Source organism: Lysobacter yangpyeongensis, assembly GCF_042655745.1.
Classification (GTDB): Bacteria; Pseudomonadota; Gammaproteobacteria; order Xanthomonadales; family Xanthomonadaceae; genus Agrilutibacter; species Agrilutibacter yangpyeongensis.
This window is the reverse complement of the sequence record NZ_JBHSNM010000006.1, coordinates 56,861-153,944: the sequence shown is the minus strand read 5'-3', so window position 1 is coordinate 153,944 and position 97,084 is coordinate 56,861. Positions and strand designations below refer to the sequence as shown.

General features: G+C 70.1%; 75 protein-coding genes and 2 pseudogenes (1 of these 77 only partly in view). 42 read left to right on the top strand and 35 right to left on the bottom strand.

Annotated features, from left to right (window positions below; genetic code table 11):
* From ACFPN1_RS14485 to ACFPN1_RS14475, 3 genes are all read left to right on the top strand, one after another.
* Positions 1-1,133: TonB-dependent receptor domain-containing protein (locus ACFPN1_RS14485; protein ID WP_386755862.1), on the top strand; the 1,133-nt coding region annotated here is incomplete at its 5' end.
* Positions 1,134-1,460: 327 nt separating this feature from the next.
* Entirely contained in the window at positions 1,461-2,297 is an 837-nt protein-coding gene (locus ACFPN1_RS14480) for a helix-turn-helix transcriptional regulator (RefSeq protein WP_386755861.1), read from the top strand.
* A gap of 67 nt (positions 2,298-2,364) precedes the next feature.
* Entirely contained in the window at positions 2,365-4,281 is a 1,917-nt protein-coding gene (locus ACFPN1_RS14475; protein ID WP_386755860.1) for a PAS domain-containing hybrid sensor histidine kinase/response regulator, read from the top strand.
* 18 nt (positions 4,282-4,299) lie between these two features.
* Here ACFPN1_RS14475 and ACFPN1_RS14470 read toward each other — a convergent pair whose 3' ends face one another.
* Genes ACFPN1_RS14470 through ligD form a run of 3 tightly spaced genes read right to left on the bottom strand, consistent with a single transcriptional unit; the run spans position 4,300 to position 8,846 of the window.
* Positions 4,300-5,142, bottom strand: coding sequence for a tetratricopeptide repeat protein (locus ACFPN1_RS14470; protein ID WP_386755859.1), 843 nt, complete (start codon positions 5,140-5,142; stop codon positions 4,300-4,302).
* A 15-nt stretch (positions 5,143-5,157) separates the two neighbouring features.
* Complete coding sequence (ku, locus tag ACFPN1_RS14465; RefSeq protein WP_386755858.1) at positions 5,158-6,060, bottom strand: non-homologous end joining protein Ku; 903 nt, start codon at positions 6,058-6,060, stop codon at positions 5,158-5,160.
* Between the two features lie 35 nt (positions 6,061-6,095).
* Positions 6,096-8,846, bottom strand: coding sequence for a DNA ligase D (ligD, locus tag ACFPN1_RS14460; RefSeq protein ID WP_386755857.1), 2,751 nt, complete (start codon positions 8,844-8,846; stop codon positions 6,096-6,098).
* A gap of 54 nt (positions 8,847-8,900) precedes the next feature.
* Here ligD and ACFPN1_RS14455 point away from each other — a divergent pair, with 54 nt between their 5' ends.
* The 3 genes from ACFPN1_RS14455 to ACFPN1_RS14445 all read left to right on the top strand — a co-directional run bounded on the left by ACFPN1_RS14455 (position 8,901) and on the right by ACFPN1_RS14445 (position 11,026).
* On the top strand, positions 8,901-9,626 hold the full coding sequence (locus tag ACFPN1_RS14455; protein WP_386755856.1) for a DUF72 domain-containing protein: 726 nt from the start codon (positions 8,901-8,903) through the stop codon (positions 9,624-9,626).
* Positions 9,626-10,297, top strand: a complete 672-nt coding sequence (locus ACFPN1_RS14450; RefSeq protein WP_386755855.1) for an alpha/beta hydrolase family protein — start codon at positions 9,626-9,628, stop codon at positions 10,295-10,297. Before ACFPN1_RS14455 ends, ACFPN1_RS14450 begins: the two co-directional genes overlap by 1 nt.
* An 81-nt stretch (positions 10,298-10,378) precedes the next feature.
* Positions 10,379-11,026 carry a 2OG-Fe(II) oxygenase gene (locus ACFPN1_RS14445; RefSeq protein WP_386755854.1) on the top strand — a complete coding sequence of 216 codons (648 nt, stop codon included), beginning with the start codon at positions 10,379-10,381 and terminating at the stop codon, positions 11,024-11,026.
* 103 nt (positions 11,027-11,129) lie between these two features.
* Here the strand turns inward: ACFPN1_RS14445 and ACFPN1_RS14440 are convergent, their stop codons facing one another.
* Together ACFPN1_RS14440 and ACFPN1_RS14435 are read right to left on the bottom strand one after the other, a co-directional pair.
* Entirely contained in the window at positions 11,130-11,765 is a 636-nt protein-coding gene (locus tag ACFPN1_RS14440; RefSeq protein ID WP_386755853.1) for a response regulator, read from the bottom strand.
* 28 nt (positions 11,766-11,793) lie between these two features.
* Entirely contained in the window at positions 11,794-12,954 is a 1,161-nt protein-coding gene (locus tag ACFPN1_RS14435) for a sensor histidine kinase (RefSeq protein WP_386755852.1), read from the bottom strand.
* Positions 12,955-13,091: 137 nt separating this feature from the next.
* Between ACFPN1_RS14435 and ACFPN1_RS14430 the strand changes: the two genes are divergently transcribed.
* The gene (locus ACFPN1_RS14430) at positions 13,092-13,826 is read left to right on the top strand and encodes a hypothetical protein (RefSeq protein WP_386755851.1); all 735 of its coding nucleotides are present in this window, start codon (positions 13,092-13,094) and stop codon (positions 13,824-13,826) included.
* 9 nt (positions 13,827-13,835) lie between these two features.
* Here ACFPN1_RS14430 and ACFPN1_RS14425 read toward each other — a convergent pair whose 3' ends face one another.
* From ACFPN1_RS14425 to phhA, 4 genes and pseudogenes are all read right to left on the bottom strand, one after another.
* A complete protein-coding gene (locus tag ACFPN1_RS14425; protein WP_386755850.1) occupies positions 13,836-14,834 on the bottom strand; it encodes an erythromycin esterase family protein in 999 nt (332 codons plus the stop codon).
* A gap of 101 nt (positions 14,835-14,935) precedes the next feature.
* A pseudogene (locus ACFPN1_RS14420) lies at positions 14,936-15,742 on the bottom strand (phosphoribosyltransferase); the annotation flags it as partial.
* On the bottom strand, positions 15,739-16,437 hold the full coding sequence (locus ACFPN1_RS14415) for a dienelactone hydrolase family protein (protein WP_386755849.1): 699 nt from the start codon (positions 16,435-16,437) through the stop codon (positions 15,739-15,741). The gene ACFPN1_RS14415 and the pseudogene ACFPN1_RS14420, both read right to left, overlap by 4 nt.
* Before the next feature lie 173 nt (positions 16,438-16,610).
* The gene (gene phhA, locus ACFPN1_RS14410; RefSeq protein ID WP_386755848.1) at positions 16,611-17,501 is read right to left on the bottom strand and encodes a phenylalanine 4-monooxygenase; all 891 of its coding nucleotides are present in this window, start codon (positions 17,499-17,501) and stop codon (positions 16,611-16,613) included.
* A gap of 175 nt (positions 17,502-17,676) precedes the next feature.
* Between phhA and ACFPN1_RS14405 the strand changes: the two genes are divergently transcribed.
* Positions 17,677-18,153, top strand: a complete 477-nt coding sequence (locus tag ACFPN1_RS14405) for an Lrp/AsnC family transcriptional regulator (RefSeq protein WP_386755847.1) — start codon at positions 17,677-17,679, stop codon at positions 18,151-18,153.
* Between the two features lie 57 nt (positions 18,154-18,210).
* Here ACFPN1_RS14405 and ACFPN1_RS14400 read toward each other — a convergent pair whose 3' ends face one another.
* Together ACFPN1_RS14400 and ACFPN1_RS14395 are read right to left on the bottom strand one after the other, a co-directional pair.
* Positions 18,211-18,750: a porin family protein gene (locus ACFPN1_RS14400; RefSeq protein ID WP_386755846.1), complete on the bottom strand. Its 540-nt coding sequence runs from the start codon at positions 18,748-18,750 to the stop codon at positions 18,211-18,213.
* A 102-nt stretch (positions 18,751-18,852) separates the two neighbouring features.
* Positions 18,853-19,626, bottom strand: a complete 774-nt coding sequence (locus ACFPN1_RS14395) for a rhomboid family intramembrane serine protease (RefSeq protein ID WP_386755845.1) — start codon at positions 19,624-19,626, stop codon at positions 18,853-18,855.
* A gap of 185 nt (positions 19,627-19,811) precedes the next feature.
* On the opposite strand from ACFPN1_RS14395, the gene ACFPN1_RS14390 reads away from it, so the two are divergent.
* Positions 19,812-20,984, top strand: coding sequence for a class I SAM-dependent rRNA methyltransferase (locus tag ACFPN1_RS14390; RefSeq protein ID WP_386755844.1), 1,173 nt, complete (start codon positions 19,812-19,814; stop codon positions 20,982-20,984).
* A 16-nt stretch (positions 20,985-21,000) separates the two neighbouring features.
* On the opposite strand, the gene ACFPN1_RS14385 is transcribed toward ACFPN1_RS14390, so the two are convergent.
* On the bottom strand, positions 21,001-21,252 hold the full coding sequence (locus ACFPN1_RS14385; RefSeq protein WP_386755843.1) for a hypothetical protein: 252 nt from the start codon (positions 21,250-21,252) through the stop codon (positions 21,001-21,003).
* 120 nt (positions 21,253-21,372) lie between these two features.
* Here ACFPN1_RS14385 and ACFPN1_RS14380 point away from each other — a divergent pair, with 120 nt between their 5' ends.
* From ACFPN1_RS14380 to fdhD, 3 genes are read left to right on the top strand one after another with little or no spacing between them, the layout of a single operon-like run.
* Entirely contained in the window at positions 21,373-23,640 is a 2,268-nt protein-coding gene (locus ACFPN1_RS14380) for an FdhF/YdeP family oxidoreductase (RefSeq protein WP_386755842.1), read from the top strand.
* Positions 23,637-23,873 (top strand): helix-turn-helix domain-containing protein, encoded by a 237-nt coding sequence (locus tag ACFPN1_RS14375; RefSeq protein ID WP_386755841.1) that lies wholly within the window; start codon positions 23,637-23,639, stop codon positions 23,871-23,873. Before ACFPN1_RS14380 ends, ACFPN1_RS14375 begins: the two co-directional genes overlap by 4 nt.
* Positions 23,870-24,661: a formate dehydrogenase accessory sulfurtransferase FdhD gene (gene fdhD / locus ACFPN1_RS14370; RefSeq protein ID WP_386755840.1), complete on the top strand. Its 792-nt coding sequence runs from the start codon at positions 23,870-23,872 to the stop codon at positions 24,659-24,661. Before ACFPN1_RS14375 ends, fdhD begins: the two co-directional genes overlap by 4 nt.
* A 6-nt stretch (positions 24,662-24,667) precedes the next feature.
* Here fdhD and ACFPN1_RS14365 read toward each other — a convergent pair whose 3' ends face one another.
* A complete protein-coding gene (locus tag ACFPN1_RS14365) occupies positions 24,668-25,018 on the bottom strand; it encodes a GFA family protein (RefSeq protein ID WP_386755839.1) in 351 nt (116 codons plus the stop codon).
* Between the two features lie 88 nt (positions 25,019-25,106).
* On the opposite strand from ACFPN1_RS14365, the gene ACFPN1_RS14360 reads away from it, so the two are divergent.
* Positions 25,107-26,456, top strand: a complete 1,350-nt coding sequence (locus ACFPN1_RS14360; RefSeq protein ID WP_386755838.1) for a DNA recombination protein RmuC — start codon at positions 25,107-25,109, stop codon at positions 26,454-26,456.
* Between the two features lie 347 nt (positions 26,457-26,803).
* On the opposite strand, the gene ACFPN1_RS14355 is transcribed toward ACFPN1_RS14360, so the two are convergent.
* From ACFPN1_RS14355 to ACFPN1_RS14330, 6 genes are all read right to left on the bottom strand, one after another.
* A complete protein-coding gene (locus tag ACFPN1_RS14355; protein WP_386755837.1) occupies positions 26,804-27,997 on the bottom strand; it encodes an MlaA family lipoprotein in 1,194 nt (397 codons plus the stop codon).
* A 63-nt stretch (positions 27,998-28,060) separates the two neighbouring features.
* Positions 28,061-28,339, bottom strand: coding sequence for an STAS domain-containing protein (locus ACFPN1_RS14350; RefSeq protein ID WP_386755836.1), 279 nt, complete (start codon positions 28,337-28,339; stop codon positions 28,061-28,063).
* 55 nt (positions 28,340-28,394) lie between these two features.
* On the bottom strand, positions 28,395-29,069 hold the full coding sequence (locus tag ACFPN1_RS14345) for an MlaC/ttg2D family ABC transporter substrate-binding protein (protein ID WP_386755835.1): 675 nt from the start codon (positions 29,067-29,069) through the stop codon (positions 28,395-28,397).
* On the bottom strand, positions 29,066-29,599 hold the full coding sequence (mlaD, locus tag ACFPN1_RS14340) for an outer membrane lipid asymmetry maintenance protein MlaD (protein WP_386755834.1): 534 nt from the start codon (positions 29,597-29,599) through the stop codon (positions 29,066-29,068). Before mlaD ends, ACFPN1_RS14345 begins: the two co-directional genes overlap by 4 nt.
* 87 nt (positions 29,600-29,686) lie before the next feature.
* On the bottom strand, positions 29,687-30,436 hold the full coding sequence (locus ACFPN1_RS14335) for an MlaE family lipid ABC transporter permease subunit (protein ID WP_386755833.1): 750 nt from the start codon (positions 30,434-30,436) through the stop codon (positions 29,687-29,689).
* Positions 30,436-31,233: an ABC transporter ATP-binding protein gene (locus ACFPN1_RS14330; RefSeq protein WP_386755832.1), complete on the bottom strand. Its 798-nt coding sequence runs from the start codon at positions 31,231-31,233 to the stop codon at positions 30,436-30,438. Before ACFPN1_RS14330 ends, ACFPN1_RS14335 begins: the two co-directional genes overlap by 1 nt.
* A 461-nt stretch (positions 31,234-31,694) precedes the next feature.
* Here ACFPN1_RS14330 and recC point away from each other — a divergent pair, with 461 nt between their 5' ends.
* The 7 genes and pseudogenes from recC (at position 31,695) to ACFPN1_RS14295 (ending at position 43,891) form a co-directional block, all read left to right on the top strand.
* Positions 31,695-35,150 (top strand): exodeoxyribonuclease V subunit gamma, encoded by a 3,456-nt coding sequence (gene recC / locus ACFPN1_RS14325; protein WP_386755831.1) that lies wholly within the window; start codon positions 31,695-31,697, stop codon positions 35,148-35,150.
* Positions 35,147-36,502, top strand: a pseudogene (locus ACFPN1_RS14320) (UvrD-helicase domain-containing protein); the annotation flags it as partial. The gene recC and the pseudogene ACFPN1_RS14320, both read left to right, overlap by 4 nt.
* Before the next feature lie 726 nt (positions 36,503-37,228).
* The gene (locus tag ACFPN1_RS14315; protein ID WP_386755867.1) at positions 37,229-38,827 is read left to right on the top strand and encodes a 3'-5' exonuclease; all 1,599 of its coding nucleotides are present in this window, start codon (positions 37,229-37,231) and stop codon (positions 38,825-38,827) included.
* Positions 38,824-40,689, top strand: coding sequence for an exodeoxyribonuclease V subunit alpha (gene recD, locus ACFPN1_RS14310; RefSeq protein ID WP_386755830.1), 1,866 nt, complete (start codon positions 38,824-38,826; stop codon positions 40,687-40,689). Before ACFPN1_RS14315 ends, recD begins: the two co-directional genes overlap by 4 nt.
* A 113-nt stretch (positions 40,690-40,802) precedes the next feature.
* Positions 40,803-41,264 carry a hypothetical protein gene (locus ACFPN1_RS14305; RefSeq protein ID WP_386755829.1) on the top strand — a complete coding sequence of 154 codons (462 nt, stop codon included), beginning with the start codon at positions 40,803-40,805 and terminating at the stop codon, positions 41,262-41,264.
* A 435-nt stretch (positions 41,265-41,699) separates the two neighbouring features.
* Positions 41,700-42,287, top strand: coding sequence for a GTP cyclohydrolase I FolE (folE, locus tag ACFPN1_RS14300; protein WP_386755828.1), 588 nt, complete (start codon positions 41,700-41,702; stop codon positions 42,285-42,287).
* A gap of 191 nt (positions 42,288-42,478) precedes the next feature.
* Positions 42,479-43,891, top strand: a complete 1,413-nt coding sequence (locus ACFPN1_RS14295) for an IgA Peptidase M64 (RefSeq protein ID WP_386755827.1) — start codon at positions 42,479-42,481, stop codon at positions 43,889-43,891.
* A gap of 90 nt (positions 43,892-43,981) precedes the next feature.
* On the opposite strand, the gene ACFPN1_RS14290 is transcribed toward ACFPN1_RS14295, so the two are convergent.
* Positions 43,982-44,161 (bottom strand): hypothetical protein, encoded by a 180-nt coding sequence (locus tag ACFPN1_RS14290; RefSeq protein WP_386755826.1) that lies wholly within the window; start codon positions 44,159-44,161, stop codon positions 43,982-43,984.
* Positions 44,162-44,473: 312 nt separating this feature from the next.
* Between ACFPN1_RS14290 and ACFPN1_RS14285 the strand changes: the two genes are divergently transcribed.
* Complete coding sequence (locus ACFPN1_RS14285; protein ID WP_386755824.1) at positions 44,474-45,718, top strand: TCR/Tet family MFS transporter; 1,245 nt, start codon at positions 44,474-44,476, stop codon at positions 45,716-45,718.
* Between the two features lie 75 nt (positions 45,719-45,793).
* Entirely contained in the window at positions 45,794-46,027 is a 234-nt protein-coding gene (locus ACFPN1_RS14280) for a hypothetical protein (RefSeq protein ID WP_386755823.1), read from the top strand.
* A gap of 99 nt (positions 46,028-46,126) precedes the next feature.
* Here the strand turns inward: ACFPN1_RS14280 and ACFPN1_RS14275 are convergent, their stop codons facing one another.
* The 5 genes from ACFPN1_RS14275 to ACFPN1_RS14255 form a co-directional block, all read right to left on the bottom strand.
* Positions 46,127-46,561 (bottom strand): barstar family protein, encoded by a 435-nt coding sequence (locus ACFPN1_RS14275; protein ID WP_386755822.1) that lies wholly within the window; start codon positions 46,559-46,561, stop codon positions 46,127-46,129.
* Entirely contained in the window at positions 46,561-46,968 is a 408-nt protein-coding gene (locus tag ACFPN1_RS14270) for a guanyl-specific ribonuclease (RefSeq protein ID WP_386755821.1), read from the bottom strand. The genes ACFPN1_RS14275 and ACFPN1_RS14270 overlap by 1 nt, the downstream gene beginning before the upstream one ends.
* A gap of 155 nt (positions 46,969-47,123) precedes the next feature.
* Positions 47,124-47,540 (bottom strand): I78 family peptidase inhibitor, encoded by a 417-nt coding sequence (locus tag ACFPN1_RS14265; protein ID WP_386755820.1) that lies wholly within the window; start codon positions 47,538-47,540, stop codon positions 47,124-47,126.
* Positions 47,541-47,684: 144 nt separating this feature from the next.
* Positions 47,685-48,869, bottom strand: coding sequence for a hypothetical protein (locus ACFPN1_RS14260; RefSeq protein ID WP_386755819.1), 1,185 nt, complete (start codon positions 48,867-48,869; stop codon positions 47,685-47,687).
* A gap of 12 nt (positions 48,870-48,881) precedes the next feature.
* Positions 48,882-50,300: an MBOAT family O-acyltransferase gene (locus ACFPN1_RS14255; protein WP_386755818.1), complete on the bottom strand. Its 1,419-nt coding sequence runs from the start codon at positions 50,298-50,300 to the stop codon at positions 48,882-48,884.
* 181 nt (positions 50,301-50,481) lie between these two features.
* Between ACFPN1_RS14255 and ACFPN1_RS14250 the strand changes: the two genes are divergently transcribed.
* Together ACFPN1_RS14250 and ACFPN1_RS14245 are read left to right on the top strand one after the other, a co-directional pair.
* Positions 50,482-50,691, top strand: a complete 210-nt coding sequence (locus tag ACFPN1_RS14250) for a hypothetical protein (protein ID WP_386755817.1) — start codon at positions 50,482-50,484, stop codon at positions 50,689-50,691.
* A gap of 237 nt (positions 50,692-50,928) precedes the next feature.
* Entirely contained in the window at positions 50,929-51,567 is a 639-nt protein-coding gene (locus tag ACFPN1_RS14245; protein ID WP_386755816.1) for a DUF938 domain-containing protein, read from the top strand.
* A 515-nt stretch (positions 51,568-52,082) separates the two neighbouring features.
* Here the strand turns inward: ACFPN1_RS14245 and ACFPN1_RS14240 are convergent.
* The 4 genes from ACFPN1_RS14240 to ACFPN1_RS14225 form a co-directional block, all read right to left on the bottom strand.
* The gene (locus ACFPN1_RS14240) at positions 52,083-55,796 is read right to left on the bottom strand and encodes an indolepyruvate ferredoxin oxidoreductase family protein (RefSeq protein ID WP_386755814.1); all 3,714 of its coding nucleotides are present in this window, start codon (positions 55,794-55,796) and stop codon (positions 52,083-52,085) included.
* 385 nt (positions 55,797-56,181) lie between these two features.
* Positions 56,182-57,339: an N-acetylglucosamine-6-phosphate deacetylase gene (nagA, locus tag ACFPN1_RS14235; RefSeq protein ID WP_386755813.1), complete on the bottom strand. Its 1,158-nt coding sequence runs from the start codon at positions 57,337-57,339 to the stop codon at positions 56,182-56,184.
* Positions 57,340-57,401: 62 nt separating this feature from the next.
* Positions 57,402-58,436: an SIS domain-containing protein gene (locus ACFPN1_RS14230; protein WP_386755812.1), complete on the bottom strand. Its 1,035-nt coding sequence runs from the start codon at positions 58,434-58,436 to the stop codon at positions 57,402-57,404.
* A gap of 226 nt (positions 58,437-58,662) precedes the next feature.
* Positions 58,663-59,406, bottom strand: a complete 744-nt coding sequence (locus ACFPN1_RS14225; RefSeq protein WP_386755810.1) for a GntR family transcriptional regulator — start codon at positions 59,404-59,406, stop codon at positions 58,663-58,665.
* Between the two features lie 129 nt (positions 59,407-59,535).
* Between ACFPN1_RS14225 and zwf the strand changes: the two genes are divergently transcribed.
* The gene (gene zwf, locus ACFPN1_RS14220) at positions 59,536-61,035 is read left to right on the top strand and encodes a glucose-6-phosphate dehydrogenase (RefSeq protein WP_386755809.1); all 1,500 of its coding nucleotides are present in this window, start codon (positions 59,536-59,538) and stop codon (positions 61,033-61,035) included.
* A gap of 281 nt (positions 61,036-61,316) precedes the next feature.
* On the opposite strand, the gene ACFPN1_RS14215 is transcribed toward zwf, so the two are convergent.
* Positions 61,317-62,351, bottom strand: a complete 1,035-nt coding sequence (locus ACFPN1_RS14215) for a LacI family DNA-binding transcriptional regulator (RefSeq protein WP_386755866.1) — start codon at positions 62,349-62,351, stop codon at positions 61,317-61,319.
* Positions 62,352-62,501: 150 nt separating this feature from the next.
* Entirely contained in the window at positions 62,502-63,815 is a 1,314-nt protein-coding gene (locus tag ACFPN1_RS14210) for a sugar MFS transporter (protein ID WP_386755807.1), read from the bottom strand.
* Positions 63,816-64,196: 381 nt separating this feature from the next.
* Here ACFPN1_RS14210 and ACFPN1_RS14205 point away from each other — a divergent pair, with 381 nt between their 5' ends.
* The 8 genes from ACFPN1_RS14205 (at position 64,197) to ACFPN1_RS14170 (ending at position 78,463) form a co-directional block, all read left to right on the top strand.
* Positions 64,197-65,225 (top strand): glucokinase, encoded by a 1,029-nt coding sequence (locus tag ACFPN1_RS14205; RefSeq protein ID WP_386755806.1) that lies wholly within the window; start codon positions 64,197-64,199, stop codon positions 65,223-65,225.
* A gap of 70 nt (positions 65,226-65,295) precedes the next feature.
* Positions 65,296-68,034: a TonB-dependent receptor gene (locus ACFPN1_RS14200; protein ID WP_386755805.1), complete on the top strand. Its 2,739-nt coding sequence runs from the start codon at positions 65,296-65,298 to the stop codon at positions 68,032-68,034.
* Between the two features lie 146 nt (positions 68,035-68,180).
* Complete coding sequence (locus ACFPN1_RS14195; RefSeq protein ID WP_386755803.1) at positions 68,181-70,535, top strand: family 20 glycosylhydrolase; 2,355 nt, start codon at positions 68,181-68,183, stop codon at positions 70,533-70,535.
* Positions 70,536-70,626: 91 nt separating this feature from the next.
* A complete protein-coding gene (locus ACFPN1_RS14190) occupies positions 70,627-71,259 on the top strand; it encodes a tetratricopeptide repeat protein (RefSeq protein ID WP_386755802.1) in 633 nt (210 codons plus the stop codon).
* A 131-nt stretch (positions 71,260-71,390) separates the two neighbouring features.
* Positions 71,391-72,587: an EAL domain-containing response regulator gene (locus ACFPN1_RS14185; protein WP_386755801.1), complete on the top strand. Its 1,197-nt coding sequence runs from the start codon at positions 71,391-71,393 to the stop codon at positions 72,585-72,587.
* A 10-nt stretch (positions 72,588-72,597) separates the two neighbouring features.
* A complete protein-coding gene (locus tag ACFPN1_RS14180) occupies positions 72,598-75,528 on the top strand; it encodes a response regulator (RefSeq protein WP_386755799.1) in 2,931 nt (976 codons plus the stop codon).
* Positions 75,529-75,656: 128 nt separating this feature from the next.
* Positions 75,657-77,366, top strand: coding sequence for a gamma-glutamyltransferase (gene ggt / locus ACFPN1_RS14175; RefSeq protein WP_386755798.1), 1,710 nt, complete (start codon positions 75,657-75,659; stop codon positions 77,364-77,366).
* 191 nt (positions 77,367-77,557) lie between these two features.
* Positions 77,558-78,463 carry an AEC family transporter gene (locus ACFPN1_RS14170; RefSeq protein WP_386755797.1) on the top strand — a complete coding sequence of 302 codons (906 nt, stop codon included), beginning with the start codon at positions 77,558-77,560 and terminating at the stop codon, positions 78,461-78,463.
* Positions 78,464-78,709: 246 nt separating this feature from the next.
* Here ACFPN1_RS14170 and ACFPN1_RS14165 read toward each other — a convergent pair whose 3' ends face one another.
* Positions 78,710-80,212, bottom strand: coding sequence for an AAA family ATPase (locus ACFPN1_RS14165; protein WP_386755795.1), 1,503 nt, complete (start codon positions 80,210-80,212; stop codon positions 78,710-78,712).
* Positions 80,213-80,402: 190 nt separating this feature from the next.
* On the opposite strand from ACFPN1_RS14165, the gene ACFPN1_RS14160 reads away from it, so the two are divergent.
* The 7 genes from ACFPN1_RS14160 (at position 80,403) to ACFPN1_RS14130 (ending at position 92,203) form a co-directional block, all read left to right on the top strand.
* Positions 80,403-85,838, top strand: coding sequence for a HAMP domain-containing protein (locus ACFPN1_RS14160; protein ID WP_386755794.1), 5,436 nt, complete (start codon positions 80,403-80,405; stop codon positions 85,836-85,838).
* On the top strand, positions 85,823-87,589 hold the full coding sequence (locus ACFPN1_RS14155) for an ATP-binding response regulator (RefSeq protein ID WP_386755793.1): 1,767 nt from the start codon (positions 85,823-85,825) through the stop codon (positions 87,587-87,589). The genes ACFPN1_RS14160 and ACFPN1_RS14155 overlap by 16 nt, the downstream gene beginning before the upstream one ends.
* Complete coding sequence (locus ACFPN1_RS14150) at positions 87,586-88,230, top strand: histidine kinase dimerization/phospho-acceptor domain-containing protein (protein WP_386755792.1); 645 nt, start codon at positions 87,586-87,588, stop codon at positions 88,228-88,230. The genes ACFPN1_RS14155 and ACFPN1_RS14150 overlap by 4 nt, the downstream gene beginning before the upstream one ends.
* A 90-nt stretch (positions 88,231-88,320) precedes the next feature.
* Positions 88,321-88,950 (top strand): nucleotide-binding protein, encoded by a 630-nt coding sequence (locus ACFPN1_RS14145; protein ID WP_386755791.1) that lies wholly within the window; start codon positions 88,321-88,323, stop codon positions 88,948-88,950.
* Positions 88,951-89,107: 157 nt separating this feature from the next.
* The gene (locus tag ACFPN1_RS14140) at positions 89,108-89,584 is read left to right on the top strand and encodes a SixA phosphatase family protein (protein WP_386755790.1); all 477 of its coding nucleotides are present in this window, start codon (positions 89,108-89,110) and stop codon (positions 89,582-89,584) included.
* A 10-nt stretch (positions 89,585-89,594) separates the two neighbouring features.
* Positions 89,595-90,176 (top strand): YceI family protein, encoded by a 582-nt coding sequence (locus ACFPN1_RS14135; protein WP_386755789.1) that lies wholly within the window; start codon positions 89,595-89,597, stop codon positions 90,174-90,176.
* 11 nt (positions 90,177-90,187) lie between these two features.
* Positions 90,188-92,203 (top strand): phospholipase D family protein, encoded by a 2,016-nt coding sequence (locus tag ACFPN1_RS14130; RefSeq protein WP_386755788.1) that lies wholly within the window; start codon positions 90,188-90,190, stop codon positions 92,201-92,203.
* A 559-nt stretch (positions 92,204-92,762) separates the two neighbouring features.
* Here ACFPN1_RS14130 and ACFPN1_RS14125 read toward each other — a convergent pair.
* The gene (locus ACFPN1_RS14125; protein WP_386755786.1) at positions 92,763-94,085 is read right to left on the bottom strand and encodes an amidohydrolase; all 1,323 of its coding nucleotides are present in this window, start codon (positions 94,083-94,085) and stop codon (positions 92,763-92,765) included.
* Positions 94,086-94,238: 153 nt separating this feature from the next.
* Between ACFPN1_RS14125 and ACFPN1_RS14120 the strand changes: the two genes are divergently transcribed.
* Both ACFPN1_RS14120 and ACFPN1_RS14115 read left to right on the top strand, forming a co-directional pair.
* Positions 94,239-95,168 carry an alpha/beta hydrolase gene (locus ACFPN1_RS14120; protein WP_386755785.1) on the top strand — a complete coding sequence of 310 codons (930 nt, stop codon included), beginning with the start codon at positions 94,239-94,241 and terminating at the stop codon, positions 95,166-95,168.
* 73 nt (positions 95,169-95,241) lie between these two features.
* Positions 95,242-96,573, top strand: a complete 1,332-nt coding sequence (locus tag ACFPN1_RS14115; protein ID WP_386755784.1) for an APC family permease — start codon at positions 95,242-95,244, stop codon at positions 96,571-96,573.
* Here the strand turns inward: ACFPN1_RS14115 and ACFPN1_RS14110 are convergent, their stop codons facing one another.
* Positions 96,574-97,002 carry a DUF3574 domain-containing protein gene (locus ACFPN1_RS14110; RefSeq protein ID WP_386755783.1) on the bottom strand — a complete coding sequence of 143 codons (429 nt, stop codon included), beginning with the start codon at positions 97,000-97,002 and terminating at the stop codon, positions 96,574-96,576. It abuts the gene before it with no gap.
* Positions 96,999-97,084: the 3' portion of a YybH family protein gene (locus tag ACFPN1_RS14105; RefSeq protein ID WP_386755782.1), read on the bottom strand. The gene runs 307 nt beyond the window's last position; only the last 86 of its 393 coding nucleotides appear in the window; its start codon lies off the right edge, out of view — the gene reads right to left on this strand; the stop codon is at positions 96,999-97,001. The genes ACFPN1_RS14110 and ACFPN1_RS14105 overlap by 4 nt, the downstream gene beginning before the upstream one ends.

Sequence of the window (97,084 nt, the reverse complement as noted above, 5' to 3'; positions counted from 1 at the left end):
ACCTGCCGGGCGCCCGCCTGCTCGACTTCAGCGTCGCGACCCGCTACTCGGACTACAGCAACTTCGGCGACACGCTCAACAGCAAGTTCGGTTTCCGCTGGAAGCCGATCGACGACCTGATGGTCCGTGGCAACTGGGCCGAGGGCTTCCGTGCGCCGTCGATTTCCGAACTGTTCGCCGGTCTGGGCGACTCGTTCCCGACCATCGCCGACCCCTGCAACCTGGCCTCGTTCCCGGGCCTGGATCCGGCCGCGCAGCAGCGCTGCATCGCGCAGGGCGTGCCCAACGGCGGTTACGACCAGGGCAACCCGCAGATCCGCATCAACGTCGGCGGCAACCCGAACCTGCGTCCGGAACTGTCGACTTCCAAGACCCTGGGCTTCGTCTACAACCCCAGCTGGCTGGAAGGCTTCGACATCTCGCTGGACTGGTGGCAGATCGAGATGGAAGACACCATCACGGTCACCACCGGCCAGACGATCCTGGACGGCTGCATCCGCGAGGGCCGCCAGGACTTCTGTGCGCTGTTCACCCGCAACCCGGGCGGCTCGCTGAACCTGACCTCGGGCCCGACCAACTTCGGCGACCTGAAGGTGGAAGGCTACGACATGACGGTCGGTTACCGTCTGCCGGAAACCGCGTGGGGCAAGTTCAGCTTCACCTGGGACACCACCTACGCGTCCAAGAGCGAAGGCTCCGCCGCACCAACCGCCATCGGCGAATACAGCCAGAGCAACGACGGCTGGCGCATCCGCTCCAACCTGGCGGCGCGCTGGGAAATGGGCGACTGGGGCGCGACCTGGAACGTGCGCTATTACGACGACCAGGACGAGAACTGCCAGACGATGGTCGACTACGGCTATTCGTTCCTGTGCTCGGAGCCCAATGTCGAGCTCGACGCCAATGGCGATGACATCAATCCGCTCGACGGCGAGAACCACATCGGCGCCACCACGTACCACGATCTGAGCGTGTACTGGAACGCCCCGTGGAACGCGAAGATCACCCTGGGCCTGAACAACGCGTTCGACAAGGATCCGCCGCGTTCGGTGCAGGCGTTCGCCAACAGCTTCGACGAACAGTACGAGTTGCCCGGCCGCTTCTACTACATGCGCTACTCGCAGAAGTTCTGATCGATCGCCGGTTCCGCACACCACCACGGCCCCGCAAGGGGCCGTGGTTTTTTGTCCGCTTCGGATAACCACGGCGCACGCCCGCGCACAACCCGCGCCGCGCTGCGCGCGCACGCTGTGCCTGTCGTGCCGCCGGTCTCTCTCCGGTGCCCATGGGGCAGGGATTGGTCTCCCTGCCACGCGCACGACCGCCGGTTTCGCGTTCCGGCAAAAAGGATCATCCGTCGCCTCCTCGCGGCGGGTGGTCCTTTTTTTTGCCGCGCGAATGGACCCGCGACGCGCGCGCACGCTGCCTAGCATCGGCAGCGGATCGCATGGAGTTGCTGCATGGGCTGGGTACTGTTCGATCATCGCGTCTGCGCGCAACGTTCCGTCGAGGTTCCCGCGCAGGCGGGCACGGCGTTCTGTCTGGGTGCGCGCGCGTTGCCGCTGCAACTGCCCGCTTCGCACGTCGCGACCTGGCTGGTGTTGCGCGGCGCGTTGCACGGCCAGCTCGGCGACCGCCGCTGGACCGTCGGTGCGCGCGAAGCCATCGTCTGGCCCGAAGGCGCGGTGCGCCTGGTGCCGGGACGCAACTGCTGGGCGCTGGGCGTGGTGGCGCCGACCGACGCGTGGGCCGGCATTGCGCCGCGCGGGGAAACGCCGGTGCTCTGGCAGGCGCGCGCCGCGCACCGGCTCGCGCGCGCGCTGGCGCGCCTGGTCCACGCCCTGCGCGATGGCGACGACAGCGCGGCCGCTCTCGCCGGGCACGCCGCGCTGGCCGAAGCCTGGGCGCACCAGGACGCCGCGCAGGCGCTGCTCGCGCGATGCCCGGGGCGCACCCGCCAGGCGCGGCGCCGCACGCTGGCGCGCCTGTTGCGCGTGCGCCACAGCATCCAGAACGGTTTCGACGCGGGCCTGCGCCTGGAGGCACTCGCGCGGCAGGCCAGCTATTCGGCGCATCATCTGGTGCGCCTGTACCGCGACGTGTTCGGACAGACGCCGACCGACCATGCGACGGCGCTGCGCCACCAGCGCGCATGGGAACTGGTAGCGCGCACGCCGCTGTCGATCAGCGACATCACCGCGGAACTGGGCTTCGACAGCCGCAGCGCGTTCTGCCGCGCCTTCAAGGCGCATTACGGCGTCACCGCGACGCAGGTGCGTACGCGCGGCGTCGGTTGACGGCGCGTCCGGCGCACGGCGGGGCGTCTTCACGCCGCGCACACTCCTCCTGCGTATTCCCTAGCGGATGACCCCGGGGATCCGCTCCGTTGCCGACACCTGCGGCACAGCCTGCGCCGACGAAGACATTCCGTTCCGGCTGCTGGTGGACTCCATTTCCGACTACGCCATCTGCCTGCTCGATGCGGACGGCGCCATCCGCAGCTGGAACCGCGGCGCGCAGGGCATCTTCGGCTACGCCGCCGACGAGGTGATCGGCCGCCACCTCGCGCTGTTCCATCCGACCGGGACCGCCGCCGGCGGCGCCGCCGAACACGGCCTCGCCCTGGCGCGCGAGCTCGGCCGCTTCGAGGACGAAGGCTGGCGCATGCGCAAGGACGGCTCGTGCTTTCGCGCGAACGTGCAGATCGCGCGCATCGACCACCCCGATGGCCGCCTGCGCGGCTACGCCACGATCATCCGCGACCGCAGCGTGCGCCACGCGCAGGAAGAACGCCTGCGCCACAGCGAGGAGCACTTCCGCCTGCTGGTGGAAGGCGTGCGCGACTACGCGATCTTCATGCTCGACACCGAGGGCCGGGTGATCAGCTGGAATCCCGGCGCGGAGCTGATCAAGGGCTATCGCGCCGACGAGATCATCGGCCGGCACTTTTCGCGGTTCTACACGCCCGATGCACTGGCGCGCGACTGGCCCGCGCGCGAGTTGCAGATCGCGCTGGCCGAAGGCCGCGTCGAGGACGAAGGCTGGCGCGTGCGCAAGGACGGCTCGCGCTTCTGGGCCAGCGTGGTGATCACCACGCTGTACGACAGCGATGGCCGCCATGTCGGCTTCGCCAAGATCACTCGCGACCTCACCGCGCACCGCCGCATCCGTGCGCTGGAGGACGAAGGCCACCGCGTGACCACGTTCCTGGCGATGCTCGGCCACGAGCTGCGCAATCCGTTGGCGCCGATCGCCAACGCGGTGGGGATCATGCGCCTGGAACCGATCGAATCGGCGATGCTGCAGCACTGCCGCGACGTGATCGAACGCCAGCTGGGCCAGCTGACGCGGCTGGTCGACGACCTGCTCGATGTCAGCCGCATCACCAAGGGCAAGATCCGCCTGCAGCAGCAGACGCTGGACCTGCGCAGCGCGCTCGCCGATGCCGTGGAGGCGGTGGACGTCGAAGCGCGGCGGCGCGCGCAGTCGCTGCAGGTCGAGACGCCCGGGGCGCCGGCATGGGTGACCGGCGATCGCGTGCGCCTGGTGCAGGTGCTGAGCAACCTGCTGCACAACGCGGTGAAGTTCACGCCGCCGCAGGGCCGCATCACCGCCACGCTGCGACCACTCGATACGCAGGTCGAAGTGGTGGTGCGCGACAACGGTCCCGGCATCGCCCCGGACCGGATCGCCGACATCTTCAATCCGTTCGTGCAGGGCGAACAGGACGCGGCGCGCACGCACGGCGGCCTCGGCCTGGGCCTGAGCCTGGTGCAGCAGCTGGTGGCGCTGCACGGCGGCGAGGTGAGCGCGTCGAGCAGCGGCCAGCCCGGCGAAGGCGCTGAATTCCGCATCCGCCTGCCCGCGGCCGCGGCACCCGCGCCGGAACTGCCCTCACCGCGCACCGTCGCGCAGGCGACGCCGCGCCACGTGCTGGTCGTCGATGACAACCGCGACGCCGCCGATTCGCTGCAGATGCTGCTGGAGCATGCGGGCTACCTCTGCTACGCCACCTACGACGCGGTCAGCGCGCTGACCGCGATCCGCGCGACGCGCTTCGACGCGGTGATCATCGACCTCGGCCTGCCCGACCTCGACGGCTTCGAGGTCGCGCGGCGCCTGCGCGCGGAACTGCCACAGCCCCCGCCGCTGATCGCGGTCACCGGCTACGGGCAGACCGGTGACCTGAGCGCCACGCGCGAGGCCGGCTTCCACGCCCACCTCACCAAGCCGCTGGCGGCCGAAGAAATCGCCCGCGTGCTGCGCGCCCTGTTCGACTGAAGCGCGCGCCGCCGCGGCTCAGGCCTTGGTCAACCGCCGGTACTGCGACATGTGCCGCAGCGCCTGCTTCGCCTCGCCGCGTTCCTCGAACAGCAGCGCGAGGTTGTAGTGCGCGTCGGCGAGCTCGGGATCGATGCGCAGCGCGGCCTCGTATTCGGCGATGGCCTCGTCCGCGCGTTCCAGGTCGTCGAGCAGCACCGCCAGGTTGAAGTGCAGCAACGCGGCGTCGCGGCGATCGGAATAGTTGCGTTCGGAGCGGGCGATCGCGAAGGCGTCGCGGTACACGATTTCCGCCTCGTCCAGCCGCTCCAGTTCGTGCAGCAGGCGGCCGAGGTTGATGCGCGCGTCCAGGCGCGTCGGATCGGCGGCGACCGCGCGCTCGTAGGCCAGCAGCGCGTGTTCGGCGTTGCTGCGCTCCAGCGCCGCGCCCTGCGCCTGCCAGTCGTCGTCCTCGCGTGTGGTGCTTGCTGCCGGTGGCGTTTCGATCACGCGCAGCGTGCCCTGTTCGGGATCGCCTTCGAACGAGAGCAGGTACTGGCCCGATTCGGCGAGCCAGCGGCTGGCGCCGTCGCGCACCACCACGTGGTCGGCGAAGGCGCCGATGCTCAGGCCCGACAGCGGCATTTCCTCCGGCAGGCGCGCGCGCAGTTCGCGCAACGCGCGCAGGATGCGCCGGTGCGGGATCTTCGCCGCGGCCAGCGTCTGCGCGGTGCGCAGCACGATCAGGTCGCGGAACGAGAAACGCAGCGCGTTGCGCGGGCCGCGTTCGGGGGTAACGAAACCGGCCGCGATCAGCGACCGGATGGCACTGCGCGACAGGCGGAGCAGTTTCTCGACGTCGCGCACGCCGTAGGAGTGCATGCAATGACGCTCCGTCTACTTCGCCCGCTTGCTGGTCTTGCGCTTGGGCGCCGGCGCCTCCTCGGCCTCCAGCGCCTGCACGCGCCTGGCCGGCTTGCGCGCGGCCTTGCTCGCGGCCGCGCCCTTGCGCGCCGGCGCGGAGCCGCCCTTCTTCTCCAGGCTCGCGCGCAGCGCTTCCATCAGGTCGATGATCTGCGCGCCGCCCTCGGGTTCCTCGGCCAGGGTGATCTGCTCGCCCTCGACCTTCTTCTGCACCGCGGCCTCGATGCGCTGGGCGACGTCGTCCTTGTACTGCGACGGGTCGAAGCTGTCGGAACTCTGCGAGTCGATCAGCTGCTGCGCGAGCTTCAGCTCGGCCGGCTTGACGTCGGTGCGCGGGATGTCGAGGTCGCCGATCTTGCGCACTTCGGTGTCGTACAGCAGCTGCTGCATCACCAGGCCGTCCTCGACCGGCCGGATCATCACGATGTAGCTCTTGCCGCGCGTGGCCCAGTGGCCGATCGCGCAGCGCCCGGATTCGCGCAGCGCCTTGGCGAACAGCGCGTAGGGCTTGGCGCCGCCCTTGTCCGGCGCGAGATAGTAGGCCTTGTCGAAGTACACCGGATCGATCGCCGAGATCGGCACGAACTCGACGACGTCCGCGCTGTGCGTGCCCACTTCCTCGAGCGCCTTGAGCTCTTCGGGCGTGAACATGACGTACTGGTCCTTGGCGAACTCGTAGCCCTTCACGATCTCGTCGCGGTCGATCGGGATCTCCTCGCGCGCGCACATCACCTGGTAGCGCACGCGCGAGCCGCACTTCTTGTGCAGCAGGTTGAAGGAGATGCCGCCCTTGGATTCGGTCGCCGTGTACAGCTTGACGGGAATGGCGACCAGGCCGAAGGAAACGGTGAGTGACGCGATCGAACGTGCAGCCATGACACTGCTCTCCGATGTTCAGGCCCTGCCGCCGCTCACTTCTTGAGGGCCCGCTCCAGGTCCTGCTTGCGTGTGAGGGCATCGCTCCAGCGATCGCCCGTGCGTGAAAGCCGCTTTATAACACCGGGCATGCGGAAGTCGAGTGGATGCGCGGAAGCCAGTTCTTCCCAGGAAAGCGGCATGGAAACCGGGGCCGCGGGCTCGCCGCGCGGCGAGTAGGCGACGTTCAAGGTCTTGCCGCGCACGTTCATGTTGTGGTCCATGAAAATTTTTCCACTACGTTTAGGGACGCTCCACTCCATGGTGATGTCCTTGGGCCGCTGCCGCATGAGGTGGCGGCTGACCAGTTCGGACACGTGGCGGGCCGCATCGAAGTCGATCATGCGCCGGATCGGGACAAAAACATGCAAGCCGGTCTTGCCCGAGGTCTTGACGATCGGCTCCAGGCCCATGCCCTGCAGCAGCTCGCGCAGAGCGAAGGCGATCTCCTTGCCCTTCTCGAAGGCGACGGTGTTGAGCTCGGGCTCGGCGCCCCTGGCTTCCTTGCCCGAGTAGATGTACGGGTCGATGTCGAACACGACGTAGTCGGGGTAGTTGAGTACCGAGGCTTCGAGCGATTCGAGCGAGGACGCGTAGTCGGTCGACTGCGACACGCAGTCCGGAGCGGGCTTCGCCCGCGAATGCCAGACGTGGAATTCCAGGGTGCCCGACTGCGCCAGCCACAGCAGCGTGGGCAGGTTGTTGCACAGCAGGTACTCGTGCTGCCCGTCCTTGCTGCCCGACCACACGGTGACGGTCTCGACGAAGTCGGGACGCGCCTGGTCCCAGTGCTTCTGGAAGAAGCGTTGGCCGCCGATGCCGTCGGGCATGCGGATCATGGTCAGCGGGCGATCCGCCAGGTGCGGCAGCATCAGCGGCGAGACCTGGGCGAGGTAGGCCAGCAGGTCGCGCTTGGTCAGCGCGGGCGATTCGAGTTCCTCGCTCGCCGGCCAGTACACGCGATCGAGGTTGCTCAGTCTGATCCGGTGCGGGCCGAGCGCGAGTTCGAGGGTCTTGCGCGTGTTGGCCAGCTGCTCCAGTACGGACGCGATGTCGCCCGAGGGCGATGACGCCGTGGTGCGTGGCGTGGCGGCGCGCGCCGCGGCGGTGGCCGTGCGCTTGCCGCGCCGCGGCGGCGATTCGGCGGGACGTGCGCTCTCGCTGCGCCGCACGCCGCGCGGATCGATGTCGTCGCGCAGGCGCACGAAGATCGGCGCGCGCAGGTGGCCGTCGCCGGTCCACTCGTGGAAGTTCACTTCCGCGACGAGTTCGGGTTGCACCCAGGTGATCGGCCCGGGCACGTCGGGTTTCTCCGCAAACGGATTGCGCTCGATCTTCAGGGGCTGCAGTCGCGCGAGCACCGCGGCGAGCGTGCGGTCGTCGAAGCCCGAACCGACGCCCGAGGCGAAGCGCAACGCGTCGCCGTCCCAGTAGCCGACCAGCAGTGCGCCGAGCGCGTCGCGCGCACCCTTGCCGCGCGTGTAGCCGCCGATGACGAATTCCGCGCTCTGCACCGGCTTCACCTTCAGCCACGCCTTCGAGCGCTTGCCGGCTTCGTAGCGGCTGTCCAGGCGCTTGCCGACCACGCCTTCGAAGCCGCTGGCGAGCGCGGCTTCCTGCATCGCTTCGCCATCGGGCGCGGCGTGCACCAGCCGTACCAGCGGCGAGGGCAGCAGGCATTGCGCGAGGTAGCGGCGGCGTTCGCGATAGGGCCGCGCGCGCAGGTCGATGCCGGCGAAGTACAGCAGGTCGAAGGCGAACAGCAGCGTCGGCACGGTGCGATCCGCATTCGCGATGTCGACCGCGGACTTCAACTGGAAGCGGTTCTGCAACGCGTTGAACGACGGCTTGCCCTGCGCATCGAAGGCGACGATCTCGCCATCGAGCACCAGCGTGCCCCCGCCGGCCTGCTCGCGCAGTGCGTCGGCCAGGCGCGGAAACGTCTTCGCCAGTTCCAGTCCACGCCGCGACTTCAGCTGCACCTTGTCGCCGTCGACGAAGGCGAGCACGCGGTAGCCGTCGAGCTTGGGTTCCCACCACCAGTCGTCGTGGCTGAAGGCGGCCTCGCCGCTCTCGGCGAGCATCGGCGCCAGCTTCGCCGGCATCGGCGCCGGATCGCCGGCCGGCACCAGGTGCGACGCCGGCACGCGCGGCGGCGGCGCCACGAACTTCAGCTCACGCACGCGCAGGCCCGACAGCACCGAACGATCCTGCGCGGTGATGTCGTCGGTGGAGACGAAGCGGTCCTTGTGCTTGATCAGCAGCCAGCTTTTCGCTTCCTTCGTGCGCACCAGTGCGTAGGAGCCCTTCAGCTTCTCGCCGCGCAGTTGCAGGCTGAGCTTGCCGGCCTTGAGGCCGTCGCGCACGCGCTGTTCGGCCTGCGCGCGGTCGTGGAAGCACACGCCGTCCTCGTCGGGGCTGTACACGCCGCAGTCCCACACGATCACTTCGCCCGCACCGTATTGCCTGGGCGGAATCACGCCCTCGAACGAGGCGTAGTCGTAGGGATGGTTCTCGACGAACACCGCCATGCGCTTGTCGGCGGGATTCGGCGAGGGGCCCTTGGGCACCGCCCACGAATACAGCACGCCATCGCATTCGATACGGAAGTCGTAGTGCAAGCGCGTGGCCGCGTGCTGCTGCACCACGAACAGCAGCGGGCCGCCAGCGTGCGCCGGTTCCGCCGGGGCCGGCTCGGGAGTAGCCTCGAAGCGACGCTTGGCCGAGTATTCGCTGAGCTTTGCCATCCGGTAGTCACCCGCGAAAAACGCGACTGCGCTTTTCGCCTGCTGGAGCCGAACATGACAGCACGACGCGTGTGGGCGGGAGCGAGCGGCTACGCCTTCAAGGAATGGAAGGGCAGCTTCTATCCCGACAGGATCAAGCCCGAGGACATGCTCGCGTTCTATGCGCAGCGCCTGCCCACGGTCGAGATCAACAATACCTTCTACCAGATGCCCCGGGCGTCGGTGCTCGCGCACTGGACGGAGGTGGTGCCGGCGGGCTTCCGCTTCGCGATCAAGGCGCCGCGGCGGATCACCCACGAGGCGCGGCTGAAGGCGGACACCGCGGCCGATGCGGTTGCCTGGCTCTACAAGACGCTGGACACGCTCGGCGACCGGCGCGGGCCGGTGCTGTTCCAGCTGCCGCCGTTCCTGAAGAAGGACGTGATGCGGCTGGGCGAATTCCTGCAGCTCCTGCCCGAAGGCCATCGCGCCGCGTTCGAGTTCCGCCACGCCAGCTGGTTCGACGATGCGGTGTACGCGGTGCTCGAAGACGCCGGCGCCGCACTGTGTCTGTCCGAGCGTGAAGACGACGCACCGCCGCCGCTGGTGGAGACGACCGACTGGGGTTATCTGCGCCTGCGCCTGGAGGAGTACGGCGAGGCGGACTTCGCGCAGTGGGCGCAGCGCATCGCGGCGACGGGGTGGGGCGATGTGTACGCGTACTTCATGCACGAACCGACCGCACCGGGCTATGCGCAGGCGCTGCTGCGGGCGAGCGGTGCGACGGCGGAAGCGGACTGATGGCCGCGCAGCCGCTCACCATCGCCATCGACGGGGAACAGTCGGTCTCGGGCTTGCTGCTGGCGCCGCCGCAGGCGCACGCGGCGTACGTGTTCGCGCACGGCGCCGGCGCGGGGATGCGGCACGCGTTCATGGACGCGGTCGCGCAGGGTCTGGCCGCGCGCGGCATCGCCACGCTGCGCTACCAGTTCCCGTACATGGAGCGCGGTTCGCGCCGTCCGGACGTGCCGCGTGTCGCGCACGCCGCGGTGCGTGCGGCGGTGGCGGAAGCGGCGCGGCGATGGCCGGGCCTGCGCCTGTTCGCCGGCGGCAAATCGTTCGGCGGACGCATGACCTCGCAGGCGCAGGCCGCGGCGCCCTTGCCCGGCGTGGACGGACTGGTGTTCTTCGGTTTCCCGCTGCACCCGGCCGGCAAGCCGTCGGACGAGCGCGCCGCGCACCTGGCCGAGGTCGCCGTGCCGATGCTGTTCCTGCAGGGCACGCGCGACGAACTGGCCGATCCCGCGTGGCTGCGGCCGCTGGTCGCCCGGCTCGGACCGCGCGCGACGCTGCTGGCGATCGCCGACGCCGACCATTCCCTGCACGTGCCGGCGCGTTCCGGCCGCCGCGATGCGGAGGTGATGGGCGAAGCGCTCGATGCCATGCAGGCCTGGATCGCATCGCAGGCGTGAGCGGCGTGCGTGCGAGCGGCTGAGTGCGAATGGTGCGCTTTCACCGCGCTAGAATCGCGCGCTTCCTTTCCGGTTTTCTCCGTGCTTCGCCCCGAATCCCTGCCGGCCGCGGCGATCGCGCCGTTCCCGCTGCTCACCGCCGAAGGCGTGCTCGATCCCGCCGCCGCCACTGCGCTGCGCGGTGATTTCCCGCGCTACCGCGGCGCCGGTTTCTTCCCGCACGAAACCGACGACTGCGGCCCCGCGCTCAATGCGCTGGTAACCGAACTGACCGCGGCGCCGTTCGCCGACGCGATCGGCGCGCGCCTGGGCGTGGAGCGGCTGTCGCAGTACCCGGCGCTGGTCACGCTGTGCCGCTCGCTCAACCGCCGGCACGGCAATATCCACACCGACAGCCAGTCCAAGATCGTCACCGCGCTGGTGTACCTCAACGCCGACTGGCCGCACGGCGATGCCGGTTCGCTGCGCTTCCTGGCCAACGTCACCGACATCGACGCGCAGGTCGCGCCGCAGGTGGCGCCGGTGTACGGCAAGCTGGTCGCGTTCCGCCGCACGCACAATTCCTTCCACGGCCACCTGCCGTTCGAAGGCGATCGCCTGACCATCCAGATCGCCTGGCTCACCGATGCTGCCGCCTACGCGCGCAAGACCCGGCGCGGGCGCACCTCGCGCGCCCTGAAGAAGCTGCTCGGCCGCATCGACCGCTGGTGGAAGCCGCGCGCCGCGTAGCCCGGGCAAGCGCAGCGCACCCGGGGCCTTTCGACCCATTGCGACAAATTCCAAATTCCCCGGGTGCGGCCTGCGGCCTTGCCCGGGCTACGGACACCGTCGCTCAGATCACCCGCAGCGTGATCGCCTTGAGCACCGCGCGCGTGCGGTCGCGGGTGTCGAGTTTCTCCAGGATCACCGACACGTAGTTCTTCACCGTGCCTTCGGCGAGGAACAGCGAGCGCGCGATCTCCTTGTTGGAATAGCCGCCGGCGAGCAGGCGCAGGATCGCCACTTCGCGCTCGCTGAAGCGCTCCTTCGGCGCGTCCTGCGCGTGGAACTGGTAGCGCGCGCGCACCGTTTCCGTGCTGACCGGCTGCAGCAGCGTGTCGCCGCGCGCGACGCGCTCGATCGCCTCGCGCAGGTCTTCCGGCGCGGCGTCCTTGAGCAGGAAGCCCTGCGCGCCGGCTTCGGTCGCGCGCAGCAGCAGGTCGCTCTCGTCGAACGTGGTCAGCAGCAGCACCGGCGTCGCATCGCCGCGTCCGCGCAGGCGCTGCAGGGCCTCGATGCCGTCCACGCGCGGCATGCGGATATCGCTGAGCACCACGTCGACGGACTCGCGCTCCAGTTGCGCAAGCAGCTGCTCGCCGTCATCGGCTTCGAAAGCGATGGCGATGCCCTCGCGTTCCAGCAGCGCGCGCAGGCCGGCGCGCACGAGGGCCTGGTCGTCGGCGAGGGCGATGCGCAGGGGTGTGGTCATGCAGGACGCGGACGATGGGGAAGGAAAATCACAGCGGCAGGCTCGCGTCGATGCGCAGCGCGCCACGCGCGGTGGTCGACAGCGCCAGCGTGCCACCGGCGGCGGCCAGGCGCTCGCGCATGCCGGACAGGCCGTTGCCTTCGCGGATCTGGCCGCGCACGTAGCCGTCGTCCTCGACGCGGACGTTCAGGCGACGTCCCTCGCGCGCGAGCGCGACCCGCACCGTGTCGGCATCGGCGTGGCGCGCGCTGTTGGTCAGCGCTTCCTGCACCAGCCGCAGCACCGCCTCGGCCACCGCGGGATCGCGGATCTGCACGTCGTCGGCGATGGCCAGCTGCAGCGCGGGGCGCGGCAGCGGCGCGGCGAGCGCGCGCAAGGCGGTGCCGAGGTCGAGTCCGCTGGCATCGCGCAGTGCCTGCACCACGCTGCGGATGTCGCCGAGCAGTTCGGTGCCCATCTGCTGCGCGATTTTCAGCTCGTGGCGATGGACGAACGCGGGATCAGCCGCCAGCGCGCGCAGGTTGAGCGTGAGTGCGGTGAGCTTGTGCCCGGCGACGTCGTGCAGCTCGCGCGCGACGCGCAGGCGCTCGGCATCGCGCGCCGAATCGGCGAGCAGCGCGCGGGTCGCGAGCAGGTCGGCGTTGACGCGCACCAGCTGGTCGCGCGCGCGTTCGGCGGCGACCGCGTAGAACGCGCACAACGCGGCGAAGGCCTGGAAGCCGGCGTACATCGCCACGATCAGCAGCGGCGAACGCTGCCCGGCGGCGGCGAGGATCGCGTAGACCACCGCATCGGCCAGCAGCACCGCGAGCAGGGCGCGGCGCGGCGCCCACGCCGCGGCGATCTGCGCGGTCCACACCACGAGCAGCACCTGCGCGGTGCCGATCGAGGGATCGAGCCAGACCAGCAGCAGCGCCGTCGCCGCTTCCAGCCACAGCAGCGCGTTGGCGGTGCGCGGGTAGTCCTCGCGCAGCAGGTCGGTGGCGAGCAGGGCGACGAGGTAGACGACCAGCAGCGTCCACGCCGCGGGCAGCGAGGCGGCGTGCATCCAGCGCATCGACAGCGCGACCGCGCCCCAGGTGAACAGGCCCGCGAGGTTGAACGGATGCAGCAGCGTGCGCAGGCGTTCGCGCAGCGGCAGGCCGCTCCGGCGGGACAGCAGGGAAGAGGTGCGTGGCATGCCGGACATGCTGCGACGGGCGCGGGCGCGGCCGCAATGCCGCCGGTGCAGGAAGTGACTTCCAGCACCCACCGGAGATGACCGCGGGCACTGCGCCGGTCCACGCCACCCGCCGAAGCTGGCCGCACTTCATCGGGAGTGCCGCCATGACCGCCTATCCGCTGCTCGTCGCCTGCCACGCCGGTATCGGCGTGATCGCCCTCGCCTCGTTCTGGAGCGCCGCACTGCTGCGCAAGGGCAGCGCACTGCACCGTCGCGCCGGCCAGCTGTTCCTGCTCGCGATGAGCGGGATTCTCGCCACCGGCGTGCCGATGGCCGCGTACGCCTGGCTGGTGCGCGGGCGTCCGGTGATCGCGGCGTTCCTCGCCTACCTGCTGGTGATCACCGCGACCGGCCTGTGGAGCGCGTGGCGGGCGATCCGCGACAAGCACGATGTCGTGCGCTACACCGGCCCCGTGTACGCCGCGCTGGCGTGGCTGTCGTTGCTCGGTGGCGCCGGCGTGCTGGTGCTGGGCCTGCGCGTGGACGCGCCGCTGCTGAGCGGCTTCTCGGTGATCGGCCTGGTCACCGGCGGCCTCATGCTGCGCAAGCGCCGCCGCCCCGAACGACTCGCGGCGCGGCCGCGCTGGTGGCTGGTCGAGCACTACAGCGCGATGCTCGGCAACGGCATCGCCACCCACATCGCCTTCCTCGGCATCGGCCTGCCGCGCCTGCTGCCCGGCATCGATGGCACCGCGCTGCATTACGCCGCGTGGTTCGGTCCGCTGCTGGTGGCGGTGGTGGCCAAGTTCGTGTTGGACCGGCGCTGGCAGCCGCGCACCGCGGCAGCGGCGACCACGCGCGCCGCCACCAGCGCAACGCCGTCGCTCAGCGCGCGCTGACGCGCGTGCTCACAGGCCGCTGGGCCAGGTTTCGGGCGGCTCGTCGAGGTGCCAGTGCGCGCCGCGCTCGAGCGGGGTCAATGCGCGTGTTTCGTCCACGTGCAACAGCCAGTCGAACTGCTGCGGCAGGCGGCAGCGGAAGTAGTGGCTCAGGCGTTCCGTCTGCGGCCGGTAGACCACGCCGATCGCGCGCTGCAGCCGCGGCGCAGCGAGCTGATCGCGCACGCGCGCGTCGCCCAGATCGAGCTGGAAGCGCGGCAGGTCCACGTCGTGCAGCAGCGCTTCGTAGCTGTCGGGCAGGGCGGGTCGCACGGTCTGGCGCTGCGCGGGGGCGTCCCAGTCGGACGCCGCGGTCACCGTGCCGGTGCAGGTGCTGAAGCCCACCAGCACGGCCTGCGCCGGATGCCGCTCGCGCACCAGCTGGCCGAGGTTGAGCTCGCCGCGCTCGCCCATCTCGGTCGCGCGCGCATCGCCCAGGTGCGAGTTGTGCGCCCACACCACGAGTTTCGCCGGGCCTCCGCCGCGTGCGCCGCGGTCGAGCAGCGCCTGCAGCGTTTCCATCATGTGCGTGTCGCGCAGATTCCACGAGGACACGCGGCCGCGGAACATGCTGCGGTAATAGGCCTCGGCGTTGCGCACCAGACGCGCGTTCTGTTCGGCGAAGAACATCTCCTCGTCGCCGCGGCCGTCCACGGCGGCGGCGCGGCGGCGCAGTTCCAGCAGTTGCGCCACGACTTCGTCCTCGCAGCTGTGCGACAGGTCGAAGCTGGCCGCGTAGCCGTAGGCCTGCACGTCCTCGCCGAAGTGCTCGAAGCAGGCGTAGCGGTAACGCGCGCGCGCCGCCGCGGCCGGATCGGTGCGATCCAGGTAGTCGAGCACCGCCTCGATCGAGCCGTGCAGGCTGTACAGGTCCAGCCCGTAGAAGCCCACGCGCTGCGCGTCCGCAAGGGCGGCGTTGTGGTCGTGCAGCCAGGCGACGAAATCGCGCACCACGGTGTTGCGCCACATCCAGGTGGGAAAGCGCAGGAAGCCGGACAGGGCGCATCGGCGTCCGCGTCCGCGCCGTCGTCGAGCGCCGCTGCGCCGCGCACGTAGCGGTTGACCCGGTAGGCATCGGGCCAGTCGGCCTCGGCGGCGACGGCGGTGAAGCCGCGCTCGGTGATCAGGCGGCGGGTGATGTCGGCGCGCAGGCGGTAGAACTCGTCGGTGCCGTGCGAGGCCTCGCCGAGCAGCACCAGCGGCGCGTCGCCGATGCGCGCGAGCAACGCATCGAAATCGCCCGGTCCGCGCAGCGGCAGCGCCGCCGCCCGCAGCGGCCCGACGGGCACGGTCGTCGTCGCGCCGTCGGGAGTTGCGTCCGCCTCCGCTTCGCCACCGGCGAGCAGCAGCGTGCGCACCTCGTCGTCCGAGGTCTGGTGGAAGTCGTCGTACCACAGGCCCACGCCGCCGAACGGCTCGGGCGTCTGCACGCACACGACCTCGTCGGCCTCGCGCCGCAGCAGCGCGCACGCCTCGTACGCGCCCACCGGCACCGCGACCACGATGCGGCCGGCCAGCGGCAAGGCCGGGCGGCCTTCGCGGTAGGCCTGCTCGCGCCGCTCCAGTTCGCGCTGTTCGCGCGCGGCGATCGCGTCGATATGCGCCGCGTCGAGCTGCAACGCGCGCACGATCGCGGGGTTGAGCACGCGCACGCCGCCGCTGGCGATCGCGCCGACCGCGAGTTCCTCCTGACCGGGTGCGCCGAGCTTGCGCACCAGGAAGATGTCGAGCGGCGCCTGCAGCGCCCGCGCGACCTCGAAGGCCACCGGCACGCCGCCGCGCGGCAGCGCCAGCACCACGACGTCGTCGCGACCGGCGTAGCCGGGCAGGGCCGCCGCGAGTTGCCGGCCGGCGTGGCGGCGGTCGCGGAAGCTCATCGCGCGCCGCCCGCCGCGTCGACGTGGCGCGCGAACCAGTCCGCGGCCAGCTGCGCCGCCTGCGCGAGCGTGCCGGGTTCCTCGAACAGGTGGCTCGCGCCCGGCACCAGCGCCAGCGCTTTCTCGCACAGCAGTCGCGCGAGCGCACGGCGGTTGAGTTCGAGCACCTCGTGGTCCTCGCTGCCCACCACCAGCAGGGTCGGCGCGCACACCAGTTCCAGCGCGCCGTCGGCGAGGTCCGGGCGTCCGCCGCGGGAGACCACCGCGAACACGCGCGGCCCGCCCGCGTCGAAACTGCTGGCGACCTCCGCGGCCGCGACCAGCGCCGCCGCGGCGCCGGTGCTGGCGCCGAAATAACCGACCGGCAGCGATGCGGCATCCGCGCGCGCATGCAGCCAGCGCGTCGTCGCCAGCAGGCGCGCGCCGAGCAGGGCGATGTCGAAGCGCAGGTGACGCGTCTCGCGCTCGCGCCACTGCTCCTCGTCGGTGAGCAGGTCGAACAGCAAGGTGGCGAAGCCGGCGTCCTGCAGCACCCGCGCCACGAAGTGGTTGCGCGGGCTCAGCCGCCCGCTGCCGGAACCGTGCGCGAACAGCACCGCGCCGCGCGCACCGGCCGGGCGCGCGTACACCCCGCGCAGCTGCAGCGCACCCAGCGCGATGTCGACCTGGACGGCGTTCGCGGCAGTCGCGGCCATGCCGCCAGACTAGCGACGGTGCGGTGAGCCCGTCGCGAAAGAGGGCACCGGTGTGCGGAAGTGCCGATTCGGCCTCGCCCTGCGCCCGCGCACAGCCGCGGCGGTGAAGCCGTAGCGGGCGTGTCGCGGTGGCGTCGACTCACACCACGCGGCCGGGCGCGTGGTGCGTGCGCTTACACGTCGCCGTCGTTCAACCAGCCTTCGCCGGTGCCGCGGTTATAGACCGTGTCGGTGTCGAGCACGGTGCCGGCCGGGATCGACTCCTGCTGCGCGAGCTTCGCGTAGATCGGGGTGAAGTCAGGCGTCGTCGCTTCCATCAGCTGCTCGTAGCTGTCGATGACGAAGTAGGTCTTCTGGTAGGTGTCGATGCGGTAGCGCGTGCGCATGATCCGCTCGAGGTCGAAGCCGATGCGGTTGGGCGCGGCGCTTTCCAGGCAATGGATGCTTTCGCCTTTCGAGGACACGATGCCGCTGCCGTAGATGCGCAGCCCGTCGTCCTGCTTGATCAGCCCGAATTCCACCGTGTACCAGTACAGGCGGGTGAGATTCACCAGCGCGTCGGGCCCGATGCCGTGCGCCTTGACGCCGCCGCGGCCATAGGCGGCCATGTAGTCGGCGAAGACCGGGTTCATCAGCAGCGGCACGTGGCCGAACAGGTCGTGGAACAGGTCGGGCTCGGAGAGGTAATCGAGCTGCTCGGGCTTGCGGATCCACCAGGTCACCGGGAAGCGGCGGTTGGCGAGGTGGTCGAAGAAGGTGAGTTCGGGCAGCAGGCCTTCGACGCCGACCAGTTCCCAGCCGGTGGCCTTGCGCAATACGGCGTTGAGGTCGTCGAACTTCGGGATGCGGTCGGGCGTCATGCCCATCGCGCGCTGCTGGCGCAGGAATTCGTCCGACGCGCGCCCCACCAGGATCTGCTGCTGGCGTGCGAACAGCGTCGCCCAGACCTCGTGGTCGGTGGCGCTGTAGCTGGCCCAGGGCTGCTCGACCACGGCGGTGGTGTAGACCGGGACGTAGCCCTTGTCGGTGAGCTGGTGTTCGACGCGCTTGGGAGTGGTGTTCACGGCGTGGGAGCGCCCCATGGGCGCGATTGACGTTTGGAGAAGGCGGTCGCGCCCGAGGGGCACTCTTACGGAAAATAGCGGGGTCGGCGCGCAATGGGCTTGCGTTGTTGCGCGCCTACGGCCGGCAGACGCATGATTCTTGCGCGAATAACGCAATTCTTGCAGGAAGCCGCCCATGACCGCCGTCGAACTCGACCGCATCGACCTGCTGCTGCTGGCCGAACTCCAGCGCAACGGCCGCCAGACCAATGCCGAGCTGGCCGAGCGCGTGCACCTGTCCGCCTCGGCCTGCCTGCGCCGGATGCAGCGGCTGGAGCGCGAGGGGGTGATCCGCGGCTACCGCGCCGAGGTCGATCCCGAGCGCCTGGGCCTGGGCCTGCAAGCCTTCGTGCGCGTACAGCTGCGCCAGCACGATGCCGCCTCGATCGACGCCTTCGCCGGCTTCGTCAACCAGTGGGACGAAGTCGTCGCCTGCCACGCCCTCACCGGCGACATGGACTACCTGCTGCAGGTCGCGGTGCGCGACCTCGACCACTTCTCGCGCTTCCTGCTCGACCGCCTGCTCAACCAGGCCGGCGTGGCGGACGTGAATTCGAGCTTCGTGCTGCGCACGGTGAAGGCCTTCCGCGGGCTGCCGCTGCCGCGCGGGTGAGGCAAAAGAAAACGGCCGCACAGGGCGGCCGTTTTCCGGAAGCGATACCGCGGACGATCAGAAGCGGAATTCGCCGCCGAGGGTCAGCGTCTGCACGTTGACGTCTTCGCCGAAGGCATCGGCGCGGACGTAGCCGTAGTTCAGGCTCAGGCCGAAGGCGTCGGAGAAGTCGTAGCCCACGCCCACGCCGACGTACGGCTTGGTCGAGCTGTCGTCGGCGCTGCCCAGGCCGGTGACCGAGACTTCGGTCTTGGTGCGGACCACGCCGGCGCGGCCGTCGACGTAGAAGCCGCTGTTGTTGGCGCCGAAGTTCTTCTTGGCGACCACGCCCAGACCGTAGCCGGTGATCTTGCCGGAGACGCCGTCTTCCTCGTCTTCGCCGAAGTTGCTGTAGAAGCCTTCCACGCCGATGTTGGCATTGAAGAAGTAGCCGCCGCGCACCGAGTAGGCCGTGTCGTCGCCGTCGGCGTTGTCGATCTCGATGTTGGCGTTGCCGACTTCGGCACGCACGAAACCGTGGGCGCCATCGGCGGCCAGGGCGGTGCCCGACAGGGAAGCCAGTGCGAGCGCGGAGGAAAGGATCAGGGTCTTCTTCATTCGTATCTGTCCGTAAAAAAGTGTGGATGCCCGTTCCCGGGCGGCCGACACGGTGCCGGCTCGTGTCCCGTTTGTCAAATTTGCGTTAAAACGCCAACCCGGTCACTCGCCGGGGCGGCGGAACGGCAGCACCACGCCGCGTTCGTCGGCCGGCGCCGGCCGCTGCCACAGCACCGGGACCTCGGCCGGGGGCGCGGGCTCGAGCTCGGCATCGCGGCCCTGCGCGGCTGCGAGTTCCTCTTCCAGCTCCCAGCTGTACTTGCGCCGCGGCGGCAGCGGATCGCTGCGCCGGAACAGCCAGGCCGCGACCACGCCGGCCGCCGCGCCGCCCAGGTGCGCCTGCCAGGAAACGCCGGCCTCGCGCGGCAGCACGGTGAGCAGCATCCCGCCGTAGAGGAAGAAGGCGATCATCGCCGCCGCCACCGAGGGCCGGTCGCGACGCAGCAGGCCGAGGGTCAAGACCAGGAACATCAGCCCGTGGGTCAGGCCGCTCGCGCCGAGGTGGTGCGAGCCGGCGTCGCCCAGCCACCAGGCGCCCAGGCCGGAACCCAGCCACAGCAGCGGCAGCGCCCGCAGCGTCGCCCGCGGGTACACCGCGCCGGCGAGCGTGCCCAGCAGCAGCAGTGAGATCGCATTTGCCGCGAAATGCTCCGGCGAGCCGTGCAGCAGCGGTGCGGTGAGCACGCCGGCCAGGCCGGTCCAGGCGTGGGGTTGCACGCTCCAGGCGGCGACGTCGAAGGCCGGTTGGGCGATGAACACCGCGCCCAGCGCCAGCACGAAGGCGAAGCTCAGGTTGAAGGCGCGCAGCAGCCGGCGCCGGTCGTGCGCGCGCTGGCCCGGCGAGTCGGCGGGGAATTCGGGGTTGGGCAGGTGCATGGGGCTGGTGTGGCGGCTGCCGCGCGGCGATGCAAGGGCGGCGGATCGGGATGATTTGTCCCGCGGCATGGGGAAGAGCGCCCCTCATCCGGCGCTGCGCGCCACCTACTCCCCGCGGATGCGGGGAGTAGGGAACACCGGCCCCACCGCCGCGGCAGCAGAAGCCGCGCGCGTAAAATGCCGGGATGAACGCTCCCGAAAACCCGCTCGTCCGCCTCAAGAACGCCTGGAACTCCACCCATCCCTGGATCTTCCAGCGCCTCGTCGACAAGCCCGCGCAGCGGCCGAAGTCCGGCCAGATCGTCGATGTGGTTGGAGTCGACGGGGCGTGGATCGGGCGCGGCTTCTACAACGGCCACTCGCGCATCGCCCTGCGCATGCTCGAGCGCGATCCCGACGTCGCCGTCGACGCCGCGTGGTTCGCGCGCAAGATCGGCGAGGCGGTGCAGCTGCGCCGCGACATCCTCCGCCTCGACGAGACCAGCAACGCCTGGCGCGTGGTGCACAGCGAGGGCGACGGCATCAGCGGCCTGGTCGTCGACCGTTACGACGACCTGCTCGTCGTGGAGTTCTTCAGCGCCGGCGCCTTCCGCTACCGCGAATGGATCTACGACGCGCTGCGCCGGCATTTTCCCGGTTGCCGCTTCCACACCTCGGCCGACGAGCACGTACAGAAGCAGGAGTCGTTCGACTTCCGCGGCTCCGAACCCGCGCAACCGGCGGTGATCACCGAGTACGGGGTGAAGTTCCGCGCCGATCCTGCCGGCGCGCACAAGACCGGCTTCTTCGCCGACCAGCGCGAGAACCGCCAGTGGCTGAGCCAGCAGGCGCAGGGCAAGCGCGTGCTCGACCTGTGCTGCAACACCGGCGGCTTCGCGGTGTATGCGGCGGTGCGCGGTGCGAGCGAGGTGACCGGCATCGACATCGACGAGGCGGTGATCGAGATCGCCAAGGGCAACGCGAAGTTGAACAACGTGCGGCCGCGCTTCGTGCAGGCCGACATCTTCCCGTGGCTGCGCGACGCCGGCCAGCGCGGTGACCTGTACGACATGGTCATCCTCGATCCGGCGAAGATGACGCGCGATCGCGAGCAGGTGATCAGCGCGCTGAAGAAGTACCTCGACATGAACAAGCTCGCGCTCGGCGTGGTGAAGCCGGGCGGTCTGTTCGCGACGTTCTCCTGCACCGGACTGGTGAGCGAGGAGCAGTTCCTCGACATGCTGCGCCGCGCCGCGTTCTACGCCGGCCGCACCGTGCAGGTGCTGAAGGTCGCCGGCGCCGGCGCCGACCATCCGTTCCTCGCCCAGGTGCCGGAGTCGCGCTACCTCAAGGCGGTGTTCTGCCGGGTGCTGGATTGACGCCGGCCGCCGCGCGTCAGTGCTCGCGCGACTCGTACTTGTCGCGCACGTAGCGGCGGATGTAGGCGCCCAGGCCCTGCCCGGCCATCGCCAGCGATTTCATCTTGCCCACGTGGTGCCGCCCCGGATGGGTGTGGCCGTAGCGGTAGATCGCGCCGTCGCTGAAGCGCACGACGATGCCGTCGTCGAGCAGGGCGTAGGCGGCGACGCCGGAGCTGCCGCTGCGGTTGCGGTACGGCGTCATGCGGAGTTCGTGGAGTGCAGGCATCGGCGAAGCATCCGCGAGCCCGCGTGCGAGCCGCATGAACGTCGCGCGCGATGAACGCGTGCCAGACGCGGTCGCGTACGGCGGCGCTAGAATCCGGGTGAATCGTTCACGCGCCCGCCGATGTCCCAGCGCAAACCCATCGACGTCTACCTCAAGCCTGCCGGCGGCTGGGACGCGCTGAAGAGTTCCTGGCACGCGCTGCGCGAACAGCAGGTTGTGATGAAGGGCGCAGGCACCCTGCTGCGCACCAACCAGCCCAGCGGCTTCGATTGCCCCGGCTGTGCCTGGCCCGACCGCAACGCGCATTCGACCTTCGAGTTCTGCGAGAACGGCGTGAAGGCCGTCGCCAACGAGGCCACCGGCAAGCGCGTCACCCGCGACTTCTTCGCCGCGCACACGGTGGCCGAACTGCTCGCCTGGGACGACCACGCGCTGGAAGCGCAGGGCCGGCTCACCGAGCCGATGCGCTACGACGCGGCCCGCGACCGCTACGTACCGATCGCGTGGGACGCGGCCTTCGCCACCATCGCGAACGCGCTGAATGCGCTGGCTTCGCCCGACGAGGCGATCTTCTACACCTCCGGCCGCACCTCGAACGAGGCCGCGTTCCTGTACCAGCTGTTCGTGCGCGAGTTCGGCACCAACAACCTCCCCGACTGCTCGAACATGTGCCACGAGCCCTCGGGCGTGGCGCTGACCGAGCAACTCGGCAGCGGCAAGGGTTCGGTGCTGCTGGACGACTTCGAGCACGCGCAGGCGATCTTCATCTTCGGCCAGAACCCCGGCACCAATCATCCGCGCATGCTCGGCGAACTGCGCGAGGCGGCGAAGCGCGGCTGCCGCATCGTGGCGTTCAATCCGCTGCGCGAACGCGGGCTGGAACGCTTCGCCGATCCGAAGTCGCCGCTGGACATGCGCCCGGGCGGCGCGGGCGCGCGCATCGCCTCGGCGTATTTCCAGCCGCGCATCGGCGGCGATCTTGCGGTGGCGATGGCGATGGCGAAGGTGGTGGTCGAGCGCGACGCGATCGATCACGAGTTCATCGCAGCGCACACGCGGGGCTATGACCTGTTCGCGGACAGCCTGCGCGCGCTGGAGTGGCCGGACCTCGAACGCGAATCGGGCCTGACCCACAACGAGCTCGAGCAGGCCGCGCAGCTCTACATCGACAGCGCGGCGACGATCGTCTGCTGGGGCATGGGCATCACCCAGCACCACCGCAGCGTCGCCACGATCCAGATGCTGGCCAACCTGCTGCTGTTGCGCGGCAATGTCGGCAAGCCCGGTGCGGGACCGTGCCCGGTGCGCGGCCATTCCAACGTGCAGGGCGACCGCACGATGGGGATCTACGAGAAGCCGTCGGACGCGTTCCTCGACAGGCTCGGCGTGGAATTCGATTTTGCGCCGCCGCGCGCGCACGGCTTCGACACGCTCGATGCGATCGCGGCGATGCGCGACGGCCGCGGCCAGGTGTTCTTCGCCCTCGGCGGCAATTTCGCCACCGCCACACCCGACACCGCGCTCACCCAGGCGGCGCTGCGCAACTGCGCGCTCACCGTGCACGTGAGCACCAAGCTCAACCGCTCGCACCTGGTGCACGGCCGCGACGCGCTGATCCTGCCGTGCCTGGGCCGCACCGAGATCGACCTGCAGGCCGGCGGGCCGCAGGCGGTGACGGTGGAGGATTCGATGAGCATGGTGCACCTGTCGGCGGGCATGAATCCGCCGGCGTCGGAACAGCTGCTGTCGGAACCGGCGATCGTCGCGCGCCTGGCCGCGGCGACGCTGCCGCGCAGCCGCACGCCGTGGCTGGAACTGGTCGCCGACTACGACCGCATCCGCGAACGCATCGCGCGCGTGATCGACGGCTTCGAGGACTTCAACGCCCGCGTGCGCACCGCCGGCGGCTTCCACCTGCACCATCCCAACCGCGAGCGCGCGTTTCCCACGCACGACGGCCGCGCGCATTTCCTGACCCATCCGCTGCTGGGCGCGACGGCGTGGGACCAGGACCTGCTCACCCTGATGACGGTGCGCTCGCACGACCAGTACAACACCACGGTGTACGGCCTCGACGACCGCTACCGCGGCGTGCACGGCCTGCGCCGGGTGTGCTTCATCTCGCGCGCGGATCTGCAGCGGTTTGGTTTCGCCGACGGCGAGCAGGTCGATCTCGTCTCGGTGTGGCGCGACGGCGCCGGCGTGCAGGAGCGCGAGGCGCGCGGCTTCCGCCTGGTCGAGTACGACATTCCCGCCGGTTGCCTCGCCGCGTATTTCCCCGAGACCAACCCGCTGGTGCCGCTGGACAGCTACGCCGAACGCGCGCGCACGCCGGCGTCGAAATCGATCCCGGTGCGCCTGCGCCGCTCCGCCGTGGCGCCCGCGTGAACGACGAGACGGCCCTCGCCCTGTTGCGTCTGCTGTCGCAGGAAGACGGACAGTCGCTCCACCGCGTCGCCAGGCGCCTGCAGCTCAGCCTGAGCGAACTGCAGCGCCTGCTCACCGCGCTCGGCGCGGATCCCCGTTTCGACGGCCTCGATCTGGTCGAGCAACGCTCACACGCCGAGCGCATCACGCTGTGGCTCACCGACAAAGGCCGACGCCTGTGCGCGACGCCATGAGTGACGCGCTCGCGACGGTGCACGCGCTGCGCGTGCAGGCGGTGTCGCGCGTGGCGCACGAGGACGCGGTCGTGGTCGAAGCGCCGGTCGCGCTGCTGTGCAACGGCGATCCGTTCGCGGTGATGATGGCCACGCCCTGCGACCTGGAGGACTTCGCGCTCGGTTTCGCACTGAGCGAGGGCGTGGTCGCGGCGGCGGACGAATTCCGCCTCGTCGACATCGTGCACAGCGACTCCGGCATCGCCCTGCACGCGGCAATTCCGCAGGTGCGGCACGACGCCTTGCGCCGGCGCACGCTCGAAGGCCGCAGCGGCTGTGGCCTGTGCGGCGTGGAATCCCTGCAGGACGCCCTGCGGCCGGTGCCGCGCGTGGCCGAACCCGCGCCGGTGTCGCTGACCCGGATCCAGGCGGCGCTCGCGGCACTGGCCGCGCAGCAACCGTTGAACGCCCGCAGCGGCGGCGTGCACGCGGCCGGCTTCGCGCACGCGGACGGCCTGCTGGTGCGCGAGGATGTCGGCCGCCACAACGCGCTGGACAAGCTGATCGGGGCGATGCGACACGCGGACATCGATCCCGCGCACGGTTTCCTGGTCATCACCTCGCGCGCCTCGTACGAAATCGTGCACAAGGCGGCGATGGCGGGCATCGGCATCGTGATCGCGATTTCCGCGCCCACCGACCTCGCCATCCGCACCGCGCAGGCCGCCGGCATCACCCTGGCCGCCTTCGCGCGCGGCGAGGCGCTGAACCTGTACGCGTTTCCCGAGCGGCTGCTGCTCCCGGAGTGAGGGCGGCTACTTCGAGCGGCCGTCGTAGTGGTGCACCGGCACCGTGTCGAGCTCGATGTCGGTCAGGCAGCGCAGGTTGATCGCGGCGATCGCGTTGCCCTTGGGATCGGTGCCTTCGCCGAAGGGATGGATGCCGCAGGTCGGGCAGAACCGGTGGCGGATCACGTGGCGGTTGAAGGTGTAGGTCGCCAGCGCATCCTCGCCTGCGGTGACCCGCAACTGCGCGCGCGGCACGAACCACAGCAGCGAGCCCTTGCGCTGGCACATCGAGCAGTTGCAGCTCAGGCCGCTGTCGATGTCGCCGTCCACTTCGAAGGCCACCCGACCGCAATGGCAGCTGCCCTGGTGTGTGGTCATGCGGATCTCCTGTTCGGTCGGGAAAACGAGCATACCCGCGGCGCCGGCCGGTCTCATGTGCCGAGACCGCTGCCGCTACACTGGCGGCATGTCGGAATCCCTGCTCCTGATGCTGGTTCTCGCTGCCGTGGCGATGGCGATCGTGTTGCTCGTGCTGTTGCTGCTGCGGCGCCCGGACAGCGCGCTGCAGCAGGCCCTGCGCGAGGAACAGCGCGAAGGCCGCAGCGAGCTGCGCGAGCAGCTGGACAGCTTTGCCACCCAGCAGGAACTGCGCATCAACGGTTTCGCCAATCGCCTGAACGAAGCCGCGGGCCGCACCGACCAGCGCCTGGAAGACCTGCGCGAGGCGCTGACCGAAGACGCGCGCAAGGCGCGCCAGGAAACCGCGGCGGCGCTGAAGGACTTCGCCGCGGCGCTCGACGCGCGCGTCGGCGAGCTGACCCGCAACAACGAGCAGCGCATCGGCGAGATGCGCGCGACGCTCGAGCACAAGCTGCGCGAACTGCAGCAGGACAACGCCGCCAAGCTCGAGCAGATGCGCGCGACCGTGGACGAGAAGCTGCACGCCACGCTGGAGACGCGTCTGAGCGAAAGCTTCGGCAACGTCACCGCGATGCTGGCGCAGGTGCACCAGGGCCTGGGCGACATGAACAAGCTCGCCGCCGACGTCGGCGGCCTGCAGCGCGTGCTGGGCAACGTGAAGTCGCGCGGCGTGTTCGGCGAGGTGCAGCTGGCGAACCTGCTGGAACAGGTCTTCGCGCCGGACCAGTACGCGGCGAACGTGGCCACGCTGCCGAACAGCAATGACCGCGTCGAGTTTGCGGTGCGCTTTCCCGGTTCCAGTGGCGAGGCGCCGGTGTGGCTGCCGATCGATGCCAAGTTCCCGCGCGAGGACTACGAGCGTCTGCTCGACGCGCAGGAGCGCGGCGATGTCGCCGCCGCGCACGCCGCCGGCGATGCGCTGGAGCGGCGCGTGCGCGACGAAGCGGCGCGCATCCGCAAGAAGTACGTCGGACCGCCGCATACCACCGAGTTCGCGATCCTGTTCTTGCCGACCGAAGGCCTGTACGCCGAAACCCTGCGCCGCCCGGGCCTGGTCGAGGCGTTGCAGCGCGACCAGCGCATCGCGGTGGCGGGCCCGACCACGCTGCTGGCGCTGATGACCAGCTTCCAGATGGGTTTCCGCACGTTGGCGATCCAGGAGCGTTCCAGCGAGGTGTGGCGCACGCTGGGTGCGGTGAAGACCGAGTTCGGCAGGTTCGGTGCGGTGCTCGATTCGGTGCAGAAGAAGCTGCAGGAAGCGAGCAACAAGATCGAGGAAACCGGCAAGCGCACGCGCGTGCTCACGCGCAAGCTGCGCGAGGTGGAAGCCTTGCCGCTGGAAGACAGCCAGCGCCTGCTGGGCGCGGAATTCGAGGCGGCGGACGAAGAGTCCTGACGCCGGGGTTGCCGTGAGCGCCCGAGGGATCAGTTCTTCGCCGCAACGGCAAAACCAGAATCAAGAGCGCCGCTCACCCGCGTTGGCGCCCTCTCCCCATCGCGTTGCGATGGAGAGAGGGAACGCTGCGTGTTGGCAAGAGAAGGAAAGTTCTGGACTGCTGGTTCACGACGAACTGCAGCGAACCCGTTTCCTGTCGCGGAAAGCCGTGCCGCAACAAGAGTCCCGAAGGTTCCTTCTCCCCGCGTGCGGGGAGAGGTCGCAACGGGGGCAAGTCCCGTTGAGGGAAGGCAGATGAGGGGAGGCGGGGCGCAGCGCGCCTGCTTCAGCCGCGCAACGCCGTCGCGTCAGCCGCCGCCGGGCACGATCACCGGCATCGCGTCCACCGGCACGGTGGAATCGTCGTCTTCTTCGCGCAGATAGTCGGGCAGGTCGCGGCCGTCGTTCTTCGCGCGGTCGCCGAAGATCTGGTAGTCGCGGCGCTGCGACCAGGCGTCGCGCACCAGCGTGTAGTCGTCTTCGGCGCCTTCGCGCAGCGAATCGGTCGACAGCAGCTGCGCGCGCATGTCCACCAGCTGCAGGCCCTGCAGCGGGATACGGATCTTGTCCGCTTCGACCTGGCGCAGCGGACTCAAGGGCGCGTCGCCGCCCATGCCGAACACGTCGCGCACGGTGCGCGGGCCGAAGAACGGCAGTTCGAAGTAGCGCGAGCGCTTCCAGCCCCAGACGCCCAGCGTCTGGCCGAAGTCCTCGCTCTTGTTCGGGATGTTGGCGCGCGAAGCCGGATCGAACAGGCCGGCGATGCCCACGGTCGAATTGAGCAGGAAACGGCCGAGCGACTGGCCGGCCTGCTTCGGCTTGCCCTGCAGCAGGCTGTTGACCATGGTCAGCGGCTGGCTGAGGTTGTTGAAGAAATTGCTCACGCCCAGGCGCACCGGGCGCGGTACGACCTTGACGTAGCCGCGCGCCAGCGGCCGCGCGATGCGCCGGTCCACCGCGTTGTTGAAGCGGTGCATGCGGCGGTTGTACTTCTCCCACGGATCGAAGGTGCCCGGCATCACCGCGGCCGCGGGCAGGTCGGGATCGGCGTACGTGCCGTAGATGTCGGCGAAGGCCTGTTCGGCGTCCTGCTGTTCGCTGTCGACCGGCGCGGTGGAGGCCGCGGTCTCGCCCGGTGCCGGTTCCATGGTCAGCGGCGCTGCCGGCGTGGTCTCCGGCGTTGCGGCCGGGCCTTCCGCCAGCGGTGCTTCGACCGTGGACGCCTCGGCCGGCGTCGCTGCCGCGGTTCCGTCGACGGGAGGCGTGGCGGCCTCCGTCGGCGTGGTCGTCTCGGGTGGCGCGGGCTGCGTCGGCACGGATTCCGCGGACGTCGCCGGGTCTGCCGGAGTTTCCGGGGTCGCTGCCTGCGCGGCCGCGCCGACTTCAGCGACGGGGCCGGCGACGACGATGTCCGCGTCCTGCGGTGCGGGCGCCGTCTGTGCGAAGACCGAGGCAGGGGCCAGCAGCGTGGCCAGGGCCAGGTGGAGTCCGTTCGAACGCATGGGGGAGTGCAGTCCAGAGGAGGGCGGCAGCGCAAACGCTACCGCAAACGGGGCGGCCGGGGCTCAGGCCGCGAAGGAAAGATCGTCCTGCAGGCGATACGCGGTGCGCAGCTCGTCCAGGCCAGCAGGACGGCCGTGCACGTGCACGCCGCCGGCCAGCGCGGCCAGTTCGGCGAGCAGGGCGAGGCCGGCGCTGTCCACGCGGGTCACCGCGGTGAGGTCGAAGTGGCGCGTGCCGGCGATCGCCGGCTGCAGCTGCGGCCACAACGTGGCGACGGCGGCGCGGTCGAGCGTGCCGGCGAAGATCAGGCGGTCGTCCTGGCGGGTGCAGGTGGCGGTCATGGTGAAGCCCGGAGTGGAGACGGAAGGGCGACCTGGCGGCCGCCCTTCGTCATCGTCAGTTGCTGCTGGCGTCGGCCTGCAGCTTGCCCGCCTTGAGATCGGCGGCGACCTGCGCGATCGACTTGCGGTTGAGCGGACCGTCGAACTGCGCGCGGAAGGTCTGCACGAAGCTCACCCCTTCCACCATCACGTCGAACACCTTCCAGCCGGTACCGGTGTTGCGCATCAGGTAGTCGACCGGGATCGGTTCGCCGCCCTGGCGAAGGAACTCGCTCGACACGCGCACGCCGCGGCCGTTGGGCAGCGCGGTTTCCGACTTCACCCGCACCTTGAGTCTGGTGTTGAAGTCGAGCAGCGAGGAGCCGTAGCGCGACATCAGGCTGTCGGCCAGCGCATCGGCGAACAGCTTGACGTCGACATCCGACGCGCCGCGGCCGTGGGTGCCCAGCACCAGGCGCGCGGCGTAGTCGCGATCGAACATCGCGTTGAATTCGCTCGACACGAACTGGCGGAGCGCGGCGCGGTTCCTGGTGAACTCGGCGCGGCGCGATTCCAGCGTCGCGAGGATGCGCGTGCTGTTGTCGAGCACCATCCGGCTCGGCGTGCCGGCCTGGGTGGCGGTGGCCTGCGCGGCGCCCTGCGCGAAGACGAGCGTCGGCGTTGCGGCGACGAACGCGGCGGCGAGGGCGAGGGACAGCAGGCGGGGGGTGAACAGGTTCTTCTTCGTCATTTGCTGGGCTCTTCCGTGGGGGCGGGAGATTCGGTGTGGGTGCTGGAATCGCTCTCCGCGGCATTGCCCGCAGGCTTGCCGCCGCCGGAGAACATGTACTTGCCGACCAGCTGGATCAGGTCGACCGCGGGCTGGGTCATGAAGATCTCGTCGCCCGGTTTCAATGGCTCCGGATCGCCGCCGGGGCTGAGGCCGATGTAGCTCTCGCCCAGCAGGCCGTTGGTGAAGATGCCCGCGGAGGTGTCGCCGGGCAGGTCCTTGTACTTGCTGTCGATGGCCAGGGTGACGACGGAGTCGTATTTAACCGGGTCGACCTGAATATCGGCCACCTTGCCCACGGCGACACCGGCGATCTTCACCGGCGCGTTCGGGCGCAGCGCGCCGATCGCGGTGAAGCGCGCCTTCAGCGTGTAGCTGTCGTGGCCGAAGCCCCAGTTGCGGTTGGTCGAGGCCAGCGCCAGCACCAGCAGCGAGCCCAGGGCCAGCAGCAGGAAGGCACCGACGGCGAATTCGATTCTTGGACCACGCATAAATCACCTGTGTAGGGCGGGTCTCGACCCGCCGCTTTTCTTGGACCACCCGAACACCCGGATGGCGGGTCAAGACCCGCCCTACGGTTACCGGAACAGCAACGCCGACATCACGAAGTTGAACATCAGCACCAGCAGCGACGCGTTCACCACCGCCTGCGTCGTCGCCACCGAGGTGCCCTCGATGGTCGGCTCGGCGTGGAAGCCCACGTGCGCGGCGACCAGCGCGGCGGTCGCGCCGAACACGCCGGACTTCACGAAGGCCATCAGGAAGTCGTCGTTGAAGTCGACGCTGTCCTTGAGCACCTGCCAGAAGAAGCCCTGGTCGATGCCGATCACGTGCACCGCTTCGAAATAACCGGCGCTGATCGCCAGGCTGCAGAAGAACGCGGTCAGCAGCGGCATCGAGATCACCGCGGCCCAGAAGCGCGGCGCCACCGCCTTGCCGATCGGATCGATCGCCATCAGCCCGAGCGCGGTGATCTGGTCGGTCGCGCGCATCAACCCGAGTTCGGCGGCGATCGAGGAGCCGGCGCGGCCGATGAACAGCAGTGCGGTGAGCACCGGGCCGAGTTCGCGGTACATGCCCAGGCCGAGCATCGCGCTGACCTGGTTGGCCGCGCCGTAGGTGTCCAGCGCGCGGTAGCCCAGCAGGGTCACCGACAGGCCGACGAAGGCGCCGCCGACGGTCACGATCGGCAGCGTGCGCGCGCCGATCTTGTAGATCTCGCGCACCAGTTCGCGGAGGAAGTCGGCGGTCGGCTTCGACGCGCGCAGCACCGACAGCGTGAACAGCCCGGCGCGGCCGATGGCGCGGGTGGCGGCAACGAACGGCATTACGCGGCCTCCGGGGCGGCGCTGTTGAAGGCGGCGCTCTCGAACGGAATCGGGCCATCCGGCTCGCCGTTGAGGAACTGGCGGATCAGCGGATCGCTGCTCGCTTCCAGTTCCTTCGGCGTGCCCGAGAACACGATGCCGCCATTGGCGATCACCACCGCGTGGTCGGCGATCGGCAGCGTCTCGTGCACGTGGTGGGTGACGATGATGCTGGTGAGGCCGAGCGAATCGTTGAGGCGCTTGACCAGGTCCATCACCACGCCCGAGGCGATCGGATCCAGGCCGGTGAGCGGTTCGTCGTAGATCATCAGCGGCGGATCCAGCGCGAGCGCGCGCGCCAGGGCGACGCGCCGCGCCATGCCGCCGGACAGTTCGCGCGGATACGCATCGGCGGCGGCGCGCAGGCCGACCGCGTGCAGCTTCATCAGCACCAGCCGGCTGATCACCGCCGGCGGCAGTTTGGTATGCATGCGCAGCGGCAGCGCGACGTTCTCGGCCGCGGTCAGGTCGGTGAGCAGGCCATTGCCCTGCAGCAGCACGCCGATGCCCTTGCGCAGCTCCAGCAACGCGCGCTGCGAGCGTGGCACCTGCTGGCCCAGTACTTCCACGCGCCCGGCGGCGGGATACAGCTCGCCGGTGAGCGCCGACAGCAGCGTCGACTTGCCGCTGCCCGAGGGACCGAGCACCGCGACGATGCTGCCGCGCGGCACGGTGAGGTCGATGTCGCGCAGCACCGTGCGGCCGCCGCGGTCGAGGCGGAGGTGGTCGATGCGGACGATGGGCGAGGGGTCGGTCATGCCGAAGCTTGGTCGTGCCAGATGAGGGCGAAGCGCGTGCGGGGCAAAACGCGCGCAAGGATGGGGGTGCGCGGCTGAACGGGAGGTGGCGGCGGGCATTGTCGCAGAGGCGGGGTGCGGGGCGGGCTGCCGGAAGTCATCCGGAAGTCATCCGCATCTGTTCCTCTCCCGTCGCGCGCGATGTCCTTCCCCATCACTGGCGATGGGGAGAGGGTGCCCGAAGGGCGGGTGAGCGGCGGCGAGCGTAGCGAGCTGCTTTTGCTTTTGACTTTCGCACGGGGTTGCAGCCAAAAACCAGAGCAGCTCGCTGCGCTCGCTCCCTCTCATCAGCCCTTCGGGCAGCTTCTCCCCGCAGGCGGGGAGAAGCGGAAAGCAGATCCCGGAGCGGAAAGCCACGCAGCGCGCTTCGCGCACATCCCGATCTCGCCCCTTGCGATCCGCATCCGGCAAGATGCACGCCGATGCCCGCGACGCCCGACTTCCGCCTCTACCACTCCAATGCGCTCGACGTGCTGGCGGAATTGCTGGCGGCGGAAGTCGCGAAGGTGCCCGCCGATGGCGACTGGCTGCGTCCCGACGTGGTGCTGGTGCCGCAGTTCTCGATGCGGCGCTGGCTGCAGCAGGTGCTGGCCGAACGCCTGGGCATCTGCGCCAACCTGCAGTTCCTCACGCCGGGCGAATTCGTCGATCTCGCGCTCGATCGCTGTCTGGGCCCGGCGCCCGATGCCGACCGTCTCGCCCCCGAAGCGCTGCGCTGGCTTCTGTTGCGCGAACTGCGCACGGCGCCGCCAGCGGCGCTGGCGGGCTTCCTCGCCGGCGGTGCGGACGCCGACCCGTTGAAGGGCTGGTCGCTCGCCAACGCTTTGGCCGAAACCTACGAGAAATACCAGGCCTGGCGCCGCGACTGGCTGCTGGACTGGGAACGCAGCAGTCAGCGCCGCGAGGGCGCGATCGACTGGCAGGCCACGCTGTGGCAACGCATCGCCCGCGGCCGCGCGCACCGCGCGCGCCGCATCGACGACTTCCTGCGTCGCGCCGATCCGCCGCCCGGATTGCCGCCGCGGTTGTTCGTGTTCGCCTGCCAGAACGTCTCGCCCGACGTGCTGCAGGTGATCGCGCGCCAGTCCCGCGTCGGCACCCAGCATTTCTACCTGCACACGCCGGCGCGCGCGTTCTGGGGCGACCTGTCGCGCTGGCCGGACTACACGCCGGCCGACGACGATGCCTTCCTGCGCAGCGTCGGCGCGGACGGCGACGGCGCACCCAATCGCCTGCTCGCCGCATGGGGCCAGGCCGGGCGCGATTTCGTCGCCGGGCTGGTGAGCGGCGAATCGGTGCCGACCAGCTTCCATCTCGAACCGCACGTCGAGCCGCGCGAGGACACGCTGCTGGGCCGCCTGCAGCGCGGCGTGCTCGACAACCTCGACGTGCGCGAGCTGCCGGCGAGCGCGCACTGGCCGCGCGCGGCGGTGGATCGCGCCGATTCCAGCCTGCAGTTCCACGCCTGTCACACCCGCCTGCGCGAAGTGCAGGTGCTGCACGACCAGCTGCGCGCGCTGCTCGAAGCCGAGGCACCGGAAGGCGGCGCGCGCCTGCAGCCGCGCGAGATCGCCGTGCTCGCGCCCGACATCGACGCCTACGCGCCGCACATCGAGGCGGTGTTCGGCGGCGCGCTGGGCAGCGCGCGCGAGATTCCCTACACCATCGCCGATACCAGCCCGCTGGCGAGCGCGCCGCTGGCCGCGGCGTTCCTGCGCCTGCTCGAGCTGCCGCTGCGCGCGCTCGGCGTCACCGACGTACTCGACCTGCTCGCCGTGCCCGCGATCGCGCGTCGTTTCGACATCGACGACAACGAGCGCGGCGCGCTGGCCGAGTGGCTCGATGCGGCCGGCGCGCGCTGGGGCCTGGACGCGGCCGATCGCGCCCGCCACGGTGCGAACGACGACGGCGCCTACACCTTCGAATTCGCGCTGGACCGCCTGCTGCTGGGCTACGCGACCGGCGACGACAGCGCCATCGCCGCGGGCGACGCGCTCGTCGCGCCGTGGCCGGAACTGGAAGGCCAGGCCACGCGCGCGCTCGACGGCCTGCTGCGCCTGCTCGACGTGCTGCGCCGCGCCGGTGCGCGCCTGGCCGACGCGAAACCGCCGGCCGCATGGGCGAGCGATCTCGACGGCCTGCTCGAAGCGCTGTTCGCGCGCCTGGACGAGGATGATGCGATCGCGCTGAAGGCGCTGCACCAGGCGGTCGCCAGCTTCGCGCGCGGCGCGGCACTCGCCGGCTTCGAGGCGCCGGTCGAGCACGCGCTGGTCCTCGACCACTTCCGTCGCGCGTTGAGTGAAACCGACGCGCGCGCGCCGTTCCTGTCCGGCGGCGTCTGCTTCGGCCGCATGGTGCCGATGCGGCTGATCCCTTTCCAGGTCGTGTGCCTGCTGGGCATGGACGAAGCCGCGTTCCCGGCGCGCGACGCGCGCGACAGCGTCAACCTGCTCGCGCGCCAGCTCGGCACGCGCGAGCGCCGCGTCGGCGACCCCTCGCGGCGCGATGCCGACCGTTACCTGTTCCTGCAGCTGTTCGCGTCCGCCGGCCGCGTGCTGTACCTGAGCTGGTGCGGCATGGACCCGCGCGACAACTCGCGGCGCGAGCCCTCCGCGGTGGTCGCCGAACTGCTCGATGCCGCGGTGGACGCGCACACGGCGCGCGACGAGAAGGCGCGTGCGGACCTGCGTGAAGCGCTGGTGGTGCGCCACGCCTTGCAGCCGTTCTCGCCGGCCGCGTTCGGTGCCGCGCACGTGGGCGAAACCGGCGACGCGGCGGGGCGGGGCGATCCGCGCCGTTTCAGCTTCGACGCGCGCTGGCGCGACGCCGCCGATACGCCGATCGCCGCGCGCGCGGAACCGGTGTTCGCGCCGCCGGCGCTGTGGCTGCCGCCGCCCGATCGCGACGAGCCGGTGGTGCTGCTCGATCGCGTGCGCAGCGTGCTCAACCGGCCGCACGTCGCCTACCTGTGCGATGGCCTGGGCCTGCGCCTGCCGGAAGAGGAGGACAGCGCCGACGAGCACGAGCCGCTCGGTCGTCCGGATGCGCTGCGCCACTACCAGTTGCGCGAGGCGACCTTCGCGGCCTGGCTGCGCGAACGGCGTCGGCCCGATGCGCGGCAGTTGCAACGCGAACTGCTGGCGCGCGCGCAACTCGCGCCGGGCAGCGACGGCGCCGCGATCGTCGCCGACCTGCTCGACGAACTCGCGCCATTCGCCGTGGCCGCGCTGGAGGGCGGCTTCGGCACCGACGCGCAACGCGCGCCACTGGACCAGCCGCTCGCCACGCAACGGCTGCGCGCAACACTCGACGGCGTGCATGCGCAGCCGTCGCGTCTGCTGCGCGTGGTGCTGCGCGCGAAGGGTCGCCACGGCGGCCACGCCCTGCGACACGGGCTCGACTGGCTCGCCGCGTCGTTGCTGCAGCTGCCGGTGTTCGAGCTGTACAGGGACAAGGAAGATGCGCCGCCGCTGCTGCGCTCGCGCGCGCTAGTCGAACCGGAACAGGCGCGCGCCGTGCTGACAGCGCTGGTCGCGCTGCACGAACGCGCGCTGGCCGAACCGCTGCCGTTCCTGCCCAAGAGCGGTTACGCGTACTACACCGCCGAACAGAACGGCAGGAATGCGCTGACGGCGGCCGAAGCGCTCTGGTCGGGCAAGAGTTTCAATCCGCGCGAGCGGGCGCGGCCCGAGCGCAGCATCGCCACGCAGCTGGCCCTGCGCGGCCGCGATCCGTTTACCGATGGCGATGCGCTCAATCGCATCCGCTTCGGCCGCATCGCGCGGGCCGTGTTCGCTGCCGTCGAGCAGGCGCGGCCGTTCGCGGTGGACGAGGTGCTGGCGGTGGACGACGCGGCCGCCGCGGAGGCACTCGCATGAGCGTCGCCGTCCTCGCCACGCCGCTCGATCAGCTCGGCCTGATCGAGGCCAGCGCCGGCACCGGCAAGACCTACACGCTGGCCGGCCTGTTCGCGCGCGCGGTGATCGTCGAGCGGCGCGCGGTGCCGGCCATCCTCGCCGTCACCTTCACCCTCCGCGCCACCCAGGAACTGCACGAACGCGTGCGCGATCGCCTGCTGCGTGCGGCGGAACTGGCCGCGCGCTGGCGCGACGGCGATCCAGTCGAACACGCCAGCGACGATGCCGGCACCGCGCTGCTGCGCCGGCTGCTCTTCGACGCGCTCGAAGGCGGACGCGAAAGCCTGCCCGCGCTGCGCCGCCGCCTCGACCGCGCCGCGCGCGAAATGGACCAGGCGGCGATCACCACCATCCACGGCTTCTGCCAGCGCGTGCTGGCCGAACACGCGCTCGACACCGGCCAGGTGCTGCGCCCCGCCGAAGTGGTGACGAGCGCGCGCGAGATGCACGAGGCGATCGCGGTGGAGTTGTGGCGCGAGTGGAATGCGGCAGCCGAGGCCGATCGCGCCGATGACAGCGCGTGGCTGCGCGCGTGTTATGGCGGGCCGTCCGGCCTGGCCGATGCGCTGCCCGCGCTGCTGGCCCCGGAGCCGCTGCTGCCGCTGCCGCCGACACGAAACATTCCCGACCCGCGGCCGGCGCTGGATGCCGCGTGGCAGGCGTTCCGTCGCAGCTTCGCGCAACACGGCGACACCGCACACGCGCTGTTCGTGCGCGCGCTGCAGGGCAAGGTGCTCAGCGGGGTGAAGTACAAGCCCGAGCACCTCGACTCGCTGTGGGCGTGGCTGCGCACGGCGGTGACCAACGACACGACGCCGACGCAGTGGCACGAACGCCTGGACCGCTACACCCGCGCCGCGCTCGCCGACGGCTGCAACAAGGGCCAGCAACCGCCGGATTCGCCGCTGTGCGATGCCATCGCCGCACTGCTCGACGCGCGCGCGGCCCTGGCGCCCTGGCGCGAAGCCCACGGCCTGCGCTGCCTGCACGCCCTGCGCGCCCAGGCCCGCGAACGCGCCCGCGCGCGCAAGCAGGCCTTCCAGCAGCGCGACTTCGACGACCTGATCGACGCGATGCTCGCCGCGGTCACCGATCCCGAGCACGGCCCGCGCCTGTGCGCCGCGGTGCGCGCGCAGTTCCCGCTCGCGCTGATCGACGAGTTCCAGGACACCGACGCGCGCCAGTGGACCATCTTCGAACGCCTGTTCGGCGAACACGCGCGGCAGGCGGAGCGCGAGGCGGATGCGAACGGCCTGCTGCTGGTGGGCGATCCCAAGCAGGCGATCTACCGCTTCCGCGGCGGCGACGTGCACACCTACCAGCACGCCGGCGCGCTCGCGACGGCGGCGCCGCCGCTGGCGGAGAACTTCCGCTCGCGCCCGTGCGTGATCACGACGGTCAACGCGCTGTTCACCCAGGCCTACGCCGCAGCGGCGCAGGCGGGTGAAGCGCAACCGCTCGGCGCCGGCATCGCCTTCGTCGCCACCGCGCCCGGCGGCAACGTCGCCGACGACGCGCTGCTGATCGACGGCGCGCCCGCACCGGCGCTGGTGTTCAACGAACTGCAGGCGACCGGCAGCGGCAAGGACTGGACCAGGGACGAGTCCATCACCCAGCTCGCGCGCGGCTGCGCGCAGACGATCCGCGACCTGCTGGCGCGCGCCCAGGACGCGTGTGTGCTGCGTCGCGACGGCGACAGAAGGCGCCGCGTCGAAGCCCGCGATTGCGCGGTGCTGGTGCGCGCCCATGCCGAAGCCGTCGCCGTGCGCCACGCGCTCGCGCAGCTGGGCGTACCCGCGGTCGCGACCGGCCGGCAGAGCGTGTTCGAGACCGAACAGGCGCACGAACTGCTGAGCCTGCTGCTGGCGCTGGTCTCGCCCTTCGACGAACGTCGGCTGCGTGCGGCGCTGGCGACGCGGCTGTTCGGTTTCGACGCCGCGCAACTGCACGCGCTGGCCGATGACGGCGACACGCTGCAGCGCTGGCAGCACGACTTCGCCGCCTGGCGTTTGCGCTGGGAGCAGCACGGCCCGCAGGCGATGCTCGCCGACGTGCTGGCGCACCAGGCCGCGCGCCTGCTCGCGCAGGTCGACGGCGAGCGCCAGCTCACCTGTTTCCTGCAACTGGGCGAACTGCTGCAGGAAGCGCGCGCCAACGCGACCCAGCCGCGCGGGCTCGGCCCGCAGGGCCAGATCGACTGGCTGCGCGCGGCGATCGCCAACGCCGACAGGGACGACTACGAGCAGACGCCGCGGCTGGAATCCGACGCCGGCCGCGTGCAGATCCTCACCCTGCACGCGAGCAAGGGCCTGGAATTTCCGCTGGTGTTCCTGCCGTTCGTCGCGCTCGGACGCAAGCGCAACGATCCGGACATGGCCGTGTACCAGTGGCGCGGCGAACGCGTGCGCCAGGTCGAAACCGCGGCGCGCCACGGCGACGAACCGGACTGGGTCGAAGCCTGCCGCCTGCACTTCGAGGACGAACGCAGCGAGGACATGCGCCTGCTCTACGTCGGCCTGACCCGCGCGCGCGACGCGCTGTGGGTGTGGGGCGGTGCGGTAACGAATCACGCGGAGTCCGCGCTGGAGCGTCTGCTCGGCGGCCCGCGGCCTTCGGAGGAACTCAGGCAGGCGCTGGGCGAGCGCCTGCGGGTCATGGACGCACAAACGCCGGATGCCGCCGACACGACGCGCCTGCCGCCGTCACCGCAACCCGCCACGCCGCCGGCGCGCGAAGCGACGCGCAAGCTGCGCCGCGACTGGTGGATCCACAGCTTCAGCCAGCTGCACCGGCAGAAGCCGCACGGCGCGCACGCGGTGCAGGACGAGGCGCCCGCGACCGACGAACGCCCGCTCGCCGCGATGCCGCCGGCGGTGTTCGAGAGCGTCGATCCGCGCTTCCGCGGCGAGCGCTTCGGCAACGCCGTGCACCACGCGCTGGAGCACGCCGATTTCGCCCGCTGGCGCGATCACGCCGGCGACACGCCGCCCGCGATGCAGCGCGAGGTGCTGGTCGCCGCGCTGCAGAGCCAGGATTACGCGCCCGACCACCTCGAGGACGGCGTGCGCGCGCTGACGCCGCTGGTCGCGGCCACGCTCAACACCCCGCTGCCGGAAGGCGGACGCCTGTGCGAGCTGCCGCCGGCGGCGCGCGTGCCGGAAATCGAATTCCACTTCACCCTCGCCGATGCCGACAGCGCCGCGTTCCTGCAACTGCTGCACGCGCACGGCATCGCCCGCGATCGCCGCGACTTCGGCGTGTGGCCGCGCCTGTCGGGCCTGATGAACGGCAAGATCGACCTCACCTACGTCAATGCCGGCCGCGTGCACGTGCTCGACTACAAGTCGAACCTGCTTCCCGCCTACGACGAGGCCACGCTGGCCGAAGCGATGCGCGCCAGCGAATACGACCTGCAGGCGCTGCTCTACGTCGTCGCCCTGCACCGCTGGCTGCGCGTGCGCTGCGGCGCCGAGTACGACTACGCGCGCGATTTCGGCGGCGTGCGTTACCTGTTCTGCCGCGGGCTGGAGCGGGCGGCCGACGAAGACGGCGGCATGCGCGGACTGATCGCGCCGCGGTTCGACGCGACACTGGTCGCCGCCGTCGACGTGCTGCTGGGCGGCGGAGGTCGCGCATGAAGCCACGCGCCGACCAGCAACTGCGGCTGCACGCGGAGGCCAGCGGCCGGGTCGTCGACCGCGCGCTGGCGCAGACGCTGTGGCGGCTGGATCCGGCGACTGCGGACGCGGTGGTGAAGGGGGCCGAGCTCGCTTCGCTCGCGGTCGGGCTCGGCCACGCCGCGCTCGATCTGCAGCGTCCGCAACTGCTGGTCGACAGCTTCGACGAACTCCCGCAACCCACGCCGTGGCGCGAGGCCCTGCGCGCCTCGCGCTGGGTCGCCACGCCGGAAGCACACGAAGCCGCGCCGGGCGCCGCGCCGCTGGTGCTGGAAGGCGACCTGCTCTACCTGCGTCGCTACCGCGAATACGAACGCCGCCTCGCCGCCGGCCTGCGACGCCTCGCCGCACAGCCGCCTGCCGCGCAGGATCTCACCGCACACGATCTCGCCGCACTGGCGCCGTTGTTCGCCGCGCTGTTCCCGCAGGCGCACGAGGGCGATGCGCAGGCGCGCGCCGCCGCGCTCGCGCTCACGCGCTCGCTGCTGCTGATCACCGGCGGTCCCGGCACCGGCAAGACCACGACCATCGCGCGCCTGCTCCTGCTGCTGATCGCGCAGGCGGTGCATGCGGGCCGCGAGGCACCGCGCATCGCCCTGGCCGCGCCCACCGGCCGCGCCGCCGATCGCATGGCCGCCGCGCTGCAACGCGCGCTGCTGCAGTTGCGCGGGCAGGCCGGCATCGACGCCGCGTTGCTGGACGCGGTGCCGCACGAGGCGCGCACGCTGCATCGCCTGCTCGGCACCATCCCCGGCAGCCCGCGTTTCCGCCACGACGCGATGCAGCCGCTGGCGCACGAGGTGATCGTGGTCGACGAGGCCTCGATGGTCGACCTGCCGCTGATGTGCAAGCTGGTCGAAGCCGTGCGCGACGGCGCCCGCCTGATCCTGCTGGGCGATGCCGACCAGCTGCCCTCGGTGGAAGCGGGCGACGTGCTGGCGGCCATCGTCGACGCCAGCGGGGCGGGCGATGCGTTGCCGGACGATGCCGCGCCGCTGCTGGCACCGCTGCTCGGCGCGGCGCCCGCGGAAGGACACGCGGCGACCACCGCAGCACCGCTGCACGGCCACCGCATCCATCTGCGGCGCGGGTATCGCCAGTCGCAATCGCTCGACCTCGCGCCGCTGGCCGATGCCGCGCGCCGTGGCGACGCGGCGCAGGCGCTCGCGTTGCTGCAGGACGGCGCCTTGTCCGGCGTGCAGTACCACGCCGACCGCTTCGACCTGCTGGCTGCTGCCACCCGCGAGGCGCTGCTGGCGCCGTGGCGCGAACTCGCCGCGCAAGCCAATCCGGCGGCGGCGCTGGCCCTCGCCGATCGCGCCCGCGTGCTCACCGCGCTGCGCGAGGGCCCGCAGGGCGCGATACAGCTCAACGCGCGCATCGAGGAAGCGCTCGCCGGCGCGCAACGCGAGGCCTACTTCCACGGCCGCCTGCTGCTGGTGACCGAGAACAGCTACCGCCACGGCCTGTTCAACGGCGACATCGGCGTGTGCCTGCGCGACGCCGGCGGCGCGATCGTCGCCTGGTTCGCCGCCGCCGACGGCGGGGTGCGCGGCTTCCATCCGGCCGCGCTGCCCGCGCACGGCGGCGCCTTCGCGATGACCGTGCACAAGGCGCAGGGCTCCGAATACGACACCGTCTGGCTGCAGCTGCCGAAGCAGGACGCGCGCACGCTCTCGCGCGAGCTCGTCTACACGGCCTTGACGCGCGCGCGCCACGCCGTGCACGTCTGCGCCAGCGACATGATCGTGCGTGCGGCGCTGTCGCGGCATGCGCAGCGCGTGTCCGGACTGGCATGGCGCCTGCGGCAGTCCGCTCGCTGAGATTTTTTTGTCGCGCATTCAGCGATTCTTGATCCGCGCTGGACACGCACCTGTCTAGCGTGCGGGACATCGGCGTCGCCCGACGTCGACATTCCGGATGCAGGAGATCAGCGATGAGCGACATCAAGAAAGACCACAGCGTCGGTGCAGGCACGGGTGCAATCGGCGGTGCGGTCGCCGGTGCGGCGATCGGTTCGGCGGCAGGCCCCGCCGGCAGTGCGGTCGGCGCGGTAGTCGGTGGCGTGGTGGGCGCGAAGGCGGGCGACTCGATCGCCGAAGCCGTCAATCCCACCGAGTACACGGACCACTTCCAGCGCGCGTACACCGCCGCGCCGTACTACATCGGCGGCAGCGAGTGGCGCGACTACGAGCCCGCGTACAAGTACGGCTACGACACCTACGGCCAGTACCGCGGCCGCCGCTTCGAGGACATCGAACCGGACCTGGAGCGCAACTGGAACACCTCGCGCGCCAACTCGCGCCTGGAGTGGAACGACGCGCGCCAGGCCGTGCGCGACGGCTGGCACTACATCGAGCGCGCGCTGCCGGGCGATGCGGATGGGGATGCGCGGTAAGTGAGGCGTGCTGGCCATTGGCGCGTGTCGGATGGACGAGTGGGTTTGCGTGCCGACACAGGCCGCAAGGACGCATCCGTTCGAGTGACGTCGATCCGCGGTGGGCTGAGCCCACCCTGCGCACCATGGCACGGCGGAGGCTGGGCTGGGCTGGGTTGAAGGATTCAACCCGGCCCGTGCGATGGAACCGAGCGAAGCCGCATCGCCGGCGCAGCGCTTGCCGCGCCGGCGCGGCGCCGCGGGCACCAGCGCGCCACGCAGGCTGCGGACGACACCGACCGCGGACACACCACATCCGGCGGGCGGGCCTGCCGGCCGATCCGCTGTGCAAAGCCGCAACGGCGGGCTTTACACACCCCGCGGGTCGGCGTGCGCGCGGGCCTGGAGTACGATGCCGTCCCCGCACCACGAGGCCGGCCCGTAGCCGGTGACCGCATGGCCAACGACAAGCCCTCCCGCGAACAGGCCGAAGCCGCCGTGCGCACCCTGCTCGCCTGGGCCGGCGACGACCCGACCCGCGAGGGCCTGATCGACACGCCCAAGCGCGTCGCCACCGCCTTCGGCGACTGGTTCAGCGGCTACGGCGAAGACCCGGCCGATTACCTCCAGCGCACCTTCGAGGAAGTCGAGGGTTACGACGAGATGATCGTGCTGCGCGACATCGAGTTCGAAAGCCACTGCGAGCACCACATGGCGCCGATCATCGGCAAGGCGCACGTCGGCTACCTGCCCAACGGCAAGGTCGTGGGCATCAGCAAGCTCGCCCGCGTGGTCGAGACCTATGCGCGCCGCCTGCAGGTGCAGGAGAAGATGACCGCGCAGATCGCCCAGGTGATCCAGGACGTGCTGCAGCCGCGCGGCGTCGGCGTGGTGATCGAAGGCGCGCACGAATGCATGACCACGCGCGGCGTGCACAAGCGCGGCGTGAGCATGGTGACCTCGAAGATGCTCGGCAGCTTCCGCGAGGACGCGCGCACCCGTGCGGAGTTCCTGCAGTTCATCGACGTGGGGCCGGGGCGCTGAGGCGTCGGTTGTCTGGCTCGCTGCTTTTGCGCGTCATTCCCGCGAAAGCGGGAATCCAGCGACTTGCTGTTGATCGGCGCACAAAGAGCGAAAGACACTGGATTTCCCGCTTGACCGGACATCCGTCCGGTGAAAGCCGCGGGAATGACGACCTGGTTTTTCCCCCTCGCACGGCACCCGGTGGACAACGCATGCAGAACTCCCCTTCCGCCATCCTCGGCGCGCTCCTGCTCGCGGCCACCTTCGCGGCCCACGCCGCCGGCACTCCCCACACCCTGCGCGTCGACCTCCTCCACACCGGCAACGCGCTGAGCGAGCAGTACGCGCTCGACCGCGTGGTGATCGAACCCCTGCCCTGGCCCGGCAACCCGGCCCGTCCGCTCGACGACACCAACCGCGGCCTCAACCGCTTCGAAGTCGTCGATCCGAAAACCAATACCGTCCTGTACTCGCGCGGCTACAGCACCATCTTCGGCGAGTGGCGCACCACGGACGAAGCGCTCAAGCACAGCCGCGGCTTCCAGGAATCGCTGCGTTTTCCCACGCCCGACCGGCCGGTGCGGGTGCGCGTGCTCGCACGCGACGAGCGCAACGAATTCTCGGTGGTGTGGAGCGTCGACATCGATCCCGCCGCGATGGACGTCGAACGCGAGCTGCGTCCCGCCCCCGCTATCGCTATCCCGATTCGCCACAACGGCGACTCCGCGCAGAAGGTCGACCTGCTGATCCTCGGCGACGGCTACACGCAGGCGGAACTGCAGAAGTTCGAGGCCGACGCGCGCCGGCTCGCCGATCACCTGTTCAGCGTCTCGCCGTTCAAGGAACGCGAGCACGACTTCAACGTCTGGGCGCTGGCCGTGCCCACGCGTGAATCGGGCGTGTCGCGCCCCTCGACGGGCACCTTCCACGAGTCCGCGCTCGGCACCCGCTACGACATCTTCGGCAGCGAGCGCTACGTGCTCACGCTCGACAACCGCGCGCTGCGCGAGCTGGCGCAGTACGCGCCGAACGAGTTCATCGAGATCCTGGTCAACAACGAGACTTACGGCGGTGGCGGGATCTTCGGCCAGTTCAGTACCGCCGCGGCCGGCAACGACTGGGCGAATTACCTGTTCGTGCACGAGTTCGGCCACCACTTCGCGGCGCTCGCCGACGAGTACTACACCTCGCCGGTCGCGTACACGTCGGGCGAGGAACGGCCCGAGCCGTGGGAACCCAACGTCACCGCGCTGCTCGACCCCGCTAACCTGAAGTGGAAGCGCCACGTCGCGCCGAGCACGCCGCTGCCCACGCCGTGGCCGAAAGCCGAATACGAGGCCTACCAGCGCGACTACCAGGCCAGGCGCGTCGCCTTGCGCAAGGCGAACCGGCCGGAGTCGGAGATGAGCGCGCTGTTCACGGCGGAACGCAAGTTCACCGACGCGCTGATGGCCCGTCAGCCCAATCGCGACGTGATCGGCGCGTTCGAGGGCGCGAACTACCAGGCCAGCGGCTACTACCGCCCGGCGATGCAGTGCACGATGTTCAGCCGCACGGAACGCTTCTGCCAGGTGTGCCAGGACGCGATCGGCGACATCATCGATCTGTATTCGGCAGGGAAGTAGCGCGCGTGAAGGACCGCAGGCGCGCGGCGACGCTGCCGCGCCTGCGATTGGAGAACGTTACGGGTCGTGCGCGGCGCGCGATGCCGTGGGCTACGGCGCGTAGCCCGGGCCGATCCGCTGCGCGTAGATGCACTGGTCCTGCTGGTCGCAGCGCGAGTGCGAACAGGTCGACCCGTCTGCCGCGATGCGACGCGTGCGCAGGATATGGACGGTCCGGCCCGCGACCGGGCAGGCGTAGGGCAGCAGCGTGCTTTCGATGCGCTTCAACATGGCTCACTCCTTGAACGGTCGCTCGGCAGCGGAGCCTAAAAGGTCGCGCCGCGACCGCGCATGGGCATGAAGCCATGCCCGCGTCGCGGACCTTGCGACGCGACTGCGACGGCCATCACGCCGCGCGAACAGGCCGACGATGGCGGCCGCCGCACACCCCGTTCGTCCTGAGCGCAGGGCCGCAAGCAGGACAAGCAGAAGTCGGCGGAACCCAGAACCGGGACGACGGCACCCCGCGCAGCCCGTGAGACGCAACCGGGCCACCATCCGCGCACGCTAAACTCCCCGCTCGCACTCTTCGAAGCGACTCCCGTGACCGACTCCGCCCCCGGCGCGCGCAAGGCCGCGCTGATCTTCATTTTCGTCACCGTCCTGATCGACATCCTCGCCTTCGGGCTGATCATTCCGGTGCTGCCGCTGCTGGTGAAGCAGTTCGCCGGCGGCAGCACGGTCAGCGCCGCGCACTGGATCGGCCTGTTCGGCGTGCTGTTCTCCGCGATCCAGTTCGTGTGCGCGCCGATCCAGGGCGCGCTGTCGGACCGCTTCGGCCGCCGTCCGGTGATCCTGCTGTCGTGCTTCGGCCTCGGCGTGGACTTCATCTTCATGGCGATCGCGCCGTCGATGGTCTGGCTGCTGGTGGGTCGCGTGATCTCGGCGATCTTCTCGGCCAGCTTCACCACCGCCAACGCCTACATCGCCGACGTCACGCCGCCGGAAAAGCGCGCGCAGGCCTTCGGCATGCTCGGCGCGTCGTTCGGACTGGGCTTCATCATCGGTCCCGCGCTCGGTGGCTGGCTGAGCGTGATCGACCTGCGCTTCCCGTTCTGGGGCGCGGCGTTCCTGGCGCTGTGCAACTTCGTCTACGGCTGGTTCGTGCTGCCCGAATCGCACCCGCGCGAACACCGCGCGCCGACGTTCGACTGGCGCCATGCCAATCCGCTGGGCTCGCTGAAGCTGCTGCGCAGCTACCCGCAGATCTGGGGCCTGGCCGCGGTGGTGTTCCTGATCAACCTCGCCCACTTCGTCTATCCGAACGTGTTCGTGCTGTTCGCCGACTACCGCTACCACTGGACGTCGCCGACGATCGGCAGCGTGCTCGCGCTGGTGGGCGTGTGCGGCGTGATCGTGCAGGCGGGGCTGGTGAAGCACGCGGTCGCCGCCTGGGGCGAGCGCCGCGCGCTGATGTTCGGGCTGTGCGCCGGCATCGTCGGCTTCAGCATCTACGGCTGGGCGCCCACGGGCACGCTGTTCCTGATCGGCATTCCGATCATGGCGTTCTGGGGCTTCGCGATGCCCTCGACGCAGGCGCTGATCACCCGGCAGGTCGATCGCACCGTGCAGGGCCGCATCCAGGGCGCGCTGAGCAGCCTGATGAGCCTGGCGGGCATCCTCGCGCCGCAGTTCTACACCGGCATCTTCGCCTGGTTCATCGGCAGCCACGCGCCGGCGCACCAGCCGGGCGCGCCGTTCTGGGCCGCAGGCCTGTTGCTGGTGGCGGCGCTGGCCATGGCCTGGCGGTTCGCGCGCGCGCCGCAGGCGGTGCCGCAGCCGGCCTGAAGGCTCGCGGCGAACCACGCGCGACTCACGCGCGTGGCGCGACACTGCCCGCTCCTGCAGGAGAGGAGCGCGGCCATGGCCCGTTGCGACGTGTGCGGCAACGATTACGACAAGGCCTTCACCATCGAGGGGCCGCGCGGGCGCGGCACCTTCGATTCGTTCGAATGCGCGATCCATGCGCTGGCGCCGGCGTGTTCGCATTGCGGCTGCCGGATCGTCGGCCACGGCGCCGAGCACGACGGCCGCTACTACTGCTGCGCGCACTGCGCGCGGGAATCGGGCGTGCAGGGGCTCGACGATCGCGCCTGAGCGCGGTCGCGCGCTGATTCAAACAAGCACAAGCACGTCAGTTCAGCGCGTTCCGTCAGCGCGTCCGGATCGACCGGCCGGCGATGCCGTCGAGCCGGCTCAGATCACCAGCTTGTCGAGCTGTTCCTGCGGCAGCAGCATCAGCGTCCAGAACGGCACGCCCTGGTCGCCCCAGGTGACCGCGGCTTCGTTGAGGATGTCGAGCAGGGCGGCGAAGTTGTCGTCGTCGGCCTGGCGCCACGCGTCGGAGTGCTCGACCAGCAGCACGTAACCGTCCGCGCGCAGCCACGACAGGTCGCCGAGGCTGTCGGCGAGCGCGTCGAAATTGCCGCCGAACCAGGCCGGGAAGCGCAGCGCCTGCGCGAAGCGCTGCAGCACCGCGGTCTTGTCGGCGCGATGGGCCAGGTCGATGCGCACCACCGCATAGCCCAGCGCACGCGCGGCATCGGCCAGCGATTCGCCTTCGCGCGCGTCGACGAAATACGCGCCGCCCTGCGTCGGATCGGCCAGCACCTCGCGGACGTCAATCGCCATCATGGCGACACCTCGAACCGCCGGAAGCTGCGGTAGTGATCATCCGTGTACCAGTACTCGTGCGGAGGCGAGCCTCCGGTGATGATGCGGCGGGCGCCGCGGTCGGCGGAGCCGGGCGTGTCCACCGTGTATTCGCGGTAGTAGCCGCGCGATTGCGGCGGCAGCAGGCGTTCGCGGTTCGAGAACACGCCGCCGTCCTGCCGGTAGGGGAACGGACCGCCCTGCGCGATGCGCGCGAGGACGGCGTGCGCCTCGCGCGGCAGGAAGGCGGGATACGCGGCAGGCGCCGTCGTCGCCACCGCCGCCGTCGCGGGCGCGCCGGGCGCGGTGGCCGGCGCACGCGGCTGCGCCCACAGCCACAGGCCGAGGGCGATCAGGGCAACGATGATCCAGAGAGGGCGCCGCATGCAGCGGAATCATGCAAATGCGGTGCCAGCCTCACGCATGCGCGTCAGGGCCTCAAAACAAGGGCTTTCGCGCGACGGCACGCCGCGGCTGCGGCGGTTCCGGGACCTGCGGGGCAGCTTGCGCCCCGGACCGCCGCGAACTTGGACGCTGCGCGTCACCCGCAGCGGACGTTGGTGATCGTGTTGCTGGCGTCGACGTCCAGGTTCAGCCGGTTGCCGTTGAATTCCATGGTCGCCGCCTCGCCGGGCTTCAGCGTGCGTGCGGTTTCGGCGCCGGCGGCGGTGCGCGCCTGGTCGATGATCTCGGAGGACGCCGTCTGCCCGACCACGCTGCGTGCGGCGTCCGCGTTGCAGTTCGCGGTGGCCGTGTTGGTGGTGGCGCCGGTGGACGTGCTGGTGTCGGTCGAGGTGCTGCTGGCCATGCCGCTCGTGTCGGACGCGGTCGGCGCGGCCGCGGTGGCGGCCGAGGACGACATGCTGCTGTCGGCGGATGCCGAGGACGGTTCGGTGGTGGAGCAGGCGGCGAGCGCGACGAGGAGTGCGGCCGCTAGGGGAAGGACGGGACGGAACATGCGCTACTCCTGGGGGAAGGAGCCGGCAGTGTGGCATCGCGTGCGTTTGCCACGGGTCAACGCACGCGGCCGCGATGCGCCACCACGAACCGTGCCAACGGAGCCGGCCGGCACCGGAAGACCGCAAAGCGCCGCAGTCGCCGTTCAGCGCTGGCCGGCCGCGCTCGCAAGCCGCGATCGCGCGGCCTCCTGGCGTTCGAATTCCGCCACGACCAGCGGCGCCAGCGCGGCGGTGTAGCGCCGCGCGTCGGCGTGGGTGAGGTGCGACCACTCCGGCAATTCGTAGCCCTGCAGTTGCGGGTGGTCTTCGAAATGCACGCCCGGCACGCCGGTACGCCGCAGCAGTACGTCCCAGGTGGCCGCGCGCGGCAGCAGCTTCTGCTCGAACGCGTAGTACTCGCCGTTGCTGGGCGGCCGCACGAACACCATGCGCACGCCGCGCGCCCGCAACGTGGCCACGGCTTTCACGGCGCGACCGAGCTGAGCCTCGATCACCGCGTGCAGCTTCGCGGGCGTGTCCACCATGGGGGGTGGCGGCCCGTGCAGGCGTTCGAGCCAGATGCTGCGGGCCAGCGCGCGATAGTCCGCGTCCGTCTCGACCTTGCGCCAGATGTGCGTGTCGCGATCGGCGGCCTGTTCCATCAGCTTGCGCACCGGCGAGTCGCGCTGCATGCCGGCGCGCAACGGCCAGCCCTGGCGCAGCACCACCGTGGGCAGGGCGAAATCGGGATCGTAGAAGGCGAAGGGCGGCTCCAGCAGCCGCTTCGACAGCCAGTGGCCGCTGCGCTGCGAGGGCGTCTGCTGGTGGTAGTGCGCAATGGCCTCGCCGCGGTAGGCGAAGCCGCTGAAGAACAGTTCCGGCGCCACGCCGATCACCAGGCGGCCGGTGAAGGCGGGATCCGCGGCGAGATCCTCGAGCACCGGCACCGAGGAGGTGCCTTCCAGCGCGAGCTGGATCGGTCGTTCGCCGGCGATCGCTTCCCAGTCGTCCAGCTGCACATCGAAGAGGATGCGCGAGGAGCCGATCAGAACCGTCGCCGCGCCTTCGCCGGCATCGAGGCGGCGGCGCTGCTCGGCCCAGGCGCCGTCGCTGTTGCGGTAGCCGGGAGTGGCGCCGAAGCCGCGCCAGTAGCCTTCCCACGCCGCCAGCAGCAGCACGAACACCGCGAACGCGCCCCAGACGATCCGGCGCCAGGGTTGCGGCGGAATGTCGCGTTCCGGCACCGGCTGTGCCACGCCGGGGCGATCCGACGCGGTGAGGCGGACGAAGCCCGGACGCTGGAACCGTTCCGGGGTGGCGTCTTCGCGGATGCTGCCTTCGGCGCCCATGGCCCGCCCCCGTCAGAACTGGAAATAGATGAACGCGGTGCCCGATCCCTGGGTCGCGGCGACGGCGAAGGCCATCGCGCCCAGGCCTACCGCGAGCGGCAACGGATGCCGCTGCGCGAGCATCGCCTCGAGCGTGCGCTGCCGCAGCAGCCAGTGCGCGGCGACGATGCCCGCGACGATCGTCGCGACCAGGGTGAGTTGCGCGATGCCGAGGATCGGCGCGGCGCCGGCATTGCCGCCGAACATGCCGCGCAGCACGCTCCAGGCCTGCGCGAAGCTTTTCGCGCGGAAGAACACCCAGGTGACATTGACCAGCGCGTAGGTGAGCAGGCCCAGCCCGAACAGCGCCCAGGGCCCCGGCACGTAACCGGCGAAGCGCGCTCGCAATGCGCGTTCGGCCGCCAGGTACAGGCCGTGCAAGCCGCCCCACACCACGAAGGTCCAGCTGGCGCCGTGCCACAGGCCGCCGAGCAGCATGGTCGCCATCAGCGCGAAGTAGGTGCGCGCCGCACCGTGACGGTTGCCGCCGAGCGGGATGTACAGGTAGTCGCGCAACCATGCCGACAGGGTGATGTGCCAGCGCCGCCAGAAGTCGGAGAAGCCCACGGCCGCGTACGGGAAGCGGAAGTTGTCGGGCATCGCGAAGCCCAGGCACATCGCTGCGCCGATCGCGGTGGTCGAGTAGCCGGCGAAGTCGCAGAAGATCTGTCCGCTGAAGGCGAGCGTGCCCATCCACGCATCGAGCGCGCCCGGCGCGCCCGCGTGCGGCGAATACACGGCTTCGGCCGCGGGGGCGAGGAAGCCGTCGGCGAGCACGACCTTCTGGAACAGGCCGAGCGTCATCAGCGCGAGGCCGAAGCACAGTTGCCCGGCGTCCGCGCGTCGCGGCGTGGCGAACTGCGGCACCAGCTCGGTGGGGCGCATGATCGGGCCGGCCACCAGGTGCGGGAAGAAGGTCACGAACAGCGCGTAGTCGAGCGCGTTGTCCGCCGGCTTCGCCCGTCGCAGGTAGACGTCCAGCGTGTAGGACAGCGTGGCGAAGGTGTAGAAGGAGATGCCGACCGGCAGCACGATGTCGAGCTTCGGCGGTTGCCACGCGACGCCCAGCGAGGCCAGCAGCGCGGCGAAGTTCGCGGTCAGGAAGCCGCCGTACTTGAAGTAGCCGAGCATGCCCAGGTTGACCACCACCGACAGCAGCATCCACGCATGCCGCGAAGCGGGATTTTGCGCATTCACCAGCTTCTTCGCCGCCCACCAGTCGACCACCGTCGACACCCACAGCAGGACGACGAACGGCGGGTTCCATGCGGCGTAGAACAGGTAGCTCGCGACGAGCAGGTTGACCTTCTTCGTGGTCCAGCCCAGCGGCAGGTGGTGCAGCACCAGCACGCAGGCGAAGAACACCACGAAGGTGAGCGAGTTGAAGACCATGGCGCATCCGCCTTCGGCGGCTGCAACACCGCCCATGGAAAACCAGACGCCGGGATGCTGCGCCGGACGGACAGCGAAAGCGCTCCCCCGCGCGGGGGATTGCCGCACGACAACGCGACATTGACGCCGCGGCGCTAGATTCGGGGCATCGCGGCGGTGGCGCCGCCCGCAGGAGCGCGACATGGCCCACACGGTCACCTTCAGCGTCCCGGAGCGCGCGCTCGGGCGCGAGGACATCGAGTTCGTGGTGAAGCGCGACGGCGTGCGGTTCGGCACGCTGCTGGTATCGAAAGGCGCGGTGGAATGGCGGCCGACCAACAAGGTGTACCGGCGCCGCCTGCGCTGGGAGCGTTTCGACCAGCTGATGCGCGAAAGTGGCCGCAAGGTGTAGGGCGGGTCTCGCCCCGCCGGTTGCCGGCATCGATGCAGCCTTCGTTCCACCGTCGCGACCGGCGTAGGCTGCGGTGGTGCTTGGCCGCGCGTGTATCGGGACGCCGTGCCTTGCACCTTGCGGGTGGCGTGGCGTGTGCCGGTCGGCACGCCTCGCGTGGCATCCCGCCTCGACACCCATTGCTTCGTTCGTGCGCGGCGGGTCGAGACCGCCCTGCGCATCCAGGAGAGCCCGCGCGTGACCGACAAACCGTATGCCCCGGCCTGCGACCGCAACCGCGATCCGATCCTGGCGGTGTTGCGCGAGCAGTTCGCTTCGCAACGAAGCGTGCTCGAGATCGGCAGCGGCACGGGCCAGCACGCGGTGCATTTCGCCGCGGCGATGCCGTGGCTGCGCTGGCAATGCGCGGATGTGGCGGAGAACCTGCCGGGGATCCGCCTGTGGCTGGACGAAGCGAAGCTCGCGAACACGCCACCGCCGCTCGCGCTCGACGTGCGTGGTGCGTGGCCGGCCGAAACGTTCGATGCGGTGTTCAGCGCGAACACCCTGCACATCATGGGCTGGGCGGAAGTGGAGTCGTTCTTTGCCGGTGTGGATCGCGTGCTGGCGGGCGGTCCTTCGACTTCGCTGCGCCACGCGCAGGACGAACGGAAGCCGGAGGAGGGCGTTGTGGCCGTGTACGGCCCGTTCAACTACGACGGCGCCTATACCAGCGACAGCAACCGCGACTTCGACGGCTGGCTGAAGGCGCGCGATCCGCGGTCGGGCATCCGCGACTTCGAGGCGGTCGATGCGCTGGCGCGCGGCATCGGCCTGCATCTGGTCGCCGATGTGGCGATGCCGGCGAACAATCGCACGCTGGTGTGGCGGCGGTGATCTGAAGCAGCGAGGGAACGCGCTCCGGGCAAAGATGCAGCGTGCGTCGGCGCGACGCGCTTCCCTCTCCCCGCGTGCGGGGAGAGGGTGCCCAACGGGCGGGTGAGGGGCGGCGAGCGCAGCGAGCTGCCTTTGTCGTTGCCCTTGCCGTCGCCGCGCCCTGATTGGACTTTCCCTCTCCCCGCGTGCGGGGAGAGGGTGCCCAACGGGCGGGTGAGGGGGAGCGAGCGCAGCGAGCTGCTGTTGTTTTCGCTTTTGCGGTTGCCGGTGCTCAAGCGAAGAACAAAGGCAGCTCGCTGCGCTCGCTCCCCCTCATCCGCCCTGCGGGCACCTTCTCCCCGCAAGCGGGGAGAAGGAGATACAAGCAGCGTGCGCAGAGAAGAATCCCGGTGCGCGGACCGTCGCGCACACGGTACGGTGGCGATGGGACGCAAAAGAAAAAGCCCCGCCGAAGCGGGGCTCTCTCATCCTGGCGTCTCAGCGCACGACAACCGTCATGCGCATCGCACCCGCCATCAGGCCACCTTCACGATTCGCAGCGGATTGCTCCATTCCTTCAGCAGCTCCGCCTCGCGCGCCTTGGCCTTGTGCAGGTGCTCTTCCTTGACGTGGCCGTAGCCGCGGATGTGCTCCGGAATCGAAGCGATTTCCGCCGCGAGATCGACGTTGCCGCGATCGAGCTTGCCGAGCAGGCCTTCGATCGTCGCGAAGTAGTCGACGATCAGCTGACGCTCCATCTTCCGCTCCTCGGTGCGACCGAAGAGGTCGAAGGCGGTGCCGCGCAGCTTGCGCAGCTTCGCCAGCCACTTGAACGCGGTGAACACCCACGGGCCGTACTCGCCCTTGATCAGGCGACCCTGCGCGTCCTTCTTCGCCAGCAGCGGCGGGGCGAGGTGGAATTTGAGCTTGTAATCGCCGTCGAACTGCTGTTCGAGCTTCTTGCGGAACTCGCCGCTGGTGTACAGGCGCGCCACTTCGTACTCGTCCTTGTACGCCATCAGCTTGAACGCGTAGCGCGCCACGGCCTCGGTCAGGTCGGTCGAACCGGCGGCCTGCTTCTCCTCGGCCGCGCGCACCTTCGCGACGAAGTCGCTGTAGCGCTGCGCGTACGCGGCGTCCTGGTAGTCGGTGAGGAAGGCGACGCGGCGTGCGATCAGTTCGTCGAGCGAGCGCGACAGCCGCGCATCGTCGAGCGGCAGGAACGCGACGTTGTCGCCATGGTTCGCATGCGCCGGCACATGGCGCAGTTCGTCGCCGTCGCGCGTCTTCAGCGGCGCGGCGTTCGCACCCCACTCGTGGCCTTCCCACTCGCCGGCCTTGAGCATCGGCAGCTCGTGCGGCGTGGCTTCGGCAGCGGTCGGCGCGTTGCGGATCAGGCCCGCGGCTCCGGCGACGGCGGCCGGATCGATCGCGGCGAGGCGGCCCCAGGCGAACGCGGTCTTGTTCATCTCGACCGCGGCGCCGTTGAGTTCGACCGCGCGCATCAGCGAGTCGAACGCGACCGGCACCAGCCCTTGCTGCCAGGCATAGCCGAGGATGAAGAGGTTGGTCGCGATCGCATCGCCCAGCAGCGCGGTGGCGAGCTGGGTGGCGTCAACCAGCGAGAGCTTCTCCGCGGCTTGCGCCTCGGTGCCCAGTGCCTTGCGGATCGCGGCGACGATATCGGTCGCCGGGAACTGCATGTCCGGACGCGTGGTGAAGGTGCCCGGCATCGCCTCGTAGCTGTTGAGCACGACGTGGCTGCGGCCGGTGCGGATCTTCGACAGCACCCAGTAGTCGTTGACCACCACCATGTCGCAGCCGAGCACGAGGTCGGCCTCGCCCGCGGCGATGCGCACGGCGTGGATGTCGGCCGGGGTCTTGGCGATGCGAATGTGCGTGGTGACGGCGCCGCCCTTCTGCGCGAGGCCGGTCTGGTCGAGCACCGTGGCGCCCTTGCCTTCGAGGTGGCCGGCCATGCCCAGCAGTGCACCGATGGTGACCACGCCGGTACCGCCCACGCCGGTGAGCAGGATGTTCCAGGGCTGGTCGAGCGACGGCAGCACCGGCATCGGCAGATCGCTCAGGCGATCCTTGGCCGAAGAGCCCTTCTTCTTGCGCAGCGCGCCGCCTTCGACGGTGACGAAGCTGGGGCAGAAGCCGTTGACGCAGCTGTAGTCCTTGTTGCAGTTGCTCTGGTCGATCTCGCGCTTGCGACCGAACTCGGTTTCCTTCGGCAGCACCGACACGCAGAACGACTTCTTGCCGCAGTCGCCGCAACCTTCGCACACCAGCGAGTTCACCATCACCCGCTTCTGCGGATCGACCATCTTGCCGCGCTTGCGGCGGCGACGCTTCTCGGTGGCACAGGTCTGGTCGTAGATGAGGACGGACACGCCCTTCACTTCGCGCAGGCGCTTCTGCACCGCGTCGAGCTCCTTGCGGTCGTAGAACTCGACGTCGCTCGGGAACAGCTCGCGCTTGCTCCACTTGGCGATGTCGTCGGACACCAGCACGATGGTGTAGACGCCTTCGCTGCGCACCTGGTGCGCGATCTGCGGCACCGACAGCTGGCCGTCGACCGGCTGGCCGCCGGTCATCGCGACCGCGTCGTTGTAGAGGATCTTGTAGGTGATGTTGACGCCGGCCGCGACCGACTGGCGGATCGCCAGCGAACCGCTGTGGAAGTAGGTGCCGTCGCCGAGGTTCTGGAACACGTGCGGCGTATCGGTGAACGCCGCCTGGCCCGCCCACGTCACGCCTTCGCCGCCCATGTGGGTGAAGGTGTCGGTGCTGCGGTCCATCCATGTGACCATGTAGTGGCAACCGATGCCGCCGAGCGCACGCGAACCCTCCGGCACCACCGTCGAGGTGTTGTGCGGGCAGCCCGAGCAGTAGTGCGGCACGCGTGGGAACTGCGCGCGCGGCAGGGCGAGTTCGGATTCCTTCTCGGCCATCCAGCGCAGCACGTTTTCGATGTGCTCGGAGTTATGGAAACGCTGGATGCGCTTGGCGATGACGCCGGCGATGCGCGCGGGCGTGAGTTCGCCGGTCGACGGCAGGATCCAGTCGCCGGATTCGTCGTACTTGCCGACGATCGACGGACGGCCTTCCGACGACGGCCAGTTGTACATCGCTTCCTTCATCTGGCTCTCGATGAAGGCGTGCTTTTCTTCCACGACCACGATGTCCTGCAGGCCGCGCGCGAAGGCGCGCAAACCGACCGGTTCCAGCGGCCAGGTCATGCCGACCTTGTACACGCGGATGCCCAGGTCCGCGCAGGCGCGCGCGTCCAGGCCGAGGTATTCCAGCGCCTGCAGCACGTCGAGATACGACTTGCCGGTGGTGATGATGCCCAGGCGCGCGCTCGGCGAATCGATCACGAGGCGGTCGATGCGGTTGGCGCGCGCGAAGGCCTGCGCGGCCTTCACCGCGTACTGGTGCAGGCGCATTTCCTGGTTGAGCGGCGGATCCGGCCAGCGGATGTTGAGGCCGCCCTCGGGCATCTCGAAGTCGGTCGGGATGACGATGTCGAGCGCGAGCGGATTGACGTCGACCGAGGCCGACGACTCGACGGTTTCGGCGATCGTCTTGAAGCCGACCCAGCGGCCCGTGTAGCGCGACATGGCCCAGCCGATCAGGCCCATGTCCATGATGTCCTGCACGCCCGCCGGGTTGAGCACCGGCATCATCGCGCTGACGAATTCGTGTTCCGAGCCGTGCGGCAGCGTCGAGCTGCGGCAGGCGTGGTCGTCGGCCGCGAGCGCGAGCACGCCGCCGAACTTGCCGGTGCCTGCAGCGTTCGCGTGCTTGAACACGTCGCCGCAGCGGTCCACGCCCGGGCCCTTGCCGTACCACATGCCGTACACGCCATCGACCCTGGCGCCGGGGAACAGGTTGGTCTGCTGCGAACCCCACACCATCGTCGCGCCGAGGTCCTCGTTGAGGCCCGGGGTGAACTTCACCCCCGCGCCTTCCAGGTGCTTGCGCGCGCGCCACAGCTCCAGGTCGAAGCCGCCCAGCGGCGAACCGCGGTAGCCGGAGATGAAACCGGCGGTGTTGAGGCCCGCGGCCTGGTCGCGCAGGCGCTGCATCAGCGGCAGGCGCACCAGCGCCTGCACGCCGGACAGATAGATGCGGCCTTCGACACGGCTGTACTTGTGATCCAGCGTGTAGTCGGGATCGACCACCGAGTTGGTGAGCGCGGTATTCGCCGAGGACGGCGAGCTGAGTTCGGCAGTGCTGGTCATGGGGCGTGACTCGTGGCGCGCGGCGGGGGAGCCGCGGGGGCTGCGGGCGCCCGGCGTTGCGCCTCACGACCGGGAGGGCGCGAGGAAATGCCGAGCAAAGACTCGGAATTATAGCGTGCCGTGCAGGTCCGACGGCCCGCGGGGCTCCCTTCTCCCGCTCGCGGGGAGAAGGTGGCGCGAAGCGACGGATGAGGGGCGCGCGCCGCAGGCGCGCGGACGTCGCGCAGGGGGCGCTTCGCCTCAGCGGGCTATCGCCCGCTTCGCCCGTCTCCCCCGGGCAGGAGACGGGAGGGTCAGCCCCGCGTAGCCCGGGTAAGGCCGAAGGCCGCACCCGGGACGGTGGCAGGCGAAAAGGTGGCGATGGAAGGCCCCGGGTGCGCTGCGCTTACCCGGGCGACGCGGAGCCGGCCTGGCGACCGCCGATCCAGCTGCCCTGGACCCGCAACCCGGCATCCAGCCAGACCAGATCGGCCCGATACCCCGGCGCGATCCGCCCCAGCTCCCCGCCCAGTCCCAGGAAATCGGCCGGGTAGGCCGACGCCATCCGGCAGGCCTCATCGAGCGGCAGCCCGACCCGTTCCACCGTGTTGCGCACGGCGCTGGCCATGTCCAGCGCCGAGCCGGCCAGGGTGCCGTCGGCGGTGGTGCACTTGCCGTCGCGGCAGGTCATCGGCACGCCGTACAGCGAGAACCCCTCGCGTTCGCCACCCACCGGCGGCATCGCGTCGGTCACCAGCATCATCCGGCCGCGCGGTTTGGCCGCGATCGCCACGCGCAGCGCGGCCTCGTGCACGTGGTAGCCGTCGACGATGATTCCGCACCAGCTGTCGGGATCCTCCAGCGCCGCGCCGACGGCGCCGGGCTCGCGGCTGCCCAGCGGCGTCATCGCGTTGAACAGGTGCGTCACGCCGCGCACGCCGGCGGCGAACGCGTCGCGCAGTTGTTCGTAGGTCGCGGCGGTGTGGCCGGCGCACACGATCACGCCGCGATCGGCGAGCGCGCGCAGCGTCGCCGGCGCGAAGCGTTCCGGCGCCAGCGTCACCATCGTGCGGCCGACGCCCAGCGCGGCGATCAGGTCGAGCTCGGCCGCATCGGGCGTGTGGAACCTGTGCGGGTCGTGCACGCCCTTGCGCGCTTCGGCCAGGTACGGGCCTTCGAGGTGAATCCCGAGAATGCCCGGCACGCCCTGCGCGATCGCTTCGCGCACGGCCTCGATCGCGCGCTGCATCACGGCGACGTCGTCGCTGATCAGCGTCGGCATCAGCCCGGTGGTGCCGAAGCGGCGGTGCGCGGCGGCGATGCGGCGCAAACCGTCGACCGTCGGCGCGTCGTTGAACAGCACGTCGCCGCCGCCGTTGACCTGCGTGTCGATGAAACCGGGCACCAGGTAGCCGCCCTGCAGGTCAACCTGCTCGCCGGCGCCTGGGGCTTCGCCCGGCAGCACCGCGACGATGTGGCCGTCTTCCACCACCACGCCGAGGTCGCGCTCGAAGCCGCGTTCGGTGAGGACGTGTGCGTTGTGGAAGACGGTGGTGTGCGACATGGAGCGGCGTGTCCTTCGTTGCATCGTTCCGCGTCCCGCACCTGCAGGGTGCGGCGCAAGATTCAGACGGTCTCGGTGACCTTGTTGAGGTGCGGCGGCACGTCGGGATTGTGCCCGCGCGCGACGGCGAGCGCGTTCACCGCACCGTAGAACGCCTGCACCGTCAGCAGTGGCGTGCACGCCGGGTGCGACGTTGCCGGCAGCGGCAGCACGCCCGGTCCCTGCGCGCCCGGCCGCGCCAGCCACACCGGTGCCCCGCGCGCGCGGAATTCCTCGGCGACCGCCGCGGTGCCGGCGCCGGTGTCGTCATCCTGGGCGAAGACGAGCACGGGGAAGTCGGGACCGATCAGTGCCATCGGGCCGTGCTTCACTTCCGCCGACGAGAACGCCTCCGCGTGCAGGCCGCAGGTTTCCTTGAATTTCAGCGCGGCCTCCTGCGCGGCGGCGAGGCCGAGCCCGCGGCCGAGCACGAACAGGTTGCTGGCCAGGCGCAGCCCCGACACGAGCGGCGACCAGTCCTGCTGCCAGGCGTCGCGCAAGGCCTCGGGCAGCGCATCGGCAGCCGCACGCAGTTCCGCATCGCCGCTCCAGCGCGCCGCCAGTTGCAGCAGCGCAGCGAGCGAACACAGGTAGCTCTTGGTCGCCGCGACGCTGTTCTCCGGCCCGGCATGCAGCGGGATCACCGTGTCGGCCAGTTGCGCGAGCGGCGAGTCGGCGACGTTGACCAGCGCGACCACGTGCGCGCCGGCGGCCTGGGCGATCTCCGCATTGCGCAGCAGGTCGGGGCTCTTGCCCGACTGCGAGATGACGATGAACAACGCGTCGTCGAGTCGCGGCTGCACGGCATAGACCGAGCCCACCGACGGCGAGGCCGACGCGGTGACCAGGCCCAGCGCGGTCTCGAACAGGTACTTGCCGTAGGTCGCCGCGTGATCGGAACTGCCGCGCGCGCAGGTGACGATGAAGCGCGGCGGTTGCGCGCGCAGGCGCGCGACCAGCGCATCGATGACGGACGCGTTGGCGGCGAACTGGCGCGCGACGGCGTCGGCGGCTTCGGCGGCTTCGGCGTGCATTTGGGTGGTGGCGGGGATGGTCATGGCGGGTCTTGTTTCACCGGTTTTGGCTCGTCATTCCCGCGATAGCGGGAATCCAGTGACTCTGTTGCAGTTGCTGCTGGTGTCAACGAAGTGATGCAACGCCCCCCGCGTCGGATGCCTGTCATCTGAATCAAAGGCCAAAGGCACTGGATTCCCGCTTTCGCGGGAATGACGGGCAAAGCAAAAAAAGCTAAAGCAAAAAGCAAAAGCCACAGCACCCGACGATTTATTCACTGTGCAATTCGGCCACAAAGTCATACGCATCCCCCCGATAGAAGGAACGCGTGAACTCCACCACCCGTCCGTCTTCGAGAAAGGTGCGGCGTTCGATGAACAGTCCCGGGCTGCCCTCGGGCAGATGCATCAGCCGCGCCTGTTCGGCGTCGAACGCAATCGCGCGCAGCCGCTGCAGCGCGCGCGCCGGGCGGATTCCGAGCCGGGCGAAGGTGGCGTACAGGGAGTTGCCGACCAGCGCCGGATCGGCGAGCACCGACTGCGGTACCGCCGTGCGTTCCAGCGCGAGCGGCTGTTCGGCCGCGGTGCGCAGGCGGTAGTAGCGCACCACCAGCGCGCCGGGCGAGAGGTTCAGTGCCATCGCCTCTTCCGGCGTGACCTCGCCGACGCCGCGTTCGAGGAACACCGACTTGGGATCGAGCCCGCGCGCGCGCAGGTCGTCGGTGAAGCTGGTGAGCTGTGAGAACGACTTGACGATGCGCTCGGCGACGAAGGTGCCCGCGCCCTGGCGCTGCACCAGCAGGCCGTCGGCGACCAGACCGGCGATCGCCTTGCGCACGGTGACCCGCGACAGCTCCAGCCGCTTGCCCAGCTCGCGTTCGCCGGGCAGCGCCTGACCGGGCTTGAGTTCGCCGTTTTCGATGGCGTGCTGCAGGGTCCGGCGCAGGTGCTGGTAGGCCGGTGCCCGGCGGGCCTCGCCCTGGCGGTGGAATTCGGCGACCAGATAGCTGTGCATGCGGGAACCATACCAATTGCAGACCACGACGGCAACGTAACGCATTGTTTACATTCGAGTGACGGCTATTGGTATGCCATTGGTATGGCGCGGTGGTAAGGTCCGCCCACCGTCCCCTGCCGGCCCCCCATGACCCCTGCCGCCCCTGTCGGACCCGAACCCCTGCTCCACGCCACCCCGCTGCCGCCCTTCGACCTGGTGATCTTCGGCGGCTCCGGCGACCTCGCGCTGCGCAAGCTGCTGCCGGCGCTGTTCCATCGGTACCACGACGGCCAGATCGTCGACGGCACCCGCATCGTCGGCGTCGCCCGCGATGTACGCAGCGACGAGGACTATCGCGCGCAGGTGCGGACCGCGCTCGCGCCGATCGCGGCCACAGAAGGCGGCGGCGAAGCGGCACTCGCCGGCTTCCTGAAGTTGCTGCATTACCAGCGCCTGGACCTGGGCAACGACGCTGGCTGGGCGGAATTCAGCGAATCGATGCGCCGCGAACGGCGCGTGCGCGTGTTCTACCTTGCGGTGGCGCCGCAGCTGTTCGCGCAGGCCGCGCAGCAGCTCGATGCGTGGAAGCTCATCGACGCCGACACCCGCGTGGTCGTGGAAAAGCCGATCGGCACCGACGGCACCAGCGCCGATGCGATCAACGACGCGCTCGGCCGCGTCTTCGCCGAGCGGCAGATCTTCCGCATCGACCATTACCTGGGCAAGGAAACCGTGCAGAACCTCACCGCGCTGCGCTTCGGCAACGCGCTGTTCGAGCCCTTGTGGCGTGCCGAACACATCGACCACGTGCAGATCACCGTCGCCGAAACCATCGGCGTGGAAGGGCGCGCGCCGTACTACGACCGCGCGGGCGCGTTGCGCGACATGGTGCAGAACCACCTGCTGCAGCTGCTGTGCCTGGTCGCGATGGAGCCGCCGACCTCGCTCGACGCCGACGCGATCCGCGACGAGAAGCTGAAGGTGCTGCGCGCGCTGCGACCGATCGATGCGGGCAACGCCGCGCAGCTGGTGGTGCGCGGCCAGTACCGCAACGGCGCCGCGGATGGCCGCGCGGTGCCGGGCTATGCCGAGGAACTCGGTCGCGCGTCGAATACCGAAACCTTCGTCGCGCTCAAGACCGAAGTGCGCAGCTGGCGCTGGGCCGGCGTGCCCTTCTACCTGCGCACCGGCAAGCGCCTGCCCGCGCGCGTGTCGGAGATCGTGGTGACGTTCCGCGAGGTCCCGCATTCGATCTTCGAAGGCGTGAGCGCACTCGCGCCCAACCGCCTCGTGCTGCGCCTGCAGCCCGACGAGAGCGTAACGCTGTGGCTGATGAACAAGGTGCCCGGCCCCGGCGGCCTGCGCCTGCGCCACGTGCCGATGGACCTGAGTTTCGCCGAGACCTTCGGCGGCCGTCATTCCGATGCCTACGAACGCCTGCTGATGGACGTGGTGCGCGGCAACCCGATGCTGTTCATGCGCCGCGATGAAGTGGAAGCGGCGTGGAAATGGATCGATCCGATCCGCGCCGCGTGGGAAGCCGCGGGCGACGCGCCCAAGCCGTACACCGCCGGCACCTGGGGACCGAGCGCGGCGGTGGCGTTGATCGAGCGGGACGGGAGAACGTGGCAGGAGGATGCGGGGTGAGGGTTTTGCGCGACGCCGGGTCGTGATTCGCGCAACGGGAGGCGGCGGGTAGTCACAACGCGCTCTTGCTCTTGCTCGTCATTCCCGCGAAAGCGGGAATCCAGTGTCTTTGGTTTTTTGTCTTTGCCCCGGCTCTTCCTTTGGAAGCCTGAAAAGCGAACGTCACTGGATTCCCGCTTTCGCGGGAATGACGAGCAAAGGCAACAGCAACAGCACACGGAAAAGCGGAAAGCGGCCGCTACCGGCGTTGAATCAAAACCAGCGGCGCGCCCTTCCTCCCCTCACCCCTTCGGCCGCGGCGGCGCCGTCGAGCCGCGCACCACCAGTTGCGGGCTGAAGCCTTCGTTCGGCAGCGGTGCGGTGTTCGCGTCCTCGCGGATTTCCTGCAGCAGCCGTCGCGCGGCGTGGCGCGCGATCTCCTCGGTCGCCTGTTTCGCCGTGGTCAGCGCGGGCCAGCTCTGTTTGGAGAACGGGCTGTCCTCGAAGCCGGCGATCGACAGGTCGTAGGGCACGTTGAGGCCGCTGGAGCGCGCCGCGGCGAGCACGCCCGCGGCGATCTCGTCGTTGCTGCCGAAGATCGCGGTGGGGCGGTTGGGCAGCGCGAGCAGGCGGCGCGCGCCGCGGAAGCCGTCGTCGAAGGAATAGTCGCCTTCGACCACCAGTTCCGGATCCACGCCGATGCCGTAATCGCGCAGCGCGTCCTCGTAACCCTTGTGGCGCTCCCACGACGAGCCGTGCGACTTGCCGCCCCACAGGAAACCGATGCGCGTGTGGCCGAGCTGGATCAGGTATTCGGTGATCTCGTAGGCCGCGTCGCGGTCGTCGACGTAGATGCAGGCGCTGCCGTCCTGCGGGTCGGCGGCGGAGGACACGATGCGCACGAGCCGGATGCCGTGGGCCACGAGTTCGTTCACCAGCTCCTGCCGCTCCGACATCGGCGGCGCCAGCACCAGGCCGGCCAGGCGCGCGTGCCTGACCAGACCGACGATCTCCGCGGCGAGGTCGGGCGCGGACGAATCGCAGGGATGGATCTGCAGGCCGTAGCCGGTCTCGCGGCACACCGACAGCACGCCGTTCTGCACGGCGATGACGTAGTAGGGGTTCGGGTTGTCGTAGATCAGGCCGATCGCATACGACTGCGCGCTGCGCAGGCTGCGCGCCGACGGATCGGGCCGGTAGCCGAGCTCGTCGATGGCCTTGCGCACGCGCTCGCGGGTGCGCGCCTGCACGCTGGGCTCGTCGTTGATGACGCGCGACACCGTCTTCAGCGACACCTGTGCGGCGGCGGCGACATCTTTGATCGTGGGTCTGCGCAACATTGCCTCGCGGGATCTCGGCCGAGGTCCGCGACGTCGGCCGACGTCACGGCCCGTTAGCCTAGGGCCAGTCGAAGTCGATTGAAAGCGCGCCGCAGGCCGTGCGCGGCCGTACGCATCGTTGCGACGATGCGCACGGGTCCGGATGTTTCAGCTTTGCGACGCCTGCGCCACCGGCAGCGTCGCGGCGTGGCCGACGCGATGCCCGCGCAGCGCGAAATACAGGATGTACAGGTAGCAGGGCACCATCAGCAGCAGGAATACCAGCTGGAAGTCGTACGTCTGCTTGAGGTGGACGAACAACTGCGGGATCACCGCGCCGCCGGCGATGCCCATGATCAGCAGCGCCGAGCCGCGCTCGGTGAAGCGGCCCAGGCCCTGGATCGCCAGCGGGAAGATCGCCGGCCACATCATCGCGTTGGCGAAGCCGAGCGCGGCGACGAAGTACACCGAGGTATAGCCCTTGGTGAGGAAAGCGCCCAAGGCGAGCAGCACGCCCAACAGCGCCGACAGGCTGAGATAGCGTTCCTGCGAGATGAATCGCGGGATAAGCACCAGACCGACGACGTAGCCGACCAGCATCGCGCGCAGCGTCAAGGCAGTGAAGAACTTGGTTTCGTCCAGCGGCAGCCCGAACGCCTGGCCATAAGTGCCTATCGCGTCCCCCGCCATTACTTCCGCGCCGACGTAGACGAAGATGCAAAGCGCGCCCAGCCACACATGCGGGAACTGGAAGATGCTCGTCTTCTTGCCCTCGCCGTTTGCGGCGCCTTCCGTATTGACTTCCTCGGGGCGGATTTCGGGCAGCGGCGAATAGAGAATCCCGATTGCCAGCAGCGCCAACAATCCCGCCATGAGCATGTAGGGATCGTGGATGCGCGCGGCGAACTCGTTGAGTGTGGCTTCCTTGGTCGCCGGATCGGCGCCAGCCACGCGACTGGCGACGTCGCCCATGCCGTGCATGACGAGAGTGCCAATCACGTAGGGTGCGGCCCATCCGGCGGCCTTGTTGCAGATGCCCATGATCGCGATGCGCTGCGCCGCGCCTTCGATCGGGCCGAGGATGCTGATGTACGGATTCGACGCGGTCTGCAGGATCGCCAGGCCGGCACCGATGACGAAGATGCCAGCGACCGCACCCGGGTAGACCCGCGCTGTCGTGTATTGGCCGAATACGATTGCGCCAAGCGCCATCAGGAACAGGCCAAGCGCCATTCCCTTCTTCATGCCCGTCTTGCGCAGGATCGCGGACGAAGGCAGTGCCAGGCAGAAGTAGGAGATGTAGAAAGCGCTGGGAATGAGGAATGCCAGCGACTCGCTTACATCGAACGCGAGCCTGGCGAACGAGATCAGCGGCCCGTTGAGCCAGGTGACGAAGCCGAAGATGAAGAACAGCGCGCCGACGATCGCGATCGATCCGTAACGGCTGCGCGCGGTGCCTGCGGCGGTGGACGGCGTGGACATGCGGATTCCCCTCCGGAAGTGCGGGTGGCCGGCGAGGCCTGCCAGCGTCGGGCCGATTGACTCACACGACACGCGGGTGTGCAACGTTGTCATCCATGCCCGTCCGGCGGGTCAATTCGCCCCACTGGAAGTGCGCGCATTGCGCACGCGATGACGCGGGGACAAATGCCGGCCAATGCTGCTGCGCAGCAGAAAAATGCGGGGATTCTGGGCATCCGTCGCTTCCCGCGACGGCTTTTGGCTGCACTGTTGACAACGTTGTCATCCGCGGCGCACGCTCCGCCGCGCTGACATCCCGGGGACGGGCGGAGGACGCATGTTGTCGAGGTACGGAGTCCGGCGGCAGGAGCTGAAGCGCGAGGCGCGGCGCGGGTGCCGGCCATGAGCGCGCTCCGCTTCATCGCGGCCGACGTGGGCGGCACCAATGCCCGCATCGCGCTGGTGCAGGCCGATGACGCTGGCCGCATCGCCGTGCTCGCCTACCGCAAGTACCCGTGCGGCGAGTACCCGAGCCTGGCCGCGATCCTCGCCGACTTCGTCGCCACCGAAGCGCAGGGCCACGCCCGCGCCGACCTCGATCGCATGGTGATCGCGAGCGCCGGCGTGGTGCTGGACGAGGAAGTCATCAATTCCAATCTGCCCTGGCGCATTTCCCTGCCGGAGACGCGCCACGAGCTGCAGCTGCGCGAGCTGCACGTCATCAACGACTTCGCCGCCGCCGCGCACGGCTCGCAGCGCCTGGATCCGGCCGAATCGCGCCTGCTCACGCCGGGCGTCGACGTCGCCGAACCGGGTCCCGCCCTGGTGATCGGCCCGGGCACGGGCCTGGGCGCGGCGATCTGCATTCCGCATCCGCGCGGCACGGTCGTGCTGCCCACCGAAGCGGGCATGGCCGGTTTCGCGCCGGGCAACGCGCGCGAGATCGAGCTCCTGCGCTGGATGCAGCAGCGCACCCGCCACGTGACTACCGAGCACTTCGTTTCCGGTCCGGGCCTGGTCAACCTCTACGACGCGATCTGCGCGCTCGACGGCGCGCAACCGGCGCTGCGCGCGCCCGCTGCGATCAGCGAGGCCGCGCGCCGCGGCGATGCGATCGCGCTCGATGCCGTGCTCACGTTCTGCGCGCTGCTGGGCAGCGTGATCGGCGACCTCGCGGTGATCGCGAGCGCGCGCATCGTCCACGTCGCCGGCGGCATCGTGCCGCAGCTCACCGACTTCCTGCCGAACAGCGACTTCCGCACGCGCCTGGTCGATCGCGGCGCGATGCGCGCCGTGCTCGAACGCGTGCCGGTGCGGCTCATCGAAAACGAAAGGCTCGGCGTGATCGGCGCGGCGAGCTGGTACCTGCAACACCTTGAAGACGAGGGAACCAAGACTCCGGCCATGCAGGGACAGGCCGGCGCGGCATGACAACAACGCAGCCGACGGCTCCCCTCGGAACCGGAGCCGGACGCGACAACAGCCCGTGGGAGAGGAAGCAATGCAACTTCGCAAGAAAGTCCTTTCGATCAGTATCGTCGCCGCCCTTGGCATCGCCGGCCCCGCCACCGCGCAGGACGCAACGACGACCGCCCCCGCCGCGCAGACCGCGCCGGATGATGCCACCACGCTCGATACCGTCGTGGTGAAAGGCATCCGCGGCGCCGTGCAGCAGTCGCTGGAAAGCAAGCGCGAGGAGAACTCGCGGGTCGAGGTGATCACGTCGGAGGACATCGGCAAGATGCCCGACAAGAACGTCGCCGATTCGCTGTCGCGCGTGCCCGGCGTGAACATCAGCGCCGCGAGCGCCAACGAAGGCGCGTTCGACGAGAACGATCGCGTGTCGATGCGCGGCACCAGTCCCAGCTTCACCCAGACCCTGATCGACGGCCACAACATCGGCAGCGGCGACTGGTTCGTGCTCAACCAGACCGGCACCGTCGGCCGCAGCGTCAGCTACTCGCTGCTGCCTTCGGAACTCGTCGACAAGGTCGTGGTGCATAAGTCCTCGGAGGCCAGGCTGGTCGAGGGCGGCGCGGTCGGCAGCGTCGACATCGTCACCCGCAATCCGCTCAACTTCGATACCGGCTTCAGCATCTTCGGATCGGTCGGTGCGGTGTACGCGGACCTGCCCGACAAGTGGGATCCGCAGGTCTCGGTGCTGGGCAATTACAAGAACGCGGACGGCTCCTTCGGCATCACCGTCCAGGCCTTCAGCGAGGAGCGGCACCTGCGCCGCGACGGCCAGGAGATCCTCGGCTACGAGCAGATCGCCCCAGGCTCGGCGATCGCCACCAGCAATCCGGACCTGGCCGGCGTGTTCTATCCGTCGCTGATGGGTTCGGCGCTGTTCGAGCAGGAGCGCAAGCGCACCGGCGGCATGGTCAGCGTGCAGTGGAAGCCGACCGACGCGCTCGAGCTGGAAGCCAACTACTTCCGCTCGGACATGAAGGCCGACAACTACAACCGCAACTACATGCTGTGGGGCGCGCGCATCCTCGGCCAGGGCAACGGTCAGGCACCCGATGCGGGCTACGTCGTGCGCGACAACACGCTCGTCCAGGCCAACTTCAGCGCCGATCCGACGCGCCAGTACGGCATCTACGACCAGATCTCGCGTCCGGGTGCCAAATCCAACACCGAGTTCTTCAGCGTCGAAGGCAAATGGGACGTCAACGAGAAGCTGCGCCTTTCCGGCCAGGCCGGCACCTCGGAAGGCCACGGCGAGACCCCGACCCAGGACGTCGCCGAATGGGACGTCGGCAAGGGCACGGGCGCTGGCTGGTCGATGCACGGCGTCGGTGCCGCCGACTGGAACCTCGGCACCGCCGATACCGGCCAGCCCGGTACGCCGAACGTCGACTACGGCCTGGACTGGATCTTCGGTTTCCAGGACATCGATGTGGAAGACACCGAGAAGTGGGGCCAGATCGACGCCGAGTACTTCACCAGCGGCGGCGTGCTGGAGTCGATCGACTTCGGCGTGCGCACCGCGCGGCATGAACGCAACCTCGACCAGGTCACCGCGCAGGGCCCGAGCGCCGACGGTTCGGCGTTCGACCCCGCCAACTGGCCGCAGGGTTTCCACAATTATCCGGGCGATTTCGGTAGCGGTCTGGGCGGTCACTTCCCGCGCAACATCTGGTACTTCACCGAAGACCAGCTGGCGGCGTTCAACGCCGCACACACCAACCGCGATCCGGTGTCGCGCTTCTACTTCCCCGGCGCCTACGGTCTGGAGGAACGCAGCAATGCCGCGTACGTGCAGTTGAACTTCGCCGGCGAACGCTGGAACGCCAACCTCGGCATGCGCTACGTGGAAACGCGCGAGGACGTGACCAACTTCGTCAACGCCGACGCCAGCGATCCCGACGCCGTCCTCACCTCGGCGTTCGGTCCCTTCAAGACGCTGCGGACCGAGAACACCTACAAGGACTGGCTGCCCAGCGCGAACTTCAAGTGGAACATGAGCGACGACGTCGTGCTGCGCCTGGCCGCGAGCCAGACCATGACCCGCCCGGACTTCTCGGCACTGGCGGGCGCGGTGAGCCTGCTGCCGCCGGCAACGGTCGACGGCGTGGGCAGCGGCACCGGCGGCAATCCGAACCTGCGGCCAATCCTGTCGACCAACCTCGATGCGACGCTGGAGTGGTACTACGCGCCGCGCGCGCTGCTGTCAGTGGGCGTCTTCAGCATGGACATCGACGATTACGTCTCGCTGTCGCACGTGCGCCAGCAGTTCCTGACGATCGATGCCCTGCATCCCGCGCCCGGCGTGATGGTCGACTACGACCTCACCGTCCCGGTCAACACGCACGCCGAGGTCAACGGCGTCGAAGTCGCCTGGGAGCAGCCGATCGGCGAGAACTTCGGCGTGTTCGCCAACTACACCTACGCCAATGGCGACACCGACGACGGCCAGCCGATGCTGGGCACCTCGGAGAACACCTACAACGTGGGCGGCTACTTCGAGAACGACATGTTCAACGCGCGGGTCAGCTACACCTACCGCTCGAAGTTCTTCAGCGGCCTGGACCGTGCGTCGGCGTTCTGGCAGGACGAGGTCGACAGCCTGTCGGCGTCGTTGGGTTACAAGATCAGCGACAACTTCTCGGTCACGCTCGATGCGTTGAACCTCAACAACCCCAAGACCAAGTACTTCGCCGAGTCGGAGGACCGCCCGCGCTCGATCTACGAGAACGGTCGGCAGTACTACCTCAACTTCCGCTTCAAGTATTGACGGTGGGCCACCGTAGTGCGGCACGTGGTAGCGCGGTAGCGTAAGTGCGTCGCGGCGGGCCCGGTGGATGCCGGGCCCGCCTGTTTTTTGCGTACCGCGACACCGCGCGTGCGCACTTCGAAAGACTTCGAAAGGGGCAGGTGCGGATGAAACGGCACGACTTCCTGGCGGTGGCCGCGACGGCGGCCTTGTTCCTGTGCGCGGCGATGCCTTGGACGGCGCACGCGGCGCCGCAGCCCGGCGATCACAACGGACCGGCGCAAACCGCGGCCGCAGCCGATGCGCCACCGGCCGCGCTTACCCCGGTCATTCCCTTGCCCGCGCGCGTGGAACCGCGCACGGGACAGTTCGTGCTCGATGCCGACACGCGCCTGGTCGCCCGCGGCACCGAAGCCACGCAGGTGGCGCATGACCTCGCCACGCGCCTCCAGCGCAGCCGCGGCTTCGCGCCGCGCATCGAAGCGCGCGCACGGAGCAACGCGGTCACGCTCGTGCTCGACGCCAAAGCCGCCCTGGCCGACGAGGCCTATGCGCTCGACATCGACACGCGCGGCGCGCGCATCACCGCGCGCACGCCGGCGGGCCTGTTCTACGGCGCGATCACGCTGTGGCAGCTGGCCAGCGCCGACGGCGCGCAGGGGCCGACGACCATTGCCGCGCAACGCATCGAGGATGCGCCGCGCTTCGCCTGGCGCGGATTGATGCTCGATGTCGCGCGGCATTTCCGCAGCGTCGACGAGGTCAAGGCGCTGATCGACCAGATGGCGGTGCACAAGCTCAACACGCTGCACTGGCATCTCACCGACGACCAGGGCTGGCGCATCGAGATCCGCAGGTACCCGCGGCTCACGCAGGTCGGCGGCTGCCGCATTCCCGCCGGCGCGGCCGGGCGCAACGACGACGGCACGCCGCGCCCGTACTGCGGCTTCTACACGCAGGCGCAGATCCGCGACGTCGTCGCCTACGCCGCGCAGCGCCACGTCACCGTGGTGCCGGAGATCGACCTGCCCGGCCACGCCCAGGCGGCGATCGCCGCCTATCCGCAGCTGGGCACGACCGGGCAGGCGCCGTCGGTGTCGCCGGACTGGGGCATCCACACCTGGCTGTTCAATACCGACGAGGCGACGTTCGCGTTCCTCGAGGACGTGCTGGGTGAAGTCATCGAATTGTTTCCATCGCGCTACGTGCACCTGGGCGGCGACGAGGCGGTGAAGGACCAGTGGCAGCAGTCCGCATCCGTGCAGGCGCGACGCGCGCAGCTGGGCCTGAAGGACGACATGCAGCTGCAGGGCTGGTTCATGGGCCGGCTGGGGCGCTACCTGCAGGCGCACGGCCGCCGGCTGCTCGGCTGGGACGAGATCCTCGAAGGCGGCCCGCCCGCGGAGGCGACGGTGATGTCCTGGCGCGGCACACAGGGCGCGATCGAGGCGGCGCGCACGGGCCACGACGTGGTGCTCGCGCCCGCGCCGGCGCTGTACTTCGATCATGTGCAGAGCGACGGCGACGACGAGACGCCGGGACGGCTGCCGGTGATGGACCTGCAGAGCGTGTACGCGTTCGAACCGATGCCCGCGGAACTGACGGCGGAGCAGGCCACGCATGTATTGGGCGCGCAGGCGAACCTGTGGACGGAGCACCTGCGCACCGGTGAGCGCGTGCAGCGCGCGGCGTTCCCGCGCGCGGCGGCGCTGGCCGAAGTGTTGTGGACGCCGGCCGCACGGCGCGACTGGAACGACTTCCTGCCGCGGCTCGTGCCGATGCTCGCGCGTTACCGCGACGCCGGCTTCGCCGCGGCCGACAGCGCCTTCGCGGCGCGCATCGCGGTCGCGCCGGCCGGCGACGGCAGCGCCAGGGTGACGCTCGCCAACCAGAGCGGTTTCGGCACCCTGCGCTACACGCTCGACGGCAGCGCGCCCACGCCGCGCGCGCCCGCGTACACGCAACCGCTCGCGCTGCCGGTCGCCGGGCAGACGCTGCGGGCCGCCGCGTTCGCCGGCGAGCGTGCACTGGCGGCCCCGCGCCAGATCGTGCTCGACGCCCACGGCCTGCGCGCGCGTGCCAGCGCGTCGCTGCGTCCGTGCAAGGGCGGGCTGACCCTGCGCATGGAGGACGACGCGCCGCGCGAGGGCGTGCGCGCGGTGGTCACGGCCGACGTCTTCGATCCGTGCCGGGTGTACGAGGGCGCCGACCTCGACGGCGTGCGCACGCTGGCGGTGCGCGTGGGCCAGCTGCCCTTCAATTTCCAGCTCTGGCGCGACCTGAAGCAGGTCGTGACGCGCCCGGCGACCGTGCCGGGCGGCGCGCTGGAAGTGCGCCTGGACGGCTGCGAGGGCCCGGTCGCGGCGACGCTGCCGCTCGCGCCGGCGCGGGGCTCGGATGCGCTGACGGTGCTGGAAGCCCCGCTGCCCGCGCACCCCGGGCGCCACGACCTGTGCCTGGTCTTCGCCTCGGGCGCCTACGACCCGCTGTGGATGATCGACGAGGTCGCGCTGCTGCCCTGAGAGGCCAGATTGGGCAAAGCCGCGGCCGGCGCGGGACATGCCCCGCCGCGGCAACGGCGGTACGATGCGTGCGGTAACAGGGGGCCTTTCCATGTCGATCCGTACTTTCTGCCTGCTTGTCGCGGGCCTGTTCGCGTCCGCCGGTGCCGCCGCGCAATCGCTGCCGAAGCCCGACGAGTTCTACTTCGACGCCGATCCCACCACCACGCGCCCGATCGTCGCGGTCAAGGAGACCGGCGACGCCGCCATCCAGAAGTTGCTGAAGGCGATCGAGCGCAATCCGCGCGCCAAGGAGGAGCACGCGCAGCTCGCGCACCTGGCGATGGAAGGCGGCCGCGCCGACCTCGGCAAGGACCTGTACGCGCGTGCGCTCGCCCGCGTCACCAGCAGCGACGCGCTGTGGCGCCCGCTGGTGTGGAACTACGGCTGGGACCTGCTGCGCAGCGGCGACGCCGATGGCGCGCTGGCGCAATGGCAGCAGGTGGTCACCCTGCGGCGCAGCAACGCCAGCTGGATTCCGCCGACGCTGGCGCTGGCGCTGTGGAGCGCCGGACGCAAGGACGAAGCCCTGCAGTGGTATGCCGCGGCGGTCCGCACCGAGCCGCAGCAATGGCGCGACCCGGCCAATTTCCCGCGCCTGCTGCCCGAGTGGCGCGAAAGTGAACGCGCCACCCTCGCCGAAGTCGAGGCGGCGTGGGCCGCCAATCCGCCGGCCTGGCCCTGACGCGCTGATTCCGCCGCGCGCACTCGCGCGGCGCCGCGCACAGGGCTTACAGTGCGCGAGGCCGTAACGACGCCGAAGGCACCGCGCTCCGCGGTGCGCGGCGCGGCCAGCTCACAGGGGGGCGGACGGGGATGTCCTTGTCGGAACTGAGCGTGATGGTGGTGGAGGACCACGGCTTCCAGCGCCGCATGGCGCTGCGCCTGCTGACCGATCTGGGGATCGGCGAGGTCAGCGAAGCCGCCGACGGCCACAGCGCGCTGCATCTGCTCGGCGGCAGCCGCACGCCGCCCGACGTGCTGCTCGTCGACCTGGACATGCCGGGCATGGACGGCATCGAATTCATCGGCCACGTCGCCCGCGGCCAGCTGGCGCGCGCGGTGGTGGTCGCCAGCGCGCTGGATCCGGCGCTGCTCAACACCGTGCAGACGATGGCCCGCGCCTATGGCCTGCGCGTGCTCGGCAGCGTCGAGAAGCCGCTGACCCGCGACAAGCTGGCGCACGTGCTGGTCAGCTACAACGATCCGCTGCATGCGTACGACGATGATGAAGTCGTCGAGGTCTCGGTCGCGGCGATCCGCGAGGCGCTGGCGAGCAACGAGATCGAACCGTGGTTCCAGCCGCAGGTGGAACTCGGCAACGGCCGCCCCGTCGCGGTGGAGGCGCTGGCGCGCTGGCGCCGCCGCGACGGCCGCATCGTGCGTCCGGCCCACTTCATCCCCCTGATCGAACGCGAAGGCCTGGTCGGCGAACTCACCGACCACATGCTCATCCAGTCGTGCCGATGGAAGCGGCACTGGGACCAGCAGGGCATGCGCCTGAACCTGTCGATCAACATCTCGCCGCAGCTGCTCGCCGACGAGAGCGCGGCCGACCGCTACCAGGAGATCGTGCGCAAGCAGGGCGTGGAGCCGAACGAAGTCGTGCTCGAGATCACCGAGAGCTCGGTGATGGCCGATGCCGCGCGCGGCCTGGGCGTGCTCGCGCGGCTGCGCCTGAAGGGCTTCGGCCTGTCGATCGACGACTTCGGCACCGGCTATTCCTCGCTCGCGCAGCTGTCGCAGATCCCCTTCACCGAACTCAAGATCGACCAGGGCTTCGTCTCCGGCGCGCACACCCAGCCGCGCAAGCGCGCGGTGATCGAGGCCAGCCTCGACCTCGCCCGCAAGCTGCAGCTGGACGTCGTCGCCGAAGGCGTGGAAACCGTCGAGGACTGGCAGATGCTCGCCGACCTCGGCTGCGCGACGGCCCAGGGCCACCTGATCTCGCCCCCGGTGCCCGGTACCGAACTGCCGCTGGCGCTGGGACGGTGGCGCCGCCCGGAGCACTGAGCCGACGCGCATGAAGCTCGGCATCCGCCATCAGCTGTGGATCCTGTTCGGGCTGTTCCTGCTGACCGGCGCGACCGTGCTGGTGGTCGACGAAGTCGCGCAGTACCGCGCGCGCCAGTCCCTGCTGGAATTGCGCGGCGAGTCGCTGCTCGGTCTGCGCGAGATCAAGTCGGTCTCCGACGCGTACGGCCTGGACGTGGTCGACACCACCTTCCGCACGCGCAACTACCTGATCACCTGGGACGAGGCGGTCTCCAACCTCGACGCCGCGCGCGAACGCATCGACCGCAGCTGGGCTACGCTCGCGCACCTGCCGCGCACGCCGGAGGAGGAAATCCATTTCCGCGCCGCCGCGAAGGAGCGCGTCGTCGCCGACGCGGCCATGGCGGAGCTGCGCGCGATCCTGCTGCGCAAGGACATCGGTGCGCTCGGCCGCTTCGCCGACACGCGCCTGTACCCATCGATCGACCCGGTCACCCTGCGCCTGAAGCTGCTCTCGGACCTGGCCACGGTGAAGGCGGACGCGGTGGTGCGCGAGAACCTGCGCGACAACCGCCGGGTCAGCGCGGTGCGCCTGGGCGTGTCGCTGGCGGCGCTGCTGGTGATCGCGCTGATCGGACGCAAGGTGCTGCGCAACGCCTACCGCGGCGTGGAGAGCCTGGCCTTCCTCGCGCGGCGCATGCGCAAGCACGACTACACGGCGATGCCGCGCTACCTGCCGCAGACCGGCGAGCTGGCGATGGTGACCGACGCGTTCCTGGAGATGCGTCGCGACGTGCTCGCCTTCGAAACCGAGCTCACCGAGCAGCTGGCGCACAACGAACGGGTACGCGCCGAACTGGCGCGCCGCGAAGCCCTGCAGCGCCTGTTGATGGATTCGGTGCCGACCGCGGTGATCGGACTGGACAGCGAAGGACGCTACTTCCTGTTCAACCCTGCCGCCGAGCGCCTGATCGGCTATCGCGCACAGGAAATGCTCGGCAAGCACGCGCCCATGGCCGATTGCGTCGGCGATTTCGCGCCTTCGCTGGTGCCGCACGACAGTTACGACACCCTGGTCAGGGCGCTGCGCGAACGCACCGGCACCACCGTGCCTGCCGACTGGCGCGCGCTGCGCTTCGCCGCCGAACAGGGCCGGCCCGCCGGTGAAACCCTGATGCTGCATCGCGACGGCCACCCGGTGCCGGTGCTGCTCGCGGTAGCGGTCATCCCCGACGAACTGCGCGGCGGCAACGGCCTGCTCGGCGTCGCCGTCGACCTCACCCGCATCAAGGAACTGGAAGCCGAACTGCGCGCCAGCGAGGCGCGCGCGCAGGAAGCCAACCGCGCCAAGTCGTCCTTCCTCGCCGCGATGAGCCACGAGATCCGCACGCCGATGATCGGCGTGACCGGCATGATCGAGATCCTCGCGCACTCCAGGCTCGACAACGACCAGCGCCACGCACTCAACGTGATCCAGCAGAGTTCGCAGTCGCTGCTGCAGATCATCGGCGACATCCTCGACTTCTCGAAGATCGAGGCCGGGCGCCTGGAGCTTTCGCCCAGCGTGGTGAACCTGGGCGCGGTGCTGCGCAGCATCGTCGCCAACTACACCGGCGCCGCGTCGAGCAAGGGCCTGTCGCTGACCTGCCAGACCGACGGGCGCGTCGGTCCGGCGCATGTCGCCGATGCGCTGCGGTTGCGGCAGATCGTCGGCAATTTCCTCTCCAACGCGATCAAGTTCACCGCGCGCGGCGGCGTCGAAGTCGCGCTGGAATGGCGCGGCAGCGCGGCCGCGAACGCGGCGCATCCGCTTGGCGCCGACCTGCTGTGCTTCCGTGTCACCGACACCGGCATCGGCATCAGCGCCGATGCGCAGCAGCGCCTGTTCCAGCCCTTCGCGCAGGCCGAAGGCGACACCACCCGGCGTTACGGCGGCACCGGCCTGGGCCTGGCGATCTGCGCGCGCCTGGCCGAACTGATGGGCGGGCTGGTGACGATGGATTCGGTGCAGCACGTCGGCACGACGCTGCGCCTGGCCATCACCCTGCCGCGCGCGGACGCCGCGGACCTGCCCGCCGACGCGTTGCCGTCGGGCAGGCCTGCCGCATTCCGGCCGCGGCCGCTGCCGACGGTGGAAGCGGCCGAGCGCGAGCGCAGCCTGGTGCTGCTGGTCGACGACCATCCCACCAACCGCATGGTGATCGCGCGCCAGCTCGCGCTCGCCGGTTATGCCAGCGAGGCGGTGGAAGACGGCGTGCAGGCGCTGGAGCGCTGGCGCAGCGGGCGTTACGCGCTGGTGCTGTCGGACATCCACATGCCGCAGATGGACGGCTACACGCTGGCGAGCCGGATCCGCGAGGAAGAGCGCAGCGGCGACCTGCCGCGCACGCCGATCGTCGCGCTCACCGCCTCGGCGCTGAAGGGCGAGGCCGAACGCTGCCTGGGCGCGGGCATGGACGACTACCTCGCCAAGCCGGTGGCGGTCGCGGCGCTGGCGACGACGCTGCAGCGCTGGCTGCCGCACACGCTGCCCGCCGACGGCGCCGAAGACGTCGCCACCGAAGCGGCCAACGCCGACGCCGCGCTGGCGTCGGGCGGTTTTCCGCAGCTGGAGGATGCCCCGCCGCTGCTCGACTTCGCGGCCCTGCACGAACTCAGCGGCGGCAACGACGACGACACCGCGGCGGTGCTGCGTGATTTCCTCGACGCCACCGCGCACGACCTCGCCGTGCTCGGCAAGACCCGCGCCGACGGGGACATTCCCGCGATCACCCGCCAGGCGCACAAGATCAAGGGCGCCGCGCGCCTGGTCGGCGCCAGCGAACTCGCCCACGCCGCCGCGGAACTGGAAGCGGCCGGCCAGGCCGGCGAGTGGGCCACGATCCTGCCGCACGTCGCGCATGTCGAAACCGCGACGGAGCGCCTGAAGCTGTTCGTGGCGGAACGGTATCCGGGCTGATCGCGAGCGGTGGCGAATCCGGCCGCCGCGCGGCCTCGGGCCCGGCCACCGGCGCTGCGGCCACGTCCGGCACGGTCTGGCCACCCTCGCGGCGCTAGCATGCGATTTTTCCGCCGGAGCATCCGTCCATGCGCAAGCTGCTGCTGGGACTCGCCCTCGCCCTACCATTCACCGCCATGTGCGCCGACCGCATCACCGGAAAGCCCTTCGCCACGCGCAGCGAGGTCTACGCCCCGCACGCGATGGCCGCGACTTCGCACCCGCTGGCCACGCAGATCGCGCTGGACGTGATGAAGGCCGGCGGTAGTGCGGTCGATGCGGCGATTGCCGCCAACGCCGCGCTCGGGCTGATGGAGCCGACCGGCAACGGCGTCGGCGGCGACCTGTTCGCGATCGTGTGGGATCCGAAGACGAAGAAGCTCTACGGCTACAACGGCTCGGGCCGCTCGCCCCAATCGCTGACGCTGGCGGAATTCCAGAAGCGCGGCCTCAAGGACGTGCCTTCGCACGGTCCGCTGCCGGTCACCGTGCCCGGCACCGTCGATGCGTGGTTCGCGCTGCACGACCGCTTCGGCCGCAAGCCGATGACCGACGACCTCGCGCCGGCGATCCGCTACGCGCGCGAAGGCCATCCCGTGCACGAGGTGATCGCGTACTACTGGGGCCGCAGCGTGCCCACGCTGTCGAAGTACCCGGGCTTCACCGAGCAGTTCACCGTCGCGGACGGCGGCACGCGCCGCGGACCGCGCACTGGCGAGATGTGGAAGAACCCCAACCTCGCCAACACGCTGGAGAAGATCGCCAACGGCGGCCGCGACGCGTTCTACAAGGGCGAGATCGCGCGCACCATCGATGCGTACTTCAAGGCCAACGGCGGCTTCCTCTCGTACGAGGACCTCGCCGCGCACCACGGCGAATGGGTCGAGCCGGTCTCGGTGAACTACCGCGGCTACGACGTGTGGGAACTGCCGCCGAACGGGCAGGGCATCGCCGCGCTGCAGATCCTCAACCTGCTCGAACCCTATGACCTCAAGCGCTATGGTTTTGGCAGCCCCGAGCACGTGCACCTGTTCGCCGAGGCGAAGAAGCTGGCCTTCGCCGATCGCGCCGCGTCGTACGCCGATCCGGATTTCTACAAGACGCCGGTCGCGAAGCTGCTGTCGAAGGAGTACGCGCGCGAACGCGGCAAGCTGATCGCGATGGACAAGGCGATGAAGGCCGCCGAGCCCGGCGTGATCCCGCAGCTCAACGAGGGCGACACCATCTACCTGACCGTCGCCGATCCCGACGGGATGATGGTCTCGCTGATCCAGTCCAACTACCGCGGCATGGGCAGCGGCATGGCGCCGCCTGGCTTGGGCTTCATCTTCCAGGATCGCGGCGAGCAGTTCGTGCTGAAGGCGGGCCATCCCAATTCGTTCGCGCCGGGCAAGCGGCCGTTCCACACCATCATTCCCGCGTTCATCACCAGGGACGGCAAGCCGTGGCTGTCGTTCGGCGTGATGGGCGGCGCGATGCAGCCGCAGGGCCACGCGCAGATCGTGATGAACCTGGTCGACTTCGGCATGAACCTGCAGGAAGCCGGCGACGCGCCGCGCATCCAGCACGACGGTTCCACCGATCCGGCCGGCCAGGTCACGCCGATGGCCGACGGCGGCGAGCTCGACCTGGAAACCGGCTTCCCCTACGAAACCGTGCGCGCGCTGATGCGCAAGGGCCACAGCGTGCGTTTCGCCGACGGCCCCTACGGCGGTTACCAGGCGATCATGGTGAATCCGAACGGCGGCTACATCGGCGCCAGCGAGTCGCGCAAGGATGGACAGGCGGCGGGGTACTGAGTCAGCGCGCCGCCCGCATTAGCGCGGGCGGCAGCGCTGTCACGGCACGAAGCACGGGTCATCCGGCGATGTCGCGCACGCGAGGTCGTGGTGCCGGCATTCCGCCGGCGCAGCCGACGAACGCCGTGCGTTGAAGGTAGTGCGCTTCGTCTTACACGCGCGGCAGCCGCGGGAAGGAACAGGAATCCGCAATGGCCTTCGATGCCTTCGCCCTCGTGCTGGCCATGCTGCTGCTGGGTTACGCCTTCCAGCGCCTGCGCGCGCTGCCCGACAACGCCGCGCAGACGCTGAACCTGGTCGTGTTGTACGTGTGCCTGCCCGCGGCGGTGCTGCGCTACGCGCCGCGGTTGCAGCTGGAGCCGGCGCTGCTCGGCGTCGTCGCGGTGCCGTGGTTGCTGCTGCTGGTCACGCTCGCGTGCGTGGCCGGTGTCGCGCGCTGGCTGCGCCTGCGCGACGAAGAGCGCGCGGTGCTGCTGCTCACCGTCGCGCTGGGCAACACCAGCTTCCTCGGCTATCCGCTGACGCGCGCGCTGATCGGCGAGCACGCGCTGCCGTATGCGGTGGTGTACGACCAGTTCGGCGGGTTCCTGATGCTGTCGACGTTCGGGTTGTGGGTGCTGGCGCGCTACGGCGGCGAGCAGCGGCCGGATACGAAGACGATGCTGCGGCGGGTGGTGCGGTTTCCGCCGCTGTGGGCGTTGCTGGTGGGCTTCACGGTGATGCCGGTGAATCCGCCGGCGTGGATCGCGGGCGGCCTGCAGCGCCTGTCCGATGCGTTGCTGCCGCTGGCGATGCTCGCCATCGGCCTGTCGGTGCGCCTGACCCTGCCGCGCGAGGAGCTGCGGCCGCTCGCCGCGGGCCTGCTGCTGAAACTCGCGTTGATGCCGGCGCTGGCCACCGCGCTGGTGCCGCTGCTGGGCCTGCATGGGGCGATGGCGCGCGCGACCGTGCTCGAAGCGGCGATGCCGCCGATGGTCACCGCGGGCGCGCTTGCCATTGCCCGCAACCTGGCGCCGCGACTGGCGGCGGCGATGGTGGGCTATGGGCTGCTGTTGTCGTTGCTGAGCCTGCCCTTGTGGGCGCAGTGGGGCGTTTAGCCGCGCTCATCGTCGAATCGTTGCATTGCGGGCCTCGCTGTTGCCGTTCGCCTTTTGCTCGTCATCCCAGCGCAAGCTGGGATCCCTTCTGCTTTTGACTTTGGTCTTGCCGCCGGGAGCGTGGCCGCGGGAAGTCAAAGCAGAAGCAACGGCAAAAGGATCCCAGCTTGCGCTGGGATGACGAGCCAAAAGCGAAGCGCAGCAGCAACAGCAACAACAACAGCAGCGACAGCGCAACAGCGAACGTCAGTCCGCCGCCACCGTGCGTCCCCGGGCCCATTCACGCAGCGCCGAAACCTGCTCGGCCATCAGCACCGACAACGGCCGCGTCTGCCTGAGTTCCGCGCGCAGCAGGAAATCGGACAACGCCGCCTGCGCCGCGTGCGCGGAGAACAGCGCGGCGACGATTGCCTGCTCGATTTCCGCGCCGGAAAAGCCATCGCTGGCCGTGGCGAGCCCGCCCAGGTCGAACGCCTCCGGATCCAGCCCGCGCTTGCGCAGGTGCAACGCGAACAACTGCGCGCGCGTCTCCGCGTCCGGCAGGTCGATGAAGAAGATTTCGTCGAAGCGGCCCTTGCGCAGCAGTTCGGCCGGCAGCGCGTCGATCTGGTTGGCGGTGGCGACCAGGAACACGCGCGAGCGGCGCTCGGCCATCCAGGTCAGCAGGTAGCCGAGCACGCGCCGCGACACGCCGCCGTCGGAATTGCCGCTGTCGGCGGCCAGTCCCTTCTCGATCTCGTCGATCCACAGCACGCAGGGTTCGAGCTGTTCCGCGGACGCCAGCGCGGTGCGCAGGTTCTTCTCGGTCTCGCCATGGAACTTGTCGTACAGCGTGCCGAAATCCAGCCGCACCAGCGGCACGCCGAAGCCGGCCGCGACCGCCTTCGCCAGCATCGACTTGCCGCAGCCCTGCACGCCCAGCAGCAGCATGCCGCGCGGCGGATCCAGCCCCGCCGGCGCCTCGGCGCCGAGGAACACGCTGCGACGCTGGTCGATCCAGCGCTTCAGCCGCCGCGCCCCGGCCACGTCCTCCATGCGCGCGCTGTCGAATTCGAAATGCAGGTGGCCGCTGCGGTTGAGCAGCTCGAACTTGAGCCGCGCCAGTTCCGGCAGGTCGTTCGCGCCGAGCGCGCCGTCGTTGTAGATCAGCTGCCGCGCAATGCGGCGCACGTCGACCGGATCCAGGCCGCGCAGGTTGCGCACGATCTCCTGCACCGCCGCGCCGTCGGCTTCCACGCGGCGGCCGCCGTGCTCGCGCGCGTACGCCTCGGCTTCCTCGCGCACAATCTTCAGGCGCGCGGCGGCATCGGGCAGACGCGGCGTGTAGCGCACGGCGAGCAGGTCGAGTTCGGGCGGCAGCCTGACCTCGTGCCCGACCAGCACGAGCACGTGCGGCATGCCCTTGTCGGTCCCGGCATCGTGGCGCTGGACGATGTCGCGCAGCTGCCGTTGCGTGCTGGCGTAACCCAGGTACGGGTGGAAGTCGAAGAGCAGGTAGATGCCGCGCTGTTCGGCGGCGCGGATCGCGGCGAGCGTGGCCGAGGCGTCCGGGGCGACGTCGGTCGCCTCGGCGCGATCGAAATCGATGCGCCGCAGGCCCTCGGTGATCGACCAGCTGTACAGGGCGCGCCAGACCTGCATCAGCGCCTGCCGGAACAGTTCGACCACGCGCGCTTCGTCGCGGGTCTCGATCACGATCAAGGGGGTGTTCGCCCGGATCAGGGCGACCAGGTCCTGCAGTTCGGACATTGCGGAGGGCCGGTTCGGGCGGCGGGGCCGCGATGATAGCGACCCGCCACGCCCCCCGCGCGGCCTCCACGCACCGTGAAGGCTGCCATCACGTCGCCAAGACTAGGTTCTGTCGATTCACAACCTGATGACTCGACCGGTCCGTCGCGGCGATCCGTGCGCCACGGCGACGGCCCACGGGGGGCGACACGTGGCTACGGAACTGAAACGACGCGTCCGCTCGCGTGAAGCGGAGAGCACCGATCCGCTGCTGGCCCTGCTGGCCGCGATGCAGGCGGTCCGCTCCGGCGACTTCTCGGTGACCCTGCCGGCGCACTGGTCCGGCGTCGAGGGCAAGCTCGCCGAAGCCTTCAACTCGATCGTCACCTCCAACCGGCGCCTGGCCGAGGACCTGCAGCGCGTCGGCGTCAAGGTCGGCCGCGAAGGGCAGACGCGGCAACGCCTCGCCGCCGGCAACCGGCAGGGCGCGTGGGCGGGCATGGAGCGTTCGGTCAACGACCTGATCGACGACCTCGTGCGCCCGGTCGAGACCATGACCGAAGCGATGGCCGGCGTCGCCAAGGGCGACCTGACCCGCACCGTGCCGCTGGAAGCCGATGGCCGCCCGCTGCAGGGCGAGTTCCTGCGTTCGGCGACGATCGTCAACCGCATGATCGAGCAGATGGGCGAGTTCTCCTCGGAGGTGACGCGCGTCGCGCTCGAAGTCGGCACCGCCGGCAAGCTCGGTGGGCAGGCCAAGGTGAAAGGCGTGTCGGGCGTGTGGAAGGACCTGACCGACTCGGTCAACCAGATGGCCTCCAACCTCACCGGCCAGGTGCGCAACATCTCCGAAGTGACGATTGCGGTCGCCAACGGCGACCTTTCGCGCAAGATCACCGTGGACGTGCGCGGCGAGATCCTGCAGCTGAAGGAGGCCATCAACACGATGGTCGACCAGCTGCGCGGCTTCGCCTCGGAAGTGACGCGCGTGGCGCGCGAGGTCGGCACCGAAGGCAAGCTCGGCGGCCAGGCGATCGTGCCGGGCGTGGCCGGCACGTGGAAGGACCTGACCGACTCGGTCAACGCGATGGCGTCCAACCTCACCGCGCAGGTGCGCAACATCGCCGAAGTGACCACGGCGGTGGCGAAGGGCGACCTGTCGCGCAAGATCACCGTGGACGTGCGCGGCGAGATCCTGGAACTGAAGAACACCATCAACACGATGGTGGACCAGCTCAACGGCTTCGCCGCAGAAGTCACGCGCGTGGCGCGCGAGGTGGGCACCGAAGGCAAGCTCGGCGGCCAGGCGCAGGTGCCCGACGTCGCCGGCACCTGGAAGGACCTCACCGATCACGTCAACTCGATGGCGTCGAACCTGACCTCGCAGGTGCGCAACATCGCCGAGGTGACGACCGCCGTGGCGAAGGGCGATCTCTCGCGCAAGATCACCGTGGACGTGCGCGGCGAGATCCTCGAGCTGAAGGACACCATCAACACGATGGTCGACCAGCTCAACGGCTTCGCCGCGGAAGTCACGCGCGTGGCCCGCGAAGTGGGTTCGGAAGGGCGCCTGGGCGGCCAGGCGGTGGTGCCCGGCATCGCCGGTACCTGGAAGGACCTGACCGACTCGGTCAACGCGATGGCGTCCAACCTCACCTCGCAGGTGCGCAACATCGCCGAGGTCACCACCGCGGTGGCGCGCGGCGACCTCTCGCGCAAGATCACCGTGGACGTGCGTGGCGAGATCCTGCAGCTCAAGGACACCGTCAACACGATGGTGGACCAGCTCAACGGCTTCGCCGCGGAAGTGACGCGCGTGGCGCGCGAAGTGGGCACCGAAGGCAAGCTCGGCGGCCAGGCGCAGGTGCCGGGCGTGGCCGGTACGTGGAAGGACCTCACCGACAACGTCAACTCGATGGCGTCCAACCTGACCGCGCAGGTGCGCAACATCGCCGAGGTCACCACCGCGGTGGCGAAGGGCGACCTCTCGCGCAAGATCGCGGTGGACGTGAAGGGCGAGATCCTGCAGCTGAAGGAAACCATCAACACGATGGTCGACCAGCTCAACAGCTTCGCCGCGGAAGTCACGCGCGTGGCGCGCGAGGTCGGCACCGAAGGCAAGCTCGGCGGCCAGGCGCAGGTGCCGGGCGTGACCGGCGCGTGGAAGGACCTCACCGACAACGTCAACTCGATGGCGTCCAACCTCACCACCCAGGTGCGCAACATCGCCGAGGTGGCGACCTCGGTGGCCAAGGGCGACCTCTCGCGCAAGATCGCGGTCGGCGCGCAGGGCGAGATCCTCGAGCTGAAGAACACCCTCAACACGATGGTCGACCAGCTCAACGGCTTCGCCGCGGAAGTCACGCGCGTGGCGCGCGAAGTCGGCACCGAAGGCAAGCTCGGCGGCCAGGCACAGGTGCCGGGCGTGGCGGGCACCTGGAAGGATCTGACCGATTCGGTCAACCAGATGGCGTCGAACCTGACCACGCAGGTGCGCGGCATCGCCAAGGTGGTGACCGCGGTCGCCAACGGCGACCTGCACCAGAAGCTGACGGTGGAAGCCAAGGGCGAAGTCGCCGAGCTCGCCGACACCATCAACGCGATGACCAACACCCTCGCGATCTTCGCCGACCAGGTGACCACGGTGGCGCGCGAAGTCGGCGTGGAAGGGCGCCTGGGCGGCCAGGCCAAGGTGCCGGGCACCGCCGGCATCTGGAAGGACCTCACCGCGAACGTGAACCAGCTCGCGGCGAACCTCACCAACCAGGTGCGCGCGATTGCCGAAGTCGCCACCGCGGTGACGCAGGGCGACCTGACGCGTTCGATCCAGGTGGACGTGCGTGGCGAGGTGGCCGACCTCAAGGACAACATCAACGCGATGATCGGCACGCTGCGCGCGACGACCGAGTCCAACCGCGAGCAGGACTGGCTGAAGACCAACCTGGCCAAGTTCAGCGGCATGATGCAGGGCCAGCGCGACCTGATCACGCTGGGCCACATGCTGCTGTCGGAACTGGCGCCGCTGGTCAACGCGCAGCAGGGCGTGATGTACGTGGCCGAGATGCACGAGAGCAGCGGCCGCAACGTGCTGCGCCAGCTGGCCGGCTACGCCGACAGCGGCAGCGAGGCCGAGCGCACGGTGGAATTCGGCCAGGGCCTGATCGGCCAGTGCGCCGCGCAGGGCGAGGTCATCCTGCTCGACAGCGTGCCCGCCGGTTCGGTGCAGATTTCCTCCGGCCTGTTCAGCGCGATCCCGCGCAACGTGATCGTGCTGCCGGTGCTGTTCGAGGACCAGGTGAAGGCGGTGATCGAACTGGCCTCGCTCGGCGAGTTCTCGCCCAGCCAGCGCGATTTCCTGCAGCAGCTGACCGGCCTGATCGGCATCGTGCTCAACACCATCGAGGCCTCGATGCGTACCGAGACGCTGCTGTCGCAGTCGCAGCAGCTCGCCGCCGAACTGCAGTCGCAGCAGAAGGAACTGCAGCAGACCAACGAGGAGATCGCGCTCAAGGCCACGCTGCTGGCCGAGCAGAACCGCGAGGTGGAGAGCAAGAACCTGCAGATCGAGCACGCGCGCCGCGCGCTGGAGGACAAGGCTGCCGAGCTCGCGCTGACCTCGCGCTACAAGTCCGAGTTCCTCGCCAACATGTCGCACGAGCTGCGCACGCCGCTGAACTCGATCCTGATCCTGGGCCAGCAGCTGGCCGAGAATCCCGACGCCAACCTCAGCCCGCGCCAGGTCGAATTCGCCAAGACCATCCACGCCGCCGGCACCGACCTGCTGCACCTGATCAGCGACATCCTCGACCTGTCGAAGATCGAGTCGGGCACGGTCACCGTCGAGAGCGAGGAGATCGCCTTCGAGCACCTGCGCGAGAACATGCTGCGCAGCTTCCACCACGAGGCCGAGCGGCGCAGCCTGGATTTCTCCGTCGACATCGCGCCGGGCCTGGGTCATTCGCTCACCAGCGATCCCAAGCGCCTGCAGCAGATCCTCAAGAACCTGCTGTCCAACGCGCTCAAGTTCACCGAGCAGGGCAGCGTGCGCCTGCGCGTGGGCGCGGCGGCGACCGGCTGGACCGGCGGGCACACCATCCTCGACCACGCGCCGACCGTGGTCGCCTTCGAAGTGAGCGACACCGGCATCGGCATCTCGCCGGAAAAGCAGAAGATCGTGTTCGAGGCTTTCCAGCAGGCCGACGCGGGCACCTCGCGCAAGTACGGCGGCACCGGCCTGGGCCTGGCGATTTCGCGCGAGATCGCCGGGCTGCTCGGCGGCGAACTGCGCCTGCACAGCGAAGTCGGCCAGGGCAGCGTGTTCACCCTGTACCTGCCGCTGCGCTATGCCGGACCGGACGAACCGCACGCCGCCCGCGCCGCGAGCATCCTGCCCGCGGCGGCGCTGGCCAGCGAAGGCGTGACGCTGCCGGAAGCCGAACCGGTCGAGGACGACCGCGACAGCGTGCAGCCCGGCGAGCGCACGCTGCTGGTGGTCGAGGACGACGCGCGCTACGCCGCGGTGCTGCGCGACCTGGCGCGCTCGCAGGGCTTCCGCGTGATCGTCGCCAACCGCGGCAGCGAGGCCCTGCGGCTGGTGCGCGAGTTCCGGCCAACGGCCATTTCGCTCGACATCTTCCTGCCCGACATGCTCGGCTGGACCGTGCTGGCGCGGCTCAAGCAGGATTCGGCGACGCGGCACATCCCGGTGCAGATCGTCACCATCGAGGAAGAGCGCCACCAGAGCATCGAGCGCGGCGCCTTCGCCTACCTCGCCAAACCGGCGACGACCGAGTCGATCGCCGAAGCCCTGCAGCGGATCCGCGACTACACCCTGCCGCGGGTGAAGCGCCTGCTGGTGATCGAGGACGACGCCGGCGAGCGCATGGGCATCGAGGAACTGATCCGCCACGACGACGTCAGCATCGACACCGTCGGCACCGGCGCCGAGGCGCTGGAAGCGCTGCGCAGCGGCGACTACGACTGCGCCGTGCTCGACCTGCGCCTGCCCGACATGAGCGGCTTCGACCTGCTCGACCGGGTGCGCGGGATCGAACGGCTGCAGAACATGCCGATCGTGGTGTTCACCGGCAAGGAACTCACCGCCGAAGAGCACCGGCGGCTGAAGAAGGCGGCGCGCAGCATCGTCATCAAGGGCGTGGAATCGCCCGAGCGGCTGCTCGACGAGACCGCGTTGTTCCTGCACCGCGTGATCGCCGACCTGCCCCCGGCCAAGCAGCAGATGGTGCAGCGCCTGCACGAGTCCGACGACGCGATCCGCTCCAAGCGCGTGCTGGTGGTCGACGACGACGTGCGCAACATCTTCGCGCTGTCCAGCGTGCTCGAGCGCCACGGCATGGAAGTGGTCACCGCCGGCACCGGGCAGGAGGCGATCGAGAAGGTCGCCGCCGATCCGGAGATCGACCTGGTGCTGATGGACATCATGATGCCCGGCATGGACGGCTACGACACGATGCGCGCGATCCGCGAGCAGCCCGAGTCGCGCTCGCTGCCGATCGTCGCGCTCACCGCCAAGGCGATGAAAGGCGACCGCGAGAAATGCCTGGAGGCCGGCGCATCCGACTACCTCGCCAAGCCCGTCGTCACCGACCAGCTGCTCGGGATGCTGCGGCAATGGCTGCACCGCTGAGCCACGACGCGTCGTCCGCCGAAACCCGCGCGCGCGAGCCGGCGAAGGTGCTGCTGGTCGACGACCAGCCCGGGCGCCTGCTCACCTACCGCGCCATCCTCGAGCCGCTGGGCGAGCATCTGGTCGACGCACAGTCGGGCACCGAGGCGCTGCGCCGGCTGATGGACGACGAGTTCGCGGTGATCCTGCTCGACGTCAACATGCCGGGCATGGACGGCTTCGAGACCGCGTCGCTGATCCACCAGCACCCGCGCTTCGAGAAGACGCCGATCATCTTCGTCACCGCGGTCAACGTCACCGACCTCGACCGCCTGCGCGGTTACACGCTGGGCGCCTTCGATTACGTGATGGTGCCGATCATCCCGGAGATCCTGCGCGGCAAGGTCGAAGTGCTGGCCGAGCTGTACCGCAAGCGGCGCGAACTGGAACGCGTCAATCGCGAACTGGCGGCCGCCAACGAGGCCCTGCAGCGCGAGAAGGCGCGCGAGCTGGAAGTCCTCAACGACACGTTGCGCGAAGCCAACGCCGCGCTGGCCACACGCAATGCCGCGCTGCAGGTCGAGATCGCGCAGCGCGCGCGCGCCGAGCGGCGCCTGCGCGAGGCGGACGCGCGCAAGGACGAATTCCTCGCCACGCTGGCGCACGAGTTGCGCAATCCGCTGGCGCCGCTGCAGAACGCGCTGGCGATCCGGCGCCTGGCGCTGGCCGGCAGCGAGGACGAACTGCAGGACCTGATGGAGCGCCAGCTCGCCCTGCTGGTGCGCATGCTCGACGACCTGCTCGATGTCGCGCGCATCACCCGCGGCAAGCTCTCGCTGCGCCGCGCGCCGACCTCACTGCAGCGCGTGCTGCGCACCGCGATCGACACCGCGCAGCCGCTGCTCAACCGCTGGGAGCACGAACTGGTGCTGGACCTGCCCGCGGACGAGGTGATGCTCGACGCCGACCCGGTGCGGCTGGCGCAGGTGTTCGCCAACCTGTTCAACAACGCGGCGAAGTATTCCGAACCCGGGACCCCGATCGAAGTGCGCGCGCGGCTGCAGCCGGGCGCCGACGGCGCGCCCTGCGTGCGCGTGGACGTGGTCGACCACGGCATCGGCCTGAGCGCGCAGGACGTGGGCAGCGTGTTCGACCTGTTCCGGCAGATCGACACGCGCGTGGAGCGCTCGCACGGCGGGCTCGGCGTCGGCCTGACGCTGGTGCAGCAGCTGGTGCGGATGCACGGCGGCGAGGTCAGCGTGCACAGCGACGGTCCCGGCCGCGGCGCGACGTTCGGCGTGCTGTTGCCGTGCGGGCAGGTCGCCGCCGAACCGGTCGCGCCGGCGTCCGTCGCGGACGAAGTCGAGAGCGCGCCGGCGCCGGCGCTGCGCGTGCTGGTCGTCGACGACAACCAGGACGCCGCCGACACGCTGGCGACGATGGTGCGCATGCTCGGCCATGCAGCCGAGGCGATCTACGACCCGTGCGCGGTGGAAGACGCCGTTCAGCGACTGCAGCCTGACCTGGTCTTCCTCGACCTGGGGATGCCGGGGCGCAGCGGATTCGACGTCGCGCGCAGCCTGCGCGCGCAGTCAGGCGGCGCGGCGCTGCGGCTGGTGGCGGTAACCGGCTGGGGCCAGGCGGAGGACCGTCGACGCTCCCTTGATGCGGGTTTCGACCAACATCTGGTGAAGCCGCCGGATTTCGACACCGTGAAACAGCTGTGTGCCAGTCAACCAGGGCGTACCGATCGCCACACGGAGGTGGAATGACGCACCCGGACTGGTTCCAGCGTGTCGCCCACGACCTGCGCGATCCGCTCTCGCCCCTGCAGACCGCCGTGTACCTGTTGCGCAGCGGCGAGATCAGCGACGACGACCGCAGTCGCATGCTCGAACTGATCGAACGCCAGGGCGTGCGCCTGGCGGGAATGATCGACGAGCTGTCCGACTGCCTGCGCGCCGAGCGCGGCCGCCTGCTGGCGCGCCGCACCGAAGTCGACCTGCTCGTGCTCGCCACGCTGGGCATCGCCCGCGCCGATGCCGCGCCGCTGCAGTTCGATCCGGACGTGGTCGCCCTCGCCATGCTCGGCGACGACCGCCGCCTGCTGCAGCTGCTGCGCATCCTGCGCGAGCTGCGCCTGTCGCCCGAGGAGGTGCTGCCGGCGCCGCTGTTCGTCGAGCGCCGCGGCCGCACCGTGCGCCTGCACCGGCGCCTGGCCTGCCTGCCCGACTTCCTCGAGGACCCCGCGCGCCTGCTCGACGCGCCGCTGCCGGCCGCGCTGGGGCCGGGCCTGGGCCTGCAGCTGCCGCTGGCGGCCTCGATCGCCCGCGAGCACGACGGCCAGCTGCGGGCCGAGGCCGATGCCGACGGCCGCGTGGCGCTGGTGGCCGAGCTGCCGCTGCTCGCCTGAACCGCCGGGCCGCGCGGGTCGCCACCCCGAGGCGGGCGTTGTACGCTGCGGCTCATTGCGCCCAAGGGCAGCCCAACAAGGGGGTCGCTGATGAAGACCGTTCTGGTGGCCAGTTCCAAGGGTGGCGCGGGCAAGACGACCATCGCCACCCACCTCGCCGCGCAGGCGGCACTCGATGGCCTGCGCACCGCGCTGGTCGATGCCGATCCGCAGGCCTCCTCGACCCGCTGGGCGCAGAAGCGCGCCGGCCTCGACACCGCGGTGCTCGCGCTCGACGGCACCCGCCGCAAGGGCTGGCTGAAGCATGTGCCCGACGATACCCAGCGCGTCATCGTCGACGGCGCCGCCGGCGCGATGGCCGACGAGCTCAATCCGTTCCTGGAAACCGTCGATGCGGTGATCGTCCCGGTGGTGCCCTCGACCTTCGACATCGAAGCCACCGTCCCCTTCCTCGATTCGCTGGCCAAGCACCCGCGCGTGCGCAAGGGCACGCTGCGCGTCGGCCTGGTCGGCAACAAGCTCAAGCCCTGGACCAACGTCTCGCAGCAGGCGCTGGACCTGCTGAAGCAATGGCCTTATCCGCTGGTGGCGCAGTTGCGCGACAGCCAGGGCTACGTCGTCACCACCGCGCTGGGCAAGAGCCTGTTCGACTATCACTCCGCGCAGGTGCGCGAGCACCAGGCGGACTGGCAGCCGTTGCTGCGGTGGTTGAAGAGGTGACGCGGGAACAGGGAACGGGGAACAGGGAAGCAACCGCAACAGCCCTGTGTGACTCGTTCCCCGTCGCCTCGACGTTCACCTGTTGTCGCTTCCCCGTTCCCCGTTCCCCGTTCCCCGTTCCCCGTTCCCCGTTCCCCGTTCCCGGTACTGGAAGCCCATGCGCGAACTGATCCTGCTCCGTCACGCCCACGCCGAAGCCGCCGCGTCCGGCCAGGCCGATCTCGACCGGCCGCTGTCCGCCGAAGGCCTCGCCGAAGCCGAGGCGGCGGGGCGCTGGCTCGCGGAGAACCGGCTGGTGCCCGACTGCGTGCTGTGTTCGCCGGCGCGGCGCTCGCGCGAGACGCTGGAAGCGGTGCTCGGCGCGATCGGCTACGTCGACCAGCGCATCGAACCGTCGATCTACGAGGCCACGCCCGGCACCCTGATCGATCTGGCCGATGCGCACCTGCAGGCGGAACGGCTGTTGATGGTCGGCCACAATCCCGGCTTCGAGCAGCTCGCCGCGCTGCTGCACAGCGGCCAGTCCGGCGACTACCGCGGCATGCCGCCGGCGGGCATCGCGGTGCTGACCGTCCCGGCCGGCGCCGCGCTGGAGCCCGGTGTCGCGCAGCTCAGCGCCTTCTGGTGGCCGTGATTCCGACGCAGTGCCTCGCCGTATCGTGCTTGCGCTGATCGCCGCGGCGTTCGCCTTCGCGCTGCCGTTCGCCGCGACCGCGCAGGCCCTGGATCCTGCGCGCAGCCGCATCGACTTCGACCTGCAGACGCGCTGGGGCCAGACCATCAGCGGCCGCTTCCCGCGCTACGACGGCGAAGTCGTGCAGCGCGCCGACGGCCGCCACGAAGTGCATATCCGTCTGGCCACCGCCGCGGTCGACGTCGAAGGCTCGCGGCGCTACACCCGCTTCGCGCGCGGCGAGAACTTCCTCGACGCCGCCCATCACCCCTGGGTGGAATTCCGTTCCGAACCGTATCCGCCCGAACTGCTGGCGAGCGGCGGCTGGCTGTACGGCACGCTGACCATGCACGGGATCAGCCGTCGCGAGGCGTTCCTGGTGGCTCCGGCGGCGTGCGCGCGGCCGGCGCACGATTGCGACGTGGTCGCGCAGGGCCGCGTGCTGCGCACCGATTACGGCGTGGAAAGCTGGCGCTGGGCGCTGACCGACGATGTCAGCTTCCGCCTGCGCGTGCGTGTGCTGGACACGCCTCCGTCGGTCAGCGCCCCGTAAAATCGCGGCCCATGAAGTGCCTCCCCCGATTTTTCCTGGCCGCGTGCGCGCTCGCGCTCGCGGCCTGTGCCAGCCTGTCCCCCGCGCAGCGCGAGCAGAGCGCCGCCATCGTCGCCGCGGCGCGCCCGACCGCGGTCGAGTGCGCGGCGCTCGACAAATGCGCGCAGCCCTCGCCGCTGCGCGACCTCGCCGCGCGCGCGCTGGCCGAATCCACGCCGGAACAGCCGCATCACTACGCGATCATCATCGACCGCGGTCCCGACGCGATGCTCGCGCGCATCAACCTGATCCGCGCCGCCACCACCCGCATCGACCTGCAGACCTACATCTTCGACGAGGACGACGCCGGCCAGCTCGTGCTCGACGAACTGCTGCGCGCCGCGCGTCGCGGCGTGAAGGTGCGGGTGCTGCTCGACCAGCTGTCGGCGCTGCGGCGCGTGGAGACGCTCGCCGCGCTGGCCGGCGCGCACGCCAACCTCGAGGTGCGCATCTACAACCCGGTGCTGCACCGCGCGCGCATCAACTACCCGCAGTACGCGCTGGCGGCGGCGTGCTGCTGGCGCCGGCTCAACCAGCGCATGCACTCCAAGGTGCTGCTGGTCGACAGCGCCGTGGGCATCACCGGCGGGCGCAACTACCAGGACGACTATTACGACTGGGACCGCGAGTTCAACTTCCGCGACCGCGACGTGCTGGTTGCCGGGCCGGTCGCCGCGACCATGGACGAGGCCTTCGTCGCCTTCTGGAACGATCGTCGCAGCGTGCCCGTGGAGTACCTCACCGATGTCGGCAAGCGGCTGATCGACGGCGGCGTTCCCGCGTTGCCTGCGCCGGAGTTCGAGCGCCCGCAACGCGCGCAGGCGATGCGCGACGAGGCCGCCGACGCCGCGGTGGTGACGCAGCGCCTGGTCGCCGCGGCCATTCCGGTCGGCGCGGTGCACTACGTGTCCGATACGCCGAGCAAGCAGCGCAGCGCCGGCCGCGAGCGCGAGTGGACATCCGACGCCCTGCGCCAGCTGATCGAAACCGCGCACGACGAAGTGCTGCTGCAGACGCCGTACCTGGTGATGTCCAAGCCGGCGCAGGCGATGTTCCGGCGCATGCACGCGCGCGATCGCGCACAGCGTCCGAAGGTGATCGTGTCGACCAATTCGCTGGCCTCGACCGACGCGTTCATCGCCTACGCGCTGTCGTACAAGTACAAGCGTCGCTACCTGCGCGAATTCGGCTTCGACATCTACGAGTACAAGCCGTTTCCGCTCGACGCGCCGATCGACATCGCCGCCACCGGGGCGGACCTGCCGGCGCTGTTCGCGGGCGATCACGGCCCGAGCGAGGCGATGGCGCGGCTGGGCCCGGGTTCGGGCTCGCCGGCAGGTTCCTCCGGCTCGGGCGGTCGCCGCCGTCCCGCGGCCGCCGCCTCCGGCAGTCGCGGCATCTACGACCGGCGCAGCGTGCTGTATCGCCCGTACCAGGCGCCGCTCTCGCGCGAATACGCGGCCAAGCGCTACGCCCGCCGCCGTTCCAACGAACCGGTGCCGCTCAAGCGCGCCGGCGTGCGCATCGGCCTGCACGCCAAGTCGGTGGTGATCGACGAGCGCATCGGCGTGATCGGCACGCACAACTTCGATCCGCGCGGCGACAACTACAACACCGAGAGCGCGCTGGTGATCGAGGACGAAACCTTCGCGCATGCGCTCGCCGAAAGCATCCGCCGCGACATCCGGCCCGACAACGCCTGGGTGATCGCGCCGCGCGACAAGCCGCCGGTGTTCTCCGGGCTGGAGTATTCGATCGGCAAGGTGTCCGAGCACATGCCGGTGTTCGACCTGTGGCCGATGCGCTACGCGACCAGCTACGAATTCGTGCCGGGCCCGGCGTGTCCCGAGCCGCTGCCGCGCAGCCATCCGCGCTTCCGCGCCTGCTATCGCCCGGTCGGTGATTTCCCCGAGGTCAATATCGGACTGAAGTCGCTGACCACGCGCATGTTCACCGCGTTCGGGGCGGGGCTGGCGCCGATCTTGTAGGGCGAAAGGCGCCCTCACCTGCCCCGGCACACTCCCCCCTCGCCCCGCTTGCGGGGTGAAGGCGGGCGCTAGTGCGCCACTGGCGCACGCCCGACTGAACGCCCTTGCGCTACGCGCAAGGGCCGGGGGCAGGGCGAGGGACAGCGTCGCGGAGCGACGCAGGGTGAGGGGACGTGTCGCGAAAGCAACAACAAGAGCAAAAGCGCCCCTCATCTGCCCTTCGGGCATCTTCTCCCCGCTGATGCGGGGAGAAGAAGGGCAAGAGCCAAAAACCTCCCTCGCCCGCAAACACACCCCTCGCCCCGCTTGCGGGGCGAAGGCGGGCGCTTGTGCGCCACTGGCGCACGCCCGACTGAACGCCCTTGCGCTACGCGCAAGGGCCGGGGGCAGAGCGAGGGACCGCATTGCGAAGCAATGCAGGGTGAGGGGAGGTGTCGCGAAAGCAACAACAAGAGCAAAAGCGCCCCTCAACTGCCCGTCGGGCATCTTCTCCCCCGCTGGTGCGGGGAGAAGAGGAAGTCACAGGCGCAGTGGAAAAGTCCCGCCACGCCAAGGGCGCTCAGCCCCCGCCCGCCCCCTGCAGGAAATCCAGCGTCACCTGCAGCATCGCGCGGAAGCCCAGATCCAGCGCCGACTCGTCCATCGCGAACTGCGGCGAATGGTTGCTCGGGGCGGTGGCCGGATCGGTGCCCCGGGCGGTGCTGCCCACGAAGAAGTACATCGACGGCACTTCCTTCGCGAAATACGCGTAGTCCTCCGCGCCCATCTGCAGCGGCGGTTCGATCACGTTGTCCTTGCCGGCGACGGCTTCCAGGCTCGGGCGCATGCGCGCGGTGAGCGCGGGATCGTTCACCGTCACCGGGTTGCCCTTCGCGTCGGGCACCTTCGCTTCGACCGTGGCCCCGTGCGCCGCGGCGACGTGCTGCGCGACATTCTCCAGGTCGGCGAAGATCTTCTCGCGCATGCCCGCATCGAAGGTGCGGATGGTGCCGCTCAGCTCGACGTCGTCGGGAATGATGTTGAAGCGGATGCCGCCGTGAATCGTGCCGAAGGTGACCACCGCGGGCAGCTTCGCCAGATCGGTGCGGCGCGACACGATCGTCTGCGCCGTGCCGACGATGTCGGCGGCGGCGACGACCGGATCGATCCCGCCCCACGGCCGCGAACCGTGCGTCTGTCGACCGTGCACCCTGATCGTGAACCGGTCCGACGCGGCCATCAGCGGTCCCTGCCGCACGCCGATCTGCCCGGCCTGCAGCGTCGAGAACACGTGCAGGCCGAAGATCGCGTCGGGTTTGAAATCCTTGAACACGCCTTCTTCCAGCATCATCGGCGCGCCGCCGTTCTCGCCGGGCGGCACGCCTTCTTCGGCGGGCTGGAAGACCAGCATCACCGAGCCGGGCAGGTCCTTGCGCATCGCCACCAACGCGTCGGCGATACCGAGCAGGATGCTGGTGTGGCCGTCGTGCCCGCACGCGTGCATGACGCCGGTGGTCTGGCCGTTGAAGGTATCGGTCACCTTCGAGGCGAAGGGCAGCCCGGTCTGTTCGGTGACCGGCAGGGCGTCCATGTCGGCGCGCAACGCGAGCTTCGGCCCGGGCTTGCCGCCTTCGATGATCGCGACCACGCCGTGGTGCGCGATGCCGGTCCGCGGCTTGAGTCCGAGCGAGCGCAGGTGCTCGGCGACCTTCGCCGCGGTGCGCTGTTCGCGGTTGGACAGTTCCGGGTGTTCGTGGAAGTCGCGGCGCCACGCGATCAGTTGCGCGCTCTCGGCCTTCGCGGCCGCGGCGACTTCGGGGCGTTGCATGGGTGCGGGCGACGCGGCTTGCGCATGGACGGCGAGCGCGCACAGCGCGACGGGCAGCAGAACGAGACGGCGCATGGGAATCCCGGCGGATGGAAAGCGCCGATGCTACCGCCAACGCCGGCGCCGACCCGTGCCAAACGAGCCGAAGCCACCGGCGCGCGTCAACCGCCGCCGCGCTCGCGCGTTGCCTGCCCCGGGGCGCACGGCGCCGTGCAACGGAGCAGACGAATGAGGCTTTCCCGGCGGATAGCGGTGTTGTGCATCGTGGCATGCAGCGTGTGCGCGGCGATCCCGCCACCGGCGGCACAGGCACGTGGACGCTGGCGCGAACGCCTGGCCGAGCGTGTGGCGCAGCGGCGTACCGAATCGGTCGATCCGGCGGATCTTCCCGGCAACGTGAAAATCTGGCGCGACCAGGCCTACGGCAGCGACCGCGCCCAGCGTTTCGACGTGTACGCGCCACGCGGCGCGACGCATGCGCCCACGCTCTTCCTCGTGCACGGCGGCGGCTGGAAGCGCGGCGACAAGCAGGCCGCCAACGTGGTGACGGCCAAGGTGCGGCACTGGACCGCGCAGGGCTACGTGGTGATTTCCGCCAACTACCGGATGCTGCCCGACGCCGACCCGCTCACGCAGGCGCGCGATGTCGCCGCGGCGATCGCCAGTGCGCAACGCGACAGCGCGCGCTGGGGCGGCGATCCGGACCGCTTCGTGCTGGCCGGGCACTCGGCCGGCGCGCACCTGGGCGCGTTGCTCGCGGCCACGCCGACGGCGCTGGCGCAGGCCCATGCGCGGCCGCTGCGCGGCGCGCTGCTGCTGGACAGCGCCGCACTCGACACCGAAGCGCTCATGGCGCGGCCGCACCCCAAGCTCTACGACGAAGCCTTCGGCCCGGACCGCTCGTACTGGCGCGCCGCCTCGCCGGTCGCGCAACTGACGGCGCCGGGCGTGCCGATGCTCGTGGTGTGCTCGACGCAGCGTGCGAATGCGTGCCCGCAGGCGCACGCCTTCGTCGCGAAGGCGCAACGCCTCGGACGCCGCGCGCAGGTGCTGGAACAGGACCTCGGCCACGGCGACATCAATGCCGCCCTCGGCGAACCCTCGGCGTATACCGCGGCGGTAGATCGCTTCCTGCAATCGCTCCAGCCGCAGGCATGAGCACATGCTGCGCCCGCACTTGGAGCGGGCGCGGTCGCATGCGACCCTGCGGCGATTCCGCAGGACACGATCGATGAACGATTCCGCCTCCACCCGCCCCTCGGCGCTACAGGGCGACGCCGCGCTGCTGCGCGCGGTGGGCGCCTTCGCGCTGACTGCGGCGGTGATCAACATCATCGTCGGCGGCGGCATCTTCCGCATGCCTTCGGCGCTGGCGACGCAGATGGGCGCGACCGCGCCGCTGGCGTTGCTGGCCGGCGCGCTGGCGATCATTCCGATCGCGCTGTGCTTCGCCGCGGTCGGCAGCCGCGTGCAGGTGACCGGCGGTCCGTACAGCTATCTGAGCGCCACCTTCGGTCCGTTCGCCGGTTTCCTCGGCGGCGCGCTGATGTGGATCAGCAACTTCACCTCGAGCGCGGGCGTGGCCGCGGCGCTGTCGGTGCAGGTCGCGAACCTGGTGCCCGCGTTCGCGCCACCGCTGCCGCGCGCGCTGTTGCTCACCGCGGTGTACGGCGTGCTGTTCGCGCTCAACGCGTTCGGGGTGAAGCTCGGCGCGCGCACCATCACCACGCTGGCGGCATTGAAACTCACGCCGCTGTTCGCGCTGGCGGCGATCGGCCTGTGCTTCGTCGACTGGTCGCAGGTGAGTTTCGCGATCGACGAAGTGCCGTCGTGGAGCGCGCTGGGCGCGTCGATGGTACTGGTGATGTTCGCGTATTCGGGCATGGAAACCGCGCTGATTCCGTCGGGCGAACTCAACGATCCGGCGCGCGACGTGCCGCGCGCGACGCTGGTGGCGATCGTGTTGGTGGTGCTGCTGTATCTGGCGCTGCAGGTCGTCGGCCAGGGTCTGCTCGGGCCGAATCTGGCGACCAGCGGCGTGCCGGTCGCCGACACCGCGGGCGCGCTGTGGGCGCCGGGGCGCGTGTTGCTGCTGGTCACCGCCTGCATCTCGATGACCGGCTTCCTGATGGGCAACCTGTTCGGCACCGCGCGCCTGGTGTTCGCGCTCGGGCGCGACGGCTACCTGCCGCGCGTGTTCGGCACGGTGAGCGCGACGCACCGCGTGCCGCTGTGGGCGCTGGCGGCGCATGCGTTGCTGGCGTGGGCGCTGGCGCTCGGCGGCAACTTCGACGCGCTGGCGCTGATCTCCGGCGGCGCGATCTGCCTGGTCTACGGCCTGGTCAGCATCGCCGCGTGGCGCGCGCAGGCGCGGGACCTGCGCGAGCGCGGCGATGCGCCGTTCGTGCTGCCGGGCGGGTTCCTCATTCCGTTGCTGGCGATCGCCGCGATGGTGGCGATCACCGCCACGCTCACGCGCAAGGAATGGCTGGCGATCGGCATCGCGCTCGCCGTGCTGGTGGTGACCTACGCGTTGCTGCGCCTGCGTCCGCGCGGCGGCTGATCAGAACGACACGCAGGCGGGCGCACGCACGCGCATCACCGCCTCCTGGCGGAAGCGCCGGCGGTAGTCGTCGGCGATCGCGCGGACCGCGGCGTCGCTCGCGGGATCGTCACCGTGCAGCAGGGTGAGCACGTACGAGGCTTCGCGCGCGATCGAGCCGTCGGTGCCGCGCCATTGCCCCGACGCCGGCCACACGCTCAGGCCCTGCGGGAAGCGCGGCGTCACCGTTTCGGCGAGGAACTGCGACCACTGCGCGGGCGTCACGCTGCCGTCGGGCGTCTGCGTGCCGAAGTACAGCGTTTCCTGGACCATCGATTGCGCGTCGGCCGCGCACCGCGATGCGGCGGCCGATTCGCGCAGCGACGCGCAGCCGGCCGTCGCTGCGGCCACGGCGACGACGAGCACTGCGCGCGCCGCTCGCGCGTTCATGGCGATGCGACCGCCACCAGCAGGTTGGCGTCGCGCGCCAGGCGCCAGCGTGCGCCGTCCCTGTGCAATACGCTCAGCGTGT

Bases quoted from the DNA above. Each gene is read 5' to 3' on its own strand.
- ACFPN1_RS14480 (WP_386755861.1), top strand. From the start codon at position 1,461: ATGGGCTGGGTACTGTTCGATCATCGCGTCTGCGCGCAACGTTCCGTC.
- ACFPN1_RS14475 (WP_386755860.1), top strand. From the start codon at position 2,365: ATGACCCCGGGGATCCGCTCCGTTGCCGACACCTGCGGCACAGCCTGC.
- ACFPN1_RS14470 (WP_386755859.1), bottom strand. From the start codon at position 5,142: ATGCACTCCTACGGCGTGCGCGACGTCGAGAAACTGCTCCGCCTGTCG.
- ku (WP_386755858.1), bottom strand. From the start codon at position 6,060: ATGGCTGCACGTTCGATCGCGTCACTCACCGTTTCCTTCGGCCTGGTC.
- ligD (WP_386755857.1), bottom strand. From the start codon at position 8,846: ATGGCAAAGCTCAGCGAATACTCGGCCAAGCGTCGCTTCGAGGCTACT.
- ACFPN1_RS14455 (WP_386755856.1), top strand. From the start codon at position 8,901: ATGACAGCACGACGCGTGTGGGCGGGAGCGAGCGGCTACGCCTTCAAG.
- ACFPN1_RS14450 (WP_386755855.1), top strand. From the start codon at position 9,626: ATGGCCGCGCAGCCGCTCACCATCGCCATCGACGGGGAACAGTCGGTC.
- ACFPN1_RS14440 (WP_386755853.1), bottom strand. From the start codon at position 11,765: ATGACCACACCCCTGCGCATCGCCCTCGCCGACGACCAGGCCCTCGTG.
- ACFPN1_RS14435 (WP_386755852.1), bottom strand. From the start codon at position 12,954: ATGTCCGGCATGCCACGCACCTCTTCCCTGCTGTCCCGCCGGAGCGGC.
- ACFPN1_RS14430 (WP_386755851.1), top strand. From the start codon at position 13,092: ATGACCGCCTATCCGCTGCTCGTCGCCTGCCACGCCGGTATCGGCGTG.
- ACFPN1_RS14425 (WP_386755850.1), bottom strand. From the start codon at position 14,834: ATGTGGCGCAACACCGTGGTGCGCGATTTCGTCGCCTGGCTGCACGAC.
- ACFPN1_RS14415 (WP_386755849.1), bottom strand. From the start codon at position 16,437: ATGGCCGCGACTGCCGCGAACGCCGTCCAGGTCGACATCGCGCTGGGT.
- ACFPN1_RS14405 (WP_386755847.1), top strand. From the start codon at position 17,677: ATGACCGCCGTCGAACTCGACCGCATCGACCTGCTGCTGCTGGCCGAA.
- ACFPN1_RS14400 (WP_386755846.1), bottom strand. From the start codon at position 18,750: ATGAAGAAGACCCTGATCCTTTCCTCCGCGCTCGCACTGGCTTCCCTG.
- ACFPN1_RS14395 (WP_386755845.1), bottom strand. From the start codon at position 19,626: ATGCACCTGCCCAACCCCGAATTCCCCGCCGACTCGCCGGGCCAGCGC.
- ACFPN1_RS14390 (WP_386755844.1), top strand. From the start codon at position 19,812: ATGAACGCTCCCGAAAACCCGCTCGTCCGCCTCAAGAACGCCTGGAAC.
- ACFPN1_RS14385 (WP_386755843.1), bottom strand. From the start codon at position 21,252: ATGCCTGCACTCCACGAACTCCGCATGACGCCGTACCGCAACCGCAGC.
- ACFPN1_RS14380 (WP_386755842.1), top strand. From the start codon at position 21,373: ATGTCCCAGCGCAAACCCATCGACGTCTACCTCAAGCCTGCCGGCGGC.
- fdhD (WP_386755840.1), top strand. From the start codon at position 23,870: ATGAGTGACGCGCTCGCGACGGTGCACGCGCTGCGCGTGCAGGCGGTG.
- ACFPN1_RS14365 (WP_386755839.1), bottom strand. From the start codon at position 25,018: ATGACCACACACCAGGGCAGCTGCCATTGCGGTCGGGTGGCCTTCGAA.
- ACFPN1_RS14360 (WP_386755838.1), top strand. From the start codon at position 25,107: ATGTCGGAATCCCTGCTCCTGATGCTGGTTCTCGCTGCCGTGGCGATG.
- ACFPN1_RS14355 (WP_386755837.1), bottom strand. From the start codon at position 27,997: ATGCGTTCGAACGGACTCCACCTGGCCCTGGCCACGCTGCTGGCCCCT.
- ACFPN1_RS14350 (WP_386755836.1), bottom strand. From the start codon at position 28,339: ATGACCGCCACCTGCACCCGCCAGGACGACCGCCTGATCTTCGCCGGC.
- ACFPN1_RS14345 (WP_386755835.1), bottom strand. From the start codon at position 29,069: ATGACGAAGAAGAACCTGTTCACCCCCCGCCTGCTGTCCCTCGCCCTC.
- mlaD (WP_386755834.1), bottom strand. From the start codon at position 29,599: ATGCGTGGTCCAAGAATCGAATTCGCCGTCGGTGCCTTCCTGCTGCTG.
- ACFPN1_RS14335 (WP_386755833.1), bottom strand. From the start codon at position 30,436: ATGCCGTTCGTTGCCGCCACCCGCGCCATCGGCCGCGCCGGGCTGTTC.
- ACFPN1_RS14330 (WP_386755832.1), bottom strand. From the start codon at position 31,233: ATGACCGACCCCTCGCCCATCGTCCGCATCGACCACCTCCGCCTCGAC.
- recC (WP_386755831.1), top strand. From the start codon at position 31,695: ATGCCCGCGACGCCCGACTTCCGCCTCTACCACTCCAATGCGCTCGAC.
- ACFPN1_RS14315 (WP_386755867.1), top strand. From the start codon at position 37,229: ATGCTCGCCGACGTGCTGGCGCACCAGGCCGCGCGCCTGCTCGCGCAG.
- recD (WP_386755830.1), top strand. From the start codon at position 38,824: ATGAAGCCACGCGCCGACCAGCAACTGCGGCTGCACGCGGAGGCCAGC.
- ACFPN1_RS14305 (WP_386755829.1), top strand. From the start codon at position 40,803: ATGAGCGACATCAAGAAAGACCACAGCGTCGGTGCAGGCACGGGTGCA.
- folE (WP_386755828.1), top strand. From the start codon at position 41,700: ATGGCCAACGACAAGCCCTCCCGCGAACAGGCCGAAGCCGCCGTGCGC.
- ACFPN1_RS14295 (WP_386755827.1), top strand. From the start codon at position 42,479: ATGCAGAACTCCCCTTCCGCCATCCTCGGCGCGCTCCTGCTCGCGGCC.
- ACFPN1_RS14290 (WP_386755826.1), bottom strand. From the start codon at position 44,161: ATGTTGAAGCGCATCGAAAGCACGCTGCTGCCCTACGCCTGCCCGGTC.
- ACFPN1_RS14280 (WP_386755823.1), top strand. From the start codon at position 45,794: ATGGCCCGTTGCGACGTGTGCGGCAACGATTACGACAAGGCCTTCACC.
- ACFPN1_RS14275 (WP_386755822.1), bottom strand. From the start codon at position 46,561: ATGGCGATTGACGTCCGCGAGGTGCTGGCCGATCCGACGCAGGGCGGC.
- ACFPN1_RS14270 (WP_386755821.1), bottom strand. From the start codon at position 46,968: ATGCGGCGCCCTCTCTGGATCATCGTTGCCCTGATCGCCCTCGGCCTG.
- ACFPN1_RS14265 (WP_386755820.1), bottom strand. From the start codon at position 47,540: ATGTTCCGTCCCGTCCTTCCCCTAGCGGCCGCACTCCTCGTCGCGCTC.
- ACFPN1_RS14260 (WP_386755819.1), bottom strand. From the start codon at position 48,869: ATGGGCGCCGAAGGCAGCATCCGCGAAGACGCCACCCCGGAACGGTTC.
- ACFPN1_RS14255 (WP_386755818.1), bottom strand. From the start codon at position 50,300: ATGGTCTTCAACTCGCTCACCTTCGTGGTGTTCTTCGCCTGCGTGCTG.
- ACFPN1_RS14250 (WP_386755817.1), top strand. From the start codon at position 50,482: ATGGCCCACACGGTCACCTTCAGCGTCCCGGAGCGCGCGCTCGGGCGC.
- ACFPN1_RS14240 (WP_386755814.1), bottom strand. From the start codon at position 55,796: ATGACCAGCACTGCCGAACTCAGCTCGCCGTCCTCGGCGAATACCGCG.
- nagA (WP_386755813.1), bottom strand. From the start codon at position 57,339: ATGTCGCACACCACCGTCTTCCACAACGCACACGTCCTCACCGAACGC.
- ACFPN1_RS14230 (WP_386755812.1), bottom strand. From the start codon at position 58,436: ATGACCATCCCCGCCACCACCCAAATGCACGCCGAAGCCGCCGAAGCC.
- ACFPN1_RS14225 (WP_386755810.1), bottom strand. From the start codon at position 59,406: ATGCACAGCTATCTGGTCGCCGAATTCCACCGCCAGGGCGAGGCCCGC.
- zwf (WP_386755809.1), top strand. From the start codon at position 59,536: ATGACCCCTGCCGCCCCTGTCGGACCCGAACCCCTGCTCCACGCCACC.
- ACFPN1_RS14210 (WP_386755807.1), bottom strand. From the start codon at position 63,815: ATGTCCACGCCGTCCACCGCCGCAGGCACCGCGCGCAGCCGTTACGGA.
- ACFPN1_RS14205 (WP_386755806.1), top strand. From the start codon at position 64,197: ATGAGCGCGCTCCGCTTCATCGCGGCCGACGTGGGCGGCACCAATGCC.
- ACFPN1_RS14200 (WP_386755805.1), top strand. From the start codon at position 65,296: ATGCAACTTCGCAAGAAAGTCCTTTCGATCAGTATCGTCGCCGCCCTT.
- ACFPN1_RS14195 (WP_386755803.1), top strand. From the start codon at position 68,181: ATGAAACGGCACGACTTCCTGGCGGTGGCCGCGACGGCGGCCTTGTTC.
- ACFPN1_RS14190 (WP_386755802.1), top strand. From the start codon at position 70,627: ATGTCGATCCGTACTTTCTGCCTGCTTGTCGCGGGCCTGTTCGCGTCC.
- ACFPN1_RS14185 (WP_386755801.1), top strand. From the start codon at position 71,391: ATGTCCTTGTCGGAACTGAGCGTGATGGTGGTGGAGGACCACGGCTTC.
- ACFPN1_RS14180 (WP_386755799.1), top strand. From the start codon at position 72,598: ATGAAGCTCGGCATCCGCCATCAGCTGTGGATCCTGTTCGGGCTGTTC.
- ggt (WP_386755798.1), top strand. From the start codon at position 75,657: ATGCGCAAGCTGCTGCTGGGACTCGCCCTCGCCCTACCATTCACCGCC.
- ACFPN1_RS14170 (WP_386755797.1), top strand. From the start codon at position 77,558: ATGGCCTTCGATGCCTTCGCCCTCGTGCTGGCCATGCTGCTGCTGGGT.
- ACFPN1_RS14165 (WP_386755795.1), bottom strand. From the start codon at position 80,212: ATGTCCGAACTGCAGGACCTGGTCGCCCTGATCCGGGCGAACACCCCC.
- ACFPN1_RS14155 (WP_386755793.1), top strand. From the start codon at position 85,823: ATGGCTGCACCGCTGAGCCACGACGCGTCGTCCGCCGAAACCCGCGCG.
- ACFPN1_RS14150 (WP_386755792.1), top strand. From the start codon at position 87,586: ATGACGCACCCGGACTGGTTCCAGCGTGTCGCCCACGACCTGCGCGAT.
- ACFPN1_RS14145 (WP_386755791.1), top strand. From the start codon at position 88,321: ATGAAGACCGTTCTGGTGGCCAGTTCCAAGGGTGGCGCGGGCAAGACG.
- ACFPN1_RS14140 (WP_386755790.1), top strand. From the start codon at position 89,108: ATGCGCGAACTGATCCTGCTCCGTCACGCCCACGCCGAAGCCGCCGCG.
- ACFPN1_RS14130 (WP_386755788.1), top strand. From the start codon at position 90,188: ATGAAGTGCCTCCCCCGATTTTTCCTGGCCGCGTGCGCGCTCGCGCTC.
- ACFPN1_RS14125 (WP_386755786.1), bottom strand. From the start codon at position 94,085: ATGCGCCGTCTCGTTCTGCTGCCCGTCGCGCTGTGCGCGCTCGCCGTC.
- ACFPN1_RS14120 (WP_386755785.1), top strand. From the start codon at position 94,239: ATGAGGCTTTCCCGGCGGATAGCGGTGTTGTGCATCGTGGCATGCAGC.
- ACFPN1_RS14115 (WP_386755784.1), top strand. From the start codon at position 95,242: ATGAACGATTCCGCCTCCACCCGCCCCTCGGCGCTACAGGGCGACGCC.
- ACFPN1_RS14110 (WP_386755783.1), bottom strand. From the start codon at position 97,002: ATGAACGCGCGAGCGGCGCGCGCAGTGCTCGTCGTCGCCGTGGCCGCA.